We start from the raw sequence: 115343 nt of genomic DNA on the forward strand, positions 1-115343 counted from the left end.
GAGCGCAAGACGACCAAGACGGCCGCCGACTGGATGCAGCCGATGGTCACCAAAGCATTCACCCAGCATACCCATGGCAGCCTCGACCGGACGAACAATCCGCTCGACCTGGCTATCGATGGTGAGGGGTTCTTCCGGCTGCAATCGCCAGATGGCGTTGTTGCCCTGACCCGCTCCGGCTCTTTCCAGGTTGCCAATAATGGATTCCTGAATTACCCCGGCGGCTACCAGCTCATGGGCGAGTCCGGCCCGATTCAGGTCGGTACCGGGACAGTCACCATTGCCCAGTCAGGTGAAGTGGAAGTCGATGGCACCGTGGTTGGACGAGTCGTCCCCTACACGGTGGCTGATCTCAAGAAGCTGGAAAAAGTCGGTGAGACGCTGTTTGTCGCCGCACCGGGTGCTGAACTGACTGCCGTACCGACCCCCTCGATTCAGCAAGGGTATCTCGAGTCTTCGAATGTCGATGTCATCACCGAGATGGTCGACATGATCGTGTCATATCGCATTTACGAAGCCAACGCCAAATCACTGCAAACTCAGGACAGCTCCCTGGACAGTCTCTTCAACCGGGTTGCAGGCTCAAAATAACGACGGAACGCAGGGAACAGGAGTAAACGAATGATCAAGGCAATGCGCACGGCAGCATCGGGCATGTCTGCTCAACAGATGAATGTCGACAACATCGCCAACAACCTGGCCAACGTGAACACCACTGGCTTCAAGAAAGCCAAGCTGGAGTTTCAGGATGTCCTGTATCAAAACGTCCGCCGCGCCGGTGTAGCATCGGCCGTGGGCACCCAGGTTCCTACCGGATTGGCGATCGGCTACGGTACGCGGCCATCCGCGACAGTCCGAGAATTCACCACCGGTGATCTTGCCCAAACCGGCAACCCACTTGATATGGCGATCTCCGGCGACGGATTTTTCCAGGTACAACGCCCGGATGGTACGACCGCATACACGCGCGATGGCGCGTTTAAGATCTCGGCCGATGGCCGTGTGGTCACCTCTGACGGTTTCTTCCTGCTCCCCGAACTTTCCATCCCCGAAGACGCCGTGTCGGTCTCAGTCGGACAGGATGGTGTGGTTGAAGCGATTCAGTTTGGTCAAGATGCGCCGACTCAGATCGGCCAGCTTGAACTGGCACGCTTTATCAATCCGGCCGGTCTGACCGGCATTGGCAAAAACCTCATGGTCCCGACCAGTGCTTCTGGTACGGCGACCACCAACACCCCCGGACAGGGCGGACTCGGCACGATCGACCAGGGATACCTGGAAATGTCAAACGTCTCCGTGGTGGATGAAATGGTCAACATGATCGTGGCGCAACGCGCCTACGAGATCAACTCAAAAGCGATTCAGACCGCCGACGACATGGCGTCTATCGCCAATAACCTGAAGAGATAATCATGAACCTGCGTAAGACGACATTTCTGGTAGAGCTGATGCTCGCGATCGCGCTGTTCTCGACGACGAGCTGGGCTATCGATCCGGATGAAGCTCTGCGGCAGGTTGCAGCCACAACATTTGAACTCGACAGCGCAACCTATCGAGTGGAGATCCTCTCCAGTCAGATCAAGGCCACGGATGTCGCGCTCAGCGAACTGCGCCTGAAACCGCTCTCCCAGAAAGAGCCGCTCGGACTATTCACAGTCATCGCCACGATCACCCGCGATGGTCGCATGCTTGAGTCCGGCCAGGTCAGTCTGCGCATTCACAAATTTGCCGAAGTCCTGGTCGCGCAGGAATCTCTGCGCCGCCATGACGAACCGGTAGAAACCCAATTTTCCCTTCAGCGGATGGACATCACCTCCCTGCTTGAGCAGCCGGTCACAGCGTTTGAGTCCGTAAGTGGGCTCAGAATGCGGCGAAATCTCGCCAAAGGTCAGATTCTTACCACCAGTGCGATCGAGCCGGTGCCAGACATTGAAGTCGGGCGGGAGGTTTCCATCCAGTGTTCCAACGGCCTGTTTTCAATCTCCACACCGGGTACCGCTCAGCAGAGCGGAATGGCCGGCGAACTGATCCGCGTCAAAAACCGCGCATCCGGTAAGATCATCCAGGCTACCATCGTGGATAACTCAACGGTCGCTATCGCGCCGTGATTGCATAGGACGCAAGGAGTCGTTTCATGAAACTGTCACGCATCATTATCCTACTCATCATCCTGCTGCTTCTGCCGTTCGCGCTGAAGACCAACGGTCAGGATTTTGGACGCTCATCTTCGCTGTATTCCGATGTCAAGGCATACAACGTTGGTGACATTTTGACTGTCCTCATCTATGAGCAGAACTCGGCCTCCAATCAGGTCGAAACCAAGACCGAAAAATCAACCAGTACGTCGACCTCCGGTGGACCCGGTGAAGGACCACTCCTTCGCCTGATCCCGAAGTTCGGACTAGATGCGGATAACAAGGCCGATTTCAACGGCAAGGGAGAGAACCTCCGCTCGGGTGTCTTGCGCGGCAAGATCTCCGTTACTGTCGTCGGCAAGAAAGATAATGGCGATCTGATCATCGAAGGTTCGCGCGTGATCGGCATCTCCGGTGACCGTGAGACACTCACCCTGAACGGAATCGTTCGACAGAAAGATATTGGCTCCAACAATACCATCGACTCCTATCAAATAGCCGATGCTGAGATTCATTATACGGGTAAGGGAAATGCCAATACGGCTTCTCGTCCCGGATTTTTCACCCGTATCCTGAGCTGGATATTCTAAAGGAGACGATCATGTTGGAAAATCTACACGCTCGACTCCTCACGCCGTGCGGTTTGATCATCATGCTGATGATCTTTGCCTTCTTCTGTCCGCAGGCTGATGCCGCCAAGGTTCGGATCAAGGACCTCTGCACATTCCAGAACAAGCAGGAAACCGACCTGATAGGCTACGGCCTCGTGATCGGACTGGATGGCTCTGGCGATGGCAACGGCACCCAGTTCACCATGCAATCGCTCGCCAACATGATGGAGCGAATGGGGCTTCAGGTAGAACCGAACAAGCTGAAAGTCAAGAATATCGCCGCAGTGATGGTCACTGCCCGGATCTCCAGCGATCTGTCCGAAGGGACCTACTTTGACGTCACCGTATCTTCCATCGGCGACGCCAATTCTCTTCAGGGCGGGATCCTACTTATTACGCAACTGGCCGGTCCTGATGGCGTGGTCAGAGCGGTCGCGCAGGGTTCAGTCTCAATAGGCGGATTCAACGTCCAGGTCGATGAGGGGAACAAGATCGTCAACAACTATACGCTGGTCGGCCGTGTGCCGAACGGCGGCAAGATCTCCCGTCCACTGCAGACAGTCCCTGGATCCGATAAAGTCGTCTTGCTGACTCTGAGCGAACCTGATATCACCACGGCGCAACGCGTCGCATCGCGGATCAATCTTGAATACGGTGACTATGCCAGCCCGGTTGACGGTGGCACGATTCAGGTGACGATCCATGACACGATCGCCGAACCGACTCGCCGCATGCGCTTTCTCTCGGATCTCGGTCAACTGACTGTCGAACCAGACCAGATCGCCAAAGTCGTGATCAACGAACGGACCGGCACAATCGTCGCCGGCCAGAATGTCATTATTGAACCAGTCGCCATAGCCCATGGCACCATAACGGTGAGTATCGATTCCCGGCCGGTCATTTCCCAACCCGATGGCTTCAGTAAGGGAGAGACGGTTGTGACTAAGGATACTGAGGTAACCGTGAACGCCGAAAAGGCGCGTGTCATTGAACTGGAATCAGTCGTGAAGTTGTCCGATGTCGCCGCCGCCCTGAATAAGATCGGCGCCACGCCGCGCGATATCGTCGCCATTTTCCAGGCCCTCAAACAGGCGGGCGCCCTTCGCTCTGAGCTGGTCATCATGTAATGAGAAGTCTCGCGCCAACATCCGCACCAACCTCCCTTGATACTCTCAAGGGGAATGCAGCCAGTACGCTGGAGCAGGAGAAGGCGCGTCTTAGAAAAGCTACCCAGGAATTCGAGGCCTTCTTCCGCTATCAAATGATGAAGGCGATGCGGAAGACGGTTCCAGAGAATCCCCTGACTAAAGGTCTGCCGATGAGCAGCTCGCAGGGGAAAGAGACATTCATGGATTTGATGGATATGGAGATCTCCCGCGCAGGCGCCGGAGGACATGGCTCCATTTCTGATATCCTCTACCGTTCCACCGTCAAGCTGATCGAAGCGAAGTACGCCGATAGCGGACAGGTCGACCCCGACGCTGTCTCCAAACTCCCGACTGCCACAGTCAAACGGATACCGGTGAGCCTCAAGCCAAAACAGATCGAATTGCCAAAAGAAGTTAAACCGGTCGAGCTCGAAGCCGAACCGGAGATCGCGCCGCTGAAACCGCGGACAACACCGTCGCATGACAAGATCATGGAAAAATATGGCAACCTGATCGAGGCCGCGGCGGCAGAAACCAAGCTCGATTCTACCCTGATCGCATCGGTGATCCATGCCGAATCGCGGGGCAATGCGAAGGCCGTTTCGCATGCCGGAGCCAAAGGGCTGATGCAGCTAATGGATGCGACGGCAGAGGATCTGGGTGTGACCGATTCTCTGGATCCAGAACAGAACATCATGGGGGGCAGTCGCTTCCTCAAGAAGTTGATCGATCGATATCAGGATGTCGAACTAGCCTTGGCGGCATACAATGCCGGTCCAGGGAATGTGGATAAATACGGCGGCCTCCCGCCATTCGCCGAAACACAGAACTATGTGACCAAGGTGATGGCCCTCTTCGAAGAAGCAACCAAGTCACCTAAAGTTCCCTAAGAAACGACCGATAACGAACTTACAGGAGAGTCGTTTGACCATAGGATATGATCAACCAATTGATTGACATCATCAGCAAGGAAGCTGTTCTCTTCGAATCCTTCCTCGAGCTGCTTCAGCGCCAAAAAGAGATGTTGGTTGCCAACGATCTTGAAGGACTGCAGCAAGTCACCGAACGACAGCACGAGAAACTGACCGAGAGCCGCATCCTCAACAAACAGCGTGAAGCATTGGTCGAAGAGATCAAGGCCGCTCGTTCGATCGATGGAGACCTGACGGTCTCGCGTCTGCTTGACCTGGTCGACCAGAATCAGGCCGAACGACTCCGCCAACTTCGCGAACTGATCCTTGAATTAAACAACAAGATCAACGACTCCCGCAACACCAATGCGATGTTGCTGAATCAGTCGAGAGAATTCGTCGCCAAGACCATGGCAATGTTGTCACGCATGAATAACCCGGAACCAACTTACGGTTCCAAGCGGTCGGAAACCGACCCTGCGCGCCCTGTCGCCATGGATAGGAGGGCCTGATGCCAGGTCTGTTCCAGGGATTGGAAATCGGCAAACGCGCGCTGTTAACGCATCAGCTGAACCTGCAGACGATCGGCCATAATATTGCCAACGTCAACACGCCGGGGTACAGCCGCCAGCGCGTCAATATCTCTCAGACCAATCCGGAACAGCAGGCGTATGGCTCCATCGGCACGGGCATCACTGCCGAAGATATTCGCCATGCCCGCGACTTTTTCCTGAGTCAGCAATACCGTCAGGCGAGCAAATCGCTTGGCCAGTGGTCATACAAACAGAAGACAATGACGCAGATCGAATCCGTGTTTAACGAACCACAGTCTGATTCGGTCTCGGACCTTCTTGACGGCTTCTGGAATGCCTGGTCGGACCTTTCCACTCAGGCCTCCAGCACCAACGCGGCTACGGCGCGTACCAACGTGCTCGGAGAAGCTACCAAGCTGGTGAATGGTCTGCATGAGTTGGCCAATCGCCTCCAGAATCTACGGGACTCGGTCGATAGCGACCTGCAAAACTACACGAACGAGATCAACAAGTATACGGCCGAGATCGCCCAGCTCAATCAACAGATCGCCAGCTCGGAACTCGGCGGCACACCGGCCAACGACCTTCGCGACCAGCGCGATCTGATGACCGATCAGCTGGCCTCGATCATCGATGTTCGAGTCACCGAAAAGCCAAACGGAACCACCATTGTCTCCATGGGAGCCATGGTATTGGTAGATTCTTCGGATGACTTCCCGATCGGCTCCAATGTGGTTAATGAAAATGGTCACGCCATTCACGAACTGGTCTGGCGCGGAACCGATGTCAAGTTGACCAACCTGAATGGCGAGTTGTATGGCCTGATTCAATCGCGCGACGAGGTCCTGCCGAGATACATAGACGAATTGAATACATTGACCGGCACGATCATCGAGCAGGTCAATTCGATCCATATGAGTGGATACGGTGCCGCCGACAGCACCGATGTCCCGTTTTTCGACCCCACTTTTACCGAAGCGGCCACGATCCGGATCAATCAGGCGATCATGCAGGATTCGAACAAGATCGCGGCCTCGTCAACGGCGTCGCCCGCTTTCGACAATGCCATCGCATTGGCGATCTCGGAACTACGCAACCTGCAGGTTATGGATAAGAACACCTCCACCATGGGTGACTATTACACCAGCCTGGTCGGAAAACTTGGGATCGAAACGAGCGAAGCGTCGGCTTTCAGTCAGAACTATGAACTGCTGGTCCAACAGGTGGATAATTCCCGCCAATCGGTACAGGGCGTCTCTCTGGATGAGGAGATGGCCAATATGATCAAGTTTCAGCATGCGTACGACGCTGCTGCGCGAGTGATCACCACTATGGACCAGGCACTGGATACCGTGATCCACGGAATGGGTACGGTAGGCCGATAAAATCAGGCTGAGCCCGCGCTCGGCCATCCACGGAGGGTAACGTGCTTATTCTAACAAGGAAGTTAGGAGAGTCGATCACGATCGGTGACGAAATACGCGTCTCCGTACTCGGGATCCGCGGTCGCCAGGTTCGCCTGGGGATCGAGGCCCCCGCCAAAGTGGTCGTCCATCGAGAAGAGATCTATGTCAAGATCCAGGAGGAGAACCGAAAGGCTTCCAAGGGATCGAAGAATGATCTGCTCGGGATGGTCAACCTGATCAAAGGAAAGATCAAGGGTGATGCTCCGACCGACAAACAGACGACGATCGATTACAAAGACAATCCGCATCCGGACCGCCGCAAGGACCGACCGGACGCGGAATAGGGGAGAGCTCGTAAGAGCGAACACCTGTCAAGGAATGACGAGATGCGTGTAACGAACCAAATGATGTCCAGCCGGGTGGTGTTTAACCTGCAGCGTTCTATGCAGCGGTATATCACTTTGCAGACCAATATGTCAACCGGACGGAAGATCAATGCTCCGTCGGATGACCCGGTCGGGACGGTACGCGATCTCAATTACCGGACCGAACTGAACGAGCTGGAGCAGTGGCAGAAAAACATCGGCCAGGCCCAGAACTGGACCAGGAACTACGACACGATCCTGGGCGACGCCAAGGACTTCATGTCCAGCGCTCGCGAGATCGCGGTTGCGATGGCGGATGGCACCTATGACGCTGCCGCACGCCAGGCTTCCGCAAGCGAAGTCGACTCGATCATCGATCAGATCATGCAGATGGCCAACTCCGAACTGGAGGGCCGCCGTGTGTTTGGCGGTAATATCACCCAGCGAGCGCCATTCCAGCGCTCTGCAGCTGGTCTATCATATCGGGGTGACTCCGGAAGGATTGAATTCGAGATCGAATCCGGCCAGCGAAGTCAGGTGAACTTCAATGGACAGGAAACCTTCCTCAAACAGTTGACCACTCTTGGTGAGAATGCCGATCTCAATGTCGGAATCAGTGCGACCACAGCGTTGGCCAATCTGCACAACGGCGATGGCGTCGACCTGACTGCAGGCTTCACCATTACCGACAGCAACACCGGAACAACCCTTGCCGTCGATCTGACCGCATTGCCGGCAAACGCGACTATCAATGACCTCCTGACCAGCATCAACACCCAGTTGACCGCCGCCGGGATGACCAATATCACCGCCCAGATCAACAGCTCAAAGACCGGTATCGCATTCGATACCACGCTCAATGGGCTGGTCAGTGGATCGTCCAATCTCGGTGATCTTCGCCAGGGACTTGGTATTGATCTGAATCCAGGAACCATTCGCGTTACCGATGGTGCCCTGATCGACTTTACCGTCGATCTCTCTGGTTCGGTCACGCTCAATGATGTGATCACCAAGTTCAACACACAGGTGGCCGCAAGCGGAATTAGCAACGTCACCATGTCGATCAATCCGGCTGGCACCGGTTTGCAGATCGTGGATACCAACGGTACTCCTCTTGGTCTGCAAATACTGGATACAGCGGCTATGGAGCAGACCGCCACCGGTCTTGGTATCGATGGTAACGTCGGTGCCCAACTGATCGGCGAGGCGCTCGATCCAAACGTACGATTTGCCATCGCCGAAACAACCGGAAGCACGGCCGCCGATCTCGGCATCCTTGCCGAATTTACCACGGATCTGCACGGCGAAGATATTGATGCTCGTCTGATCGCGACCACACTCTTGTCAGAACTTGATTCCGGTCTCGGATATACGACCGGTTCCTTCAAGCTAACTCAGGGCGATGCGGTCCTGTCGATCAGCCTTTCCGATCCGACCATCATGACTGTCCAGGACCTGCTCGACCGGATCAACAACTCTATTCTGGATGTCACTGCCAGTATCAATCCATCGGGCCGCGGCATTCAGATCGTCAATGACGACCCGACCAGAAGTTTTGCGATCGAGGAGGTCGGCACCAGCCGCGCCGCCAAAAATCTCGGGCTCTACGGTTCTTCAGATATGATGGGCATTCTCAACATGCTCGCTTCGGCTCTGAAGACGGATGACCAGGAGGGGACTGGCCTGTTGATCGGAGCGCTGGACAAGTCGATTGAACACCTTCTGACCAGTCGCGCGACTGCAGGCGCTCGCGGTATTCGACTCGAAACAACCGCTGCGCGCTTGACCAACCAGGAACTAGATTTTACCGAGTTGCTTTCCGATGTCGAGGATATTGACCTGCCGACTGCGGTTACCCAACTCGCGACTTACGAAAACGGATACCAGGCCGCATTGATGGCGGCAAGCAAGATAATTCAGCCAAGTTTGATGGATTTCCTGAAGTAATAGGAGCCTGCCAAGGATAGTACTATGAGTGTTGTAGAAAGCCTCAGATTCGGGACACTGGACGTTCCGGAAGACAAGACGATTTTTATGGAACGGCCGATCCTCGGCTTCGAGCACCTCAAGACTTTCTGTCTGGTGGAGCTTGCCGAACTGTCTCCGTTTCTTTGCATGCAATCGACCGAGGATCCCGCGGTTTCATTCCTGGTTGTTAATCCGCTCGTCTTTTATCCCCGGTACCGGATTGAAGTCAATCCCAAGGAGATCGCGGAACTGCGGATCGCCAAAACCGAGTCGATCGAAACCTATGTGATCGTCACGGTGCCGGAAGATGCCCGCCAGATCTCCGTGAATCTGCAGGGACCAGTACTCATTAATACCGAGAATAACCTGGCCAAGCAGTTGGTCCTGGTCAACTCGCAGTACCAGGTTCGCCACCAATTGTTGGAAATTCTGGAAACTCCACAGCGGAAGGTCGAACGAGGCAGCCCGGTCGCGGTCTAAGACTGTCGACCAGATCGAACCTATACAAAGACATTACTGCCATGTAATGTCTTTCTGTTACCGCCTGATCTGTCAGGCACCTTCCCTTATAGCGAGGGATGCATAGGAGTGCACGATGTCATCACGGAAGAACCCACAACGCCCCGCCAAGTCTGTTGCTTCCCGCAAACAAACTGTTGATACCGTCTCCGGACCATCGGGACTGGTCGAAATGGCGGAGCAAATGCACCGTCACGATGTCATTGCCGCTGTCGAACTAGCCAATCAGTACAACAATACCGGCAAGGAGCGGGAGATCACCGCGCTTCTTGGCCCATATGAGATACATTTTCCGTTTGAAGACAAAAAGATGTCGGGTCAGTATGCCCGCCTGATGGGTTTTGGATTCGCCCATGAAAAGCGTTGGCACGAAGCCGAACACTGGCTGGAACGCGGCCAGAAGCTCTTTCCCGAGTCTCTGGATTATCTGTATGGATTGACCTACGTGCGTATTTCGCTTCGGGAGTTTGAACGTGCTTTGGAATCCGCCGATGCGTACATCGCTGTCGTCGATAGAACCAGCGACAAGGTGCTGGCCACCCGCCTCTTTAATGGCGCTATGAGCCAGCGATCAATGCTCTATAACTATCGCGGGCTTTGCTTTCAGGAATTGGGGAAGGTTGAGGAAGCGATTCGGGCCTTTAAGAGCGCGATCACTGCTGACTCCAAAAGTCACCACGCATATCTGAACATGGCAAACCTGTTTGTCCGGTCAAATGAAACCGAAAAGGCCAACGAGATCATTCAGTCCGGGATCAAAAACTGCTCTCAGGTGCAGGAACTTCGCATGCTCGCGGCCGGATTGTCGAACAAAGCGACAATATCTGCCTGCCTCATAGTCAAAAACGAAGAAGAACTCCTTCCGGCGTGCCTTGACTCGATCCGCTCGTGGGTCGACGAAATCATCGTCGTGGACACCGGCTCCACCGACCGGACGATGGAGATCGCCCGCTCGTATGGTGCCAAGGTCTATGAGCACCCCTGGGAAGGGAGCTTCTCCAAAGCACGAAATTACTCACTCCAGTATGCCACCAAAGACTGGTTGTTCATCATCGATGCTGATGAACGGGTATACCCGGAAGACATCGCCCAGATTCAGACGGCGGTCAATCAGTCGGATGCTGATGTCATTACTACCAACGTCTATAATGTGTATGAAGAGTTCAAGGATGTTGTCGTATTTCTGCCGTCTCACCGGTTCTTCCGACGTTCTCTCAATATTCACTATGAGGGGATAGTCCACAACCAACTGAGCATCTCGGACAGCGCCCGCTATTTGCGTTCGAGCGTTCGGATCAAACATTTAGGGTATGGACTCTCGCGCGAAAAGATGCTGGCGAAAACTATCCGCACGAAAACACTTCTGGAAAAGCAACTCGCGGAAAACCCGGACAATGCCTTTGCGCTGTTTAACTATGCGCAACTCTTGCGGTCAACGCCGGACGGTTTCCACCAGGAATATGCCCCGCTCATTCTGAATGCCGCTGGAAAGGCGATCGAACTCACCCAGCCGGATGATCCGACCAGTCGCCACATCCATTTGATGTGCCTCGATCAACTCGCCTGGACTCACTACTATCTGGGGAATTACGATCAGGCTCTGGAGCTGAGCCAGCGGGCTCTCGACATCAAGCCGGATTATCTCGACCCGATCCTGCTGCGCGGATACCTCTATTTCAAGCGCAACGACCTGACCAAGGCGACGTTTTATTTCGAGAAGTATCTCCAGACGCAGGCCTCATATGACCCCTCCAAAGAGCTTGAGAATATCATCCTCGTCCATCTAAATGCCCGGACCGATGCCTATTTCAATCTCGGCGCTATGGCGGAAATGCGGGGCGAGATCGAAACTGCCAAACGCTACTACCGTCAGGTCCTGGCCATTAACGGAGAATACGCGTCTGCTAACCTGAATCTCGGGCGGATCCTACTTACCGAAGGACACCATTCTGAAGCAGAAAGCTGTCTGCAACGTGTGGTTGAGCATGGACAGGCTTCACCAGACATATGCGTTAAACTGGCACAGCTCTTTGTCGAGCGGGGAGAGGTCAGTCAGGCGGAAGCACTGCTCAGACGCGGCCTAAAAATAACACCCGCGAGCGGCATCATTCTTGAAGCGCTTGCCGATCTTTTTGCCGGCTCCGGAAGATACGACGAAGTCGTGGTCACGCTGGAGAATGCCTGGAGATCTAATGCCGATTCGCAGGAGTTGACCATCAAGCTGACTAACGGATTGGTCCAGACCGGTCAACTTCAGAAGGCAATCGACATCTACCAAAGCTATGCATCCCGCCATGAATTGACCGCTGAGATGTTGAATGATCTTGGAAATTGCTACTATCGTCTCCAGAATTATCCGTTGGCCGAGCAATCTTACCGCAAAGCGCTTGAATTATCTTCAAAGTTGACCAGCGCCAAACGGAATTTGGGGCTCTCGCTGGCAATGCAACAGAAGAAGGAAGATGCGATCCTGCTCTTGAACCAATGTCTGGCGGATGACCCCGGCCAAGCCGAGCTGTACCATGTTATTGGCGATCTGCAGGTCTCTCATCATGCTTTCCGGGAAGCCCTTGCCAACTATGAACAGTATCTTCAGAAATACCCAGCAGACGTCACCGCGCTGTGCCGGTTGTCGGACTGCTATCTCGCTCTGGGACATACAGATTCCGCGGTGATGGGCTATCGGCGGGTCCTTCAGCTCGATCCGGGCTTTGTGCTGGCCGAACGCCGCCTGGCGGAGATCGGGGCAACCGCCGGACAGCCGGAAATGGCCACCCTCAAGGGTAAAGTTTAGTAAGGAATTGCCGATGATGATGCTATGAGAAAGGGCCACAACCCCATTGTAACCATGAGGGATACTCTAAAAGGAGGGACAGCTACAGCAACGTGCATACCGGGCGCATATCGGACCACACGCGCCTTCTCGGAATACATCGGAAGTGACAGACTCAAATGACAACTAAGAGAACCTAAGGTAAGGAAACCTTAATATCGTCAAGGAGGAGTCGACAAATGTCACTTCGCATTAACCACAATCTCGCGGCCCTCAATGGCAACCGCAACCTGAAATTGACCAACGAGTCTCTGACCAAGTCGATGCAGAAGCTGTCTTCCGGCTACCGCATCAACGCTGCGTCGGATGACCCGGCGGGCTTAGTGATCAGCGAGCAGTTCCGTGCTCAGATCGCTGGACTCAATCGTGCGATCCAGAACTCTGAAGGTTCTATCAGCATGATCCAGACGGCTGAAGGCGCTCTGACCGAAATCAACAATCTGTTGATCTCGATGAGAGAATTGGCCATTCACGCCGCCAACGAAGGCTTCAACGACGCAGACCAGCTTGCTGCCGATCAGGCCGAAATCGCGAACGCGATCAAGACCATCGACCGTATCGCTGCCAACACCCAGTTCGGTACGAAGAAGCTGTTGGATGGTACGAAAGACAACATCGCGACCATCACCACCGCCAATACTTCCGGTATGACTGTCAAGCAGTCCAACCTGAGCACTGGCTTGCACTCTGTCAGCGCGACCAAGACCGCTGATTCCACCGCGACCCTGAACACCACGTCGCTCGGCCTCAGCCTGAAGAACACCGATGGCGATCCGTACAATCTTACTGAAAAGATTCACCAGATCGACGTCGTGCAGGCTTCAGATGTTGCCAAGAAGACCTCTGGTTCCGTCAGTCTCGCCGATGCTTTCGGTAACAACCTGAGCATCGCCACCACGGCCGCTTTGGCCCGCATCAACAACAGCGCCACCGTCAACGGTGCGGCCCTTGCCGCCCACGCCGGCAGCTACACCGTCGTCCTGAACTATCAGGAGAACGGTGAATCTCCGACCGGTAACCAGACGCTGACGTTTGATGTCGCCATCGGCGCCACCAAGGCCGACGTTGCCACCGCTCTGCAGACCCAGGTCAACCTGAATTCTGCTCTTGCTGGTAAGGTGACCGTCCGTGCGTCCTCCAACAACATCATCGTTGAGTCCGCCAATGCTGGCGCTCAGTACTCGGTGAAGGTTGAGGATTCGACCACGAACGCGACGACCGCTTATTTCGATTTCACGACCGGTCAGTCTTCCCGCGGCGAATCCAACGATTCGATCAGCTTCACGGTTAACTCCGAGAAGAATTCGAACGTGACCGCCACGGCGACTATCCACGAAGGCAGCTATAGCAGCTTGAGCGCCCTGGTTGCCGCCATCAACGGCGACGCGACCACCGGTCTTACCGCTGCGTTCGGCACCGTGAAGAACGGCGCCCCGTCTGACATCGTGGCCAGCCTGGTCAATAGCAACTACATCCAGTTCGCGACCCAGGACGAAGGCTCTGCCTACTCGATCAAGTTGAACGATGCTTCTCCGGCCGCCGGAAACGTGATCAACGCTCTTAAGTTGACCGCCGACACGCTGGCGAACACCGGTACGGACGCTCTGGTGAACTTTGATGGTTACACCAACGCCCTCACCAAGGTCAAGTATGGTAGCACCAGTGACGTCGCTTTGAAGAACAAGGCTGATGGTTCCGCTGGTCAGGGTACCCTTCAGATGACCGTCAACACCGCTCTGAACGGCGTGAAGCTGGGCAACCTGCTTCTCGACGTGAAGGCTGCGAAGTATGACGTTCGTCTTGATGGTGGCTCCGCGACTTCCGTCTCCGCCGGTGTGAACACGACCGTGTTTAACGCTGACCGTTCCCAGTCGTTGATCGTCAACTATGCGCTGACCTCTCAGGGCGGCACCGAGACGATCAATAACACCGACGAATCGCTGGTCTTCCAGATCGGCGCCAACGTTGGTCAGACCGCGGCTATCGCCATCCGCAATATGGCCGCCGGTTCAATGGGCAAGGGCCTTCCGGGCAACATGTTCTCGTCGCTGTCTACCATCGACGTGACTTCTGTCCAGGGCGCCCAGGACGCGCAGTCGATCATTGATGCCGCTATCAATGAGGTTTCCACGACTCGTGGTACGCTCGGTAGCTTCCAGAAGAACACTCTGGAATCCAACCTGCGTAACCTTCGTATCGCCGCTCAGAACCTGACGGCGTCCGAGTCCCAGATCCGTGATACGGATATGGCCGAAGAGATGTCGGAATTCACCAAGAATCAGATTCTGGTCCAGGCCGGTACCGCCATGCTGGCGCAGGCCAACCAGATGCCGCAGGTGGTTCTGTCACTCTTTCAGTAATAGTCGTCTTACTCCGAGGGAGGATTCGTCCTCCCTCGGGGACTTTTATCGCAGTGAAGAAACGACAGTGACGTCTCACAGCGTACAGGAGTAATATGGCAGGCCTCTCATCCATCGACGGTATCATCTCTGGTCTAAACACCACCGAGATCGTCGAATCCATCATGGCGGTCGAACGCCGTCCGGTCAACCTGTTGGAAGTTCAGCAACAGGAAACGACCAACATCATCACTACTTTTAAGGCCTTCCAGGCAAAACTCCTGGCGATGAACTCCTCGGCCCTCAAAATGGCCCAGAAGGCATCGTTTCAGAAGTATTCCGTCAATGTCTCGGATGAGGATTATCTGACCGCAACCGCCAACGGGCGTGTCTCCCAGGGTTCGTACGATATTCGGGTACTGGCTGTGGCCAGAAACCACCAGATCGCGAGCCAGGGATTTTCTGATCAGTCCATCGCCTCGCTGGGGACCGGCACCATCACCATCAGTGTGGGAGACGGTTCCAGCAAGACGATCACGATCGATTCTACCAACAATTCTCTGACCGGCATCAAGAAGGCGATCAATGACGCCGCCGTCGGCGTGACCGCCACGATCGTCAATGATGGTTCCAAGTCCAATCCATACCGATTGGTGTTGACCGGCAACAATACCGGCGCGACCAATACCATCAATATCTCATCTGATCTGACCGGTTCGCGAAATCTGAATTTCTCGTCAGCGACTATTGATGCAGTGGAGCAGATCACCCGTAATACCGGGTCAACCTCCGCCATCGCCCTCGGATCTTCGGCCGCATACACCGGCAACAAAAACAAGACATACACCTTCACGGTAGCTGGATCCGGCGCGCAGACCGTGGGGAATGATAATATCACGCTGAATTGGTCCGACGGCACCAATTCCGGTACGATCATCGTATCCGAAGCGGATGCCGAAGTTGCTCTGGTCGGAACGGGCGCCGACGGCATGAAATTAACGCTTTCTGGCGGGACGATCTACGGTGGAGACAAATTCCAGATTCAGACCTTTGCGCCGTTGCTCCAGGAAGCCTCAGACGCCCAGATCTCAGTCGGCTCGACAGGCGGAACCGGTTCACCGATCACGGTGACCTCTGCAACCAACACTTTCACCGAAGTAGTCGGCGGACTCTCTATTAATGTCAAAAAAGCCACCCCGATCGACAGCAGCGTGAATATTGAAGCCGATGTTGACATCGACTCGATCAAGTCTGCGATCGGTGACTTCATCGAAGCATACAACGACGTCAACGAATTCATCAACGATCAGGCGACGTATAATACCGAGACCGAAGAGTCCGGCGTACTCTTCACGGAATATTCGCTCCAGACGATCCAGGCGTCCATGCGCGGCGTCCTGTCGCAGCGGCTGGCCGGACTTTCCGGGCAGTACAGCCAGCTCCTCTCAGTCGGCATCCGGACCGGCTCGGATGGTCAGCTTTATATCAAGGACTCCGCGAAACTCGAAGCAGCGCTCCGCGAGAATATTGATAACGTCATTAATGTGTTCACGAGCTCCGGAACCACCTCGACCGACAAATTTGAATTTCTTTCGTCTGGCTCCAAATCGAAAGTCGGAGAGAAGTTCAATATCGATATTACGCAGGCCGCCACGCAGGGACGATTCCAGGCAGGACTGATCACCAATCCTGGGACATCTGCGCTGACTCTTACCTCCGCAAACAACCGGATCAAGCTCTCCGTAGACGGGCTCGAATCAAATGAGATCGTGCTCAGTGAGAAAAACTACCAGTCTTCGGAAGAATTAGTTGCCGAACTTCAGGCGCGCATCGATGCCGACACCAAGATCGGGAGTCGTGGATTGACGGTTTCCTGGGTGGATGCCGGCGCCGGTACTGGATACCTGCAATTTCACAGCTCGACCTATGGCTCAACGTCAAGAGTCAATGTGATTCCGGCCGTCCCGAGCCCAGCGACCATGGTTCTCGGTATGGCTAATGGTTTCTCGCAAAACGGTATCGATGTCGCTGGCACGATCAATGGCGAAGCAGCCACCGGGTCGGGCCAGGTGCTGACAGGTAAAGACGGCAACAAAACCACTGCCGGACTGAAGATCAAAGTGACACTCGGCGAACGTGAGCTTTTGACCGGAGCCGAGGGAACGATCACCCTGGCCAAGGGTGTCGCGGCGAAAATGAATGACCTGATCGATGGCCTGACCGCTTCCGGAACTGGCCTCGTCGATCGCCGCATCAAAGGGTACGAATCACAGCTCAAGACGATCACCACCCGGATCTCCGATCTGGAAGAGCGGTTGACCACCCGCCGGGAATCGTTATTGACCAAGTTTTATGCGATGGAAGAAGTGCTCGCGTCTTTAAACGCCGACAGCACCTATCTCTCAGGACAACTGGAATCTCTTAATTCGAATTGGATGATCGGCAAATAGACTAGCAACAGGATAGGAACCGTGAAAGAACAGATCAACACCTACCGCCAGGTTGACACCGCAGGCAAGTCGCAGATCGACCTGATCCTGCAAGTATACTCTGGAGCCATCCAGGGGCTGAAGACCGGACGCGAGCTGTACGCCGCCGGCAAACTCAATGAAGGCTATGAGCAGGTAGAAAAAGCCCGCAAGTGCATCGTTCACTTGTATACCACTCTTGATTTCGAACAGGGTGGAGAAGTCGCCAGTAATCTGGGGCAGCTCTATACGTTCATGATGGGAGAGCTTGACCTTATTGAAGCCACCAAAGACCTGACCAAACTGGACTCCTGCCTACGCGTTATGGACAATCTCAGGCAGGGTTGGGAACAGTTGAAGCAGGATCGACGCACGACCAAGCCGGTCACTGAGCAAATGGAACCTGTCGAATCATTGCTGGTTTCGGCGTAGGAGAATTGACATGGCGCAGAATGCTATCAGCCAGCTCGAACGTGATCTTCTTAAGATTTTGAACGAAGAGTACTCGTTTTATCAGTCTCTTTATATCCTGCTCGACAAGCAGCGCGACCTCATCAAGTATGATAAGGAAGAGCACCTGCTCGACCTGTTCACCGAGATCGAGCGTTGCCATGTCCGTATTCGCGAATCAGAACAGAAAGTCTCCACGTTGCGAGAGCGCCAGCCGGCTGCTTTTCGCGTGGCGGCCGTGCACCCGGAGGTCAAGAAGCTGGTCAACTGCATCGTGACCCTGGTGAAAAAGAATATTTCGCTGGTTCAGGAAAACGAAGGGTATGCCCGAGAACGGCATGACCGTATCAAGCAGGAGCTGGAAAACCTGAAAAACAGCGGCAAGATTCTGAACTACTTACAGGAGACCGATCCGCTTCCCCAGTTTGTAAATGGCAAACAGTAAGCAGTCAGCATCGGGAAGATCGGTTTTTCCCGTTTCGAACTAAAGCTATCTCCGTTCACCGACGATAGGAACTGTAGAGGTGAGAAAGATGAAGATAGGACCTGAAAAGCCGGAGCAATCCGGAGAATCGAAAAACGCGAAAGAAGATTCGCGGTTGAGTCAAAAGGCGGCGCCAAAACATGCTCAGTCCGGCCCGAAAGCCGATCCCTCGATGCATCGTCTCAGCGAACTGGCCGATAAGACCCGCCGTGAACTGGTAGACAAGTCCGGCCTCCAGTCGTCCATGAAGGACAAACTGCTGGTCACCCGGAACCGAACTGCGGAGATCCGCCAGCGCATCCAGGCCGGTTATTACGGCCGACCAGACGTGGTTCGTTCGATCGTTGATCGCCTGGCGGATTATATGGAGCCTTAAGCAAACGTTGGACCGACATCATGACTACTGCCGTTGTTGATAACAAGGTTCGTCAGGTGGTTTCGAACATTCGTAACCTGCCGACTCCGCCGATCGTATTCCATCAGATCCAGAAGGTCATCAACGACCCCAAAGTCAATGCTGGTCATATTGCCGCAATTCTGGCCGAAGACCCGGCCATGTCGGTCAAAGTTCTCAAACTGACCAATTCCGCCTTTTACGGATTGGCCCGCGAGATCGACTCCGTCAAACAGGCGGTCGTGATCGTCGGGCTTGAAGCCGTCAAGAATCTCGTGCTGTCCGCATCCGTGCTGGATATGTTCAAGGGGAAAGATGTGGACACCGAGTTCCAGGAGAAATTCTGGCGTCACTCGCTGGCAACCGCCTTCTGCAGTCGTATCCTTGCCAAGCATATCCGCAAGAACGGTATTGTCGACCCGGACTCCGCATTCTCAGCCGGATTGCTGCACGACATAGGCAAGATCGTGATAGCCTGTTTCCTGCCGCAAGAGTACAAGAAGATCCGCGATGCCCGTGTGATCGACCGCGATGCCGCTTCCTACGAGATCGAGGAACGCGAGCTTGGTTATACGCATGCGCAGATCGGCGCCCTCTTGGCGGTACAATGGAAATTGCCGCAGAAACTCGGTGAGTCAATCACCTTCCATCATCATCCTTCAAAGGCCGCGATGACGGACCCCATCATTTATGTCGTTCACCTGGCCAATTTCCTCGCGAAACAGACATTCTATGACGAGGAAGATCTTTGTCTGGTTGGTCATGTTGAAGAGGGCGTGATGGAATTTACGGGTGTCACGGAAGCCGATCTGGCCGCATACGGCGAAGAACTGCGTCAGGAATACATGAAGGCCGAGACCTTTATGCAGATGGTCGGGATCGGCGGGCACTAAGCCCGGCTGGTCACTGCCACACGACGAGAGATCAATCCGCTTTCATTCTCTCTGCGCCAATCGATCAGATTTTGCAGTCCGTCGCGCAGATCGATCTTCCACTGAAATCCCAGATCATCCTTCGCCTTCTCCGGTGATCCGATTCGATTGGTAACAAAGGTCTTTCCCTGCGGTTCGTATATGATCCCTAGTGATTTGCTCCCGGTGAGATCAAGCAGTATTTCAGTCACTTCCTTGATGGAGGTCCCAATCCCCCGACCGACATTGTAGCACTGGTCGGTTGCTTCGGCCCGCATGGCCAATACATTTGCCCGCGCAACATCGGTTACTTCGACGAAATCATAGCTCTGCGAACCATCGCCATACACAAGCGGGGGGAGTCCCTGTTCTATGCGATCGAGAACTTTGTGAACCACTGCTGTATATGTTCCTTTGTAGTCCTGGCGCGGTCCGTAGACATTCATGTAGCGAAGTCCGACCCAGGGGAGACCATAACGTCGACCCAGGCTGTGAAACATCTGCTCGCCGGCGATCTTGGTGGCACCGTAGAACGTCTCATTGTTGAAGGGGTGGTTTTCTGTCATCGGGATCTCCAGCGCGTCACCGTAGACCGAGGCACTGGAGGAATAGACGACCCGCTTGACTCCGGCGGCGACCGCCGCTTCGATCACATTGAAAGTGCCACGGATATTAACATCAAAGGCCGACCGGGGATAATCATAGCATTGCAGTAACCAGAGCGCGGCAAGGTGGAAGACGCCATCGACGCCGCGCATCGCTTCGGCCAGGATGTCGGTCTGGGTAATATCCCCTCCGAGAGAAAAGACAGAAACGCGGGGGTCACGTAGAGCCTGGGCGATATTATCGCGCGTTCCCCGGCAGAAGTTGTCATAGATGATGATTTCGGCGGCATCCGATTGAACCAGGGCATCAACGACATGCGAACCGATAAATCCCGCACCGCCGATAACCAGAAATCTCTTGCCTGCAAGTTGCATGAATCTGCCTTTCTTCCGATGGCTTTTTGTCTGTGTGAGCCTCACACGGCTCTTCTGTAGGTATCGGCACACCCGCAGTAATCCTTTAGCCCACACGCGCTTGACCGGATGCTCGCGTGTGTGATCCCCTCAAGATTTTCTACCGGTCTGCCGATAATTCGGATACAGGATGAACCCAACCAGGCAAGGAGTGCCGAACCGCATGTCAAACGCCACACTGGGCGAGACGCTCATCGCAGAAGGAAAACTGGAACAGGCAGCCGACTACTTCCTGCATGCTCTGGAGAAGGAACCAAACGATCCCGAGATCCTGAATGGTCTTGGAGTAGTAGCGTTCAAACAAGGCAAGCCGGAGGCCGCGGTCTCCTGCTTCGGGCAGGCACTGGCAGTCGATCCGTCGTATGAAGATGCCGCCGCCAACCTCTGCGCATTGCTTGGTACCGTTCCCCAGGAACAACTTCAAGCCAATCCTCTGTACGCCTGGCCGTATCTCTTGGTTCGGGCCTCATCCGAAGACTGGTCCGAGCAGGACTCAGCCTTTTTGGCCAATGCCATGGCGACGCTTACCGATCTCCAGCGCGAAATGCTGATCCGGCTCTTTATCCCGACCCGCCTGTCAATTCATGACCGTGATATCTCCCTGGCGCTCGAACGTATGGCGTCACTTTCTGATCCGTTGGTCAGTGAACTGGCGGAGTGGTTGAGTGACTCGCCGCCATCTCGCTTTTATCGCGATCGGATCGAGGACTCCATCTGTCTCAAGTGCGATAATGATTCCCTGGTACGGACAGTCGCTCATCGCGAAGGGAAACACCGTCCTGACTCGCAAACCCTGCCAGTCTTTCAGTTCCTGCCGCGACGGCTCAATGAACCGGCGGCGTCAACTGACCCATTCATGAAACTTGTCCCCAAAGGGGCACCAACCAAGGATGGGTTGCGGATACTTGTGATAGCCGATTTTAATATCGCCGGTCAACTGACCGGTCTGATGCGCGCCCTGAATAAATACACCAACCATATGGCACGGTGCGTCATCCTGCAAGATGACTATCTCGCGTATGACCGCGATGTCCTGATCACCGATCAGGATGGAAAGGTATCCTCAGTAGCGCAGAGTGAAGCTGTTGACCTGATCAAGCGGGCCGACTTCTTTCATGTCGGGCGACAGTTGCTGGAGATCCCGGGGATCGACTGGAATCGCTATGTTTCACCGCGCAATGCAGTCTTCCAATACTACGGTTCCGAACTTCGCAACAACGGACCGGCTCTTGCCAAATTTCATGCCCAGACCGGTTTCACCGCGCTGACCGCCTGCGATTACACCATGTATCGCCTGTTGCCCAATAGTTTCTACCACATGCAGCCGTATATCCTCGATATGGATGAACTGCCCAAAGCCAGGATGGACACGTCCGGCAAACTCCGCGTTTGTCATGCACCCTCGGGGCAGAATTACCGCAATATCAAACGAAGTGACCTGATTCTGGACGTGATGCATCGGCTCGCCCGTGAAAACAAGAAAGTCGAGTCGGTCGAGATCGCCGGGCTTTCCAATGGCGAGTGTCTGTCGCTCAAAGCGTCCTGTCACCTGCATATCGTCTCATTGCTTTTTACATTTGGACTCAACGCGATTGAATCGGCCGCCCAGGGGTTGGTGCCGATAACGCCACTCGACAATTTCACTATGTTGCTTTATCCGGACACTCCGGTCGTCCATGCGACACCATCGACACTGTACGAAGTGTCCAGAAAACTGATTGCCGACCCAAAGCGTCTGAAAGATATCGGAGCGCAGTGCCGCGATTGGGCGCGCCGCGAATTTGATGCGAAAACTCTGGTCCAGAAGTACTGGTATCTCTACGATCTGGTCTACCACGGATTTTCGCTGGACTATCCCGACCAATTCTCTTCTCGCGCAGGGAGGATCTCATGATCTATCGCCTAAAATCGATCGAAAACCAGACTCCGGTCAGCCGTCTCCTGGAGCAATTAGACGCTTCGCAGTACTCGACTATCAGCCGGGGGAAGCCGGCCGTAAACGGTGAGCAGTACTTTGCCACTTTTGCGGAGGCTGAATCGGGAGAGATCGCCTATTTCTATGCGCCAGATGTCTCGAAATGGGAAGAGGTAGCCGCCAGACTCTCCAAGTCGCCGGCATCGCTTCTGATACTTAACAGCGAGCTCAGTCTGTTTGTCCGACCGCAAATGAACCAGTGCCTTCTTTTCTGCGCTCAGCCAAAACAGCTCTTTGCCGATCTGGTCAAACAGTCCGTGGAACAGATCGAGCCAACCGCGCTTTCGACTTTCCCCAATCCCGGTTCCGTTTCGCCTCATGCTGTCATTGAGGCTGGAGCCTCGATAGGCAGAAATGTCACTATCGAAAGCAACTGCGTTATCCATGGCAATGTGACGATCGGTGACCATGTCGTTATCAAGGCTGGAGCGGTGATCGGCGGCCCGGGTTTCGAATTCTACAAAGATGATCAGGGTGCTCTCTGCCATTTCCCGCACTCGGGGAGAGTTGTAATCGAAGACAATGTCTATATCGGCTCGGGAGTGGTGATTGATACTGCGGTATTCAAACAGACTATCATTCGGCGCGGCACCAAGATCGACAATCTTGCGTCCATAGCTCATAATGTCGAGATCGGCGAGAATTGCCTGATCATGGCCCATGCTTCTATTGCCGGGTCTGTCAAGATCGGCCCACGTACTCGGGTCTGCCTGGCAGCCTCGGTTCGAGATGGCGTGACTGTGGGAAGTGACGTAGTGATCGGAATGTCCGCCTGTGTCACCAAAAATATCCCCGACAACGTAACCGCTTTTGGAGTCCCGGCAGTTGCGACCCAGAGATCTACCAAGGCGAGTAATCGCGAACACCAGACTCCTTCGGAAAATACCGCACGGACAGTTCGTCTCATCAAAGAGGTGGTTCACAATCTTCGGCTCGACTTAACGGGGTTTGAAGTGCTGACTGAAGCCGCGACCGGCCATTTCGCGGTGACAGCCGCGATTGCGGCTCTCGCCGGAGCACGAGTTCAAGCGATCGCTACTGACTCACCCTATGGATCCGCTGATGACGCAGCTTTGGCAACCCTTGCGATGGCCAAAGCGGTAGGAGTTGAATCGCGCATCCGGATCGTCTCTCGCGAACAGGCGGATCTTTCCCAGACAGATATCCTGACAAATCTCGGGTTTGTCCGACCGATTGATGCACAGATAGTTTCGCGACTGAAACCTGGCAGCGTGATCCCGGTCATGTATGACGCGCGTGAGCTACGCCCGGGTGAGATCGATCTCGATTGTTGCCGTGAACGGGAAATACATGTAGTGGGCACCAACGAGGAACATCCGATGGCCGACATCCTGAGTTACTGCGAACCACTCGCAGTCCGGCTCATGATGGAGCAGAATCTGGAGATTCGCGGAAGTCACATTGTGGTGGCAGGGGAGAACTTTTTCACCCCCCCGATTCTTCGCGCACTCGAACAACTTGGCGCCGAGGTAACCCTCCTGACCAACTGGAACCAGCTTGACAGAACACTGCTCGAATCGCTCGACCTGCTCCTGTATATAGATTACTGGAACCAGTTGGGCGACACAGGTGGAAAACTCAATGCCGACCAACTCTCGGTGGCATCCGGAGCGACCGTCCTTCAGTTCATAGGCGGTCTGGATTTAACGCCTTTCCGCGACGCTGGCTGGCGTCTGGCTCCGAGTACTCCTGTAGCCCCTCACCGAATGTGGCGAACGCTGGCCTATCTTGGTCCTCGACCGGTGATTGAACTCCACGCCGCAGGGCTGAAAGCCGCCGAATTGGAGTTTCGAGGGGAAGAGTATGCGACCGGCTCGTGGTTCGATGGCCTCCGCCAACCGATCATCGCATTCCGTCCAACCGAGCTGACCGCCAGACCCTAGGCTGTTAACTTTTTGCACAGTCTGCCGATACTGATACCGAAGGGCACGGAACGCCCGAAAGGCATATAGTATGTGCGGCATAGCCGGAATATATCATCTCACACAGCAACCGATCCCGGCGCATTGCCTCAAAGCAATGTGCGATACGATGGAACATCGCGGTCCCGATGATGAAGGGGCTGTCTTTTTCCAGGTACGCAATGAGCCGTTTAAGGCCGAGGGATACTGGGTCGAAAAATCCGCCGAGCGGCGCTCTGCAAGAAACCAGCAGGAGTGGGAACAGATCCTGCATGGCGATCACCAGTTCAACCTTGCCCTGGGTCACCGCCGACTCTCCATCATTGATCTGACCTCCGCCGGCCACCAGCCGATGTCCAACCGGGCAAACGGAATCTGGGTCACCTTCAATGGCGAGATCTACAATTTCCGCGAACTACGGGCCCAGCTCGAGGCGGAAGGCCACCGCTTTTTCTCCCAGTCCGATACCGAAGTGATCATCCACCTGTATGAGCAATATGGTGACCGCGCAGTCTCTATGCTGAATGGCATCTTTGCGTTTGCGCTTTGGGATGGTCGCTCCAATCGCCTCATTCTGGCGCGTGACCGCTACGGCGCCAAGCCGCTCTACTACACCATTCAGCGGAATATGCTCGTATTTGCCTCGGAGGTAAAGGCGCTGTTGCAGGTCGATGGCATCCATGCTCGGCTGAATCCGCAGGCATTGAGTGATTATTTTACATTCCAGAACACGTATGGCGAAACCACGCTCTTTGAGAATATTCATCTACTTCAGCCCGGCACAATTCTCATTTTCAAGAACGACTCGATCAGCAGACACCAATACTGGGATTTCGATTTTGAAGAGGGAGAAGATAAGGGAGAGGCGCAGTACGTTGACGAATTGCGCGCCATTCTCGAACAGACTGTTCGCCGCCAACTGGTCGCCGATGTCCCGATCGGGAGCTACCTCTCCGGCGGGCTTGATTCAGGTACACTGACTGCCCTTGCCTCGCGTGAGATCCCTCGCCTGATGACCTTTACCGGCGGCTTTGATGTCGCCACTGCCACCAGCATTGAAAATTTCTTCGACGAACGGGCGAAAGCGGAACTGGTTTCGCGCGAATTTGGAACCGAACATTACCAGATGGTGATACATGCGGGAGATCTCGAATGGGCGCTCCCACGGGTGATCTGGCATGCAGAGGATCTTCGTGTTGGCATGTCCTATCCGCATTACTACCTGTCACAACTTGCAGGCAAGTTCGTAAAGGTGGTTCTTGCCGGTCCCGGAGGAGATGAACTGTTCGCGGGCTATCCCTGGCGTTACAATCTGTTGACCCAGGTCGACTCGCCTGCGGCCTTTGATGCTGCCGCTTACACTTATTGGTCGCGCCTGGTGCAGGATCGTCAAAAACCGAGTTTCTTCAGTCACGACTTTATGAGGGAACTTGGCGATTACAGTCCGCGCCAATCCTTTGATCGAGTTCTGAGTGGCAAGGCGCATGATTCACTCCTCAAGCGGGCCCTCTATGTTGATGCCAAAACTTTTCTGCACGGAATACTGGTGATCGAAGACAAGCTGAGCATGGCGCATTCACTCGAATCCCGCGTTCCATTTCTTGATAATGCCCTGGTCGATTTCGCTATGAAGCTCCCGTCCAAATACCTGATCAATACCGAATGGAGTGAGGCGGTCAAGTCCGACGCCAATCTCAGCGGGAAATATCTCCTTCGACAGGCAATGAAGGGGATCCTGCCGAATGATATCATCGAGAATCGCAAGCAGGGTTTCAGCGCTCCCGATCAATCATGGTATATGAAGCAGTTGGTTGATTATATCAGGTCGACAATTCTCTCGCCGCAGGCGCTCGACCGCGGCTATTTCCAGAAAGACTATCTTGAGAAAGTCATCGACGACCATGTGAGCGGCAGGGTTAACCATCGGTTGTTGATCTGGTCTCTCTTGAGTTTTGAACATTGGAACCGGCTCTTCCTCGATGGTGAGGCAGTCGATCCAAAGCGGTCGCTGACCATCACTCGCCACCAACCAGTCAAATCGCACCAGGCGTTGGAGCCGGTGCTGCGGTATCGCTAACCCCTACGGAGTGTCGCATGTTGTTAAAAGAGCAGACCCGCAAAGCAGAATCGACAAAACTTCCGATCACCCGGCCAATCTTCGATTCAGCGGAACTTCAGGCGGTAGAACAGGTCCTGGAATCAGGTTGGTTAGTTCAGGGACCGAGAGTCGCTCAATTCGAACAGCTCTTCGCCGACTTCGTCCAGGCCGAACATGCGATTGCCACGACGTCATGCACAACCGCGCTACACCTTGCCTTGCTGGCGGCCGGGATCGGCAGAGGAGACGAAGTGCTCCTGCCGTCGTTCACCTTTGTCGCTACGGCCAACGCGATCGAATATACCGGCGCACGTCCGATCTTTATTGATATCGATCTTGAGACACTGACGATCGACGCAGTGCAACTTCGTGAATATCTCGAGCAAAACTCTCGTCGTGGTGTAAGCTGGCCGCGAGCCATTATTCCAGTTTCGCTATTCGGCCTTTGCGCCAACATGGAAGCGATCAGCCAACTGGCCGAAGAATTCGATCTGACCATTATTGAAGATGCCGCTTGCGGTCTGGGCGCCGAACGAACCGGTCATCATGCCGGAACCGAAGCACTGGCCGGTTGCTTTTCTCTTCATCCACGCAAGGCGATCACCACCGGTGAGGGGGGAATGATCGTCACCAACGATGCTGAATTCGCGGCCACCGCGCGGATGCTCCGCGATCATGGTGCTTCCAAAACAGATCTCGAACGCCATCTCTCCAATGGCGGATCACTCTTGCCAAATTACGACATTCTCGGCTTTAACTATCGCATGACCGACCTTCAGGGTGCGATCGGTGTCGCGCAAATGGGAAAGCTCGACTCAATTCTGGAAGGACGCATGGCGGCGGCGGCGCGGTACACTGAGCTGTTAAGCGAACTTCCGTTCCTCAACCCACAAACCGTGCCATCGGGGTATCGTCACGCCTATCAATCATATGTCTGCTTATTCCAGCCGCGGGGCATGGAAGAACTGAAGCGCGCGATCCGCACGGGGAATTGGAGCCAGATCGACGACTGGAATCGGACACGCAACCGAATCATGGCCCAGCTCGAATCCGACGGTATCTCCGTTCGGCAGGGGACGCACGCGGTGCATCTCCTGGGGTACTACCATCGGAAGTACGCGCTCCGCGATATTGACTACCCGAATGCCTTCGTGGCTGACCGCCTGACGATCACTTTACCACTGTATAGCGGGATGCGTGAAGCCGACCAGTTGCGCGTTTTTGATACGCTTCGGTCGGCAATGAAGGGCTAAGCGATCCGGACGGGGGGCAAAATTCAGCGGGTAACCTGTTATTTGCTAACAAGTTTCTTGGTGGCTCCACCCTAAAAAATCTATTGACAGACCTTTCGAATCGATATATTTTGCGGTCTGTCCTGAATTTGTCAATTCCGGATAAGTTAATAGAAGATGGGCGATTAGCTCAGATGGTTAGAGTACTTGCTTGACATGCAAGGGGTCACTGGTTCAATTCCAGTATCGCCCACCATTTGACGACGCGGGGAAACCGCTGAGAGTCGACACTCCCGGGCGCCCCGCCTTTACTTATTAGAAAGAAGATGTCAGCCGTACAGATCACATTTCCTGATGGCTCCGTTAAGGGGTTCGAGTCCGGTACCACCGGTTTGAAGATCGCTGAGGGGATCTCGCCGCGCCTGGCCAAGGAGGCAATTGCCGTCAAGGTCAATGGAGTGGTGCGCGATCTTAACTACCCGATTCCCAGCGACGCCAAACTGGAGATACTGACTTTTGAACAGCCCGAAGGGAAGCAGGTTTTCTGGCACTCCTCCTCGCATATCATGGCACAGGCGGTGTTGGCGCTGTTCCCCAATGCCAAGCTGGCAATTGGGCCGCCGATCGATGACGGCTGGTATTACGATTTCGAAGTAGAGAAGCCGTTCTCCACTGATGATCTGGCGAAGATCGAAGAGCAGATGGCGAAGATCGTGGCCGAAGATGCCACCTTCCGTTGCGAAGTGAAAAACCGCAAGGAAGCGATCGACTACTACAAGGATCGCGAGGCGATCTACAAAGTTGAATTGCTCGAAGGGATCGCCGATGACACGGTGACTTTCTACTATCAGTCATCTTTCGAAGATCTCTGCCGCGGCCCGCATATACCCCGGACCGGTATCGTCAAGGCGGTCAAGTTGACCGCGACCTCCGGCGCATACTGGCGCGGCGATGAAAAGAATAAGATGCTGCAGCGGATCTACGGCATCTCCTTCCCGAAAAAGCAGATGCTCGACGAGTACCTGCAGCGAGTGGAAGAAGCGAAGAAGCGCGATCACCGACTCCTCGGCAAACAGCTTGAGCTGTACGCGATCACCGATGAGGTCGGGCCGGGGCTGATCCTCTGGCTCCCCAAAGGGGCGCGAATCAGGAACGAAATTGAGAATTTCTGGCGCTCAGAACACCTGAGTAACGGCTACGAGCTGGTCTTTTCGCCGCATATCGCGAATCTGGATCTCTGGAACAAGTCCGGTCATACGGGTTTCTATTCTGAGTCGATGTTCAGTCCGCTTGAGGCTGAAGAGCGGTTGTTCCAGCTTAAGCCGATGAACTGTCCGTTCCATATCCAGATGTATAAGAACCGGATGTGGTCGTACCGCGACCTGCCGCTTCGCTGGGCGGAACTTGGTACCGTCTATCGGTTTGAACGGGCGGGAACGTTGCACGGGCTGATGCGCGTGCGCGGGTTTACCCAGGACGATGCTCACCATTTTGTCTCCCATGAGGGGATGGAAGAGGAGCTGGTCTGGCTGCTCGATTTCTGCCTGCATATCCTGAAATCGTTTGGCTTTAGCGACTTCGAAGTGTATCTTTCGACCCGCCCCGAAAAGGCGGTTGGCGACCCGGCTGACTGGGTTCGCGCGCAGGATGGTCTGCGTAAGACTCTGGACAGCGCCGGCCTGAAGTATCAGGTCGACGAAGGGGGCGGAGCGTTTTACGGCCCCAAGATCGATATTAAGATCAAAGATGCACTGGGTCGTAGCTGGCAGTGTTCGACCATTCAGTTCGATTTCAATCTGCCGGAGCGGTTTGATCTGACCTATGTCGGGCCGGATGGACAGCATAAGCGTCCGTTTATGATCCACCGCGCGTTGCTCGGCTCGATCGAGCGGTTTTTTGGCGTGTTGATCGAACATTATGCCGGGAATTTCCCGGTCTGGCTTGCCCCGACGCAGGTTCGGGTATTGCCCATTACCGATGCTTTCAATGAGTACGGTAAGGGCGTGGTTGAGAAATTGAAGAAGGCGAATATTCGTGCTTCACTGGATGATCGGTCCGAGAAGATCGGGGCGAAGATCCGCGACGCCGAAGTTTACAAAGTACCATACATGTTTGTCATCGGCGGCCGTGAAGCGGAAAAAGGCGAGGTGGCAATTCGAAAGCATGGTTCGGGCGATCAGGGGGCCAAGTCGGTCGATGACGCTATAACCATGTTGGTTCGTGAAGTGGCGACCAAAGGACAGGAGCAATCCGGTAATGTATAACCGAGGAGGATTCTATCGCCAGTAAGGACGTTCGGGTCAATGACCGTATCCGTGTTACCCCTATCCGCCTGATCGGCGCCGCAGGGGAACAGGTTGGGATAATCCCAACCCGCGAGGCACTTGACCGTGCTCGTGAACTCGGTCTTGATCTGGTTGAGGTCGCGCCGACTAGTCGGCCGCCGGTTTGTCGAATCATGGATTTTGGAAAGTACAAGTACGAGCTTTCCAAAAAGGAGAAGGTCGCCAAGAAAAAGCAACACTCCTTCCAGTTGAAGGAGATGCGGTTTCGGCCGAAGATCGACGACCATGATTTTGACTTCAAGACCAAACATGTCCGTGAGTTTCTGGAGTCCGGCAACAAGGTGAAGGTGTTCGTGCAGTTCCGTGGCCGCGAAATGGCCCACCAGGAATTCGGACACGTCATCATCCAGAAGATCATTCAGGAACTGGCCGATATATCGTTGCTTGATGTTCCGCCGAAGATGGAAGGGAACACGCTGAGCATGGTGATGAGTCCGAAACCGGATATGCTCAAGAAGATGCAGGCGCAACGCCTCGCTCAGTCGAAAGACAAGGGCGATCAGAAGCAGGAGAAATCGTCCGGGGCGGCCGACGCGGTGATGGTCGAGGACGATGACGAAGAGTCGGACGAGTAGTTTCCGGCGCGGATTTTGAAGTTAGAGAAAGTGAACATAGAGGAATCAGATGCCGAAAATCAAGACCAACAAGGGTGCGGCCAAGCGCTTCAAAAAGACCGCCTCCGGCAAGATCAAACACAAAAAGGCTTATCGGTCACATATTCAGACCAAGATGAGCGCGAAGCGTGTCCGCCAGCTACGCAAACATGGGATGGTCCACAAGACCGATATGCATCGCGTTGAGCGGATGTTGCCGAACGACTAAGCAGGACTAGTGAAGAAGGAGAATAGAGATGCCTCGCGCAAAAAATAACGTCGCCGCTCATCGGCGGCACAAAAAGGTCCTGCAGCGGGCCAAAGGAAATTTCAGCGGTCGCTCGCGCCTCTACCGTACCGCTATTGAAACGGTGCATCGTGGCATGCGCTACGCCTATCGCGATCGCCGCGCGCGCAAGCGCGAATTCCGCGCCCTCTGGATCACCCGCATCGGTGCGGCGGCCCAGCTCTGCGGAACCAATTATTCGAAATTCATCAATGGCCTGAAGAAGGCCGGAGTGACGCTCGACCGAAAGGCCCTGGCCGATATCGCCGCTCGCGATATGGCGACCTTCGCCAATCTCGTTAATATTGCCGCCGGCAAGTAACTGGATCGGGTCCTCGGTATGTCAATACTTGACGAGGTCTCTCACATCGAACGTGACGCTGTCGAGCGAATCGGAAATGCCGATTCGCTCGATTCGTTACGGGAACTGCAGGTTCAGTTCCTTGGACGGAAGGGGAGTCTAACTGCCGTCCTGAAATCGCTCGGCGCGTTGTCAGTCGATGAGAAAAAGTCGGTCGGCGCGGCGGCCAATCAGGTCCGCCAGCGGATCGAGCAACTCATTGAAGAAGCGACCGCGCGGCTTTCATCCTCCAAACAAGCCTCTGATTTCGATCCCACACTTCCCGGAACCGGGCAGTATCAGGGGACGGTTCACATCATCAATCAGACGATGAACGACATCTGTGGTATTTTCGAGCGCATGGGTTTCCAGATAGCGCGCGGCCCGCATGTCGAGACCGATCATTACAATTTCGAAGCGCTCAATTTCGCCCCGGACCATCCGGCGCGCGATGAACATGACACCTTCTTCGTTGAAGGCGGGAGACTGCTTCGTACTCACACCACGCCGGTACAGGCTCGTGAACTGGAAAAGCGGAAAAACGATCTCCCGATCAAACTGATCATGCCGGGTCGCACATTCCGCCACGAAGATATCTCGACGCGCGCGCATATCTCATTTCACCAGGTCGATGGATTTCTGGTCGATGAAGGCGTCTCGATCGCCGATCTCAAGGGATGTATCAACGCCTTTGCGCATGCCTATTTCGGCGAAGACCTGAAACTTCGGTTCAGGCCATCCTATTTCCCTTTCACGGAACCATCGGCAGAAGTGGATGTCGCCTGTTATCTCTGTAAAGGTAAGGGATGCCAACTCTGCAAGCAGACCGGCTGGCTTGAGATCCTTGGATGCGGGATGATCCATCCCAATGTGCTCGATATGGCCGGGATCGATTCCGAAAAATATACCGGCTACGCGTTCGGCACCGGAGTCGAGCGACCGGCGATGCTGAAACATGGCATCAATGATATCCGGCTCTTTTTCAACAGCAACCTTCGATTCCTCAGACAGTTCAGTTAAGCTATGCAAGTTTCCTATCTCTGGCTCAAGGAATTGACCGGCCTTGACTGGTCGGCCGAGGAGATGGCGGATCGCCTCACGCTGTGCGGGATCGCCAATGAAGAGATCATCTCCACCGCGCGCTATCTCGACAAAGTAGTGGTGGGTGAGGTACTCGAGGTCCACCCCGTTGAAGGGGCGAGCAAGATCCAGCGGACAGTCGTCAATATCGGCAGAGAGAAGTTGCAGGTGATCTGTGGCGCTCCGAATGTGGCGGTTGGCCAGAAAGTCCCGGTTGCGCTGGTTGGCGCAAAAATGAACGGCGGGATGGAGATCAAGCAGGCGAAGATCCGCGGTGTTGAGTCCTTCGGTATGATCTGCGCCGAGGATGAACTCGGCATCTCCAATGACCATGCCGGGATCATGGTCCTCGATCCGAACGCTCCGGTAGGAGTCCCACTCAAAGAATTTCTCGATTTCGATGACCATATCCTCGGCTTTGAACTGACACCAAACCGCGGTGATGCCTGGTCTGCGTTCGGTATTGCCCGCGATCTCGCGGCGCTCGGCGGAGTGAGACTTCGCAAGCCAGAGATCAAGCTGAAGGAAGTAGCTGAGAAGGCATCTTCGGTGGTCACGGTGACCAGCGAAGATCTGGTCGGCTGCCCTCGCTATGCGGCGCGTGTGATCCGCAATGTCAAGATCGGACCCTCGCCCTGGTGGATCAAAAAGAAACTACTGACGGCCGGTATTCGGCCAATTTCCAATGTGGTTGACATCACCAATCTGGTGATGCTTGAATGTGGCAATCCGCTCCATGCGTTTGATCTCGATCAATTCGGCTCGAACGAAGTGGTTGTTCGTCGCGCCAAAGATAAAGAGAAGTTCGTCACGCTGGATGGACAGGAGCGTACGCTCACGCCTCAAGTCTTGATGATCACCAACGGCAAAAACCCGGTCGCGGTGGCAGGTGTGATGGGTGGCCTTCACTCTGAGGTGACGGAGAAAACAACCACACTTTTGCTGGAAGCTGCGCACTTCAACGCGGTGATAACGCGCCGAAGTCGGAAAGAGCTGGGCATGGTGACCGAATCATCGGCACGGTTTGAGCGTGGAGTTGACCCCAATAACATTCCGTATGCGATCGACCGCGCGGCCATGCTCTTCCAGGATGTCTGCGGCGGAGAAGTGCTCTCCGGTGTTGTTGATTTCTACCCCAAGAGAATCGAGCCGTTGAAGATATCACTTCGCCCCGCGCGCTGCTCTGCAGTGATGGGGAAGAAGCTCTCTTCTGCGCGGATGAAAGAGATCCTGACGGGTCTGGAGTTCCAGACGTCGGGTGACGATCCGATCGAGGTGACTGTCCCGACTTTCCGCTCCGATATCGGCCGTGAGATCGATCTGGTCGAAGAGGTCGCTCGCATCGAGGGCTGGGGGAATATCCCTGATACGTCGAAAACAAGGGGCCACTGTATAGTCCATCGAACCCTGAGGATCTCTACGAAAATGAGATCCGTCGCCTGTTAACGGGCGTTGGTTTTGATGAGATTCTCGGCCATGGGCTGGCGGATGGACGTCTCTGCGAACAACTCCTTCCGGGAGTTCCGCAGGTGAAAGTGTCGAACCCGATCTCTGATGATCTCTCCATTATGCGGAATACGCTTTTACCAAGCATGATTGGTATCGCGTCGCACAATTTGTCCCATCGGATAACTGACCTTCGGCTGTTCGAACTCGGACGCGCCTATTTCCCGCCATCGGACAAGTCGGATTGGCGTGAGGAAGAGCGGTTGTCGCTGGCCGTGTCAGGCAATTCACCGGCCAATTGGCGCGATAAAGCCCGAGCGGTCGATTTCTATGATCTGAAAGCCGCAATAGAGCGGATGGCCGCTCATTTCCACTGGTCTTCGCTCACCTACGAGCCGATCAGCACCACTTACTTTGATGCAGAAGTATCATTCGAATTGCAGGCAGATGGCGAACGAATCGGCCAGGTCGGCAAGCTGACCGATGCTCTGGCAAAGCGATTTGATATTCGGCAGGACTTCTATGTTGGCGAGCTGTACCTTGCTCCGATGATGAAGATCAGCCGATCGCTTGGCAAGTTCTCTGCGTTGCCGATCTATCCGGCTGCGCCGCGGGATCTGGCGATCGTGGTCGGGCGCGAGGTGCGAGTGGGGGATATGGTCGATCGAATCAAAGCGGTGGCCGGGTCGATCGCTGAATCAGTGACCGTCTTTGATGTGTACGCCGGGAAGCAGATAGAATCGGGCAAGAAGTCGATCGGTGTGGCTATCGTCTATCGTTCGAGTGAGCGTTCGCTTGCCAGCGAAGAAGTCGATAAGGCACAACAGGCTATCATTGCCGCCTTAAAGGACGAGTTTAGGGCCGACATTCGGGAGAAGTAACATGGCGGACAAACTGGAACAATTGACGATCAAGTTCGAGAAACTGCTTGAACTGGTGGAGAAGCTGAAAGGCGAGAACCAGGAACAGAAGCAGGAGAACAGTCGACTTCGCTCAGAACTGACAAGACTTCAGACCGAAGTGACGCGATTACGGGCGAATCAGAACGATCAGTCCGACCAGATCAAGAGCCGGCTGACGGCGGTCCTGGCCCATGTAGATGAGCTGGAAGGTCTTACGCGGTAAGTTTTTTTATTGACAATCGCTGTCCTGTTTGGTATAACAATGTGCAGGATAGTCGGATAGGACAGAAAATACAATCAACGCGAGTGCGCACCATTACATGTCTGACGTATTAGCTGAAAATAAGGTCACAGTCAAAATATTTGGCGAAGAATATCCTATTACAGGTAGCGGCGATCCAGCACATATTGCACGGGTCGCCGAATTCGTTGATACCATGATGAGAGAAGTCGCTCGAGTGAGTCGTTCCAAAGCCAAGGACAAGGTGGCCATTCTGACCGCCCTTACTCTCGCCTCAGAACTCCTTGAAATGCGTGATCAATTGAAGCACCTGGAGGATGACCAGACCAGCTATGTCGACACCTTAATGAACCGCCTTGATCTGGCCCTCGATCCCGTCGAGAAGCCGAAGCGGTAGTCGGTCGCGCAGTCTCATTTCGTATTTTCCCGCCCTACTCCTTTGCTATTAGACATAGAGTCATCCGTCGTTTCTGACGGGTGGGAGGTTCTTATGAACATTTCAGTAGTTACTATTGTCTCCGCTCTGGTGGTAGGCGTGGTGGCTTTTGTGGCGGCCTGGATACTGGCCCACCGCATCGGCGAGAAGAGCGTCAGCTCGTCTCGTTCACAGGCTGCCCGGATCATCACCGAAGCCGAAAAAGAAGCCCAGATAAAGAAAAAGGAATCCGCTCTCGAGGCGCGCGAAGAGTGGCTCAAGGTCAAAGGGACCTTTGAAAAAGAGATCGAAGAGCGCCGCCGTGAGATCGAAAAGGTCGAGAAGCGGTTGGACGAAAAGGACTCCCTGCTCCAGAAGAAGCATGAGTCCGTGGAGTCCAGGGATCGTGATCTGGCCAACCGAGATAAAACTCTGCAAGGGCGCGAGCGCGGGATAACCCTCCGCGAAACCGAACTTGACCAGATCATTTCCCAGCAGAACGACCGACTCCAGAAGATCGCCCAGATGTCGCCTGAAGAAGCCAAGCGGCAGTTGATGGATAATATGATCGGCGAGGCAAAACTTGAAGCCGCCGCCAAGATCAAGGAAATCCGCGATCAGGCCGAACAGAACGCCGAAAAAGAAGCCAAAGAGATCATTCTCTCTTCCATCTATCGCTGCGCGGCCGACCATACGGTTGAGTCGACTGTTTCTGTCGTCAACCTTCCGACCGATGAAATGAAGGGGCGGATCATCGGGCGCGAAGGACGCAATATCCGCGCATTCGAAACCTGCACCGGGGTTGATGTCATAGTTGATGACACGCCGGAAGCGGTGATCCTGTCCGGCTACGATCCGGTCCGTCGCGAGATCGCCAGAATGTCGCTGGAGAAGCTGGTGACGGATGGCCGGATCCATCCGACCCGGATCGAGGAAGTAGTCGAAAAGACCAAGAAAGAGATGGAAGTGATTGTCCGCGAGGCCGGCGAACAAGCCTGTTTCGAACTGGGCGTACATGGGCTTCATCCGGATATCATCCGTCAATTGGGAAAACTGAATTACCGAACCTCCTATGGACAGAATGTCCTGGCCCATTCGAAAGAAGTAGCCATGATCTGCGGCCTGATGGCGGCAGAACTGGAACTGGATGCGCCACTGGCCAAACGGTGCGGTCTGCTGCACGATGTCGGCAAAGCGATCGACCGTGAGACCGAAGGAACGCATACCCAGATCGGCGCCGATTTTGTGCGGAGATACAAAGAGAGCGAATCGGTCATCAACGCGATCGAATCGCATCATGGCGATGTGCCCATGCTGGGACCGTACCCGGTGTTGGTGCAGGCGGCCGATGCGATCTCCGGTGCACGACCGGGAGCGCGTCGTGAGCCGCTCGAAGCTTATGTAAAACGGTTACAGCAGCTCGAAGCTCTGGCTGATAGTTTCCGCGGCGTACAGAAAGCGTACGCGATTCAGGCGGGACGCGAGATCCGCGTGATCGTGGAACATGGTCAGATCGATGACCTGGCAAGCCAGGTGCTGGCCTCGGATATCGCTGCCAAGATCGAATCGGAGATGCAGTATCCCGGTCAGATCAAGGTGACGGTGATTCGCGAGACGCGTTCGACAGAGTACGCAAAGTAGCACACCGTTTGTGAGATATCGCGAGAGCGGCGGAAAAATCAAGGCAGGTTCAATCGCTGGACGAATCGATTGATACCTGCCTTTTGAATGATAGGTCAGCTCGCCTCACTATTAGAGAGCGAGACGCTTTATTGGCAGTTCGGCAATGTCGGACGCGGTGTCATCGTCAGATACGCGATGAGCAGTGACAGATCCGACAAATCGATACTCCCAGTCGTGTTTGTATTCGCCTCCGGAAGGCAGGGGAGAATCGGCCGCGGCGTGACCGTCAAGTATGCGATGAGCAGCGACAAGTCGGACAAATCGGGCGTCTCTGAAACAGACTCATTCACATTACCAGTGGTGCCAGCACAGCAAGTTGACGCATCGGCAAAAATCTGCCAGAATCCCTGATTCACGCGATAACTGGAAGAGGCCACCAGGCCAGCGGCCGTCTGTCCGATCGTGGCCGCGACAATGTAGCTGTCAGATAACGAAATCCCCCCCCCACCGCTCTGCACGCGCCAGTTGATCTGTTCACCAGCCGTCGGCACCAGCACTTCTGGAACGGTCTCGGCAGCGGACAGCAGAGATGCGCAACCGATCACTGCAATAAGGAGCGGTTGCAATATAGATAATGCTCTCATAACAAATGCCTTTGCAGTTACGAAATTCGGCTATGAATAGCCGCTATTTCCTGGCTTGTTCTAGCACCTTGACGCGCCTGGCCAATTCTTCGTTCTGTTTCTTCAATTCTTTGATGGCTTCCAATAGGAGCGGTGTCAGGCGGCCATAGTCGACTGTGAGAGAGCCGTCCGGCTGGGTTGTCACAACTTCCGGAACGACCTGTTTAACTTCCTGAGCAACGAAACCAAGCTGTGTTCCCTCGCTGAACTGGTATTCCGGGAATTCAGAGCGTTTCCACTCGTACCGTACGCCTTCGAGATCGCCGATCAGATCCAGTGCGTGATCGACCGGTTCAATGTTCTGCTTGAACTTTTCGTCAGAGCAGGCGCCGATCGAGCCGGTGTAGCAGATGTTGCCCACGACATGCAGGGCCTGGGCGGGTGTCGGCGTACCGATCCCGATAGAGGCAGTGCCGTTCGTTATCAAACTGATGGTGCTGGTGAATCCGCCCACAAAGGGTGGACCGGAAACATCAAGGCGGCTTCCAGTGGGTGTGGCTTCGGCTTTGATCAGGGTACCTGAGTTATCCGGGTCTGCCTGAGTTCCGAGGCGCAAGGTGCCAGTTCCACTTTTTGCTGTCAGCGTCGCCAGTTGTATCGTTGAGTCACCAGTGGTTGAGCCGGACATGGCGAGCGAAGACGAGTTGTTTGAGACACTGGGGATTTTTGCCAGGCCACCGGCTGGTGTATATGATGCCCCAAGGTCCACCAAAGCGGAGGGCGGCTCAGGCTGCGGGGCAAATAGTCTGATGCTGAATCCGCCATTGAATGGGCTCGGCTCTATGCCCATAACCTGTCCGGCATCATCAAAGAAATCCATACTGGGACCGTTGATTGGATCGCCATTTAGCTCCATCAGTACACGGGGTGGCTCTGGTTGCGGGGCAAACATCCTGATGGATGCACCATTATTCAATAATGACGCTATTTCAAGTACCTCCTTGGGTGGTTCAGGTTGCGGGGCAAACATGAAGATGCTGGCCTTACTAAGAGACTTGTTAATAAGAACGCCTCGCCATCGTCACGTTTGAGGGTGAGGGAACTTGAACCGGTCTCAACTGAACCCGTCAGTTTCCCGGCAGAGGTCGCTTTGGGAACAGAGCTCAAGAGCGTTCGTGGGGTGAGGGGTGTCGAGGAAGCCACTTGAATTTCAAGATACAGATTGCCGGTGCCGAGCGAGGCAAGGTCAAGCGGGGTGATACTGCCCAGCAGGACGGTAAATAGTCCGCCCGAAGTAACCACCGCGGGGTGCGTCTCTGTCCAGAGGGCGCTTCCGCCGGAAAGCGCACTGAAGACGCGGAAAGTCAGCGAATAGGAAGCATCAGGAACTGCCGTGCCGGAGGCATCGGTCAATCTGCCCTGATAATTCAAGTTGTCTGATGCGATTGTCGAAAGTGAGATCGCGACGACAAGAAGAAGTGCGGCGCAAATAGTCAGCAGTGCAGAAGCTCGCATAGCTACTCCCTTTTAGTTTGATAGAGATTTTATGGGACATTTGTCGTGTATGCGACAACAAAGGATACCAGGCCGCCGCGCTCGGTCAGCTTCCTGTGCATCTCATAATAACAAATAAGACAAATCTGTCAATGTTTAGTTTGGCGAGCTACATTGATGAGAGAGTCTATTCCTCGGAAACCGATCGACTGCGAATGGTGTTACTTTAGGCATGAGCAAAGAGACTTTAACTGTCGATCCTCGTGCGGTTATCGGCCATGTGCATCTTAAGGTAGCCGATCTGGACAGAGCCATCAAATTCTACACTGACACGCTTGGTTTCGAGGTCGTGGCCCGTATGGGGAACGCCGCTGCATTCCTCTCGGCGGGAGGGTATCATCACCATATCGGGCTCAATGTCTGGGAATCGAAGAATGGCTCGCCGCCACCGCGCGGCTCGACCGGGCTTTACCATTTTGCGATTCTGCTGCCCTCACGTCAGGCATTGGCGACTACTCTTCTGCGCGTACTGGAGTCGGGATGGGCGATCGATGGTGCCGCCGACCATGGCGTAAGTGAAGCGATCTATTTCCGCGATCCGGACAACAACGGGATCGAGATATATTGTGACCGTCCGCGCGACCAATGGCCCCGGAATGAGGATGGAAGTTACGCGATGGTCAATGCCGTGCTCGATATCGATGCCTTGCTCGCCGAAGCTAACTGACAGACTCTTCCTGTCTCTCAATCGGCTTTCGGCGAGACTTCTTCTACTGCGCTCCTATTTCGATTTCTTCTGGCAGAGAATGCTTTCATACTCGTTAAATATCAGACCCTGCGGTTTCGACGGAAAGGGCCCGAGACGATAGGTCTGCAACTGTCCGGCGATCGCCTTGCGGGCGAAGATGGCACCCTCGGGGACGATTACCTTAAAGAGCACAGGAAAAGCTGTTTCCGCCGGGACTCCGGAGGTCTCTATCTTTAGGTCGACATAGTGACCGTCGGCCTCGGATGCCACTGTATAGCTATTGGTGAAGACGGGGAGACCCCGGCCATAGAGCCATTGATTGAAAAACCAGTCGAGCTTGATACCGGTGTGTGATTCCGCCAGCGCGCAGAAGTCGTAATTGCTGAATTTTCGATTATTTGATTGCATGAGAATGTCGCGCAGGAATCCAAGAAAGATATCATCATTGGCATGCTCCAGATCGCGCATCAGGATACGCAACATGTGGAGCATCCAGACCCCTTTGCCGATACCACGCATGGCGTCCCCGCGCAATCCGGTTGACAACGCAATATCCTCATCACGATCTATAGCTTCTTCGATCTCTACTTTCCACTGCTTCAGATTGGTATACATCGCGGTCGCGCCGGTATTCTTTTCCACATACATCAAGCCCAGGTATACAGAGATAGCCGGGGCCATCCAGTATTCCCGGTATGAGGCAGGCTGTATCTTCGGACCGATCCACTGACGTGCCACGCGTTCGCTCGCGACTCGCTGAAATCCGCCCATCTCAAGATCGCCCTTGACCGGAGGAATATTCAGCAAGCCGGGGTCCGATGCATCTCCTCCGGGGAAGATGTATACTTCTGTCAGGTCGGATGGATTGCCGAACATATCCATGAAGAAGCGGAAGCAGTTGGTCACTTCATCCTGATACGGTTTCTCTTTGACTATATCGCCGTAATCGTGCGACACGAATTTCAGCAGAATCAAAGAATCAATATCGACCACAGTGGTGTCGTAATTGGTCACCATTGGGCGGAACCCAAGATCGCTCCCATAAAATCTTCCGGCCGTGCACTGGTGCCGCCCATCGCCACACTCTTCGATAGCACCAGCCATCGGGAGCGCGTAGTTGTAGCCAGGCGGGAAGACAAGGCGGAGTGAACGATCCAGCGCTTCGCCACTCTCCATCCAGGGGAGCAGCGAGTAGTAGTCGGAACCGCCGTTGGAGTACCAGATCGCGATATTGAGCGTGTCACCTTTGTGTACATAGTCAGGTGTGAGCAGGAGGAGATGGTAGAAGTCCTTCCGGCGAAACCACTCTGTCCGGACACTATTTACGAAGATTGAGTCCGGGTCAAACCGACGATCCATAAAGAGCCCGGGGAACCGGACCGAATCACGATTGATCTTCAGTATTGTGGAAATTTCAGCCTTGTCTATGCGCCAGCCATCGGCGCCGGACAATTCCAGCGTAGCATCTATCCGGCTCATCTGGAGTGGGAAATCGATCTGCGAGATCTGCCGCAATCCGTATCGGTTCCGCTCTTTGCGTTGGAACGATACCAATGCGTCGGACATGGCAATGTCAGGATTGCGGGCATGTCCGATCGATATCTCTTCGGGACGGTTGGGATCGAAAGAGAAAAATGTGTGGTCAAAGCTGGCCCAGAAGTAGCCGTCGGATCTCCGCTCGTACGCTGAGATGAGGAGCTGGGCCAGGTTGTCCCAGGCATGGTATCTGGTTGGCTTGAAGTAATACTCTCCCTTGATATCCCTGATCTTTTGGTAATCCGCGACTGCCATTTGCCCATTCTTCACTTTGAAGCGTTGCTTGAGTTGCAGATCGAGATCGTCGGCCATCCGGATGAAGCAGACGGTAAAGTCTTCATCGATCATGGTGTCGCGCTTCATGGCGTAGAGATTATGTCGTTCCGCCGGAACCGGGATATCGATGCGGACATGTCCCGTTCCGACAAAAGCGGCGACAGTCGGACGACCATTAACCGGCCGCTGCAAAAGGAATGTGCCGGGGCCGAACCGGAACTCCGCAACATCCTTGACATAGGTGAAGCTGTCGATCTGGAGCAGTTCGCCGGAGCGGTCATTGACCAGCTTGACCAGCGAGGCGTAATCCTCGCGGAATTGCTTGCTGGAGATCGCGGCGTGGGAAGTGGAGATCAGGAGAAGAAGTAACCCAAGTTGACAAACCAGTGAACGATACATCGTATGCCACTCCTGTGCAGCGATGTGAGGGGTCGCTGCGGTTGGTGTGCCTGCCCGGTCCGATCGGTCCGGGGATCATAGGCAAAGTTGTCCTCTTGCCAATAACATATGCCCGTTGTTACAATCTGGCAACAAGAATTGGGTGCGTGGGGGTAGGGGAGACCTGTATGACGATTGTGCGTAAAGGCCGGGAGGTGATCACAGCCTGTGATGCCCAGGTCGTTGCAGGAGAATCGAGTTGGCTCCAGACGAAGGTCCTGAAAAAAGATCCTGTATTACACAGCGGGATGGGGTGGTGATCCTCCTACTAGAGGGGCGCGGTCACGGGGTCACTATCAGATGTCATACGTATTGAAAGCGTTGCGTAATCTGTCCATATTCGTATATTGCGGGCTGGTGATTCAGAAGGAGTAATTCGTTTACTATGTCGACACGATTCATTCGTTATGCTCGCTATGGACTGATGACCCTGATCCTCGGGCTGGTGACCTGGCTCGCGCTGGGAAATGGCTCGCGGTCGTTCGAAGCGTACTGTCCGTTTGGCGGGGCAGAGTCGCTCTGGGGGCTGTTTACCGATGGCTCTTTCAGTTGTGCGCTGGGGCCGCTCAATTTGTCGCTGATGGTGGCGATCATCGCGCTGGCGATCATCTCCAAAAAGAGTTTCTGCGGCTGGGGATGCCCGATCGGCTTTCTGGGGGAGCTTGGCGGCAAGCTGGGTAAGCTGGTCTGGAAACGCCGCCCGAAAGTGAATCCTAAAGTGAACGGCTATGCCAAGCTGCTTCGCTATTTGGTGCTCGCGGTTTCGCTCTTTTTCACCTACAAGCTGGGTGAACTGGTCCTTCGCGGATTTGATCCGTTCTATCTGATCTTTTCGGGAATGGGGCATGGCAGTTTGGGCGCTATTTCCGTGGCGGTGCTGGTTGTCCTGGGTATCGGGGCACTATTGATCCCGATGTTTTTTTGTCGGTATCTCTGTCCGCTTACGGCAGTTTTCGACCCGTTTGGGCGGATCGGGATCATCAAACTGGTGCGAAATGAGTCGACCTGCACCTCGTGCGGCAAATGCAGTACGGCCTGTCCGCATGATATCCCGGTCCACATACTGCCGGTAGTGAGACATCGAGACTGCACCAACTGCCTTGAATGCATGGTGGACTGCCCCGAAAAAAACGTGCTTGAACTTCAGGCGAAAATGTAGGTGACCAATGAAAATCTCTCCCTGGATACTTCCGATGTTACTGGTCCTGACGCTGTTCGGCGGATATGGCCTGCGCACAGCATTCACCCAGCCGACCACCACCAATGTCAGCGGCGAACTGGCCGGCAGTAAGCTGACGGCGATAGTCGATGGCCTCAAATGCAAGGGGACGGCAAATTACTTTGTATCACTGTACGACAGCACGGCGGGGATAGCGGGGATTGAGACTTTTGCTTCTGAGCATAAGGCGGTTTTCACCTACGATCCTGATCAGATCACGCCCGACAGCATCAAGGCGATCATGGAGCAGGTGATTCGGTTCGATGACGGTACCGAAGCGCAGATATATGAGTGCGAGTCGATGGAATAGGCGACTCGCACCGGTAATGCGCCAAATTACTGTTCAATGTCATTCATTCGTCTTGTCGTGACATTGATCACATCCTTCGCCATTCATCCCTGACACGACCGATGGAGACCAGGTCAGTCCATATGCTCGATTCCCGCCATGTGCCTTGTGGCAAGAGAGGCAGAATACGCCATTGGTTGCGGGGTCAATCTGAGTGCAGGTCGAATACTCGGTGCCGCCGTCCTGCACGAAGCGCAGGCGATTAGTTATCTGAAAACCAGCCCCGGTGCCGGCAGTCCAGTGTTCTGGATCAGTACTTTCTTCCTCTTCTCCCTGTCCAATATTATTTCGAGTATCTCGTTCTGAGTCATACGCAGGGTGAAGACTGTGGATGTCGCTTCCGTCAGGATTGGTGTACGATGTGCCGGTAAAGACGTGGTGGCAGTCGATACACATATTGGAAACTTCGCGAAGTGTCGAAGAATTGAGCGTACCATAGGAGACATTTGAGGCTTCGTACTTGGCGGTTCCTGCCGCGCCAGGATTGACAAATAGACCAAACTGAGGCTCGCCACCGGGATATGACGCCCACTGTAGATTTCTGGGACGTTCATTGCCGTGCGGATTGTGACAGTCAAGGCACGTGACTCCGGCAGTGGAGAAAGTACCACCAAAATGACAACGCATACAAAGTTCCCAGTCGCCAGTCACCAGTCCGTAGCTCAACTTATGTCCTCGAGGGTTTTCTTCCCCGGGTGTGCCAAAATGCCCGGCAGATCGCTCCACCAATCCATTTACATCAGGACCGACGACATCGGGTATCCCCACCATATTGTCATGGCAGGCCAGACAGAGCGAAACCGGGTCGGTAGCCTTGAGAAGATTGGGAGTCGGGGTGTAAGATTGTGGAAAACCTCCAAACGGATCGACCAGCGCTGCACCGTCGTGCGGGTGTTGCGCGCTGGCATGCATGACATGACAGTAGGCACATTGCAGAGTCTCGCCGTTGTGGAAGGTCGATGTGGCCATTGGCGACTGGATGTCAGCCGCGGCGCGGGGAAGATTCATTCCGGTTGATGGATGAATGTAGCTTCGACCAGACTGCAGATCTTTGATCTCTCCAGCAAAAGCAGAGATTCCGGCCAGAAGGAATAGCCCCAAGAGGAGACGTAAACTCTTAAACACCAACATATAGGTACTCCACAGCGAACTCAAAACGCGGTCCCGCGTCTCAAGCGATTGCTGATTTGATTCAAATTTCTGTTTGGGGTGATTCCGGAGTAAATCGATGGCGATTGTGGTGTCACCGAATACTGGAATCTGTCGGCGGGGAAATCCGTTTTCCGGCCATCAAAGTATTACTGGACTAAATTAGCAATATTACTGCCATTGTCAAGATAAGAGTGTCCATGTTATGGGCGAGTTTCTGGGGAAGCTGTTCGTGGGAGAAAGGACAGAATTCGTGTTGTATTCCGAGGCACAGATCTACGAGAGTATGGAAACGGAGTAAGTGGGGAGGCGGTGACAAGTTGGCATCATCAGGTTGTTGCGGGGGTGAGGGATCGGTTCTGGCGGGGAGAGAATTCAATGTCGGAGATAATGCGGTCGGGGAGTAGGGCTTCATACTAGAGGGGGCGGAGGGGGAAGTACTCGCAGGTGTGATACGGAAATAATCGGCTGAACCTCACTTGGACCTTTGACGAATGGAGATAGTGCCACGCGAAAAGGGGTAGTCAATCCTATGGTTTACTTTGGCAGGGTGATCAACTTGCGGAATTGCAATGTCGTCGCTGAAGAACATTACCTCAAGACCAGAGTACCTATCTTGAGCACTGTAGCTTAGATCGTAAAGTAACTGCCTTCGATGCCCATACATTTTAAGTATCTCAGGAACAGCATCATAACTGACGAACCAAGGCTGTTTAATGCAGGACTGGACCAGCGCAGCAAGGTCCTCGTGGTTTTCATGAACATAAAAATTCCTGTAAAGTTCGGCGCCCTTTGCGTAGTATGGCGGATCTAAGTACACAAGTGTGTTTTCGGGTAATCTCGGAAGTACTTCTGAGACGAACTTTGCAGCGTCTGCCTGATATAGGCTAATACGATTCTTGTATTTGGCGATACGTTCTATTCGATGAATGAGATCGATTTTGTTAAATCGCGCATCAAGTTTCCAATGACCGGATTGCGACTTTCCTCCGATTACTCCACCGCGAATAATCCCGGATCGATTAGTTCGATTTAAGAAAAAAGTGCTGAACCCGAGTTCTACTGTGCTATGATTCTTTACGTCGTTCTGCACTTGCCTTTGGCGAGTCCATTCACTCATGCTGACGCGTGTGTTTCGAATCTTTCTGCACAAATCGTCGGTAGAATCAATGACTGAATTCCAAAACGCATATATTGCAACATCAATGTCGTTAATGTGTATGTGTTGCACGTACTCCTCAAGTAATAGCGGCCAAGCAACACCTGCTCCACCGGCGAATACTTCCACGTAGTGGCCATCTAGCAGCGAGTTTTGTCTCAATAGCACTTTTACGAACGCTGCGAGAGCACCTTTTCCGCCCGGATAGCGCAATGGGCTCATATAGGGATGATTTGTCGTAGGCTGCATAGGTAATCGATACTTAGTTCCAGAGTTTCACGAAAAACGCTTCAATGTTGTCCCAATTGTTTCTGAGGTCTTTAGGGTTTGGATGATAGTATTGATTGTGAACGTAAGCGTGCCAACTTTGAATTGAGAAGACCTTATTCTTCGAATTGGCCAATTCACGGATTCCCTGAAGCTCCTTTTTTTCGCAAGCTTTTCTCTTCTCCATATCATTGGCTACAGCCAGAAGCTTTTGCGCCAGATTCATTTCAACGAGATTGCCCTTCTTGGAGGTCGTTGTTAGTGGAATTCGCCTCTTCTGTGAATATTCAGATAGACTCATCTCCAATAGGACGCGAAGAAGCACTGCGCACGAATTCTTGTACTTCTCGATTGGCAAGGTCTGAAGTTCGCCAAATATTTCTGCGATTCTCTTTTGTGTCAAAGTGATGTTGAGCGTAGTCGGAATCAGCGTTTTCCGCTCGCCCTTCGATCGAGTAGTTCGCTGCTTCGATTTTCTAGTCTGTTTGTTGGGAGTGCTTGATTCGAGGTCTGTCGGTCCAATTTTCGCGTGATGTTTGGGCAATTCTCGGGCAATTACTTTTTTCGCATACTCGACACGCTGTTCTTTAGAGTCAAGTTGTGTTACCTTTACATGCTTGTTTGCGATGTCGCTGACTACAATCGCTAGGCGAGCCATGACTTCGTTAGGGGATCCGAGAACCACCAGATCGCCATCTTTAACGTCGACACCGATGAGTCTGCGGGCCTCAGGTGTATCCAGGATGCGCTTAATATTGGTAATCGAGAGTTTGTAGAGCTTGTCTCTTGTATCCTGATCTAGAAATTCACTTTCGCTGACCATCTGTAGCAATAGCCACTCTGGTGATTCACCTCTAAAGCGTCCGGCTGCTACACCGTCCCACCTAATAATTCCAACGCCTCCATTTTCGCCCAGATGCCGTATTTCAATCCATGGTCCCGCTTCCTCTCGAGATGCGGCCACAACGCATCGAATTGAAAGCGGGAGGTTTTTATGGTGCTTGGTGTGGAGTTCTTTCAGCTTCCTTGCTATTGACTCTGGAATTGTAAGCGAGTTGACAAGTTGCGGTTCACTCAACAACTTGATTGCAGCTATGCGTCGGTTGCCCTCCAAGACGACATATTTGTCCTTGCCGGGTTCTTTTGTGACAATTGGCAACTCTGACTGATTCAGGCCATTCTTGGCGATGTGAGTTGCGAGACTAACAATTTTGTTGCCCTGCTCCGTAACAATCTTGGTGATAGCTTCTCTCTGGCTGTTCTGTTTCTCAAATCTGGGATTCTGAGCATCCACCAAGAGATCAACTACCGCGATTTCAGCTGTTTTCAAAGGTGACATTCGTGAATTCTCCCCTTCTCATATTAGGACCATTTGCTTGTCAGCAAGTCAAGAACATTCAGTTGCTAGTATGCAAAGCTAATTCTCTGGTCATGCTGAACGCAATTAGTTTTTCACGTGCCAGTCCAAAAAAAGCAGCGGGTCATAAGTGGGTTGTGGTAGCTCACCCTCCGAATTAGCTACGCGGCGCGAACGAAAGACCCATGATATCTCAAGGTCCTTTCGTTCATTTCCCCCCTTGCGCTTTTGTCCCCTTTTCACTACCATCCGTCTACCTTTTTTGAACCTTGTCCGGGTGTGGCAGGCGGACCCGCCGGACTCCACGTACTCCGCCTTAGAAAGCGCTTTTCATGTCTCTGTTCACCATCATGTTCATCGCCGATATCTGTGGCCGTCCAGGCCGTCAGGCGGCAGCCCACATGATCAAACCACTCAAAGAAAAATATGGCGTCAACTATTGTATCGCCAATGTCGAAAACGCCGCCGGAGGATTCGGAGTGACGCCCGAAATGTCGCGCAAAATGTTCTCCTACGGCATCGACCTCCAGACCTCTGGCAATCATATCTGGGATCGGGTCGACATTATCGAATATTTCGAGACGCAATCCCCGAAACTGATCCGTCCGGCGAACTATCCGCCCGGCACCCCCGGAACCGGGTCGTATCTCGACACGGTGGGGGAGATCAAGATCGGCGTCCTCAATCTGATGGGGCGGACCTATATGGCGCCGCTGGATGATCCCTTCCGGACCGCCAAGCGGGAAGTGGGACATCTGTCGAGCGAAACGAATATCATCTTTATCGATTTCCATGCGGAGGCGACCTCGGAAAAGCAGGCGCTCTGCCATTTCCTGGATGGCCGCATCTCCGCTCTTGTCGGGACCCATACGCATGTGCAGACCGCCGATGAGCAGATCACTCCGCGCGGGACTGCCTATCTGACCGATGCCGGGATGACCGGGCCGCATGATTCGATCATTGGGATGGAGAAGGGACCCTCGCTGGGGAGATTCCTGACCGGGATGCCGAAGCGGTTTTCGACTGCCTCGGGGGATGTCCGGATATCGGGGGTGGTGATCAAGGTGGATCCGGAGTCAGGGCGGGCGGAGGATATCGAGCGGTTCTGTTTGCCGTTTGATATTAATAACGCGCAGCAGGATGTGTTTAACGAGGCGGAGTAGGGGGGCAGACGAAGGGGGACGGGAAGTGGGTCCCAGCTTTCGCTGGGATGAGGCGGTGGAGAGGTTAATAGACAGGCACGTGAGAAGGGAATATGACGGCGCAGATCATTGATGGGAAGATAGTCGCCTCGGCGATCAAGGAATCACTCAAGCCGAGAATCGCGGCGCTTAAGGAAAAGGGGATAGTCCCTGGGTTGGCGGCGGTGTTGGTCGGTGATGACCCGGCGTCGGCAACCTATGTTGGCTCCAAAGCGAAAGCGTGCGAAGAACTGGGGATGTACTCCGAAGTGATCCGTCAGCCGAAAGAGCTGATGCCCGAAGCGCTCGAGTCGATCATCCACGGATTGAACGCGAATAAAAAGATCCATGGCATCTTGGTACAGTCGCCACTGCCGAAGCATTTCGATGAAGAGGCGATGACGCTGTTGATTGATCCGGCGAAGGATGTGGATGGGTTCCATCCGCAGAATGTCGGCCTGATGTTAATCGGTCGCCCGGGATTGTTGCCGTGCACGCCGCACGGGATAATTAAATTGCTCGAGCATTACCGGATCGACCCGGATGGGAAAGAGGTCGTGGTGGTGGGGCGGTCGAATATCGTCGGGAAACCGATCGCGGCGATGCTACTGCAAAAGGGGAAGATGGCCAACGCGACCGTAACCGTGGCGCACTCCCGCTCGAAGAATCTGGCTGAGATCACGAAGCGCGCGGATATTTTGATCGCGGCTATCGGCCGTCCAAAGATGATCACCGGGGAGATGGTGAAGGATGGGGTGGTGGTGATCGATGTCGGAATCAACCGGATAGACAATCCGGCGGCCAAAAAGGGGTACTCGCTGGTCGGGGATGTTGATTTTGATCAGTGCATGACGAAAGCATCGTTTATCACGCCGGTTCCGGGTGGGGTCGGGTTGATGACAATCGCAATGTTGATGACCAATACGGTGACGGCGGCCGAGCGAATTGCCGGTTTCTGAGCGACTTAGCGGCTGTTCAAATACTGCACTATTCCTGCAAAGAGCTGCAATCGGGCGAATCAGGGAAAAACTCTCCCAGAGTGGGTTGGTCGACTCTCTCCATGATTGACGGATTGAGTCGGCATGTGTTTGGTTATGCGATTGCGTCACAACGTGATGCGCTGGTCGCGTTAGGCTGCCTTACTGATTACATCACATTCTCGCATTCGAAGGCTGTAGGAGCTTTGAGGGCATGAAGTTTGCTCTATGTAGAGAGTTACGCGGGTGAATGTGGAAAAGTCCTCGGAGTGTTATTAGTCAGTGATGAATTGTAAACAGGGCTCGCTTTTATATATCTGCTTCCTGTTGCTGGTATTCTTCTCACCAGCCCAGTCGGCCGATCAGGATGCCCGCGGGGTAGAGCGTATCGTGTTGGATATCGCTCCCCAGCAGGTGATCGGTCAGCCACTGTTTGGCCCCTCCCGCATATTGATCTACGATGTCGGCGATACTCTCCGTTACGACTACAGCCTTTTCATCAATCCGATCAGGCTGACCGCGACCAATGGCGGTATGCTTCCCTCGTTACTTGTCGACCCGACCTGGTGTGACAGCGGCATAATTGATCTGGCGGCCAATGGTGTCCGTTATGTGGGGCCTTCGGGTGTGGTCGCTATTCAGGCCGCTAATGATTCGGGGGTTACCTCGAACCGTCCAGAGATCTCCTTCAACGGTTACGATATTCTCAAAGTATTTGATTTTAAGGGTGATTCGCTGACCCATCTCTTCTCGGGGTATCCGATCACTGCGCGAGTGGCGGTGCGGAATGGCGGGACACTACGAGCAGAGTCAAATCCTTCGTTGCGCACTTCGTTTACTTCAGGTGGTGGATCGGTCCGGATCTTCTTCAGCCCGGATGACAGCGGGGCTGTCGATACGATACCGGTCAGTATCAACACGAATGGTCTGGCAGCCGGGATCGACACACTGATTGTTGATCTTGAGGCGGCGTATCGTGTCGACGGTATTCTGTACACTACTCGATTCAGAGACAGTATTCCCCTTGAGATCAAACCGCTGGCGTCGGTTGAACTCCAGAATGGCGCACTGACACCAGACTCGGTTTATGCCGGCGCGAATTTCCCGCTTAGCTTTGCGATCAATGCGCCAGGCTTTGATGGACCGATCGACAGTTCGCATTTCAAACTGGAATTGCTCTATGGCCCAGGGGATATCCTGGCGACCACTTTATGCGACCGTTCTATCACGCATTCGAGTTTTTCGGCCAATGTTATCCAGTACAATGGCGTGATCTCACAGATCAGTCTGGTGGCAGGTCTATTGCCGGGTTGGTATCACCTGCGGAGCAACTACAGTCTGGTTTCCGGAGGATCGGTGTTTAGTCTCACCGATCTGGTGTCAGATTCGATCTACATTTTGCCGTTTACTTCACCGCAATATGTGCCGGGGACGTTTAAGCCGGTCACTGCGGCGGCGGGCGGTCTGACAGCCTTCAGTTTTGATCTGAGCGTTACGGATGTCGATCTGCTTCTGATCGATTCGACCGCAGGAACGGCGATCATGACGATCTCGGATTCGGCGAGCAGCTTTACCTCTACCGCACCGATCAATGTACCCGGAGATGTGCTGGAGCCGGGACGCAATACAGTGACATCTGACCCAATTTTCATTCCCGCAAACGAATTGGGGCGTGATCTGCGGGTCAGCGCTGCCCTGCAGTACCGGCAGTCCGGTTCCGGGAGCTTCCTCTCGTTTACGACCAATTTTGACAGTCAGTTGATCCGGGTCCAACCGTTGCCGATCGCGCAAGTAGTGCTGACACATTCGGTGGCGCCGAATGCGCCTTTGGCGGTCAACACCAATCAGCCGTTTATCATTCGCACGCGGGTGGCGAACGTTTCCGACTCGCCGCTGGACAGCGTGGTACTTCGATTGACCTGCGATGGTGTGACGATCTCGGCTCTCTATGACACGATTCCGCACCTGGAACCCCAGGATACGGTGGTGATAGATTTCGACGTGGTTTCGGCGAATGCCGCGGTAGATGTTGTCTTCCGGGTTGACATTGTTTCAACTCATCACGGACAACAGATCCCGGTGGACAATATTGCAACGATCGATATCGAGGCACCGGCTGATCTGCGTTTGAGCGATTCCCTGCAGGGGACTATCGGTGCGCAGCATTACGTTGAGACCGGCGGCACATTCTTCCTGCGTGTTGTGATGTCCAAGACCGGGCAGTCAGCGGTGAGCGAAGGGCTGTACCATCTGTCGACCCAGGGAATCGACCTGGGGTTACCTGATGAGATCTCCGGGCGAGACACTATCGGGGATATCATTGCCGATCAGCAGATCATATTTGAATTGAAGGCGCCCGATTTCGACACCACCTTCACTCTGACTTTTACCCTGACCGATCGGCCGACCGATATAAATACGGCCGCGCCTGCGCGTTTCACGGGAGACAGCACGTTTTCATATACGATAAGAGTAGCCTCGACCATAGCGTCACTGTTTGTGGAACCGGTCCAGACTTTGCCGGAGCCGGTCTTCAAAAATCTCAATTGTGAACTATTCCAATTGAGCCTGACCAACATGGCACAGTCCGACGTAAATCTTCTCTGTTTGGATACTGTGCGTCTTCGAATGACGGACAAGCAAGGTGACCCGATCGCGGCTTCCGAGGTTGTAGACATTTCCACCATTGCCTTCTTCGACAATGGCACCGAGCTGAGTTCGGTGGTCGCTAATGATGACACCCTGACGTTCATTTTCGGTGAGAATTCAATTGCCGTCGGCGAGACCTGGACGATCGCCTTGCGCGCAGATATTCATGCGGACATAGCCTCAGCGTTTGGGGTGGTGCTGGATACTTCGGGGATCAGCGCGACTTACATCGATGGTCCGGCGCTCGGCGAACAGGTGATGGTGACAGCTCCTCCGAATGGCGGCAGTATTCTCAAGAAGACTTTTGAGGTGGCAGGTCCATCGCTTGCGCAATCTTTTATGATCGAAGACAATCCGTGGCATCCCGGAAGCGGGGTGGCTAGGTTTGCGTATACGCTGGTCGAGGAGTCTATTCTCGATTTTCGGATCTTCACGCTCGGTGGCGAGTTGGTGCTCAATCGGCGGATCGAGGCAACCTCACCATTGGCGTCGCCCGGCCCGCATATTATCGAGTGGGATGGCCTGAATGGCGCCGGAGTAATGGTTCATGACGGCGTCTACATTGTGAGCCTGCTGGTGACACGAACTGGTGAAGAAGCCAGGTTGAAAGTGGCGGTGCTGAAATGACGTTACTTCGCACGCTACTCCTGTTGGTGATGCTGATAGCGACCTCGGCTTATTCGGCTGATGATGCCGGTGTCGAGTCACCGTTTGTACTTGGTGCGGGTGCGCGTTCGCTCGGTATGGGGGGCGCGACCATTTCATTACCTTTTGATGCTAACGCGATCTACTACAACCCGGCAGGTTTGCCGCGGCTGGAGTATCAGGAGATCGCCCTGATGCATATGAGTTTGTTTGAGGGGACGATCTACGATGTGGCCACGTGGGCCTCGCCCGTCAATGGCCTGGGTGGATTTGGCGTGGGCTTCATGCGGATCGGCACCGACGATATCATTCGGCGAACCGACTTCATAGAACAGGGGACATTCGACTATTCATCCTGGCAGTTCCTGTTGGCCTACGGCCGGAATTTCGGCAAGAGTCTCTCGGCAGGGATGACGTTCAAAGTCCTGAATAGCTCGATCGATGATCTGTCCGACTACGGGATCGGTCTGGATGCAGGGATGCAATTGGATCTGTTCAAACATATGTCGCTCGGAGTGATGGCCCGAGATATTATCCCGCCGCAACTGACTCTCGATTCGTTGTCTGAAGATGCGCCCGTCAGTCTGATCGGCGGTCTGGCGCTGAACCGTGCACCGCTTTCCGGTTCGTTGGCTCTGTCCGCGGCAGTTGACCTGGAGAAGATCGAGGATCGGGATCTGCTGGTTCATACCGGAGTCGAATTGCTGATCGCGGAGAAATACGCCCTTCGCGGCGGGTATGATCGCGATGATTTCACGTTTGGTGCGGGGATCGGGTATGGTCGGCTGAAGATCGACTATGCATACAAGTTGATGGACTATATCGAGGATAGCCACCGCTTTTCGCTTTCCATCCTGATAGGGCCATCCGTCACCGAGCAGAAGCGTCGCCGCGAGACGGAAGAAGCCGAGCGAGGGGATCTGATGTTGCAGGGAGAACGGGATCGTCAGTTCCAGTTCTTCCGGGCCAAAGCGGATACATTCTACCAGCGTCTGGAGCTGGATTCAGCGCTCAGCTATTATCAGCGCGCACTGGCGTTTGATGAACGGAATAACGAGATCCTTGGGACGATCAGCGCCATTCAACGGGTGCAGAAGATCCAGGAACAGGAGATGCGCCGGATCCAGGAAGCCCAAAAGGAACAGGCGAACTTCTCAAACACGTATTATGAACAGGCACGTCTGTTCTACAACAAGAAGTACTATCCTGCGGCGCTTGACCTGATCAATCTGGTATTGGATATCGAGCCGAACAACGAGCGGGCGCTTGAACTGCGCAACGATATTGTCGGTGCGCGCAAGGCAGAGGTAGCGGAGAGTCGGGCGACAGCCGCACAAGCCGAGAAAGACGGCCATTTAGTTGTGGCGATCGAGGCATACAACCGAATTTTGGAACTGACCCCCGATGATGCGGAAGTGCGCGCAGCCAAACAGCGGCTGGTGGACCGCCTGGATGTTACTCAGCAATTGAAACTGGGCATCGACCTGTTTAACGGTGGCAAGCTGAGTGAGGCTCGCCGCCAGTTCGAGGCCGTGCTGCGGGTCAATCCGCAGGATCCGGTGGCGCTGGAGTATATGGGGAAACTGGGAGCGGTTGCGCCGATGCCGCCGACGCTGGAAGATCTGCAGAAAGACAAAGAGATCTGGCCGCTATACCTCGAAGGGTTGAGGCATATGCGGAATAAAGACTATCAGAAAGCTATCGATGCCTGGGAGCGGGTCCTCAAAGTGTATCCGAACAACGCCAGCACGATAGAGAACATTCGCCAGGCCAAACTGAGGCTGCAGTCTCAATAGTATTCCATCGACGTTACTTGCCTCTTTTTTTGTAGCACGTTTGGCCGTCTGTACCTACGTTATCGCCTATGTTCCGCCGACCAGTCAAAGAGATCGACGCAGAATTTCTCGCTGAAGAGAAGTATCTCGATTCCATTCGTCGAGTCGTCAAGGAGAGTTGTGCGGCGGCCGGGATGGCACGGAAAGATACCGCCGCGGTGCTCCTGGCGATCGAAGAGGGGGCAACCAATATCATCCGGCATGCCTACCTGTACGAACGGGGGGTGCTGCGCCTTCGAGTGGTCATCTATCAGAAGTTAATGGCGTTTTCGCTGATCGATACCGGGCGGTCATTCCAGCCGCAGGGGAGCGGGAAGATCGATCTGGAGCGACTGGTAGAATCGGGCCGCAAAGGGGGACTCGGCTTCTACATGATCCAGAAGATCATGGATTCGGTCGAGTATATCTCCTCGGCCGAATACAACGAACTTCGGATGTTCAAGCGGATCTCGCCGCCGGCCCGCATTGGGTCGTCGCCGCTCCTTAGTCGGATGACGACTTTGCGAGCCAAGTTCTCCTTCTGGACTTTCTTTATTGTATTCCTGATAGTCGGTACGGCGTTCTATTTCATCAATGACCGGTCCACCCGCGAGGTCTACCAGCATCTGGACGGAACTGTCAGTGCGCTTGGGAAGACCATTTCCCAACAGGCGGCAGGGTATATCATCAATAATCGAAGCGACGTTGAGTTCGATGAATTACTGGTTTCATACGTAGAATCGAACGAGATGCTCGAGCAAGTGGTGTTGGTGGACATCGGTGATGTGATCGTCGCTCACTCGGATGATATTCGCAATATCCGCAAACAGTATGAATTTCCCGACCATATAAACCGTGAGGTTTTGGGGAGCCCCCAGCGCTTCACCATGCGGCGCGAATCGATGAACTATCTGATCCTGCCGATCCAGTCGGGAGAGCGGGTCCTGGGCAAGGTCCTGATCACGTATTCATCGGGACCGGTCTATCAGATGCTTGAAGATGCCCGGTGGAAGATCATCTGGCTGACGGGCGCACTCCTGTTGATCGGGATTGTCGGGATCTACCTGCTGTCGAACTACTTTGTCACACCCATTCTCAAGATCACCGAGCGAGTCCGTCGCTTCTCCCAGGGGGATCTCGAAACCGAGCTCCCGCTCGAAGGAGCCGATGAGTTTTTCGAGATTTCGCGGGCATTGAATGATATGACGACGCGGCTCAGCCGCGACCGGAAGAATATCATCGAGCGTGAGCGGATGGCGAAAGAGATCGAGGTAGCCTCGCAGATCCAGAAGACCCTGCTTCCGCGTGAGATCCCGACCATGCCCGGCCTGGAGGTCGGCATTTTCTACCGTGCCGCCTCGGTTGTCGGTGGAGACCTGTACGACATCTTTCCCGTTGGCGAGGATCAGTATTGTCTGGTGGTGGCGGATGTGTCGGGGAAGGGAGTTCCAGCGTCGCTGGTGATGTCCATGCTCCGGACGGTGATCCGGATCTATGCCGAGCGGAATCGGTCGGCGCGCGAGACCCTGCTAATGGTGAACGAGTATCTGGTACGAAATATGCCGGCGGGGATGTTCATTACTGTCCAGTTAGTGATCTACCAGGCGACTCAGCGCCAGTTACAGATTGTATCAGCGGGGCATAATCCGATGCTCTTTTTTGAGGCTTCGCGCGGTCAGGCGGGGAGAATCAATCCATCCGGTATGCCGGTCGGGGTCGATGCGACCCTCAAGCGGACATTCGCCGATTCGCTGGAAGAGCGGGTGATAGAGCTCAGGCCGAACGATGTCTTTTTCCTGTTCACAGACGGGCTGAGTGAGGCAACAGACAGGACGCGCAAGCAGTACGGGATGGACCGGCTGAGCGAATATTTCCAACAGTGGCAACTCGCGCATGCCAGGGATAAAGTGGCCGACTTTGCCCGGTCGATAGTTGACGAGATCGACAATTTCTCGGGCCTGACCAAGCAAAGCGACGATATCACCTTTATCGTCTGTCGTGTGCAGGGGGAGAGTGAATCGACTGCAATCCCAACGGAGACAGTGCATAGCGTGACTGATCCGGCTCCCGACGCGAATTCCGCCGGTTAATATTTCCCTTGCCAGAATCTCGATTTCTGCGTTCCTTCTGAGGTCGGGTTGGTCCCACTAGGATGCCAATTCTAAATATGGAAAATATCAGCATATCATTATCAGAGTCAGGACAGGATCGCTCCGTATCCGAAATACGGGTCGATGGTGTCATTGATACGTTGACGGCCGGTGAGCTGGAAGAAGTGATCGATTCACTTCTCAAGCGCGGCCGGTACAAGATCGTCTTTGATCTGGCAGGGGTGGATTACATTTCGTCGGCTGGCTGGGGGATCTTCATTTCCCATATCAAAGAGGTACGGGGGAGAGGCGGGGATATCAAGCTGGCCAACATGATCCCGAATGTCTACGAGATCTACCAACTGCTTGAATTTGACAATGTCCTGCAGGCGTTCGAGTCGATAGACGACGCCCGCTCACGGTTCGATACTTCTCCCGCTGATGGCGGGCTAAAAAAAAAAGACCGGCAAGTAACCCACCTGACGGTCATTGACGAGTTGGCTTCCGGCCGCGAACAGTACGGCTCGACGGCGACTCTGGTAGATGATCCACGGGTCGCGGTGGTTCCGGAAAGTCCGGAGACCAGGGTTCTTCTGGCGGTTAAAAACGATCCCTTTGCCACAATTTCCGAGCTGAAGCGAGAGGTAAACCGACGTCCGGGGACGGAAATCCTCGGCTGGTGGCGGATTTTCGCGATTCTCCGTTCAAATGGTCTGCTCTCACGGCGCGCGAGATTTCAGTTTGTGCGCCGGCATTACTAGTCACACGCGACGATTTCTGTTGACAACTTTCCCCGAAACATCATTATATTACGGTATCACAACACGTTAATGTCTGGAACGGCACTAACTATGACACTGGAAACAGCCCTGCTGATCATTCTGGGCCTGCTTTGCGCGCTCTTATCGGTTCTGCTTGTTCTCCGCATTCGATCAGAAAAGAGAGCAGGCGCAAATCTCCAGGGGATGTCTCTCCAGGAATTCTCTGAATTTCTCCTCTCCAACAGTCTCGACGGGAAGATCCTGACCATTGCGGGTAAGGTCTCCGAAGTGCTCAAATCCGCGTGCAAATGTGAGCGGATCATCTTCCTGCGCAAGCAGCGCGGCATGCTGGAGATGAACTATTACTATGGCATGACGGCATTCAGCCGGACGGAATTCCGGACTAAGTATACTCCTGAGCTGGCGACGGTCCTGCGCAAGTCATTCCTTCCCCAGGAACTCAATGCGCTCCGCGGCGTATTACCGAAAGATCTGTTCGAACGGTTGGCTGGTTTTGGGATCGACCTGTTCTTCCCGATTTTCTGGCGCGACAATCTGTACGGCGTCTATTTTCTCAAGAGCAGTCCACACACAGATAATGTCTCTTTCGGCGTGATGGTAGCAGGTCTGGCGCATTCGCTATCGGCGGCATACCATGTTCGCTGGCAGGAGGCAAAACTGGAGAAACTGCAGCAGCGACAGGCGCAACCCGAGCCTCCCAAGGTTCAGCCGCCGCGATTAGTAACCCAAACTTCGCACATACTCAAACTGGTACGCCACCGGAATACCGAAACATTGGTTCCCCGGATAGTCGATGCAGTGCAGCGAGACCTGGGAATGCAGCGCTCCGCCTATTTCACCGAATCAAAGGATGATGCTACGCATGCGGTGGCGATCCGGAATGGATTGAGTGACCGCCCCGAAGCACCGCCGCGGGCGGTCTTTCGCAACACGCTTCAACTGATCAATCCTGGCGGGATGAAATCTCTTGAGGCGTTGGCGACTGAACAGCCGGACGCCAAGCCGTGGTTTGATTCACTGCGAGAGCATGGATTCGCCCATCTGGCGAATTTCCCCCTTCATTCACACCGGCCGGGATTATTGGCGCTTGACCGGGAACGTCCCGCCCCCGATCTGGCGCGTCGACTGCACTCGCTTCTCGGGCAGGCTCAGGAGATGTTCGACAATGCACATTCGTTCGAACTCCTTGAAGAGCTCTCGTTCACGGACAACCTGACCGGCTTGTCGAACCAGAGGTATTTCCGCAAACGTCTGGCCGAGGAAGTGCATCGTGCCCGCCGTTATCAGCGGAATCTGGCGTTAATCATGTTCGACCTGGATGACTTGAAAGGGATCAACGATACGCACGGCCATTTGGCGGGTGACGAGGTGATCGGGAGATTTGGGCCGATCCTGCGGAATTCCATTCGAACGATCGACATAATCGCGCGGTACGGGGGGGATGAGTTCTGCGTGATCATGCCTGAGGCTGACAGTCCTACCTGTATTCAGTTCATGCAACGACTCAAGACCAAGCTGGATGAAACAGTCTTTTCCCTCGATGACCCGCCGGCAGAGATTCGCTGCACGATCTCCGTGGGTGGGGCGATCTTTCCACTCCATGCCGATTCCGACCAAAAGCTGATTTTCGCCGCTGATATGGCGCTTCTGACGGCCAAAGCGCGAGGGAGAAATCAGTATCTTTTGTACAGTCCCGAGACGATGATTGGAACCACCTAAGACCAGTCGGGTTTTAAAGCTTTACAACAGCTTTTTTGACGGTCTATATTCCACGGTTAATGAAATCTCACCATTTGCCGATTTAGAGAACTAGTTGCAGGGAATTGAGTTAGATATGAAACTACGTCCGATCTATGCACTGGCGATGACCTTCGGCTTCCTTTTGCTGGGATGCCTGACCTTGTCTGCCCAGACGACGGAATACAGGATCGGTCCTGAGGACGTTTTGGATATCCGATTCTGGCAGGACGAGAGCCTCAATACGACGGTGAAAGTCGGCCAGGATGGCCGGATCACGCTGGATATTATCGGCCAGATCGAAGTGACCGGCAAAACGACGGAAGAGTTGCAGAATGAGATCATCCGTCAGATGTCCCGTCTCAACAAGAATATCTCCCAAGCGGTGGTTCGGGTTACGCAATTTAATTACAATTTCCTTTATCTGACCGGCCAAGTTTTGTCTCCCGGGAAGCGGACGTATGAAACGATCCCTGGGCTTTGGGACGTGATCAACGAGGCCGGTGGTGTTACTCCGTTGGGCGATCTGACTCGTGTTACCATCATTCGCGGTGGCGAGGAAGCCGGCAAAGTGGAAGTGATCAATGTCTCGAAGGCAGTGTCCGAAGGGAATGTCGACCATTTGCCGCGGCTGCGACGTCAGGATACCATCGAAATTCCTGCGCTTCCCGGCGGAATACCGCAGGCGGCGATAGGTGAATTCAGTACCGAAGCTAAAAACACGGTCTATGTGCTGGGGGCGGTGACTCGTCCTGGGCCGGTGCAATTCGAGGAGAATGCCGACTTGTTGCAGATACTGGCCGCCGCAGGAGGACCGTCGCCGACAGCCGACCTGAAGAAAGTTAAGGTCATTTCACGCGACGGCGCGTATTCACAGACTTATCAGATCAATGTCGAGAAATATTCCAAGACCGGAGAGCCGATCCGGTATGTCGTGCGTAAAGAAGATACATTCATCGTCCCACAGCGGACGACCAGTTTCCTGAACTTTGGGACGATCGCGACCATTGTCGGAACCGCCAGTACTGCCTGGCTGCTGATCGACCGTATTTCGAGCGGTGACTGATCGCCGACAGACCCATTGACAGGAGAGAGGTAAGGAGACCGGGATGGAAACATACAGAATGAGCAGCAAGCTTCGCGAGCAAGAGCGCGAGTATCTCATTCAGACGGCCAACGATGTTACTCGTGGCGCGATCGCCACGACCATCTTTGTCGACGGCACTCCGGCAGAAACTATCCAGTGTCCGCATCCGCAGGAGATCCTCCCGGATGAGATCCTCAACCTGGTCAAGTCGACGCATTACGAAAAAAAGCAGGAGATCGAACTCCTGTTGCAGTCGTACCGTCGGGTCCTGCAGGATGGCCACCCGCTGACCATGCACCAGCTCGCGGTGATGCTGTACCACAAGGGATTTCTTTACGAGGCCCAGGAACTGCTTCACCAGGCGACCCGTATCAACCCGGAACTTCATCAGTCGTTCAATCAGCTCAGTATAGTTGAATTGCTGATGGGGCGTCCGCACCAGGCGGTGGAATCGTCCGAGCGGGCGGTGGCAATGCGTCCGAATTTCGCAGACTACCACAATAATCTGGGCGAGGCGTTGCTTTCGGCGGGAGAGTCGCTGCGTGCGATCAGCCAGTTTGAACAGGCGGTGGCGATTAATCTTTATTACGCAGATGCGTATTTTAATCTGGGGCTCGCCTGGCTGCATCAGGCGATGAGTTCCGCGCAACCGCAGATCATGATCGGACGCGTGGCGGATGCCATTCGCAAGGCCTGTCTCATCTATCCTGAGTTCTCCGGGCAGATGCTGGAATCCGGGCTGGCGAGCATGAAGGAACATCACCTGGCCCGCAGCTTTGAAATTTTCAGTTCGATACGCGATTCACGCCGGGAGGCGCGTCGTCATGAATTGGCCGCGGCCTACGTGCAGACCAGTCTGCTCCCGGAGCAGTTGACCGAACGGTCGCTGCAGGAGCGGATCTCTGTCTTGACCGGCCAGGTCTCGCGCTACCCGATCTATCCCGACCTTCAGGCGGAGCTGGGCCAGGCATTTCTGGAAATGGCGAAACTTGCCTGCGGTCGATCGGTACAACATTTCAGGAAAGCGGTGGAGTTGAATCCATCCCTGACTCACAATCTCACCGCGTACGAGCGGGCAGAAGAGATCCTGGAAAATCTGGACAAACTTCTGGGCAACGTTTCACAGAAAGGCTGATGTCTGCATGGCGTCGCAACATTCGATCATCGATTTCTTCAGTCTCGAGAGCGGTCCGGCGACCGAGTTCCGTCGCCTTCTGCATAACCTGCAGTTCCATAACAAGGATCGCGAGATGAAGGCGATCATGGTCACATCCTCGATGTTATCCGAGGGGAAGTCGACGGTGGCTGCATTACTAGCCCTGACCGCCGCTAAAAAGGGGATGAAGACGCTGTTGATCGATGCCGATGTCCGTCGCCCTACCATTCATAAGCTGTTCAAGATCCCTCGCCAGAAGGGGCTGTTGGATGTTCTGGTCGATAGTTTACCGGTGAAGGAATCGGTCAAGAAAACCTCGCTGGAAAAACTCGACCTGATCACGGCAGGCCGGACGCATGAATCGCCAGCGGATGTCTTTGATGCTGTGGCGATCGGACGAGTGATCCAGGAAATGAAGTTTTATTATGATATCATCGTCATTGACTGTGCGCCGGTGATCCCGGTCTCGGACCCGATGCTTCTGTCGCAGGAAGTCGATGGTATTCTGTTCGTCGTGAAGGCGGGCGCCACACAGCGCGATATCGTGCAGCGAGCCTCGTCGATCCTCAGCTCATCCACCAACAAGCTGTTGGGAGTGATCTTGAACAATGCCGACGGGACCTTGCCGTACTTCTACAATCACGACTACTATGGTTACGACTATTCGCAGCGTCCATCGGATGCCAAAGACGGAAAGTCGGGTTCCGACAAGGGTTCGAAATCCGGTAAGACCAACGGCAACGGTGACCAGAAACCCAAAAACAGTCTTTCCCGCTAATCCAGCCGAATATCGATATGAGTAAGCAGGTGAACTTGCTGACAGTTGACCTCGAGGAATGGTATGTCGTCGAGGTACTGCAGAGTCGGTTCAAAACCGAGGACTGGCCGCATTTGCGGTCGACCGTGGTGGAGAACTGCCGACGTTTGCTCCATTTGTTCGATCGAAAGGGGGTGACCGCGACCTGGTTTGTGCTGGGTTGGGTTGCGGAGAAGCATCCGCACCTGATCGCCGAAATCGCGGACCATGGCCATGAGATCGGCTGTCACAGCTACCAGCACCGTCGCGTTGACAAATTGGATGCCGCGACATTTCGTGAGGATACTCAGCGTGCTATGGATGCGATATTGAAGGCGTGCGGTATTAAGACCATGGGGTATCGAGCACCAAGCTGGTCGATGAACTCGAGCTGCAAATGGGCATTCAAGACCCTGGCTGAACTGGGGTTTGCGTACGATAGTTCGATCTTTCCCATCAAACACGACTTGTATGGCATGCCGGACGGTCCACGCCAGTTATTCAAGATGCATTTTGAGGATGGCAGTTCGCTCTGGGAGATGCCTTCAAGCACTTTCCGGATGTTTGGCCTCAACTTGCCAATGGCGGGTGGGGGGTACCTGAGGCATTCTCCTTATTGGTACACTCGGGCGATGGTTAACCGGCTGAATGGCCAACACCAGCCTGCCATGGTCTACATTCATCCCTGGGAGCTTGATCCGAACCCACCGGAGATCGAAGGATTGACGGCGATGCAGCGGTTCCGGACGTACGGATCGACCGCCCTTTTCCTGACCAAGCTGGAGCGGCTGTTGAATGACTTTGAATTTACCACTATTTCTGACTACATTCGCTCTCACGGAAAAAAGCCGATCGGGTTCGAACGGCGCGACGGCTGATTGTTCCCATAGCCATATCGTCCAAACAGTTCGCTCGGGTGTATAAAATCTACTTGACGACCCAACCGTTATTCGTAGGTTTGACCTACTACGCGAATTCGATACGCACGTGAAGGAGTTGTTATGAAACGAATACTGATCATGCTTGCAGCCATCCTGATCACGGTGGGTGTGGCGGACGCACGGAGAAAGAAGGAAGTTTCCGGCACCATTACCGATGGCGTGTATCAGGATAATCGCTTCGGCTTCAAGTTGACGGTCCATTCGAACTGGCAAGCCAGAATGAAGAAGGACGAGGATAATTTCCGGTTGGTCCTGACACAGAAGAATTACGGCATACCGCCGGACTATCGTTCTGCACAGGATTACACCTATATTCCGCGTCTGGTCATCTATGCGGATACTTCGAGCATGAGCCCGAACGACATGCTGGATTCGCTGCGCAGCAGCACTTTCAAGTCAAAACAGAAGAAAGAGATCCTGAGCGAGTTCGAATTCCTGAACCAGCCGGACATCATTCCCAAAGACAAAAAAATGCCGCAGATCGGCGGCAAGAGCGGTCTGGTTTGGAAGGGTGAGTCGAAATATGTCAAGGAGATCCAGGAATCACAGGCCTCCAATGCCGGTATGCGCGTATATGGCGCCTATTCCGGGAATGTGATCATCGTCAAGTCTGATGCCGGTATTATGCTGGTGATGCACCTGATGTGTGAGCACAACTTCCATGATGACGTTTACGCGGAAGTGGCGACGATGCTCAATTCGCTTGCTTTTACCCCCATCAGTAAAGACGATTCCGAGTAAGTTCACGGGCCCCGGTCTTCCGGGGCCTTTTTCTGTTGACCGCATTCCCGCCTGCCACTATGTTACGTAACCGGTTAGGATTACCGGGCTGGAGGACGTATGTGGATTATTCGAGCCATCCTGATCGCTGTCATGCTCATCCTGGTGATAGCGTTCGCGTACAACAACTTCGGGCCTGAACAGAAGGTCGATGTCTATCTGCGGCCGGTGATGCCCAATTACCTGGATGTCCCGCTGGTGACGGTGGTCTTTTGGTCGCTCGTGGCCGGGATGGTGATGTCGCTGCTGATCTTCATTTCAATCTATATAAAGCAGTCAGTGGACATGCATGCCGCCAAGCGGCGGATCAAGGCATTGGAAGGCGAGGTCGGCATTCTGCGGAATCGCCCGATCGAAGAATCGGCGGAACTGCTCAAGGGAGCCGACAGCCGGATCAGGGAAAGCAAGTCGCCGTTTAGCGAAGGATAAGCTCATGCTTGATGCGCTCTTATTATTGCTCGTGTTCGTTTTTGGTGCGCTCGCCTTCTACTTGATGTATGAGCGCTTCTATAAAAAAACTCAGCATATCGAACCGTCGATGTATGTCGAGGCACTCCGTAATCTGCTGGATGGAAAGCAGGAATCGGCTTTCACCAAACTTCGGCAGGTGGTGGCGGAAGATGCCGGCAATATCGACGCGTATCTTCGACTCGGCCAATTATTGCGAGAGCACAATCGGCCGGACCGCGCGTTGCAGGTACACAAAGATCTGACTCTTCGCTATGGTCTGACCAAATCCGACAAGATTTCGATCCTTCGAGAACTGGCCTCGGACTATCTCGCTCTCAATGACCATACGACGGCCGATGCCGCGCTCAAAGAACTGGCGACACTGGAGCCGGAGAACCATTGGGCCTTTGTCACACGCCTCAAACTCCAGGAAAAGGCCGGGCAGTGGGAAGAGGCTTACGATACGGCGGTGCAGTTGCTGAAGCTGGAAGGGAATAAGTCGAAAACGCCTTTGGCGCGGTTCAAATTCCAGCAGGGTGAGCAGTTGTACAAAACGCGTGAATACCACAAAGCGAGAATTGCGTATAAAGAAGCGATCAGTATTGATCCATCATTCGTGCCCGCCTATATCGCGGTGGGTGATTCATATCGCGAGGAAGAGCGATTCGAGGATGCGGTCAATTTTTGGACCAAGCTGATCGAGGCGGTCCCGGAGCAGGCGCACCTGGTGATCGACCGGCTGAAAAATGTGCTCTTCACACTGGGACGGTTCGGAGAGATAGTTGAGATCTGCCGCCAGATTTTGGAGCATTCGCCGAAAAATCTTGAAGCTCGCCGTGCGATGGCGGAGTTTTATGTGAAGAAAGGGGATCTTGAGGCGGCCGAGGAGATGCTTGAAGCGATCCTCGATGAACAGCCTGAGGATCCGTTTGCGATAGTGGAATTGGTCCGGATCTATCTTGAATTGGGCGACAACAAGCGACTGCATGAACTTCGGCGAGCGCTTGAGTTTAAGCGTGATCGGAAGCGATCGCCGGCGAAGCCGGGGAATCCCGCGGTCATTCGCAGTTAACCCGTGAACCTGCCATAGCGGCACCTATCATGAAAATCATTGTACTGGCCGTTGCGCTGGCGCTGGTTCTTCCAGCCGCCGGGCGCGCAGATGACATTGACGAGATCTACCAGGCTATCCAGAAGGGGAGATGGCGGGCGGCAGCAGACCGTCTGGCCGAAATGAAGGACGTCAATTCAAACGGCAATCTCCTCTTTTTGCACGGGCTACTGGAACGGTCAGGGGACCGGGCCGCAAAGTTCTTTGAGACCGCCTTGACCCGGTCGGTTTCCGTCAAGTTTCAAGAAGAGATTTACATTCGGCTGGCCCAGTATTACTTGCAGATGGATAATCTGGGCAGAGTCTCGGAGATCACCAATGAGTACCGGACCCGGTTTGAAAAGGGGAAGCACCGCGTCGCGATGGCTCGCATACGCATCCTGGCCGAAGAAATGAACGGAGACCGTACGGCGGCTCTGGGTCTTAATGAACGGTATATGAAAGCGAATAGCCGGGGAGAGTCGGCCGACTGGGGAAAGATGGATCTTGCCCGAATACTCCTGGGTTCGCGCGGTGACGAAACCGGCGTGGAGAAGCTACGCGATCTCTCCGCAAGCAGTTCTGAGATCGCAGTGCCGCAGGCGATGGCTATCCTAGGGGAATATCATATGGAGAAAGGGGAGATCGAAGAGGCTATGCGCTGTTACGAGTTGCTGCGGGAAGAGTACCCATCGGCTATCGGTCTCGACCTCCTTGCGCGGCAACTGGGACAATCGGCTCGCCCTAAGATGACGATCACAACACAGTCCGCTAAGCCAAAGCCGCTCCCGAAAGCGGAAAAATATGCGATTCAGGCAGGGGCGTTTTCATCGCAGAAATTCGCCAACGAACAAGTCGACCGCTTGCGAAGAGAACGGCTGCCGACCAAGGTGGAGAAAAAAGAATCTGACGGCCGGACGCTTTGGGTGGTATATATCGGCGAGTATAAAGACCTTCGCGCCGCTGAAGAAGCGCGCCAGAAACTGCAGAAACGGTACGGTGAGACGTACGAAGTTGTCCCGCGCTGATGCAGACCAATGATTCTTCTCTTACGCCGCTGATGCGGCAATATCAGGCGATCAAAGCACAACACCCAGACAAGATCCTCTTCTTCCGGATGGGGGATTTTTATGAGATGTTTGGCGAGGATGCCGTCAAGGCCGCGCCGATGCTCGGGATCGCGCTGACCTCGCGCTCGCACGGCAACTCCGAACGGGTACCCTTGGCGGGAGTGCCGTATCATGCGATGGACCGCTATCTTTCACGCCTGGCTGCTCGTGGCGAAAAGGTAGTCATTGTCGAGCAGGTGGAAGATCCGAAGACCGCCAAAGGGCTGGTCAAGCGGGAGATCGTTGAGATCGTCACGCCGGGTACCTCGACCATCGACTCACCCGAAGAGCCTGCTCGAATCGCCTGTCTTGCGGCGTTGTACCAGAAAGATTCGAATCGGATCGGGATCGCCACGCTGTATATCGCGACCGGGGAGTTTCAGGTAGATGAAGGAGATGCGCAGTTGATGGTTGAGCGACTTCGCGTCGCGGAGCCGTCGGAACTGCTTTTCCCCGCAACCACCGAAAAGAATGCGGTGGCCGATCTGCTCGGATATAGTCGGACAGCGGCGCAACTGACCCCCTACGAAGAGTACAATTTTGATCTGCCGACCGCACGTCGCGAACTTAACGGCCATTTCGGGACGGTCACTCTCGAGTCTTTCGGCGTCGACCATGCCCCGCTAGCGATCACCGCGGCGGGGGCGATCCTTCGGTACCTGAAAGAGAATCACCGTGAGCAGCTCTCGCACATCACCCAGCTGATCCGCTACGATGACTCAGCCTTTATGCCGCTCGATTACAGCACAGTCCGGAATCTGGAACTGGTAAAGAATACCGCCAATTCCACTGAAGAGAATTCGCTCTTGGCGGTGATGGATCTCTGTCACACGGATGCCGGACGCCGGAGGCTTCGCTCAAATCTGCTTCGACCGTTTCGCTCCAAAGCAAAGATAGAACGTCGCCAATCTGGCGTGACCGAATTGGTCAAAAATCGCGACCTTTGCTACCTGATCCGTCAGCAAACGAAGCAACTCCCCGATCTGGAGCGACTGGCCGGCAGACTTGGTATCGGCAAACTGAATCCGCGACAGATGGGATCAGTGGGGCAGGCGCTTTCGACGGCTCAACACCTGAAGTCAGTCCTTGGGCCGGCGTTTTCCGCGCACCTGAAAGAACTCGCGGCCGAGATCCCGGATACAACTGGTTTGAGTCTGCGAATCTCTTCTGCCTTGGTTGATGAGCCGCCATTGTCTGCGCAAAAGGGGGGGATATTCAGGCAAGGATACGCGGAGGCGCTAGATCATCTGAATGACTCCATTAAAGAGGCGCGGCTGTATATCGGGTCACTGCAGAAAGTAGAACGAGATCGGACCGGGATCGCGACGCTCAAGGTTGGCTTTAATCAGGTCTTCGGCTATTACATAGAGATAACGCGCGCCAATGCCGCGTCTGTACCATCCGAGTATATCCGCAAGCAGACTCTGGTGAATGCCGAGCGCTATATAACACCGGAGCTGAAAGAAAAAGAAGAGCTGATCCTGGCCGCCGAAGAGAAGATCAACCGACTGGAACTGGAATTGTACCAGCAGTTGATCGATCACCTGAACGGATCGATCAATCTGATCCTCAGGACGGCGGAGATATTAGCGGAGATCGATCTGGTCTCATCGCTGGCTGAACTGGCGGTCACACGTGGCTACTGCTGCCCGGAGATTCACGAGGATGACCTCCTGCAGATCACCAATGGGAGACACCCGGTGATCGAAGCGGTCCTTCCGCCGGGAGCATTTGTCTCCAATGACCTGGAATGCTCGATCGAAACTAACCGAATACTGATCCTGACCGGCCCGAATATGTCGGGAAAATCAACGTACCTTCGGCAGATCGGCCTGATAGTCATCATGGCGCAGATCGGTTCCTGGGTCCCGGCAGACAAAGTGCATCTCGGACTGGTCGACCGTGTATTCACACGAGTGGGCGCGCTGGATAATCTGGCGCGGGGACAATCGACCTTCCTGGTCGAGATGATCGAGACCGCGAATATCGTGCACAATGCCACGGAGCGATCACTAGTTCTTCTGGACGAAGTCGGCCGCGGAACCTCGACCTTCGACGGTCTCTCCGTTGCCTGGTCGGTCGTGGAGTATCTGAATGATCAGCGGAAATCACGGACAGTCTTTGCGACGCATTATCACGAATTGACCGGCATGGCGGAGATCTATCCGACGGTGCACAATTTCCAGGTGGCAGTCAAGAAATGGGAAGACCGCGTTGTATTCCTGCATAAGATCATCCCCGGCGGATGCGACGACTCGTACGGTATCGAGGTCGCAAAACTGGCGGGTCTGCCGCGCCAGACGATCCAACGCGCAAAGTCTGTTCTGCGTTTGCTGGAATCAGGAAAGTTCACGCAATCCGAATTGGGACGGTCTCTCTACAAAGAGAAGATGCAGCCGACACTTTTTGATCCCCAGCCATCCGCTTTGGAGACGAAACTCCGGGATCTGGATATCAACACACTGTCACCCGTGCAGGCGTTTGATCTCTTGCGTAAGCTAAAGGAGGAGCTGTCATGAGTGCTCCTCTGACCCGGCCGAATATCCGTCCGCTTCCGGAACGTCTGATCAACAAGATCGCCGCGGGTGAGGTCGTCGAGCGACCAGCGGCTGTGGTGAAAGAGCTGGTCGAAAACGCGCTGGATGCCGGCTCCACGCGAATTGATATCATTATCGAGCAGTCCGGCTCCAAGATGATAAAGATCGTCGACAATGGCTGGGGGATTCCGGAAGAGCAGATCGAGATCGCGTTTTCCCGGCATGCGACCTCCAAATTATCCGGGCTTTCTGATCTTGAGAAGATATTGTCATACGGTTTTCGAGGCGAAGCCCTCCCCTCGATAGCGTCGGTTTCGCGCACGCGCATGGTCTCACGGGTGGCAGAATCCCAGGTGGCAACAGAGATCATTTATGAGGGGGGAGTACTTCAGTCAAAGCGTCCTGTCGCGGGAGCGGTGGGTACGACTATCGAAGTCGGCGACCTGTTTTTCAATACCCCGGCACGCCGGAAATTTATGAAAGCGGAGTCGACCGAAGCACGCTACCTGTCGCGCACGGCCACTGCGCTGGCACTGGCACGCTACGATGTTGCTTTCTCCTACACGCTCAATGGACGGCAGATATTCTCTGTCCCGGCCGGGACATTACGCGACCGAGTCGCGGCTCTGTTGGGATATGGCAAGCAATTGCTGGAGATCACTGCTGAAACCGGTGCGGTCAAATTGCAGGGGTTTATCGGTAAGCCGGATCAGGCGAGTAACAATCGGTGGGGACATTATATCTTCATCAATGGCCGGTATATCCACTCGACGACATTTTCGCACGCATTGTCTGCTGGATTCGGCGAAATGTTGCCAAAAGGGGTTTACCCGGTCGGAGCCGTGCTGTTGCAAGTTGAGCCAACCGAGGTGGATGTGAATGTGCACCCGGCGAAGACCGAGGTGCGTCTGTCGCGAGAGCGGGAGATCTACGATGCGATCTACCATGCGGTGAAAACGGCGACTCGTCAGGATGGCGTGATCCCGGTTTTTCTGGCTCCGGCACGAGGGGAGAATCGTCCGAACGACGGACTTTTCCCTCAGGGCGAACCGACACGGCAAGGGTATATCCCCGGGATCGGCGGGAGTCAGATCACCAGTCATGAAATGCTCGGTGATCTGTATCGTCCACCCCAATTCAGAACGCCCGAGGCTGGCGGAATTATCCGGGTTGACAGCGCCACCGGTGAGATACTCGAGTCTCCCTCGACTATCCAGTCGCCGGAAAGTCCGGTCGAGCAGATAGAGACTGGGCCATCGAGCGGTATTCGCCTGGTCGGACGCTTTTCTGATCTCTATCTACTGCTTCAGGCAGGAGAGGATCTGTACATTGTCGATCAGCATACGGCGCATGAGCGCGTGCTGTATGAAGAGACGATGCGTCGACTTGAGCGGCAGTCGATAGTCGGGCAGCAATTGCTGTTGCCGGTGCAGATCGAACTGACTCCGGAGCGTTTTTCGCTTTTCGTCGAAGCAGAAGATCTGATCAATAAGTCGGGATTTGCGGTAGCTCCGTTTGGCGGACGCATGATCTCCATTGAAGCTGTCCCCATGATCCTCTCACGCAAGTCGCCGGAGAAGGTATTCACCAAAGTACTCGATGATATCGGTTCGTTAACCAAGGGTGGATACGATCTGAAGAAAGCGATGGCCCAGTCGATTGCCTGTCGCGCGGCGGTGATGTCCGGTGACCGGCTGACCGATGAAGAGGCGATCGGACTATTGCAGCAACTTCTCCAGTGCGAGAACAAGTACTCCTGCCCGCACGGGCGTCCGACTTTCATCAAAATCAATCGGGGTGACCTTGACCGCCAGTTCGGGCGCTGCTGATCCGCGACCGATCCCGATCATCTGCGGTCCAACCGGATCGGGGAAATCATCGGTGGCGATGGCTCTGGCGCAGACCGGACCCTACGAGATCATTTCAGCTGATTCCCGCCAGCTCGTGCGACATCTGGATATCGGTACGGCCAAACCATCGCCAGCGGACCGTGCGGCTGTACCCCATCACCTGATCGACCTGATCGAACTGGGGGAGAGATACAGTGCTTTTCGATTTATCGGGGATGCTTCCCGGGTGATCGGCGAGATCCGCCGCAGAGGGAACCTGCCGCTGATCGTGGGAGGAACTGGTCTTTACCTTCGTGCGCTTACCGACGGTGTGGTGGAGATTGAACCGGGGGATATGCAGGTCCGTCTCCAATTGGAAGCCGAGATGGATTCGCTGGGAGTGGAAGTGATGCACGAGCGGCTAAAGCAGGTTGATCCACTGGAGGCGAGCAAGATCCATCCAAATAACCGGGTGCGACTGCTTCGAGCGCTTGAGATATTCACCCTGACCGGCAAATCGAAATCTGAGTGGCATGCGACCGGGAGCCATCGGAAGGCGGATTGTACGTTTCAGTATCACTGTCTCAATCCGGAACGAGAGTTACTCTACCAGCGTATCAACCTACGAGTGGAGGAGATGCTGAGATCGGGCTGGTTTGCCGAGGTTGAGCGATTGGCGAAAGCGGGGATGACGGACCAGATTCGACGGGCGGCGATCATCGGGTATGGTCAGCTATTGGACGTTTTGGAAGGAAAGAGTGGACTTGAAGAGTCGACCAGTACAATCAAGCAGGAGACGCGCCGGTATGCTAAGCGGCAGGTTACCTGGTTTAGCCGACAAGCTGGCTGCCTCTATTATGCCACGGTACAAGAGCTTAGTGAGGCTTTGGTGGGGGGGTAAGTTTTTTGTTGCCTGTCTTGCCTTACCGTTTTTTCTTCCGTATCAGTTATATGACAATGGGTTAGCATATGTCCTCCTTAAGTACGGAAGGCTGGCAGCCGATAATAGAGGTAGGCACCTGAAACCCAACGAAGCTACAGGATAGATGTTGATGTTTGACAAGAAGCCAAGTGTTCAATTGTGTCTGATATGGCTATTGCCAGCCTGCATGCTGATGATGGGTCTGTTGGGCGGCTGTTCGAGTGGACGAGCCGGGGCAGATCAATCCCGATTCCGCAGCGAAACGCGCACGCAATCGCCAAATACTCCAGACCAAGCTAAGAAGACCGCAGCGGTCGGCGACCAGGAACCAATCAATGCCGAGGATACGTTGCTGGCGGAAGAATCCGGCACGGAGATCAACGGTTTCACCACACCGGTCCCTGGCCCATACCAGCCGTCCGATGCTGAAACATCGAACGATTATGGTCCTGAATCCGATGAATTCTGGGCGGCTATTCAGCGGGCCGAAGAATACCACACTATGGGTGTTCTGGCCAACCGAGAGGGAAGCTGGGAAGAGGCCCAATACTATTTCGAACGCGGCCTGAATACGCTGGCCAATCTGGATTTTGTTACCGATTCGCAATTGACGCCTGAGGCGGTCAAGTATTCGACGCTGGTTGATAACATCATCAGCGATTACCGCGTCTCACTCCGCTCGCTGGGACGTCTCGACGATGAGGCGGCGCCCTCGGCGATTATCGAACGATTTGGCGATATCGAAGAAGGTATCCGCCAGGACTCGATGAAGGTTTATACGGACGAACTGGGTCCGGTCACCTATGATCTTCCGCTGGAGATGAATGCGCGGGTGAAGAAGTCGATCGTCTATTTCCAGACGGTCGCCAAAGATGCCTTTACGCGCTATCTGACGCGCTCCAAGAAATACGAAAAGCTTTTCAAGACGACACTCTCCAAGCATGGACTGCCGCATGACCTGGTATATCTCTGCCTGGTGGAGTCGGGATACAATCCGCACGCCTATTCCTGGGCGAGGGCGATGGGGCTCTGGCAGTTCATCGCGTCGACTGGAAAGATCTATGGGCTGGAACGGAACTGGTGGATCGACGAACGGAAAGATCCGGTAAAGGCTACCGATGCGGCTGCTCGTTTCCTTAAGGAACTGCATCAGAAATTCGGGAAGTGGGATCTGGCCATGGCCGCCTATAACGGTGGACCGGGGCGAGTCGATCGAACCATTAAAGCGCAGAAGACGAATGACTTCTGGAAACTCCGCCTGCGTCAGCAGACCATGGATTATGTCCCCTTGATCTACGCGGCAACGTATATCGCGAAAGAGCCTGAGAAATACGGTTTTGTGAACATTGAGTTTGAGCCGGAGATCACCTGGGATGAAGTAGAGATAGATCGTCCGCTTGAGCTCAAGACGGTGGCCGATGCGTTGGGGTGTTCGACCGAAGAACTGAAAACGCTTAATCCCGAGTTGCTGCGGAGCGTTACTCCGCCCAACACCAAAGACTATGTATTGAAAGTGCCGACCGGCATGCGCTCGAAATTCCTGGCGGCCTATGAGTCGATGGAATCAGCCAAGACGGCGACCTGGGCACGTCACAAAGTCAAAAAGAAAGAGACGCTGGCCAAGATCGCCAATCGCTACGGGGTATCGCAGTATGCGATCCTCGAGGCTAATAATATGTCGAAGGGGACGAAGCTGAAGACGGGGACCGAACTGATCATCCCGGTACCGGTTGGTCAGGGAACATCATCCGAATCCAGCTCGCGCGCCAGACGTGAATACAAAGCATCCAATGGTGTCTATTCGGTTCGCTCCGGGGGTACCGAAAACGGAGAAGAGTAAGTCGTCATCCGCGACTTCCTCGAACAAGAAAAGCAATAATCCGAAAGTCTACGTAGTACGTTCGGGTGACACGATCTCGGAGATCGCCAAAAAGTTTGGGACTTCGACCAGCAAGATCCGTAAGATGAACAAAATGGGGAAGAGCTCCCGCATCTTTGTTGGACAGCAACTGGTGATCAGTGAGGGTGCGGCGGTTTCGGAGTATGTCGTGTACCAGGTGCGCCGAGGCGACACGCTGGGCGAGATCGCGGCGAAATACAAAACGACGGTTTCGAAAATACTGGCAGACAACAATGCGCTCGACCCGCTCTCCTTGCAGGTCGGCGAACAGATCAGAATTTATATGGAATAGCGGGCAACCAAAACTATGGCACGACGTCGCGATGTGATCATTGGAGTGATCATCGCCGTGGGGGGACTCATGGCGATCGGCATGTTTGCACTGATGCTGTTCGGCATGGCTGCAACCAGTTCGGGTGGATTTGATTTCGGCACGATCGGCGGTAATGGGATCGGCGTGATCGAAGTGTATGGGGCGATCGATGATGGGTTGGCTCGGCAGGTGATCCGACAGCTCGAAAGATTCACCGACAATAGTTCAGTTCAGGCGATCGTGGTGCATGTTAACTCACCCGGTGGCGGAGTTGCGCCATCGCAGGAGATCTATGATGCGATGCTGCGCGCCCGCGACGAGAAGCCGGTTGTGGTCTCCATGGCGTCGGTAGCAGCTTCAGGTGGTTACTATATCGCGTGCGCGGGTGACCGGATCGTGGCCAACCCAGGAACGCTGACCGGCTCAATCGGCGTCATCTTCCAGTTCCATACCTTCCAGGACCTGATGGGGAAGGTCGGGGTCGGAACCGAGACCGTGAAGTCCGGGGAGCTCAAGGATGTCGGCTCGTATGCCCGTCCGATGACCGATAAAGAGCGGGAAATGCTCAATTCGGTGGTCCAGAGCACCTACGAGCAGTTCGTCGAGGTGGTCTCCTCGAGCCGGGAGATGGAGAAGACTGAGATCTACCCATTGGCGGATGGCTCTGTCTATACTGGATTGCAGGCCTACAACTTAGGGCTTATTGATACGTTGGGTGGACTGCATGAAGCAGTCAATTTGGCGGCCGATTTGGCGGAGATTTCGGGAGAGCCGACGGTGATCCGTCCGACCTATCGAGAAAAAGTTTCCATCTTTGACCTGTTGGGGGAGACCCTGAGTAAGGTCAATAATGCGGTAGATCAGAAGCTGGCGGGACCGAGCCTGCTCTATCTCTATCAGTGAGTTAGGCAGACAATTTCTGGTCGGAACGCAAAAAAAGATAGACAAATCGCGAATTTTCCCTTTTTTTCCCGACAACGTTTATTATCTTCCAGCGCCCCAAACGTTTATGGATTTCACGGGCCGGGCAAGGGCTGGAAGCCATATGGAGAGGTTCTGGAGATGAATAACAGACACACCACACATAACCGTCGAGGGAGGACGCTGTGACAAAAGCGGACCTAGTCGAGAAAGTGGCAGAAAAGACCGGCCTAACACGCACGGACGTGGCCGTAGTGGTTGACTCGTTTCTTGATACGGTGAAAAAATCGGTTGAGAACGGTCACAACATTGAGATCAGAGGGTTTGGCACCTTCAAGATCAAACTGCGCAAAGCACGCAAGGCGCGGAACCCCCGCACTGGCGATGTCGTGCCGGTTCCGGATCGGAAAGTTCCGGTCTTCAAACCGTCGAACGAATTCAAAAACATGATCACTAAACTGTCCTTGTAACCTTTTGCAACGCTGTATGGAGGATGAATGCCCTGCGGAAGAAAGCGGAAACGGCATAAAATCAATACGCACAAGCGCAAAAAACGTAGACGCGCTGATCGCCACAAAAAGAAACTTCGCTAATTGATATGCCGGAAGAACTTCCCTAGCGTACAGGGAAGTGGTTTCCCGTTGGAGCTTTCTTCAGCGGATGCAGCCGGTGACTCACCCACGCTCGCATCCGTGCAAGGGTAATAGCCACAACAGCTTCTCGGTAAGATTCGAAGTCTTGATGCCCACTCACTCGAGTGGGCATTTTTATTGCCTTCACTCTAGTGATGAAACAGAATTTAATCCCTCGCATTCTGCTCCTGAGCGTGCTGGCCATAGCCCCGGGAGCACACGCCGATTTTGTTGACTTGCTGGTCAATGACGACAATCTCGCCACCACGCATGAGCGACCGCGCGTCGCGGTGGCACCCTCAGGCAGTTTCGCTATCGTCTGGGCCGATCAACGAAGTGGCCAGAGCGATATCTACTTCCAGCGCATTTCCCTTGCCGGGACGCGCATCAACTCGAACCAACTCATGAATCTCGATACGCTGAGCGGATGGCAGGCATATCCTGCATTAGGTGCGGCTGCCTCGGGACAGTATACCGCAGTCTGGCAGGATTTCAGAAACAGCAGCTATCCGTATGATCCGGATGTGTATCACCAGCGGACCGATTCATCGGGCAGTCCGATCGGCGAGAATATCTCACTGACAGTCGAATTGCCTGATTCTCTGAAAGAGGCTCCCGATCTGGCGATCGCATCCGATGGCACCGGGATGGTGGTCTGGGCGGATTACCGGAATCGAAACTGGGATATCTTCGGTCAGTTTCTGGCGGCGGATGGTTCGCGCATCGGAAACAACTTCAAGATCAACGATGATGTCACTTCTGCGCAGCAACATGGTGCGCGAGTGTCTGTGGCTCCCGGCGGATGGTATGCTGTCGTCTGGTACGACAACCGTCAGGGGAGTGATGATATTTTCGTCCAGATGTATTCAGCCAATGGGGTCAAGCGCGGGAGTAATCTCCGCGCTAATTCCGATATCAGTTCTGCGCGACAGGCATTTCCGGATATTGCGGCCGATGGCCGCGGGAGATTTCATGTCGTCTGGACCGACTGGCGCAACGGGAGTTATCCGACCAATCCTGATGTTTACTATCGCAAATTTGATACGCTGTTTCAGGCGTTGACGATCGACACGCGTTTGAACACCGATGGGTCAACACGCCCGCAGCGCGACCCGGCCGTCGCGGCTGACCGCATGGGGAATGTGGGGATGGTCTGGGCCGATTCGACGGCTTCCTCGTGGGATGTGATGGGGCAAATACTGGATGCCGATGGTGCCGTTCGCGTCGCCTCCACGCGCATGCATACTCCTTCAGACAGTGCGCAATTACAGCCGGATATTGCCCTCGATGGACGGTACCGGTATGTCACCTGGTCCGATAAACGGTTGGGGCGGTTTGATATTTACACGGCCGTCGCAAAGTACAACGATCCACATGTGGCGGCCACGCCGGCATCGCTGTCGTTTAGTATGAATCCCGGTGGTCCGCTCCCGTCGGCGCAAACGGTGGTGGTTGAACATGCCGGGCTAAACAGTCTGCATTTTTCGGCGGTCTCATCGCAAAGCTGGCTGCAAGTGTCTCCGGCATCGGGGACAACACCGGATACTCTCTCATTCTCGGTCACTTCACTCCTTCCCGAGGGAATTCACTCTGCCGAAGTACGGATTGTTGACACCGACAATGGTGACTCATCGCTGGTAGTAACGGTGACTGTGAATTCGGCCGTGTCGGTCAGCGCGGACTCGGTCATCTGTGGGGCGGTCAGTTGTCTTCCTGTTGACTCGACCGATCTGCCGATTGAGATCTATCTGGAGAGCGCAGCAAGAGGAATGGTCATACCGCTAACGTGGGACAGCAGTTACTTCGCAATCGGGTCTGTAACGCTCACTCCGACGCTTGCATCGCGTGCAACGGCGCAGTTGGCCTCAAATGAAGCAGGGAGTACCTGCGTGGTAGTTACGGCAAACCCAGGCGACAGTTTACCGTCAGGGAAATACGAAGCGATGAACCTGCGGATACTGACCACCGCATCGGAAGGCTTTAGCCCACTGGATAGTATCACGCTCGATAGCTTCAGTCTACACATAGCGGCCATGGATGGAAGCTGGTCGCGCCCTCTGTTTATTCCAGGGGAGGTCACGGTCAGCAGTACGACTGATGTTGGCGATCCGGAGCCACCGCATAGTTTGCCGCAGTTCGGTCTGGAACAGAACTATCCGAATCCGTTCAATGGATCGACGGTGATCAGGTATTCGCTGGTGGAACGGTCCTCAGTTCGCCTTGAAATATTCAATGTTCTAGGGCAATCGATTCGAGTGCTTTCGGTCGGAGAATTGTCCGCTGGTGAACACTCACTGGTCTGGGATGGACGGACGCTCAATGGGCGCGATGCGCCATCCGGTATCTACTTTTACCGGTTACTGGCGGGAGAATCCAGCCAGGTCCGGAAAATGATCCTGTTGAAGTAGCCAAATTCCTTCTTAGACCCTGCAATCAGGCAAAAAAGTGCCGTTCCGGGTGAACCCCGGACGGCCTGTTCCTCGTACTACTAGCCAGTAGAAGAATGTCGCAAAACAAGATGGAGGCGTTATGATCCGAGCCCGACTACTGCTGACCGCCCTGCTGGTGGGACTCGCGGCAACCGCACTGGCCGCCGACAACGGGGGACGTATCTACGGAAAGATCACCACAGTCGACGGAGACACGTACGAAGGGTTGATCCGGTGGGATAAGAATGAAGCAAGTTGGGTCGATCTCCTGAACGGGACGAAAGAACTTGATGAGGATAACGCCGACAAGTCCTCGCAGAACTCTCGCCGCAAATCCAAAAAGGTGCAAGTGTTCGGCATGAATGTGGCTCAGTGGGATTTTGATGAAAACGGCTGGCCCGGTTCGGCGGAGTCCGGCATTCGTTTCGGCCATATCAAGTCGATCGAAGCGCGCGGAGATGATGAGGCGAGACTGACCCTCAAGTCCGGCGAAACCGTGATCTTGTCCGGCGGTTCGACCGATATCGGCTCCAACATGCGCGAACTGATAATCGAGGATAACAGCGAAGGGGAGACCGAGTTGTCGTGGGAGGATATCGATCAGGTTGAGTTTATGCCGACCAAGACGGGATTGGAGTCCTCGCTCGGTGAACGGCTGTACGGCACGCTGACGACACGCCGCGGTGATACGTATACCGGGTTTGTGGCGTGGGATGTCGACGAAGTCTTTTCGTCCGATCTGCTCGAAGGGGAATCCAAGGATCGGAATCGCAAGGTCAAATTCGAGAAGATCGCATCGATCGAGCGCTATTCCTCGAGTGGTTCGACTGTTCATCTCAGGGGAGGAGAAGAGCTGATTCTCAAAGGCTCAAACGATGTCGATGAAAGCAACAATGGCATAATCATTGCCGATCCCGCTTTTGGCCAGGTGACCGTAACCTGGGATCAGTTCGAATTGCTTGAATTCAAGCCAGCTCCGGGACAGCCAAGTTATGACAAGTTTGACGGCGGGCATCGCCTCAAAGGGACGGTGACGACCGAAGACGGCGACACTTATACCGGGACGATCCGCTGGGATAATGATGAAGAATATTCTTGGGAGATCCTGGATGGCGAGTACCGCGATCTCCAATTCGATATCGAGTTGGGATTAGTGAAGTCAATCGAGCGGACAACTTCGCGGAGCTGCGAAGTAACTATCTCCGATGGTCGGACATTCCGCCTGCGCGGATCCAATGATGTCGATTCGGGAAACAAGGGGATATTCATCGACACCGGCAAAGGGAAAGAGATCCGGGTCGACTGGGAAGACTTCACCAAGGTGGAGTTGACGAAATAAAAAACGTACGCCGCTTCAGAAGTATATGACAGCAGAACTGCCGCCATCCATGGCGGCTTTCTGTTTTTTAGGAGAGTCTTCTTCGGCCAAGCAAATTGGGCATAGGTATGAGCCTAACGTCTGAGGACCCTCCGTAGTCTGGTGTGTGATGACATAAAGTAGCGAAAAATCCCCCGGATTGTCAAGCAGATTTCGGGCGCCGAAGTCCGTTCCGACAGGCAGAAAAAAGCCCTCGCATGCGAGGGCTTTTCCTTGGTCATAATAGGGGCGAACTAGTTGCCGGCTTTGGCCGCTTTGGCAGCCTGCAGCTCTTTGACATGCTGAGTGGCAATGGCAACATCATCCTGGGCCTTTGGCTGGTTCTTCGCCAGGCGAATATATTCCTGCCAGTTGGTCAGATGAACGTCGATGCTGTCCGGGTTGAGCGTTTCGGTTGCAAACGCGTAGTTGTAAGCGGCCTTGTAATTTTTCGGATCATCCTGGAGCGCGCTCTTGAACTGCTCGGCCGCAAGTGCGTATTTCTCCGCCTGCAGATGCAGGTTGCCGATGGCGAAGTGGGCTTGAGCATTGTCCGCCTTCAAGGCAAGCGACTGTTCATAGGCATTCATCGCGGACTTGGTATTTTTCTCCCGCTCGTAAGCCTTACCAAGTGCATACCAGGTTTCATCAGTGGCCGCATTCCATGTGTGGATTTTTTCGATGGTCGCGATCACAGCAGGCTGGTCGCCCGCTTTCCCCTGCACTTTGGCTATCTCCAGCATCATCGCGGCGCTATCCGCAAGCGTAGCGGAGTTTTTGACCGCGCCTTCGAAAGCCTGGATCGATTCCGGGTAACGCTTGAGGACAGATTGTACTTTGGCGAGGTTGACGAAAGCTTCGGTATTGTCCGGCTTCTTTTCCGTCGCCAGTTTGAAATTCTGAACCGCATCATCATACTTCTCGGTGGCGAAATAAACGACGCCGAGATTGAGGTAGGCATCATAGTAGGAGGCGTCGGCCTCGATAGCCTTCTTATACGCGGCGACAGCGGCATCGTAGTTCTTAGCCTGTTTGGCCGTCTGCCCTTCATTATAGGCTGCTTTGGCGGCATCCGTCTGCGCAAAGAGTGAGGTGGTGGTGGCAGCAAAGACGCAGAGGCAGAGGATCAGAACTCGCGCGATGCCGCCGATGTGGCGATTTGTTACCATGCATTCTCCTTCCAGTGTAGCAACAGTTATCAGTTGTACAGTTTGAGTCGGGCCATGTTCCCGCGACCGGATCGCGCTGTCTCAGAGCGATTTGCGGTGCGATTCCAGGGCGGCTTTGACGTCGGGGTACTTAAGCGCCAGGATCCGGGCAGCCAAAATGGCTGCATTCTTAGCGCCGGGAGTTCCGATAGCCACACCCGCAACCGGGATACCCGGAGGCATCTGAGTCACGGACAATAGTGAATCAAGGCCATTCAGCGCTGCCGGTAATGGGACGCCGATGACCGGCAGTAACGAATGTGCGGCCGCCACTCCGGGGAGTGCGGCAGAGAGCCCAGCCATGGCGACGATCACTTCAAAGCCGCGCGAAGCGGCATTCACCGTGAGGTCCCCGGTTCTCTCCGGATGACGATGGGCAGAGGAGACCTCGATCGATCCTTCGATCGCCAGCTTGGTCAGTTCGGCCCTGCAGGTCTCAGCATACTCGAGGTCCGACTTGGACCCAACTATGATCAGTACTTTCGGCATAGCTATTTGGTCGTCTCCGCTTTTTGAGGAAAGGCCTTGGCGCCGATATCGCGACGGAACATGGCGCCATCAAATCTGATCTTTTTGACCGTACCGTAGGCGCGGTCGATCGCGCTCTTTAAGTCGGCATCGATCCCCGTCACACCAAGCACCCGTCCACCGGTGGTGAAATAGCGGTTATTTTCCCGCTTGGTGCCGGCATGAAAGACCGGGGAATTGTTATCTTTGAGCGACTCAAGGCCATTAATCGGAATTCCCTTTCGGTAGTTCCCTGGGTAGCCCTTGGAGGCCATGATCACACAGGCGGCAGCGCCTTTACGCCAGTCGAGCTTGGGCATATTTCCGACCTTACCATCGACAACCGCCATCATGATGTCCACCAGATCGGTTTTGAGCAAAGGCAAAACGACCTGGGTTTCCGGGTCACCGAAGCGGCAATTGAATTCGAGCACTTTCGGGCCAGCTTCAGTTAGCATTAGTCCAGCGTAGAGCACTCCGGAATAAGTGATCCCTTCATTGCGCAGTCCATTGATGGTCGGAAGTAAAACATGCTCCTGCACCTGTTCAAGGATCTCGGGAGTAATGAAATCGACCGGACAATACGCGCCCATGCCGCCGGTGTTGGGACCGCGGTCATTGTCGAGTGCGCGCTTATGATCCTGACTTGGCAATAGTGGAACAATGACCTTGCCATCGGTAACTGCCATGATTGAAACTTCGGTGCCCGACAGGAAGGATTCGATGACGATCCGTTCGCCGGCTTTGCCGAAGATCTTTTTGATCATCATCTCTTCAAGGGCGATGGTTGCCTGAGCGACATCTTTGACAACAGCGACCCCTTTGCCCGCCGCCAGACCATCGGCCTTGATCACCAAAGGGAATTCAGCGGAATTGCAGAATCCGACTGCTTCGGCAAATGAGGTGAAGACCCTGAACGGGGCAGTGGGGATATGATATTGCCGCATGAACTCTTTGGAGAAGACTTTGGAGCTCTCCAGTTGAGCCGCCTTTTTGTCGGGACCAAAGATGCGGAGTTTGCGCCGCTGGAAATCATCGACCACGCCGACCGAGAGCGGTTGTTCGGGGCCCACGACCGTCAGGTCGATTTTGTTGCGCTGGGCGAACTCGATCAAGCTTCGGGTAGCATCGGCTTTGATATTCACGCACTTGGCGATCTGGGAGATGCCGCCGTTTCCGGGGGCACAGAAGATCTTGTCGACCTTCCTGGATTGCTTCAATTTCCAGATGAGGGCGTGTTCACGACCGCCGGAGCCTATTACCAGTATATTCATATGCTTAGTCCATATCCTTGCGAAACCGCTAATCTACAGCCGGTTCGGCAGATAGGGCAACCGGTTTTTTCATCGCCCAAACTGGCGATGAACGGGAGAAAGCTGTTGCCGATTTTGCCGAATCCATTATCTTGTAAGCAGATACTTACCATCGGCCATCCCCTTTTCCTCACATGGCCGGCTGGAATAATACCGTGCTGGCATTGTAGACTATCCACCAGAAGGAGTTGGCATGTATCGCCCGTTCGTACTGTCCCTGTTTTTCTGTTTACTCGTCGCGGGTACGACTGTCGCTGAGCAAGCAACCATTTCCAAGATCGTCGTCGATCGTATCACCAAATCACAATATCTCGATCTGGCCAGTTTGGGGTTGGATGTGGTCGAGGCAGAGGGGGACCGATTCGAGATCCTGGCCAAACCAGGGGACCGACAGAAACTCCAGCAACTCGGCATTCCATACCAGGTAGAACATGAGGACCTTTCGCTATTCTACGCGGAGCGAGCGGCCGTGCCGAACGGAGGGTTCCGGACATTTGCGCAAATAGTAGCGCTCCTTGACTCTCTCTCCGCCGCACGCCCCGATATCATGACCGCGAAGTTTTCGATCGGCCAATCGGTGGAGGGAGAAGAGATCTGGGTAGTCAAAGTTTCGGATAATCCAAATGTCGATGAAAACGAGCCGGAAGTTTTCTACAATAGTTATATCCACGCACGCGAGCCTGCCGGAGCCGCCGCTCTCTTGAATGTGCTTCGCCATCTGATCGCCAATTATGGGATCGATCCGGAAGTAACGGATATCGTCGATACCCGGGAGCTCTACTTCATGCCGGTGGTTAACCCGGACGGCGTGAAATACAACGAGTCGACCAATCCGGATGGTGGCGGGTTGTGGCGGAAGAACCGCCGGAACACCGGTAGCGCTTTTGGAGTAGATCTGAACCGGAATTTTGCATTCAAGTGGGGATATGACGATATCGGTTCGTCACCCAGCGCGAGCAGTGAAGTCTACCGCGGACCCTCGGCGTTCTCTGAAATAGAGACGCAGCTACTCAGGGATTTCGTGATCTCGCGTAATTTCTCGGTCTGCAACAATATCCACACCTATTCGAACCTCGTTATCTGGCCATATGGCTATGACCGGATCTACTCCCATCAGGAAGATTTCTTTCAGGAATTAGGGGATTCGCTGACCCAGTACAATGGTTATGCGCCCGATGTAAGCTGGACGCTTTATCCGACCAACGGCGCCGCCGATGACTGGATGTGGGGAGATACGATCTCCAAGCCGAGGTTTGTCTCGTTCACGACTGAGATCGGCGGGAATACCGATGGCTTCTGGCCGGCGCCGGCCCGCATCCCGGCGCTTGAGGCAGAGAACCTGTATCCGAACCTCTTCCTGGCCAAGATCGCGGATAATCCATTGCAATTGGCGCCTCCGGCCCGGGCTGTCGTATCCGTGCCTGATTCAGTCGGCACAACTTATACGGTGACATGGCAAACGGCTGACAGCATCAATCAGCCGGTCAGTTACGCACTGTACGAACTGAGCAGCAAGCAGACGATCACTGATATCGCCGAATCCAACGATGGTTACTGGTCAACCGAAAAGATGACTTTGTCATCCGCGCGGAAGCGCAGTGGCAATTTCTCCTGGCATTCTCAGAACACTAATAAAGCGCATCACTGGCTGCTTTCGCAGACGCCGTACAAAGTGCAGACCGGCGACTCGCTGGTATTCTGGCTCTGGTATGATCTGGAGACTGACTGGGATTACTTTTATGCCCAGATATCAATCGATGGCGGCTTTGACTTCATTAATTTGCCGAATAGTCGGACCACTAATAGTGACCCGAACAATCTCAACCTGGGGAATGGTATCACCGGTTCATCCGGCGGCTGGGTCAGAGTCGCATACGACATTTCGGCGTATGCCGGGAAAGAAGTCTTTATCCGACTGACACAGTTCACCGATTCATTCTCGTTGAATGAAGGGGTCTACATTGATGATATTGAGAATGTGGATATCTTCGGGAGTGAGGTGCTGGTTTCAGCGGCGATAGTCGACACCGAGTACACGTTTACCGGACATGCCTCTGGCGACTTCTGGTATCGTGTGACGGGGACCGATGCTGAAAATCAGGTTAGCCGGAAGTCTACTCTGGCCGGGACGACCGTCTACCAGGGGATCATTATAGGCGATCTGAATGGGGATATGCTGATCGATATCAGCGACCTGAGCTACCTGATCTCGTACCTCCTCGGGCTGGTATCAGCGCCAGTCCCTCTGGAACGGGCGAATGTCAATTGTGCGGGACCGGTTGATATCAGCGACCTGTCGCGGATGATCTCTTTTATGGTGGGACAATCACCCGCGCCAAGTTGTCCATAACAGGCTGAGACAGACGCAAAGGCGCCGAGCGTTCATCGTTCGGCGCTTTTTCTTTGCCTATTTCGAACTGAACAAAGCCAGTTGACAAGCCGTCTGGTGGTAACGTATCTTTGGTGCTTGTTTCTCCCGGGATGGGAGAGACATCATACTAAACGTGAATTGTATTGATTAGACCTAGTTTTCGAGGATGATGCAATGAAACGATCTCTGCTGGTTCTTGCCCTGACCTCTCTGCTTGTATTGCCGGCTGCGTTGTTTGCCCAGGACGAGGCTGAGGAAGAACGAGATAATCTGGAATTGAATTTCTATGGCGGCCTGTCCATGCCAACCGGCGGTATTAAGGACTACAGCGATACCCTGGGAGCCAAGTCCGGTCTTGGCGGTGGACTTGATTTCGGCGTCTTTATCAGTTCACAGATGACTCTGGGCGTTGGTTTCGCCTACAGTCAGTTTGATATCGACAACGATAATGAACTGGTCACGCACAAGCACAAGATCTATCGTCCCAATCTCTATCTCCGCTATTATTTGCCGAGTTCGAGCGATCTGGTACCGTACGCGCATGTACGGGTAGGTCTTGATTTTGCCAATCTCTCCACCGAAGTGGTTGACAACGGCACGCGGAAATTGAAAGAACTTGAGTTTGATCCGGCCCTTTCGGCGGGATTTGGCGCCGGTCTGTTTTACTATACCTCCGACTACAGCGGATTCTTTGTCCAGGCGGATTATCACCAGGCATTTTCCAAAAGCACCAAAGGTGATTTCCAGGGAGTCGACTACGAGATGGGTGACAGCTACGGCACACTCGATCTCCGGATCGGGCTTCATTTGCTGTTTGGCTCCGGCGAATAGTCTCGCTACAAAACTGAGTATGAAAACCCGCCTCTCCGGCGGGTTTTTTTTGACTTTGAGTATCCGGGTCGCCTGTGGTACTATTACTGGATGAAACCGATCAAGATCCTGGTTGTGGATGATGAAGTACAGCAGCGTGAACTGCTCTCCGGCTATTTGAGCCGACGAAAATTCGAGGTTACCACGGCATCTGGCGGGGAGGAGGCACTGGAAAAGTACGCTTCCGTTTTCTCACCGCTGGCCATAATCGATATGAAAATGCCCGGCATGAGCGGGATCGAACTGCTGGGGAAACTTCGCGAGCTCAATCCATTCATCCAGGTCCTGGTGCTGACCGCTTTTGGTTCAGTTGAAACGGCAGTTGCTGCCATGCGGGCCGGGGCATATGACTACCTGACCAAGCCGGTCGAAGATCTCGAAGAGCTTTTGATCAAACTGGAAAAGGCGGCGGCGCAGAATCAGTTGATCGTCGATCACGCCGTGATGTCGGAACGAATCGCCGAGGCATTCCCCAATTCTGAGTTGATCGGCGAATCAACTGCCATCCGCAAAGTGAAAGAGCTGGTCGCTCAGGTGGCCAAGAGTGATGCCACCGTCCTGGTAACCGGAGCATCCGGCACCGGTAAGGAACTGGTCGCGCGGGAATTGCATGCGCTCTCCGGAAGAGCGGAAAAGCGACTGGTGGCGATCAATTGTGCAGCCTTCCCGGAGACACTGCTCGAGGCTGAACTATTCGGCTACGAAAAAGGTGCCTTCACCGGTGCGGATAAGGCCAAACAGGGGAGAATGGAGTTGGCCGATGGCGGCACGCTGTTCCTCGATGAAATCGGCGAGATGCCGCTAACGATGCAGGTGAAGTTGCTTCGGATACTAGAGGACCGTAAGATCCAGCGACTCGGGGCAATGAAAGAGATCTCCCTCGATTTCAGGCTGATCGCCGCGACCAACCGTGATCTCGAACTGATGATCAAGGAGGGCAAATTCCGCGAGGATCTGTTCTACCGGTTAAATGTCATTCGCGTTACTATCCCGCCGCTGCGCGAACGAGGGGGGGATATTCTGATCCTGGCGCGGACCTTTTTGCAAAGATCCTCACGCAGGCTGGGAAGAGATTTGACCGGCTTTTCACCGGAGGCGGTTTCGTTACTTTCCAATTACGGATGGCCGGGAAATGTGCGTGAGCTGGAGAATATCATCGAACGGGCGGTGGTGGTTGCCTCGGGGAGATCGATCACGGCAGCCGATCTGACCGGCCTGACGCCAACCTCGGGGGAGCAGCAGTCCGCGGCACCGCGGACATTGGAAGAGGTCGAAAAAGAGCATATCAAGCGGATGCTTGAGCAGACGGACTGGAATGTGGTGCAGGCGGCGGAGATCTTAGGGGTTCATCGGAATACGCTGCATAACAAGATCAAAGAATTCAAGCTGGAACGGTCTTGACGCACATATCTTAGGCGCGACCTATCTCTAATGCACAATAATTGTGCTATCCCCGGCTGACGAGCTGCATTCAGAATTCTCCAATATATTGTCGTGTAATAGATTAGCCTGTTCGGCATGGGCTTTGATATATATTGGGTCAAAGGAAAGGAAAAAACGGAGTTATCCATGCGCAAACTGACCCTGATTCTGCTTCTGATAACCGCAGTCCCGCTCTTCGTCGGCGGATGTGATGATGACGACAACAACCCAACTATCGTGATCTATGAGCCGGCGGCTCCGCAAGGGGTCTATTCGGTCACTGGTGATGGTCAGGTGACGATCCGGTGGTATGGACCGTACGAAAGCAATATCGTCGAATACGTGGTCTATCGCTCGCTGAATGCGACAACCGGCTATGTAGAGATTGGCTCGGTAGTGGCAGACGACAACCCGAATCTCGACCTGCTGATCTATACCTTTGTTGATGATAATGTCGCCAACGGGGTGACTTACTATTACGCGGTCTCGTCGGTCAACAGCTCCGGATACGAATCGGAACTGTCGGCTGAAAATGTTTACGACACACCGCGACCGGATGGACAGGGGCAGGTGCTGTTCCCGATCGAGGTTGATACTTCGCTTGCCGGATTCAGCTTTGCGGCGCAAGCGCGCGTCTCAATGAACAACCCGCTGGCAGATATCGTAGTTGATCGACCGGGAAGTATCTCCTACCTGAATGCCGCCAACGACCAGACGGATATCCAGGATATGGGGTACACCGACGAGTTTGATGATATCACCTATGCGCCGCAGGATGGCTGGTCGCAGCTTGGATATGTCGAAGCGATCGTCGGACACACCTATGTGGTCTGGACCGCCGATGACAACTATGCCAAGGTACGGGTGACCGCTATCGCCGGGAATGGCGCAGTGACTTTTGACTGGGGATACCAGACGGATACGGGTAATCCGGAATTGATCGCACCGAAGAACGCGAAGCGTCCGGTGCATAACGCAAACTACCTCAAGAAGCAGTCAATCTCGACTCGCAGCTCTGAATAAAGGATGGTGTATATGTGGCGCAAGGGTGCAACTTTACTGACTGTCGTGCTGGCGATGCTGATGACCGGGAGTACACTCCTGGCTCAGCAGCAGGTCCAGCGTGACCGTTCCGATGACCGGGACGACGGCAACTACGAGTCGGAATACGAAGATCGCGGACGTTCCGATGACGACTACGGTTCCAACGGCTATGTGCGTGTCGATCGGTATCTCGATGCCGACATCTGGGTCAACCGGAGCGACAACGAATACTTCATCGGCGATAACATCAAGATGCACTATCGCCTGAACCAGGATGCGTATGTGGCGATCGTGTCGATCGACTCACGCGGGCGAGTGAATCTGCTCTACCCGACCTCGCCGACCGACAATCCGTGGCGTCGCGGCGGCATCTCCTATACGCTGCCGGCGGCCGAAGACGAGTTTGACCTGGTTGTCGATGGTCCGGAAGGATCAGAGACCATTCAGATCATCGCCAGCCGTGAGCGGTTTCCGATCCCGAGCTGGTTTAACGGATCCGGCATTACCTGCGGGGATGATGAGGACCGTGACGAATTCATGGATTACCTGATCAGCCGTTACTTCGACCGATATCCGGATCAGCGTTTTGCGGTCGACCGCGAAGTGATCTATGTGAATGAGTGGGAGCAGGATTATTTCCGGCCGGTCTATTATCCGACCTATCCGAGCTGGTCGGTCTGCGGAAATGTCTACTTTGACTATCCGTGGGGTGCCAGTGTGTATATCGATGGTATCTATTGGGGATGCGCTCCGTTGTACATCCCGCGCGTGTTGGTGGGGTGGCGGACGATCACGGTTTATGACCGGTATGGCTACTGCTGGGAAGATTACGTGCATGTGAGCCACTACAATACGATCGTGCTAAACCAGACGATCATTCGGCCGCGCGCCGGAGTGCACTCCAAGTTTAAAGACGTGCGTGTGGTTGGCTATCGCGATCCAGTCGCGGCCGGCTACAAAAACTACAACGAAGTAGTCAAGAAGCGCACCACCGTGGTCAGCCGTACGACTGCTGATCCGAAAAATGGTGTGACGCGCTCCAAGCCGACTGAAAATGACGCTTCGAATTTCGCCGCCCTGCCGAAAAAGCATGTTCGCGGAACCGGCGGAGTGATCAAGACGGATCGCGGATATGAATCCTCGGCGATCGGCAGTTCGACGGAACGTCGCAGGTCCGAACGGACCGCCAGCAATTCGCGCTTTGATGGAGACAAGAGCGCCAACAGCCGTGGCAGCTATCGTTCGGGAAGCAGCGGTTCGAGTTCCGGCTCCAGCACGGATCGCGGAAGTTATGGTACCACTTCGAAGAAAGGTTCTTCCGGTTCGAGCAGCAGTGGAAACACGGTCGAACGGAAGAAGTCGTCCGAATCCCCGTCCGGCGGGTCATCCAACTACTACCGCAAGAAAAGCGGTTCGGTAGACAACAAGAAGGAAGGGGAAAAGAAGTCCCAGGCCCAGCCGCAGCAGGTGGAACAGAAGAAGACTGAAAGCAAAGGGGACGACAACAATAGCAGCAGTGGCAATCGCGGTGGTGGCGAGGTGAAGCAGAAGTCGTCCGGGTCAAATAGCTCCGGCTCCAGCCCCCGTCAGTCAACTCCGCGTTCAAGCAATGGCAACAGCGGCAAAGACAATGGGAAGGGGAAGCGGTAGGTTTTAATGTTGCATCGACGGGCAGACTTACCGTCTTTGACAAAGGAATCAAGACCTATGAAGAAGCTTATCCCATACCTGCTCAGCATGACCCTCCTGTTCACGGGAGTGTCGGCTGTTATGGCAGTAGAAAAGAAGGCGAAAGAGACTCCGCCCGCCAAACAGGCGCAGCCAGCCAAAACGGATAGCGCGGCCAAGGCGAGTAAGCCGGCTGAGAAAAAGGCGGATCCCAAAGCCGCTCCGAACAAGGTCGACACCAAAGCCAAGACCGACAAAAAGTATGACAACTTCGTCGATCGAAACAACAATGGGGTCGATGACCGCAAGGAGAACCTGAAGAAGAAGGATGCCAAGTAAGGCATTCGCGTTTTCCTGACGAATACAAGCTGTGGCGATGTCCGCCACAGCTTTTTCTTTTGCCGACAGTTCACTCCATATCGGAATTGACTTACCCGCTCAGGACAGATATGTTACCGGGAAGCGGCGATCCGGGCGGAGCCAGACAAGGATCCGTGTTTGTGGCGATCGCTGTGGCAGGGAGAGAGATGCACTTACAACATGGTTGGACAACCCGCTGGATCCATCACCTGTGTCCACTCCTCATCATTTTCCTCTCATCACCGATCATCGCCGGACCCTCGTGGATCAAGGATGCGCTCGCAGATGAATCCTCGATGACGATCGACCCCGAAGCGACCCATCTGGTTCTTCGTCACACGGAGGCGACGAAAATCAAACGCGATGGTACGGCTGAGACGCATGTGCAGGTGGCCTATCGAGTGCTGCGCACCGCCGGGATAGAAGAAATGGTGTTTGTCGAATTAGTCGGCCCATGGCATAAGATCCGCAATCAGAAAGGGTGGCACATCGCACCCGGCGGGGCCGAAGAGACCTTGTTGCCGGAAAAGTTCGCCACCTTCGCGCCGCCGGGAGATATTGGCATCCATACAGATCTTCGCATGATGGTCGGGAGTTTCGACAAGGTGAAGATCGGGTCGGTAGTGGCCTTTGAATTCGACCGATTGGAAGAACATGACTGGGCAGGGACATTCCAGCGATTCATTTTCCAGCATCAACAGCCGGTCTTGTTCACGCAGTGGACTCTCCAGCTACCGTCAGACTGGCATATGCAGGCGACGGGGAAGTTCACGGACAGCCTGCAGTTTGACTCGACCGCCGGCAATATAATCTGGACCGGCAGCCGTTTGCCGTATCGTCCGGAAGAACCGCTTATGCCGCCCTGGTATTATATGGATCGAGTCGTGCAGGTGAATTGCTATACCACTGCGCCGGGAACCAAGACCTCCAGCTTTCCGGACTGGAAAACGGCCTCGCACTGGCTGGATAGTTTACACTACTGGCAGGGGCAGCCGACGGCCGAACTGACTGAGTTCGTAAAATCGATATTGCCCGAAGATACTGCGCTGATCCCGCGGCTGAAAGCGATCGCATCATTTGTCCAGAATGAGATCCGCTATGTAGCGATCGAGATCGGCAAAGGGGCGATCGTCCCGCGGCATGCTCATGAGACATACAAAAACAGGTATGGCGACTGCAAAGATAAAGTGGCCCTGATGCGAGCGATGCTGGCCAGTATCGGTGTCCCGTCAACGACCGTCCTGACAGGCGTGAAAACCTGGGTTTCAGAACAAATCAGTTCGCCGTTTCAGTTTGATCACTGTATTCTGGCGATCCCTGATTCGGTGTTTGGAGATTCGACGGTTTTCCCTCTGGCAAGAGCGGGAGAGTGGCTGATCTTTGATCCGACCTATCCGGCTGCACCATTCGGTTTTTTGCCGATCGGCGAGTATGGGAACTCGATCCTGATCGCTTCCGAAAAGGACACCTCGCTGACCTGGCTTCGCGACCTGGAGCCGGAGCAGAATTCGCGTAAGATCGTGGCGACCGCGACTCTGGCCGAGGATGGCTCGCTGACGGCACAGGTGCGGTCGACTGCCTATGGCGATCTGGCGGCGGCGATGAAATACAAGAACGGCGCCACCAGCCAACGCGAACAGATCGACGAGATACTGAAGTCGGTCACCGAATCAGTCCCAGGTGCGACCATTACCGATTATGTGGCTTCCAGTGACAATGATTCGACCTGGGTTACATTCACGCTGCTGGGGAAGAATTATTTGCAGCGTTCCGGAGAGCTCTCAATTCTCAAGCTTGATTTTCTCTGGTCAGGGGAAGTGGCGGCATTTCGAAAGAATGAGCGGATGTACCCGATCTGGTTCGGTGCGCCACGCAAGACCGATTCCCGGATCACCTGGGTTTTGCCGACCGGATGGGAAGCAGAAACGCTTGATTCTATTGGCGCCCAGTGCCGCATCGCTACGGTGGCCGCATGGGTCAAACAAGATCCTTCCGGCCTGATCTACGAGAGTGTCAGCGAAAAGAACGGAGAAATAATGGAAGCCTCGGAATATGCCGAGGCGCGTGCGTTTCGACGTCTCTTTGAACGGATATCTACTCTGAAGACTATCGTTCGACCAAGGAAGGGGTAATGATGAAACGGTGTCGCGAACTCGGTAGCCTGCTTTTCATGGGGATGATCCTCATGGTCGCGTCGGCGCAGGCAGAACAACTCAAGTTCAAGATCACGCATCCATGGGAACCGGTTTCGGACAGTGACTGGGCAGTCGTGGTCGACAGTGCGAAAGAGATACGCGATGCCGCGGTCATTTTTGAAAAGGTAGTGGTCAACGACCAGAAGCTGACTGATGATCGGGTCGACGTGACGATCTACCGACGGATCCGCATCCTGTCTGCCGAAGGACGGGACTGGGCGGATGCCGAAGTGCCGCTCTACGACAATGATCAAAAAGTGCTGTTGATCCAGGCGCGCTCGATCCAGCAAAATGGAGATTCGGCCGTGCTGGATGTTGCGCAGATCCGCGAGAAGATCGCCTATCAGCTTGGACGCCACAAAGTCAAATCATACACCTTTTCCATACCCGGCGTGACAGATGATTGTATAGTCGAATACGTTATGAAACTTCGACTCGAATCTCGCTACGATCTTTGGTCGATCCAGCAGGATATCCCGGTACTCAAAGGAGAATTGCAGTGGCTGATCAATGCCGAGGGATGGGGGCTGGGGTACTTTTTTTCTTTCTTTGGCAGTCAATCTCCGTACTACGTGGTCCGGGGGTTGGACAAGCCGATCGATGTCAAGCAATTGCCTAATATCAAGGAAGTGAAGGAACTGCACTTCACGGTAACAGATGTCCCTCCTTTCCGGTCGGAAGAGCATACTCTCCCGCGCAAGGCGCTCGAAGGTCGGCTCTATCTGTTTTACAGCTCCAGTACATCATCGCTGGCTTTCTGGGAAAGGGTCGCCACGACCATGACTTCTGTTACCGACTACTTTGCGGATGGCAGCAAGCAGGTGAATAAAGTGATCAAGCAGTTTGATTCGCTGGAGACTCGGGATGCCAAGATGCGCGCCGCATATGAGTGGCTTCAGGACAGTATCACCAATCTTACCTACGATCCGCCTGAGGTGAAGAAATCGCGGAAGGAACGTCAGGTCGAAACAGGCAATCATGTGGTTAGCCGGCGGCAGGGGAGTGAAGAACAGATAAACCTGGTCTATTGCGATATGCTCCGCTCGATGAACATCGATGCGCACATGGCGTATGTCGTGCGGCGAGACAAAAATCTGTTCGTGCAGGAAGCTTTGTATTGGCAGTTCGATCAGTCACTGGTGGTCGTGCAGGACAGTTCCGGCAAGTCCGTCTATTACTCCCCCGGAAGCATGTTTTTGCCCTATGGGTTTGCCCCCTGGTATACAGAAGGAGTCTCCGCTCTGATCCTTTCGAAAGGCGGGCGGACCAATGATCTGGTCTGGTTCTCGACCTACGCCGCAAATAAGATCGGGAGCAGTATGCAGCTCCAGTTCGACCAGGATTTTCTGTTAAGCGGGACATTCGCCGAAACCCGGACAGGACAGCCTGCCCGCGGAGTCAGATTGGACTGTCTGGATGCTGACTCCGTCGCCGCGGCCACAATTGTGTTGGAAGATCTCAAAGAGCGTTATGCGCGATTTGAAATAGATTCCGTGCGTGCGCAAAACCTGTCGGATCATCGTAAAACCCTGACGACAAGAGCGCATGTGCAGACGGTCGATGGTGTCGGCGACCTGGTGGGGGATCGTCTGTTGCTTCGGCCCTTGGAGCTAATGGAGGCTGCGGAGAACCCGTTCACCGCCACCACTCGAGTCAACCCGGTCGCATTTGATTATGCATTTGAGCTGAATGAGTCGATCCAGTTTGTCCTGCCGGAAGGGTGGAAGGTGGAATCGCTCCCAACTGACACCTCGTTTGCGAATCATCTTGGCAATTGCGGTCTTCAGTTCACCGAATTTGAGGGGAGTTTTGGGGTCCAGCGGGTGATCCGGTTGGCGACACCGTTCATCCCGGTCGATGACTACGCTTCGCTTCAGGAGCTGTATGCGGCGCGGGCCTCAATGACCACAGCTACGGTAGCTTTGGTTCGGGTCCACTGACGGATTGATTTTCACTTGAAGGTATTGGGGTGCTGCGAAAAGGCGGCGCCCCTTTCTGTTGTGAACCAATTCCCTTGACTGCCGTTATAAGAATCTGTAAATTGTTAGCGCTCTGGCAGATAGGCTGCCAAAATGGCAGTTCGACTGGATGGTCTTGAGGAGAGTATGTCATCGGGTTTTGAAAATCTCACTGATCGCGAAAAGCAGATCCTCTTTAATCTGATCAACTACTATATCCAGTCGGCTGATCCGGTGGGGTCGCGCGTTATCGCGAATAAGTTCAAGATGGGGCTCTCCTCGGCGACCATTCGGAACACGCTTCAGGATCTGGAAGAATTAGGTCTTGTGGAGCAGCCGCATACCTCGGCAGGGCGTATCCCGACCGATATTGGCTATCGCGTTTATGTTGACTACCTGATCAAGCCGGACCGTCTCAGCACGGCCGAAGAGCAGATGATCCGTGCCGCGATCCTGAAGGAAGGGCGCGGGATAAATGAAATCCTCGGACAGACCGCCCGCATTCTCGGTGAGATCACGCAGCAATTGGGAGTGACTGTCGCGCCGCGCTTTGAGGAAGGGGTACTTCGTTCACTGCGCCTCATCCCTGTCGCCGACGGTAAAGTGATGGTGGTGGTGATTCTCGGATCCGGGATCGCCCGATCGGTGATCCTTGAGATCGAAGCGAATTTCGCAGAGCGGGCGTTGACCGAAGTGGAAGCATTGTTAAACGAACGGCTTTCCGGGCTGACCCTGGCGACCATTCGCGACACGATCTCCAAGCGGATCGCGGATGTCTCCGGACATGGCCGTTTGATCAATCTGGTGATCGATTCCAAAGAGAGAATATGGACGGAAGACCGCCGTCCGGAAGATATTCATATCGCCGGCGCCGGTAGTCTTATAGAGAAGCCGGAATTTTTTGATCGCGATAAAATGTCGAAACTGATGCGCTTACTGGAGGATGGTAAGATCCTCTCCGAATTCCTGACCCAGGCGCATGAGGAGGGGCTGTTCATTACGATAGGGCGGGAGAATACGATCCGGGAGATCATCAACTGCTCGGTGGTATCATCCACCTACAAAGTCGGGAATATCACTGGAGCGATCGGCGTGATCGGGCCGACCCGTATGCCCTACAGCAAGCTGGTGTCGGTGGTCGAATATACCGCCCGGTCGATCACCGAGGTTCTCTCCGGATTCGATGAGAAGAAAGGTGCATGATATATGAGCGATGAAAAAGATACCGACCTGACAGAGAATTTCTCCGGTCAGGGAGAGCCAACCCCCAAACAACGCGTGCTGGGCGATCCAGCCGAGATGGTTGAAAAGGGGGAGGATTTCTCCAGTGAATCGGATCTGGTCGAAGAAGCCGGGCAGTTATTAGATACGCCGGATGAGTTGAAGGCGAAAGTCGCAGAGCTTGAAGACAAACTGCTTCGCATGGCCGCCGAACACGACAATTATCGCAAGCGAATGGCGCGCCAGCAGGATGAACTGATACGGGCGGCCAACGACCGAGTCTTTTCTGAACTGCTTGAGGTGATGGACAATTTCGAACGGGCGTTACAGCATGCGAAAGAGGATGCCAGTCCGAATGCGGTTCTCACCGGCACCGAAATGATCTACGGGCAATTGATTAGCCTGTTAACCAAACATGGGATCACCCCCATCGAGGCGATCGGAAAGCCCTTCGACCCGCAACTTCACGAGGCAATGATGCAGACCAGTTCGGACGAGTATCCGGAAGGGACGGTTGCCCTCGAAATGGGGAAGGGGTATCAGCAGGGGAGTCGGGTGATCCGGCACAGCAAAGTGGGAGTCAGCAAAGGGAAGGGATGAGCTGTTTTATGGCTCAGAGATTTAGACAAGTAATCAGTCAAGGAGCATACAATGGCTAAGATAATCGGTATCGACCTTGGTACCACCAATTCATGCGTTGCGGTTCTCGAAGGAAAGGATCCGGTCGTGATCCCGAATCTCGAGGGAGCCCGGACAACGCCGTCGGTTGTTGCGTTCGCCAAAGATGGCGAGCGCCTGGTTGGCGCGGCTGCCAAGCGTCAGGCAGTGACCAATTCAGAAAACACTGTTTTCTCGATCAAGCGATTTATGGGCCGTCGACATGACGAGGTCAGCACCGAAGAGAAGCTGGTGCCGTACAAGATCGCCGAGGATTCATCAGGAAACGTGCTGGTTGAGGTTCAGGGGAAAAAGTTGACGCCGCCCGAAGTGTCGGCGATGATCCTGCAGTATCTGAAAAAGTGTGCTGAAAACTATCTCGGCGAAGAAGTAAAGCAGGCGGTCATTACTGTTCCGGCCTACTTCAACGACTCACAGCGCCAGGCGACCAAAGATGCCGGCCGAATCGCCGGCCTTGAAGTCCTCCGCATCATCAATGAGCCGACCGCAGCCTCGCTCGCCTACGGTCTGGACAAAAAGAAGAATGAAAAGATCGCCGTCTACGATCTTGGCGGCGGAACGTTTGATATCTCAATTCTTGAGATCGGCGATGGAGTCTTTGAGGTTCGCTCGACCAACGGTGACACGCATCTTGGCGGCGACGATTTCGACCAGGTAATCATTGACTGGATGGCCGAGGAGTTCCTCAAGAGCAGCGGGATCGACCTGCGCAAAGACAGAATGGCCCTGCAGCGCCTGAAAGAAGCGGCGGAGAAGGCGAAGATAGAGCTCTCCTCCACTATGCAGACCAACATTAACCTGCCGTTCATTACGGCAGATCAATCCGGTCCGAAGCATCTTGATCTGATGTTGACCCGCGCCAAGATGGAGCAGTTGGCTGATGTCCTGGTGCAGCGAACGATCGGGCCCTGCAAGTCCGCGATCGCCGATGCCAAGCTTTCGATCAACGAGATCGATGAAGTGGTGCTGGTCGGTGGCATGACGCGCATGCCGAAGATCATCGACACGGTCCGTCAGTTGTTCGGCAAAGAGCCGCACAAAGGCGTGAACCCGGATGAGGTTGTGGCGATCGGCGCGGCGATCCAGGGAGGCGTGCTTTCCGGTGACATGAAAGATATCGTGTTATTGGATGTCACTCCGCTCTCGCTCGGTATCGAAACGCTGGGCGGCGTGATGACCCCATTGATCGAGCGGAATACGACAATTCCGACGAAAAAATCGCAGATCTTTTCGACTGCCTCGGATAATCAGCCGGCCGTTTCGATCGTTGTCCTGCAGGGTGAACGGAAAATGGCGGTCGACAACCGGTTGCTCGGTAAGTTTGATCTGGTAGGATTGCCGCTGGCGCCAAGGGGACTCCCGCAGATCGAAGTCACATTTAATATCGACGCGAACGGCATTGTGCATGTCAGCGCCAAAGATATGGCGACCGCGAAAGAACAATCGATCAGGATCGAAGCATCCTCAGGGCTATCTGAAGCGGAGATCAAGCGAATGGTCAACGATGCCCAGACCTTCTCCGAAGAGGATAAAAAGAAAAGCGACCTGATCCAGGCACGCAATGAGGCGGACGCCCTGATCTATAGCACCGAAAAAACGCTTCGCGAACATGGCGACAAAGTGAGCGGCGACGAAAAGAAGAATATCGAGGACGCAGTCGCCGCGCTTCGCACCGCCATGGGCGGCGATGATCTGGCGGCGATCAGTTCAGCGAAAGAGCGATTGATGCAGGCCTCGCACAAGCTGGCGGAAGAGATGTACAAAGCCGCTCAGCAGCAACAGGCAGCAGGGGCGGGCCCTGCGCCGGATCAACAGCCGACCGGCGAATCCGGCGGCAAGAAAGATGGCGCGGTCGATGCCGATTTCGAGGTGGTCGATGAGGACAAAAACAAGAGCTGATGAGCAGTAAACGCGACTACTACGAGATCCTGGGCGTCGACAAAGCGGCCGACGAAGCGACGATCAAGTCCGCCTATCGGAAAAAGGCGATGCAGTATCACCCTGATCGAAATCAGGGGAATGCAGAGGCCGAAGAACGATTCAAGGAGGCGACCGAGGCATACGAAGTGCTGAAGGATGCCGACAAGCGACACATGTATGACCAGTACGGTCATGCCGGGATGCAGTCCGGCGGATTCCAGCATGGCGGCGGCGGGTTCCAGGGATTCGATCTTTCGGATGCGCTCCGTGCCTTTATGCGTGATTTTGGCGGCGGCGGGTCGATCTTCGATGATTTCTTCGATCAGGGGCGACGTGGTCAGCGCTCCAATCAGGGAGAGGATCTCCGGGTCCGTTTTGCGATCTCGCTTGAAGAGGTCGCCAGCGGTATCGAAAAAACGATTAAAGTGAATCGACTGCTTCGGTGCGATACCTGCGCGGGGAGCGGGGTGGCGGCAGGCTCATCAAAGAAACAATGTCCGCAATGTAAGGGGATGGGTCAGGTACGGACTATTTCCCGGACATTTCTCGGTACGATCCAGCAGGTGAGTACCTGCAATGTCTGTCGCGGAACCGGCGAGATCATCGCCGATCCGTGCAAGAGTTGCAGCGGCGAGGGACGCGTCAGAGGGACCTCGAATGTAAAGGTGAAAGCTCCTGCCGGAGTAGCGTCGGGGAATTACATGACGCTGGAGGGGATGGGGAATGCCGGCCCGCACGGAGGACATCCGGGCGACCTGATCATCGTATTCGAAGAGCTCGAACATGAGCGGTTCTCCCGTCAGGGGGACAATGTCCTGCTCGAGTTGCCGATCTCTTTTACCACCGCCGCACTGGGTGGTGAGGTGACAGTCCCGACGATCAATGGATCGGAGACCATGTCTATTCCTGCCGGGACTCAATCCGGCAAGATTCTCAAGTTGAAAGGTAAGGGGATTCCGCATCTGCACCACAGCGGCCGAGGGGATCAGTTAGTCCAGGTCACCGTCTGGGTGCCGACCAAGCTTTCTTCGGAGGACAAAAAAGTCCTGCAGAAGCTGGCGACGTCGGAATCATTCAGCGCGCCCAAGGGTGACAAGTCATTCTTTGAAAAACTTCGATCAACCCTTGGAGTCTGAACATGCAGGCTGAAATGCCGGATAGTTATATTGAGGCACGACTCACTGTCGCCCGGACGATGGCCGATGCCGTCTGCAATTTTATCATCGATAATATCACCAGCGGGCTGGTCCTGGAAGAAGAGGACGAGTCGCCGGACACGATCATCACCTTCTATGTCGCGCCGGACAAAGAGTCGGCATTTCGGCAGGGACTCCCGACCTACCTGTCAGATGTTTACGGCCCGCTTGGCCAACCTGTCCCAAAGATAGCCGAAAAGCAGATCAAGAATGTCGAGTGGGTAGAAGAATACAAAGCCTCCATCCAACCGGTTCGGATCGCCGATGATATCGTGGTTCGTCCGAAATGGCATGATCGACAGCCAAACACCAAATATGACATCGTGATCGAACCAAAGATGGCTTTTGGCACAGGCACGCACGAGACGACGCGAAGCTGTCTGGCTGTGATCCGCAAGAATTTCCAACCGGGAATGCGATTTCTCGATATGGGGACCGGGTCAGGGATCCTCTCTATTCTCGCCGCGCAAATGGGGGCGACATACATCAAAGCGATCGATTACGATGTCACCGCTGTGCAGAATTGCCAGGAAAATTTCCAGATCAACGAGATCAAGACTCCGCATGATATTCTCTTCGGTTCGGTTGAGAAAGCGGCGGATGATCCGGTATATGATTTCGTGTGTGCCAATATCATCAAGAGCACTATCCTCCCAATGCTCCGTCGTCTGATCGGACTGACAGCACCTACCGGGACGCTGGTCCTTTCGGGGTTGCTGACGCAAGATGAAGAAGAGGTCACTCAGGCATTGCAGGGTCTGGGACATCCGAAGTTTGAGATCGTTGTCGACAACAAGTGGCTCACGTACGTGATCCCCAGGCAGTAGGCAATGGAACCGCCGATCTTTTTTGCCACCCCTGAACATCTGGCCGAAGAAACGGTCGTCTTATCGGCGGCCGAGTCGCATCATGCGATCGATGTCCTGCGGATGAAATCGGGCGACCTTGCTATCGCCGTCGATGGTCTGGGGAATGGCGCACGGGGAGAGATACGATTCAACAGCAAGAAACAGATCGAACTGGTGGTCCACTCTCGCCTGCGGCAATTCGGCGAACCGATGGTCAAACTAACTTTGGCGGCTGGGATGTCTGTCGGCTACAAGTTTGATGAACTGGTCGACAAGGGGACACAACTTGGGGTCAGTCGCTTTGTGCCTCTGATGACCGAAAAGTCCAAAGTGAAAGTTGAAGAATCCCGGCGGGCGCATAACAAAGCCGAACGACTGGAAAAAGTTGCGTTAGCCGCGATGAAGCAATGTCACCGATCATATCGACCGGAGATCGCTTTACCACTCAGTTTGAAGCAGTTTCTATCAGAGTCTGACGAGGGGATCAAGCTGATCTTCCATCCGAGCAGTGACAGTAAGTGGATTCAGGATATCCCGTTCGAAAGCAATCCCACTCGGGTGACCCTGCTGGTTGGGCCGGAATCCGGGTTCTCCGTGACCGAGTTTGCGGCCGCCAAAGAAAAGGGGTACCAGCCGGTCAGTCTGGGGAAACGGATCCTGCGGACCGAAAATGCCGGCCCGATCGCGGTTGCGCTGATCATGGCCCGACTTGGTGAATTCAATTAATCTCCAATCCTGCCGATAACCACCAGTGATGGATGGACTTCTCTACACCTATGTGACATTGATCGGCCTGGCGATCGGTTCGTTCGCCAACGTGTTGATCTATCGTCTGCCACGAGAAAAGAACGTGGTCTTAAGCCGTTCGGCCTGCCCGAATTGCGGGACCATGCTTCGATGGTACCACAATATCCCATTGATAAGCTATCTGGTACTCCGGGGAAAATGCGGATTCTGCAAGAAGCCGATCTCTTCCCGCTATCCTCTGGTCGAGGCGGTCAATGCGCTGATGTATCTCTATTTCCTCTGGCGTTTCGGGATGTCGTTGGAATTCCTGGTTTTCTGCTATCTCGGCACCGTGCTGTTGGTAGTCTTTTTCATCGATCTTGATTTTCAGATCATTCCGGACCTGTTGACCTATTCGGGGATGGTTCTCGGACTATTAGTAGCGCTGTTTCCCGGTGGTATCTCAATACTGAATTCGGCGATCGGACTTCTGGTCGGCGGCGGTTCGCTTTACCTGATCGCGATGCTCGGAGATGCGCTCTTCAAGAAAGAATCGATGGGGGGCGGTGATATCAAACTGGCGGCTATGCTCGGAGCATTTCTCGGCTGGCAAAAAGTATTGCTCATTTTCCTCTCGTCGGCGGTGATCGGTCTGGTGATCTCGCTGGCGATCATGGCATTTTCCGCCAAACTTCGCCAGGAGCGGGTTATCCCGTTCGGGCCGTTCATCGCCCTGGCGGCTGTGGTGACGATCCTCTATGGCGACCAGATCATTGCGTACTATCTGCACAATATTCTTGGCCTGAACTAGGCCATCCTTTTCCTCCCCACTAATAGACCGATACATAGGCTATGCCGTTCGGTAAAGCTAAATATCGATTTGAGTCCGAGGTACATCTCGGCCTGTTGAGCATTGTTCTGGTGCTGCTGCTGTTGAGCGTTGCCTCGAACCTGGTGCTGTTTAACGCCCGGGTACGACTTCAGGACGAAACCACTGACCGGCTCCGGACCGCGATCGTTGCTGTGACTCGTACGATCAACGACAATCATCTGGTGCAGATCCCTGATTCGTTGCGGCGCCATTTAGTGCGGCAGTATGAACTGAGCGGCCTGACCATTGTCCCCAATCATCCGACCGACAGCAGCCCGGCCGCCCACGTGAAATGGTTGCGGTCGATCCTGACCCAGTTACCTCCGTCTCAGGCACCGGATATCATAGACCGGCTGCTTCGAGCGGAGCCGAACAGATTGATGCGCGGGGATGACCAGCAGTTTTTTGTAGTGGCGCCACTTCCCAACGCCAATCAGAAGCGACTGGCGGTGGTTTCGGTCAACAGCTCTGACCTCGCTTATTTGCAGGATGGCAACCGAGTCGTCCTCTGGGTCGGGGCAGGGGTAACACTGTTGGCGGCTCTTGGGTATGTTATCCTCTCGCGTTTTATTTTCCGTCCATTCCGCAAGATCAGGGAACAGGCCAGACTGGCGGGTCGCGATGTTAGCGGGAACGACCATGAGGCAGACGCGGTAGTGGAGGAATATAGACGGGTGATTCGCGACCTCCGCGATAAAGAGGCTGAATTGACCCGCGTCAATGCCACCATACAATCCCGAGCCGATTCGCTAGAGCAGTTTAATGAATACTTGATGTCGTCGATCGATTCCGGGATCATCTCGCTCGATCTGGAAGGGAATGTCAAGGCGGTCAATCTTGCGGCGCGGAGAATTCTCGGCCTCGGTGACTGCTCTGATGACGAGGCTTATGCGCAGATACTGGGGCGAGCTACACCGCTGTCCCAATTGATCTGGTCGGCATTGCAGGGGAAACGGTATGCCGGATACAGCGAAGTAGCACATCGGCTCTCCGAGGGCCGCGAACTGGTTCTGGGGATCGCGTTGTCGACTGTCAGGGATTCCGATCACCATGTGTTGGGTGTGTCAGTGTTGCTGAACGACCTGACCGAAGTAACGAATCTTCGCCAGCAGGTGGAACAGAAAAATCGGTTGGCCGCTCTCGGCGAAATGGCGGCAGGGCTGGCTCATCAGATCAGAAATTCGCTGGGGGCGATCGGTGGATTCGGCAATCTCCTCAAGCGAAGACTGCTCAAACTCGACCAGACGACCGAGATGGCCGAGTCGCTCCTCAAGGAAGCGCGTGAAGCCGAAGACCTCGTCTCCAAATTCCTCGCGTTTGCTCGGCCCTTGAATCCGCAGACGCAAATAGTCGCCTTGCGCCGGATGCTGGATGACCTCAAGGAGAACTATCGGGTACGCGAAGACAGTCGCCAGATCGAGTGTGTGATCAGCGGCGAGGAAATTGAGATCGAAGCCGACCCGCTATTGCTAAAACAGGTGATCGGCAATCTGATCGACAACGCCATCCAATCGTATGGCGGCGAGGCGGGGCGGGTTGAAGTATCACTCTCCCGCGAAAAGGAGAGTGCTACAATCCGAATTACTGACTTTGGATCAGGTATCGCCGAAGACAAACTTGACAAGATCTTTACGCCATTCTATTCCTCTCGTCCGAGTGGGACCGGGCTGGGCCTTCCGTTGGCCAGCCGGATTGTCAGTCTGCATGGCGGCAGCCTGCAGGTTGACTCAGCCGTAGGCCGAGGGACGACCATTTTTGTCCATTTACCGTTATCCGTGCAACATCTCGAATCCGTCTCCTGACCCCTCCAGAAAATGCTTGGGAAATCGGCCATATCTGTTATATTGGCCGCACTTTTGCAGGAGGATGCATGTACAGTGTTTCGGATTTCAGACGGGGATTGCCTATCGTCGTAGACGATCAGCCGTACTATGTGGTTGAGTATCAACACTTCAAGATGGGTCGCGGAAAGGCGAATATCCGCACCAAACTCAAACATATCAAGACCGGATCGGTGATCGAAAAGGTCTTCTCATCCAATGATGTTTTCAAGCCTCCAGATCTCGAAAACCGACGCATGCAATACCTCTATGAGGCGACCGGCGAAGCGACCTTCATGGATGTTCAGAATTACGAACAGATCACCGTACCGGTAGAAAAACTTGGCGATGCCAAGTGGTATCTGATCGAAAACTCCGAGTACCAGGTGCTATTTCTGGATAACGCACCGATCTCCGTGGAATTGCCCGCGGCCGTCACCTTGCAGGTGACGGAGACCGAGCCTTCGGCCAGAGGGGACACAGTGAGCAACGTCACCAAACCGGCCAAGTTGAGCACCGGGCTGATGGTGAAAGTACCCCCGTTCGTCAAAGAGGGGGACATGGTTCGCGTCGACACCCGTAGTGGCGAATATCTCGAAAGAGCGTAAGGAGAGGATTTGCCGGTTATTATTGGAGTCGACGAATCGGGCAAAGGTGACTTTTTTGGGCCGCTGGTAATAGCGGCCCTTTTGGCATCCGATGACGACGTTGGTCAACTGACAGCCCTTGGCGTGCGTGACTCAAAGCAGATCGCCGATAAAAAACTGCTGCAGATCGACACACAACTTCGCGCGCAGTTCCCCCATGCAATCCGTGTGATCCTGCCCGAAGAATACAATCGGCTCTACCGCAAGATCAAGAATCTGAATATCCTCTTGGCGCAGGGGCATGCTGAAGTGATCCAGAAGGTGCTGGGAAAAGCGCCGGCCGACCTGGCGATCTCCGATCAGTTCGGCAAGCCTGAGCTGATCCTCAAAGCGCTGGCCGACTGTAACTGCACGGTGAGACTGGAGCAGACAGTTCGCGCGGAATCAATCCCCCAGGTGGGCGCGGCATCAATCCTGGCTCGCGCCGAATTCGTCCGCCAGATGGAACAACTCTCTGAACAGGCCGGGATGATTCTCCCCAAGGGGGCCGGGTCGCCGGTCGATTCTGCAGGAAGTCGGTTGGTTCAAAGTCAGGGAGAGGCCGTGCTTGAACGGTACGCCAAACATCATTTCAAAAACTACATTCGGGTCACGGCCCACGCCAACTCTACCAAATGAGAAGGCCGGAGGAAACTCCGGCCCGTCCAATTCATCAATAACTTCAACTCTGTCTACTTGACAAAACTGACCAGCTCACCAAGCTGTCTTCCATTCGGATAAGACTGCGTGGCGCCGATCACGTAACGAACCAGCCCGTACCCAGGCGCAAACCAGTACTTATTGGTTGAACCATCGGACAACTGATTTACGACACGTGCAGCACCGGCGAACGAAGACCCATTCGCCAGGATGATAGTCTCGACCGCTTCAACCTTCAGCTCGTTGCTACCGGTGGTTGGAAAAACCTTTGTCACTGCGCCGCCGTTGCCGCCATCCTCACCACCGAGAATTTCTCCGAAGTCTTCGTCACCGGTGACGATAGAGGCGGTGTCAGAATCGTATCCCGGATAGCGTGTCCACTTGGCGCCGGGCTGCAGCGGACCTTGGAGGATCCGTTCGCCGACTCCGTTGATCCCTTCATAGAGGTAGAGACTTGCTCCGGTGACTACGATGAAACTGGTATCGTAGCCGGTACCATTTTGATAAAACCACTGGGTGGCGGTGGCATTTGAGAAGGGAACTGCACCGCCCACTTTGAACGTGGTCGCAGAGGTCCGGCCATCAGAATCCCGCACTTCATACGTGGCGGTATACCCCTGATCGATCGGGAAGTAATACGTGATCAGGCTGGCATCCGTGGTCGTTTCGGTATAGGGCGCGATGATATCATCGTCAGAACAACTGATCAAAAAGAGGGAGATACCCAGACAGACGGTGGTCAAGAGTAGGATAGAAATTCGCTTCTTCATATGACTGCTCCTCCTGGTCGGATGAAGAGTTTGAAACAGGCTTGCGAGCGAGGAATAGGCAAGTTTGGTGCCGCGGCCGGAACGTCCGGCTAAGTCGTTATCCCCGTTACTTGCGCCTTTACTGCCCGTCAGGGGGGACCAAAAAGAACAGTCCAAAAAGTATGGGGAGATCCCCTCAGTCGCTGGCTGCCGGACATCCGCCCGCGTCCCTAAGCAGATAGCGCAAATTGCCGATAATTTGACAGATGGTAACGGCTTACGAAGGGACTGCGGATGTTCGGTGAATTGCTGGTAGACTGGATTGTACCGTTCGGATTGATCGCCGCTTTGGTGGTCATGGTTCAATTGCGCGACCGATTGATCGCGATCGATGAACGGGCGTATCACTTTGTTACCTCCGGTCTCGGTTTTCTCGCTCTCGCCGTGGTACTTCGCCTCCATCATCAGGGAGGATTGCTGACGCAAATGCCGTTTGTCTCAGATCCGATCTTCTACCGGCTCATCTTCTGGTCGGCGATCACTGCCGGCATCGGCTTGGTTGTCAGTGGTGTCGCAAGCTACCTGGCGGTAATATCCACCAGGAATGCTTCGCAACGAAATCACCTGGCCGGCCTTGAGCTGATACGAACAGTCGAGCGTCTGCTGACGATCGAACCTCGCGCGACCGCTCTTCTTGCAACGACAACAGAGCATTTGGCGAAGACCTTTGGTGCTTCGATGAAATCCATCTATCGCAGAGAGCATCGAACTGGTGATCTCTGCCGAATCGATCTTCCGGATCAACCTGTGATAAACAGCCTGCCGGAGCGCATCAGCTCTGCAGATTTGGCGACAGGGCTGACAAGATTATCTGAACAGACCCAACTCACCGCTTTCCCCGTGCGTACGGGGAATGCTGTCGAGGCGGTGTTGCTGTTGGGGCCATCTCTTGCACTCACCTCGGAAGACCGCATGAACATCTCTGTGGTGTGTGACATTCTGGGACACCGACTGGCGCTTGATATCGAGAGCGCTCGTCTCAAGGCAGAAACAGATCGCTCAGAGATGCTTCAGGAATTACGTGAGCGTGCCCGGAAACTGGATAGTCAGAGCCGCGTCATTTCGCTCCTGCTGGGCAGAGTGCGTGACCTGATGCAACTCGACCAGGCATCGCTGTCAATGATTCGGACCGATCTTGGACGGATGACCAGGTACACATCTGGCGCTGCTGGCTCAATATTGACCGAAAAAGGGCTGCCGATCCCGCAGGGGATTTCGCGCCAACTGGTGGCCGGACTCCTCGAGCCAGTCACGAAGATCAACGAAATGTCACAGTTTGGGTTGTCCGACCAGATGAGATCGGGCGTGGCGATCTGGTGCCGTCAATCCGATCGTACGGTCGTTCTCTTCTTGCTGGCATCAACGCAGACCGGCGATCTTGTAGCGGATAGTGACAGCAGCCTGGCCTATCTGGCTAACATAACAGATGATCTATTGACCGACCTGAAAGCGCGCCGCGCACGCAAACGGCAAGCGACCCAACTCGGAAGAGTACAGCAAATATTGTATCGAACTATGTCGCGCCCAGATCTCGAATCGACTGGAAAAGCGATCGCGTCATTCCTCCGGAATGAGTTACAGGTTGATCTGGTTCGGGTGACGACGGCGGACCAGAGTCCGTCATTTCTCCGCACTATCGGATTCTCCTGCGGTGAGGGAGTAGATTGCGCGGACGAGGTAACGATCTTGCGCAGTCACCTTCGGGTTCACGAAGAGGTCCTGAGTTCAGGCAAGGCAGTCTGGTTTGATGCAGCGCGGTCCGATCTGTCGATGTCGCAGGCGGAAGCTCAATCAATGTTGACTGCGCCATTGGGTGCGGTTGCGATCATGCCGATCAGAACCGGCGCGGGGTATGGTGGTACGATCAGTATCGCGTCGGGCCGAGGTGGGCGACGGGGCAGATTTAGTCGAAGTGAGCGGCAGTTGATCGCTCTGCTCGCGCAGGTTGCAGGAATGGCACTCGTGAATCATGATCGAACGGAAACAAACGCCGCCTGGAGCGTGACGCGGCCAAGTGACCGTCAGTTGCGCAGCCGAATGAAATCATCGCTCTCCGGCATTCTTGGCTCGCTTGAATTGATGCGGATGCCGGAGACGAACGAACGCCAGCTTGCGCATTACCTCAAAATCATCGATTCTTCCGCCCGTCGGATCAACGATTACTTGACCACTGGCTCAAGCGCGACTTCTGTTTTGGAAGGTGAGGGGAAAGATGTCCACCCGAACTGAGCAGCGTTCCGCATCGACGGCACACTGGCTGAGCGAGATAGTGTCACGCCACGGGCGTGTCTTTTATTCCGGGACTGGTTTCCCGCAGCTTTTTGAGCGGATAGAGCAGTCGGGGGAACACCATTTCGACAACACCTGGATCTATATTCCCGCACATTATCTTCAGATGGTAGCTGACCAATCCGACCAGCGTGGCGAACGGACCGGCATTGTCTGGGCCGAACCGATCTTGTGTGACGATCGTTCGGTGTTTCCTCTGCTTTATCGCGGCGAAGTGGTGGCCATGTTGTCGTCAGACACATCGGTCCTTCCTGAATTCGATTCCTCCGAACTGAACGCAATCCAGGGATGGTGCGCTGAATATGTGAATGATTCACCGGACCAGGTTCGGGAACGTTGCGGAATGTTTGTGCGCGAGCTGTTTCGGGGAGGAGACTCTCCACAGCAATTCATGAAGCGAGCGATGACCCTGTTGACCAACGGGTGGTCCCGAAGCTGTGCCGGATTGTATGTCGAGAGCCAGGGGACTTTCTGGCTGAATCTGGCGATCGGCGATGTCAGTCGATGGTTCCGACTGGTCAGGCATTTCCATCCCGAGGCGGCGATGCGGATGCTGGAGTCGGTCTACCGCCATGAGTATTTCATTCCGGCTGATACGATCGGTGATTATCCGACTTTCCTCGATGTTCTTCCGGATTTCTATTTTGTGCATGAGGGGATGCTGTCACCGCGCGCCAAACAGTTCATCTTGATGAGCGGCCCTGGAGCGATAACTCGATCGCAGGCGATGCAGTTGCAGGAATACGCACGGCTGGTGAGCGGGCTTCAGGAGTTCCAGTTTGCCTCGGGTAGTGAGTTGATCCCGAATTTCAGCCGACTGGCCGCGCAGGGCGTGGGGGAGAGTACTTTCGAACAAATGTTGACCGAAACCTGGAATTGGCTCTCTCAGCAGATCAGCTTGTCGCGCGTCGCAATTCTCTGCCGACTCGATGATTCACCGACCCCGTGCGGCCTGATCATTCAGCGTCAACAGGATGGTGAAACCCAACTGGCCCGGATGGAGCTACAGATCCCGCCGTACATTATCGAACGACTGAAAAACGGTAACGGGTACGCGATCGAAGATGTGCGCGGCGGGGAACTAGTTGACACTATAGCCAAGGAACGCTACCTGCATCATATCCTTTCAGAATACTACCTTCCGATCCAGACTCCTGCTGGCGTGATTGGCGCGGCAGTCTTCAGCGCACCAAGTGCGGGAGACTACCTCACTATGGAACTTCAGTTGCTGGAAGCGGTGACTGCATACTTCTCGCTCTGGATGCAGATGGACCGTCGCCGTGATTGTCACGGCAAAGAAGCTGAAAGCGTCACGGCCGCCCATGACTGACCTGCAAATTGAGCCATCGGGCTCGGGCAAAACCAAGTTGCATCTGGACATTCTGGCTGTCGATGATGACCCCCGTGTCCTGCTGGCCTTGACTGACATTCTCCATCTTGAAGACCACGAAGTAACGACTGCATTGGACGCCTGCCAGGCACTCGCTCTGTTAAGGCGGAAGCGATTCGATCTGGTGATCAGTGATCTGGGCATGCCCGGTATGTCCGGACTTGAACTGGGTGCGGAAGCCGGCCGCTTGTATCCCGGCCTGAAGTTTGTGATTGTTACCGGGTATGGCGCCAAGATCACCGAGGCAGAACGGGTGGCTGCCGGAGTTATTGGTGTCATGGATAAGCCATTCAAAATCAATGAATTACTGCAATTACTTCAACTGTCGGTCTAATTAGTCCTGGAACAAACTCCCTTCATAAAGCGTTTGCCTTTACTGAACGAGACGATATATTAGTCTCAGAACATTCTTCAGGGCGAGGTGTAATTCCTCGATCGGCGGTAGAGCCCGCGACCTGGGAGAAATCCCGGCTGAACCTGTGAGATTCAGGTGCCGACGGTTATAGTCCGGATGGAAGAAGATGGAAAGGCGGATACCGCTGGGCCGTTGGCCGAAGTGGCGCTATCCGTCTAGCTGATCGCCCTGAAGCTATATTGCTTGGGGTTTTTTTATGGCCGAAACGGCTGACAAGAAGTTCATGCAGCGAGCGCTCGAGCTAGCCGCTATGGGGCGTGGGATGACCTATCCCAACCCGATGGTCGGCGCGCTGGTGGTCAAGCATGGGCGGGTCATTGCCGAAGGTTACCACCGAAAAGTTGGTGCCGCGCACGCCGAGATCGAGGCGCTCAAGGGGGCCGGAAAGAAGGCCAAAGGGGGAACCCTCTATGTCACGTTGGAACCATGTTGCCACACCGGGCGGACCGGGCCCTGCACGGATGCGATCATCAAAGCCGGGATCGCCAAGGTAGTCGTTGCCTCGCTCGATCCGGATACTCGGGTCAATGGTCAGGGGATCAGGCAACTTCGTCGCCTCGGCATCGAAGTTCGAACCTCTGTCTGCAAGCAGGAATCGATTCTCCTCAACGAAGCATACTTTCACCACCAGAAAACCGGACTTCCATTTGTCATACTTAAGCTGGCTGAATCACTGGACGGGCGAATCGCCACCGGAAAGGGCGACTCCAAATGGATTTCAGGCAAGTCCGCCAGAGCATATGTTCACCGACTCCGCAGTGAGGTTGGTGCTGTGTTGGTGGGCGGAGAGACGGCGCGCAAAGATGACCCGGCCCTGACTGTTCGACTGGTCAAGGGGCAGAATCCCTATCGCATCCTGTTGACCCGTTCGCTGAATCAACCGAAGAGCATTCAGTTGATCGCCAACAACGCGGATCGGAAAACGATCGTCGCATCGAGCGAAGAATCAATCACTCGCTTTCTGGCCGGTGCGGATCATCCAGAGTTGATCTATTGGTCTGTCGCACCATCAGGGCCGGCATCGCTTGACCTTCTAGATCTGCTTCAGAAAGCGGGAGCGTTCGGGATCCGATCGATCCTGGTCGAAGGGGGAAGTCGCGTGGCGACCTCTTTTTTCGCGCAGGGACTGGTCGACAAGTTGGTGTTGGTGATCGCTCCGAAATTGATAGGCCGCGGTATCGAGTCGATCGGTGATTTGGGAATCAGGTCGGTCGACCAGGCGAAACAGTTCTCGCGAAGCAGATTCGTTTCGGTCGGCGAGGATATGATTTTCGAAGGATACCCGAAAAAGGGATAAGCCATGTTTACCGGCATTATAGAGAATATTGGCACGCTTGAGCGCATTGAGAGTCGCGGCAACTACCGCGTCCTCACGATTGCCGCGAACTTCTGTGCCGAGTTGACCGATGGTGAGTCGGTCTGCTGCGATGGTGCCTGCCTGACGGTCGTGAAATTCGACAAGAACGCTTTTATCGTGGAGGCCTCACAGGAGACCGCAGCGCGAACAATTCTTGGCCAATATCGGGTCGGCTCGAAGATCAATCTCGAACGGTCATTGCGCGTGAATGCGCGATTGGGAGGTCATCTGGTGAGTGGCCATATTGATACGCGAGGCACTGTCGCCTATGCCAAACCAGTGGGCGAGTCACTCGAGTTGGCGGTCGGATACGAGCGCCAATATGACCCACTGGTGATCGAGAAAGGGTCGATCGCTATCAATGGAGTCTCCTTGACGGTAAATGCGGTGAAGACCGGGGAGTGTGCGGTGAACATTATCCCCTATACCGTCAAAGCGACCGGACTGGGGAGTCTGAGGTCGGGCAGCATGGTGAATCTGGAATTCGACATGATCGGAAAATACGTTGCTCGAATGAGCGATCTGAATAAACGGTCGGGCGTGACGCTCGACAAACTGCATGAAAGCGGATGGTAATATGAACGCCGAGTTCACCTTCAATACGATCGAGGAAGCGATTGAGGATATCCGGGCCGGGAAATTCATCATCGTGATCGATGATGAAGATCGCGAAAACGAGGGAGACCTCGTGATGGCCGCAGAAATGGTCACACCGGAAGCGGTCAATTTCATGGCCAAGCATGGACGCGGACTGATTTGCGTGTTGATGCCGAATGATCGGCTGGAACGATTAAAGCTGCATCCGATGGTCGAAGTCAATACGGCCAAGTTGGGGACCCGCTTCACTGTTTCGGTGGATGCGATCCATGGTACGACCACGGGTATCTCTGCGAGCGATCGCGCGATCACGATCAAAGCGCTGTCTGATGAAAACACCAAACCGGAAGACCTCGGCCGCCCTGGCCATGTATTCCCGATTCAGGCTGTTTCCGGCGGTGTGCTTTCTCGTGCGGGACATACCGAAGCATCGGTTGATCTGGCGAGACTGGCGAATCTTCGGCCGGTAGGCGTGCTCTGCGAGATCATGAACGATGATGGTACCATGGCTCGTGTGCCCCAACTCTTTCCATTGGCGAAACAGTTCGGCCTGAAGATCATAACGATCCGTGACCTGATCGCTTATCGCCACAAGACAGAAAAACTGGTCACCCATATGACGACCGTCACATTCCCGACCGAGTTTGGGACTTTCCAACTGCATCTGTATAAATCAGAGCTCGACGACCACCATCATCTGGCGCTGGTCAAAGGGGACATTACCGGGAAAAAGAATGTCCTGGTGCGGGTCCATTCAAGTTGCCTGACCGGCGATGTTTTCCACTCCCATCGGTGCGATTGCGGGATGCAACTGCACAAGGCTATGCAGATGGTTGACGCTGAGGGAGCGGGTGTGGTTCTGTATATGCGACAGGAGGGGAGAGGGATCGGTCTGGCTAACAAGATACTTGCATACAAGCTGCAGGATCTCGGGCGGGATACAGTCGAGGCGAACGAAGAACTCGGATTTAAAGCCGATCTTCGGGACTACGGCATCGGCGCACAGATACTGTCCGACCTTGGGCTGACCTCCATTCGGTTGTTAACGAATAACCCAAAGAAGGTGATCGGCCTGCAGGGGTATGGATTGGAGATCGTCGAGCGAGTGCCGTTGCAGATCGAGCCAACAGCGCACAGCGCACGCTACCTTGAAACCAAACGTGACAAACTTGGTCATTTGTTGAATTTCTGAGAACTGGAGAGGATATATGAACGTGAAGGAATTCGAAGGAAAGCTTGATGCCACCGGGCTTCGGTTCGGGATCGTCGTCAGCCGTTTCAACAGCTTTTTCACCGATCAACTGCTGAATGGTGCGTTGGATTGTATTGTCCGCCACAACGGCACGCAGGAGAAAGTCGCAGTGGCGTATGTACCGGGCTCATTTGAGCTGCCGTTTGCGGCGGCGCGCATGGCGAAGTCCGGCAAGTATGATGCCGTAATCTGCCTTGGCGCAGTGATTCGCGGCGACACACCGCACTTTGACTTTATTGCCGCCGAGTCCTCGAAAGGGATAGCCCGACTCGGCCTTGAAATGGATCTCCCGGTTGTGTACGGCGTGATCACCACTGATACTATCGAACAGGCGATCGAGCGCGCAGGGACCAAAGCAGGGAATAAGGGATGGGATGCCGCGCAGACCGCCATTGAGATGGTGAATCTCTATAAAGCGATGGACAAATGAGCACAGACGAACGAGAACTGAGTGATTCTCCCCGACGACGCGCCCGCGAACTGGTCCTGCATGGCTTGTATGCCTGCGAAGTGACCGAGAACGACCCGCGCGATGTGCTGTCACAGATCGTTAAGGATGAATCGTTGTCGGGCAAAAATCAGGACTATGCCAAGGCACTATTCACGAAGGTGCGGGATACACGGGACTGGTCAGATCAGCAACTTGTCCTTCTGGCGACCAACTGGAAGCTGGACCGGTTTGCCGAGCTCGACAAGATCATCCTTCGGATGGCTATGACCGAACTTCGCGATATGCCGGATATCCCGGTCCGAGTAGTGATCAACGAGGCGATCGAACTGGCCAAGAAATATTCGACCAGCGAATCGGCCAGTTTCATCAACGGTATCCTCGATAGCTACGTCAAAAAGACCGAAGCTCAGCCGGAATCCTGAGCGACTCCTACCACTTATAAGGCGCCTTCGAGATTTTTCTTCGAGGGCGCTTTCTCTTTGGCGACCCCCACCCCATTGCCGGGTATAACCACAAATCAGAACGGACTTTACAAGAGGCCAGAGAACCATATATTACCGGCTCTGCTGAGGGATAGATAATTGAATGAAAGAATGGCTTAGAGGTATCGACAGGACCAACGCCCTGATTGCGTTGGGAGTTTGGATTGTCGGCATAGCGGTCTATCTCAAGACCATGGCGCCGACCATCACCTTCTGGGATTGTGGCGAGTTCATCGCCGTGTCCTATATTCTGGGGATTCCGCATCCGCCAGGCACGCCGCTGTATGTCCTCGTTGGCAAGGTCTTCACATTCAATCCATTCATAGCAGAGCCTTCCGCCCGGATCAATTTCCTTTCGGTGCTCAGTTCATCTTTCACAACGCTTTTCACCTATCTCTGTGCAGTCCGACTTCTGCGCTACTGGCAGACAGACAAACAGGATCTCTACGCCCGGATCACCTTGTATGGCGGTGCCGCAGCCGGCGCGCTCTTTTTTGCCTGGAGCAAAACCCACTGGAATAATTCGACCGAGGCCGAGGTTTACGGTCTTTCGATGCTGATGTTTATGGGTGCCGTCTGGCTGGCACTAAAATATTACGAAACCTCGGATCAAGCCGCCGCCGATCGAATCATGCTGGCGATCGTCTATATCGCTTTCCTCGGGATCGGTGTCCATATGACCACCTTTCTGGTTCTGCCGATCCTGGCGCTCTTCTTCATACTGAAGAAAGGGACTCCGGTTCGCTACTGGTTTATGGCCGCCACGCTGTTGATACTTGAACTGTATCTGATCTTCGCGCTTTCTTCGCGCCCCAACGAGGTTCCGATCTATCTCCCGCTCTTCATTGTTTTTGTGATCTATTTGATGTACCTGCTGTCGACACCATCGATCCCGCGTCTACTGATGTATATCGCCGGAGCATGGCTCGTAGCCTCGGTACCGATCCTTGGATCGATCTCAACGATAATCCGCTCGGCCGGTGGAAGCAGCGCCATACCGGCATCGGGACTGCTCAATATCATCGGGATGATCGGCTTCATAGCGCTGATCGTTCTGGGTGTGATCGCGCTGCTGACCTACCTTCGCC

General features: G+C 54.4%; 98 protein-coding genes, 1 tRNA gene and 1 riboswitch (2 of these 100 running past the window's edge). Of the genes, 87 read left to right on the plus strand and 12 right to left on the minus strand.

Going from position 1 to position 115343, the window contains the following annotated elements; genetic code table 11:
- The 18 genes from flgF to IPH75_03100 all read left to right on the plus strand — a co-directional run.
- On the plus strand, positions 1–591 hold the 3' portion of the coding sequence (flgF, locus tag IPH75_03015; protein MBK7141037.1) for a flagellar basal-body rod protein FlgF. Its footprint begins 129 nt before the window's first position; 591 of the gene's 720 nt are visible here — the last part of the coding sequence; its start codon lies beyond the left edge, outside the window; the stop codon is at positions 589–591.
- A gap of 30 nt (positions 592–621) precedes the next feature.
- A complete protein-coding gene (gene flgG, locus IPH75_03020) occupies positions 622–1410 on the plus strand; it encodes a flagellar basal-body rod protein FlgG (GenBank protein ID MBK7141038.1) in 789 nt (262 codons plus the stop codon).
- A 2-nt stretch (positions 1411–1412) separates the two neighbouring features.
- Positions 1413–2108 (plus strand): flagellar basal body P-ring formation protein FlgA, encoded by a 696-nt coding sequence (gene flgA / locus IPH75_03025; GenBank protein MBK7141039.1) that lies wholly within the window; start codon positions 1413–1415, stop codon positions 2106–2108.
- 26 nt (positions 2109–2134) lie between these two features.
- Complete coding sequence (locus IPH75_03030) at positions 2135–2725, plus strand: flagellar basal body L-ring protein FlgH (protein MBK7141040.1); 591 nt, start codon at positions 2135–2137, stop codon at positions 2723–2725.
- Between the two features lie 11 nt (positions 2726–2736).
- The gene (locus IPH75_03035) at positions 2737–3873 is read left to right on the plus strand and encodes a flagellar basal body P-ring protein FlgI (protein MBK7141041.1); all 1137 of its coding nucleotides are present in this window, start codon (positions 2737–2739) and stop codon (positions 3871–3873) included.
- Between the two features lie 512 nt (positions 3874–4385).
- The gene (locus IPH75_03040) at positions 4386–4784 is read left to right on the plus strand and encodes a lytic transglycosylase domain-containing protein (GenBank protein MBK7141042.1); all 399 of its coding nucleotides are present in this window, start codon (positions 4386–4388) and stop codon (positions 4782–4784) included.
- A 47-nt stretch (positions 4785–4831) separates the two neighbouring features.
- Positions 4832–5317: a flagellar protein FlgN gene (locus IPH75_03045; GenBank protein MBK7141043.1), complete on the plus strand. Its 486-nt coding sequence runs from the start codon at positions 4832–4834 to the stop codon at positions 5315–5317.
- Complete coding sequence (gene flgK, locus IPH75_03050; protein ID MBK7141044.1) at positions 5317–6723, plus strand: flagellar hook-associated protein FlgK; 1407 nt, start codon at positions 5317–5319, stop codon at positions 6721–6723. The genes IPH75_03045 and flgK overlap by 1 nt, the downstream gene beginning before the upstream one ends.
- A gap of 41 nt (positions 6724–6764) precedes the next feature.
- Positions 6765–7088 (plus strand): carbon storage regulator CsrA, encoded by a 324-nt coding sequence (gene csrA, locus IPH75_03055; GenBank protein ID MBK7141045.1) that lies wholly within the window; start codon positions 6765–6767, stop codon positions 7086–7088.
- A gap of 42 nt (positions 7089–7130) precedes the next feature.
- Positions 7131–9056: a flagellar hook-associated protein FlgL gene (gene flgL, locus IPH75_03060; protein ID MBK7141046.1), complete on the plus strand. Its 1926-nt coding sequence runs from the start codon at positions 7131–7133 to the stop codon at positions 9054–9056.
- 24 nt (positions 9057–9080) lie between these two features.
- On the plus strand, positions 9081–9557 hold the full coding sequence (locus IPH75_03065; GenBank protein ID MBK7141047.1) for a flagellar assembly protein FliW: 477 nt from the start codon (positions 9081–9083) through the stop codon (positions 9555–9557).
- A gap of 115 nt (positions 9558–9672) precedes the next feature.
- Positions 9673–12390, plus strand: coding sequence for a tetratricopeptide repeat protein (locus IPH75_03070; GenBank protein ID MBK7141048.1), 2718 nt, complete (start codon positions 9673–9675; stop codon positions 12388–12390).
- A 218-nt stretch (positions 12391–12608) separates the two neighbouring features.
- Positions 12609–14789 (plus strand): hypothetical protein, encoded by a 2181-nt coding sequence (locus IPH75_03075; GenBank protein ID MBK7141049.1) that lies wholly within the window; start codon positions 12609–12611, stop codon positions 14787–14789.
- 95 nt (positions 14790–14884) lie between these two features.
- Positions 14885–17218 (plus strand): flagellar filament capping protein FliD, encoded by a 2334-nt coding sequence (gene fliD / locus IPH75_03080; GenBank protein MBK7141050.1) that lies wholly within the window; start codon positions 14885–14887, stop codon positions 17216–17218.
- A 21-nt stretch (positions 17219–17239) separates the two neighbouring features.
- Entirely contained in the window at positions 17240–17668 is a 429-nt protein-coding gene (locus IPH75_03085; protein ID MBK7141051.1) for a flagellar protein FliS, read from the plus strand.
- Positions 17669–17678: 10 nt separating this feature from the next.
- Complete coding sequence (locus IPH75_03090) at positions 17679–18131, plus strand: hypothetical protein (protein MBK7141052.1); 453 nt, start codon at positions 17679–17681, stop codon at positions 18129–18131.
- Positions 18132–18219: 88 nt separating this feature from the next.
- Positions 18220–18546: a hypothetical protein gene (locus IPH75_03095; GenBank protein MBK7141053.1), complete on the plus strand. Its 327-nt coding sequence runs from the start codon at positions 18220–18222 to the stop codon at positions 18544–18546.
- 20 nt (positions 18547–18566) lie between these two features.
- Positions 18567–19457, plus strand: coding sequence for an HDOD domain-containing protein (locus IPH75_03100; GenBank protein MBK7141054.1), 891 nt, complete (start codon positions 18567–18569; stop codon positions 19455–19457).
- Here IPH75_03100 and IPH75_03105 read toward each other — a convergent pair.
- Entirely contained in the window at positions 19454–20455 is a 1002-nt protein-coding gene (locus IPH75_03105) for an NAD-dependent epimerase/dehydratase family protein (protein MBK7141055.1), read from the minus strand. The two genes, IPH75_03100 and IPH75_03105, sit on opposite strands and share 4 nt — an antisense overlap.
- 202 nt (positions 20456–20657) lie before the next feature.
- On the opposite strand from IPH75_03105, the gene IPH75_03110 reads away from it, so the two are divergent.
- From IPH75_03110 to rny, 15 genes are all read left to right on the plus strand, one after another.
- Positions 20658–22388, plus strand: coding sequence for a tetratricopeptide repeat protein (locus IPH75_03110; protein MBK7141056.1), 1731 nt, complete (start codon positions 20658–20660; stop codon positions 22386–22388).
- A complete protein-coding gene (locus tag IPH75_03115) occupies positions 22385–24373 on the plus strand; it encodes a hypothetical protein (protein ID MBK7141057.1) in 1989 nt (662 codons plus the stop codon). The genes IPH75_03110 and IPH75_03115 overlap by 4 nt, the downstream gene beginning before the upstream one ends.
- 70 nt (positions 24374–24443) lie before the next feature.
- The gene (gene asnB, locus IPH75_03120; GenBank protein ID MBK7141058.1) at positions 24444–26468 is read left to right on the plus strand and encodes an asparagine synthase (glutamine-hydrolyzing); all 2025 of its coding nucleotides are present in this window, start codon (positions 24444–24446) and stop codon (positions 26466–26468) included.
- Positions 26469–26485: 17 nt separating this feature from the next.
- Complete coding sequence (locus tag IPH75_03125) at positions 26486–27742, plus strand: DegT/DnrJ/EryC1/StrS aminotransferase family protein (GenBank protein MBK7141059.1); 1257 nt, start codon at positions 26486–26488, stop codon at positions 27740–27742.
- A 158-nt stretch (positions 27743–27900) separates the two neighbouring features.
- Positions 27901–27977: transfer RNA gene (locus tag IPH75_03130), tRNA-Val, on the plus strand.
- A gap of 70 nt (positions 27978–28047) precedes the next feature.
- Positions 28048–29985: a threonine--tRNA ligase gene (thrS, locus tag IPH75_03135; protein MBK7141060.1), complete on the plus strand. Its 1938-nt coding sequence runs from the start codon at positions 28048–28050 to the stop codon at positions 29983–29985.
- A gap of 14 nt (positions 29986–29999) precedes the next feature.
- A complete protein-coding gene (locus tag IPH75_03140; protein ID MBK7141061.1) occupies positions 30000–30641 on the plus strand; it encodes a translation initiation factor IF-3 in 642 nt (213 codons plus the stop codon).
- Positions 30642–30690: 49 nt separating this feature from the next.
- Entirely contained in the window at positions 30691–30888 is a 198-nt protein-coding gene (rpmI, locus tag IPH75_03145) for a 50S ribosomal protein L35 (protein ID MBK7141062.1), read from the plus strand.
- Between the two features lie 28 nt (positions 30889–30916).
- On the plus strand, positions 30917–31267 hold the full coding sequence (rplT, locus tag IPH75_03150; protein MBK7141063.1) for a 50S ribosomal protein L20: 351 nt from the start codon (positions 30917–30919) through the stop codon (positions 31265–31267).
- 24 nt (positions 31268–31291) lie between these two features.
- Complete coding sequence (pheS, locus tag IPH75_03155; protein ID MBK7141064.1) at positions 31292–32305, plus strand: phenylalanine--tRNA ligase subunit alpha; 1014 nt, start codon at positions 31292–31294, stop codon at positions 32303–32305.
- A 3-nt stretch (positions 32306–32308) separates the two neighbouring features.
- Entirely contained in the window at positions 32309–33811 is a 1503-nt protein-coding gene (gene pheT / locus IPH75_03160; GenBank protein ID MBK7141065.1) for a phenylalanine--tRNA ligase subunit beta, read from the plus strand.
- Between the two features lie 83 nt (positions 33812–33894).
- The gene (locus IPH75_03165) at positions 33895–34692 is read left to right on the plus strand and encodes a hypothetical protein (GenBank protein MBK7141066.1); all 798 of its coding nucleotides are present in this window, start codon (positions 33895–33897) and stop codon (positions 34690–34692) included.
- Position 34693: 1 nt separating this feature from the next.
- A complete protein-coding gene (gene zapB / locus IPH75_03170; GenBank protein ID MBK7141067.1) occupies positions 34694–34936 on the plus strand; it encodes a cell division protein ZapB in 243 nt (80 codons plus the stop codon).
- 97 nt (positions 34937–35033) lie between these two features.
- Positions 35034–35351, plus strand: a complete 318-nt coding sequence (locus tag IPH75_03175) for a cell division protein ZapA (protein MBK7141068.1) — start codon at positions 35034–35036, stop codon at positions 35349–35351.
- A 93-nt stretch (positions 35352–35444) separates the two neighbouring features.
- Positions 35445–37010 carry a ribonuclease Y gene (gene rny / locus IPH75_03180; GenBank protein MBK7141069.1) on the plus strand — a complete coding sequence of 522 codons (1566 nt, stop codon included), beginning with the start codon at positions 35445–35447 and terminating at the stop codon, positions 37008–37010.
- Between the two features lie 128 nt (positions 37011–37138).
- Here rny and IPH75_03185 read toward each other — a convergent pair whose 3' ends face one another.
- The 3 genes from IPH75_03185 to IPH75_03195 form a co-directional block, all read right to left on the minus strand.
- Complete coding sequence (locus IPH75_03185) at positions 37139–37636, minus strand: hypothetical protein (GenBank protein MBK7141070.1); 498 nt, start codon at positions 37634–37636, stop codon at positions 37139–37141.
- A gap of 43 nt (positions 37637–37679) precedes the next feature.
- A complete protein-coding gene (locus tag IPH75_03190; GenBank protein ID MBK7141071.1) occupies positions 37680–38495 on the minus strand; it encodes a tail fiber domain-containing protein in 816 nt (271 codons plus the stop codon).
- 104 nt (positions 38496–38599) lie between these two features.
- Positions 38600–39130, minus strand: coding sequence for a hypothetical protein (locus tag IPH75_03195; GenBank protein MBK7141072.1), 531 nt, complete (start codon positions 39128–39130; stop codon positions 38600–38602).
- 211 nt (positions 39131–39341) lie between these two features.
- Here IPH75_03195 and IPH75_03200 point away from each other — a divergent pair, with 211 nt between their 5' ends.
- Positions 39342–39836: a VOC family protein gene (locus IPH75_03200; protein ID MBK7141073.1), complete on the plus strand. Its 495-nt coding sequence runs from the start codon at positions 39342–39344 to the stop codon at positions 39834–39836.
- 54 nt (positions 39837–39890) lie between these two features.
- Here IPH75_03200 and IPH75_03205 read toward each other — a convergent pair whose 3' ends face one another.
- On the minus strand, positions 39891–42068 hold the full coding sequence (locus tag IPH75_03205; protein ID MBK7141074.1) for a hypothetical protein: 2178 nt from the start codon (positions 42066–42068) through the stop codon (positions 39891–39893).
- A gap of 424 nt (positions 42069–42492) precedes the next feature.
- Here IPH75_03205 and IPH75_03210 point away from each other — a divergent pair, with 424 nt between their 5' ends.
- Together IPH75_03210 and IPH75_03215 are read left to right on the plus strand one after the other, a co-directional pair.
- A complete protein-coding gene (locus IPH75_03210; GenBank protein MBK7141075.1) occupies positions 42493–43266 on the plus strand; it encodes a 4Fe-4S binding protein in 774 nt (257 codons plus the stop codon).
- A gap of 7 nt (positions 43267–43273) precedes the next feature.
- On the plus strand, positions 43274–43636 hold the full coding sequence (locus IPH75_03215; protein MBK7141076.1) for a hypothetical protein: 363 nt from the start codon (positions 43274–43276) through the stop codon (positions 43634–43636).
- Positions 43637–43675: 39 nt separating this feature from the next.
- Here IPH75_03215 and IPH75_03220 read toward each other — a convergent pair whose 3' ends face one another.
- The 3 genes from IPH75_03220 to IPH75_03230 all read right to left on the minus strand — a co-directional run bounded on the left by IPH75_03220 (position 43676) and on the right by IPH75_03230 (position 47589).
- The gene (locus IPH75_03220) at positions 43676–44806 is read right to left on the minus strand and encodes a hypothetical protein (protein ID MBK7141077.1); all 1131 of its coding nucleotides are present in this window, start codon (positions 44804–44806) and stop codon (positions 43676–43678) included.
- Between the two features lie 493 nt (positions 44807–45299).
- Positions 45300–46232, minus strand: coding sequence for a DNA adenine methylase (locus IPH75_03225; GenBank protein MBK7141078.1), 933 nt, complete (start codon positions 46230–46232; stop codon positions 45300–45302).
- A 13-nt stretch (positions 46233–46245) separates the two neighbouring features.
- On the minus strand, positions 46246–47589 hold the full coding sequence (locus IPH75_03230) for a hypothetical protein (protein MBK7141079.1): 1344 nt from the start codon (positions 47587–47589) through the stop codon (positions 46246–46248).
- Positions 47590–47939: 350 nt separating this feature from the next.
- Between IPH75_03230 and IPH75_03235 the strand changes: the two genes are divergently transcribed.
- The 24 genes from IPH75_03235 (at position 47940) to IPH75_03350 (ending at position 79713) form a co-directional block, all read left to right on the plus strand.
- Positions 47940–48770, plus strand: a complete 831-nt coding sequence (locus IPH75_03235) for a TIGR00282 family metallophosphoesterase (protein MBK7141080.1) — start codon at positions 47940–47942, stop codon at positions 48768–48770.
- 92 nt (positions 48771–48862) lie between these two features.
- Positions 48863–49747, plus strand: coding sequence for a bifunctional methylenetetrahydrofolate dehydrogenase/methenyltetrahydrofolate cyclohydrolase FolD (folD, locus tag IPH75_03240; GenBank protein MBK7141081.1), 885 nt, complete (start codon positions 48863–48865; stop codon positions 49745–49747).
- Positions 49748–50050: 303 nt separating this feature from the next.
- Positions 50051–53041 (plus strand): hypothetical protein, encoded by a 2991-nt coding sequence (locus tag IPH75_03245; protein MBK7141082.1) that lies wholly within the window; start codon positions 50051–50053, stop codon positions 53039–53041.
- On the plus strand, positions 53038–54855 hold the full coding sequence (locus tag IPH75_03250) for a PorV/PorQ family protein (GenBank protein ID MBK7141083.1): 1818 nt from the start codon (positions 53038–53040) through the stop codon (positions 54853–54855). The genes IPH75_03245 and IPH75_03250 overlap by 4 nt, the downstream gene beginning before the upstream one ends.
- Positions 54856–54923: 68 nt before the next feature.
- Positions 54924–56963 carry a SpoIIE family protein phosphatase gene (locus tag IPH75_03255; protein MBK7141084.1) on the plus strand — a complete coding sequence of 680 codons (2040 nt, stop codon included), beginning with the start codon at positions 54924–54926 and terminating at the stop codon, positions 56961–56963.
- 77 nt (positions 56964–57040) lie between these two features.
- The gene (locus IPH75_03260; GenBank protein ID MBK7141085.1) at positions 57041–57724 is read left to right on the plus strand and encodes an STAS domain-containing protein; all 684 of its coding nucleotides are present in this window, start codon (positions 57041–57043) and stop codon (positions 57722–57724) included.
- Positions 57725–57814: 90 nt separating this feature from the next.
- Positions 57815–59464 (plus strand): GGDEF domain-containing protein, encoded by a 1650-nt coding sequence (locus IPH75_03265; GenBank protein MBK7141086.1) that lies wholly within the window; start codon positions 57815–57817, stop codon positions 59462–59464.
- A gap of 115 nt (positions 59465–59579) precedes the next feature.
- The gene (locus IPH75_03270) at positions 59580–60548 is read left to right on the plus strand and encodes a polysaccharide biosynthesis/export family protein (GenBank protein MBK7141087.1); all 969 of its coding nucleotides are present in this window, start codon (positions 59580–59582) and stop codon (positions 60546–60548) included.
- 43 nt (positions 60549–60591) lie between these two features.
- Positions 60592–61704 (plus strand): hypothetical protein, encoded by a 1113-nt coding sequence (locus IPH75_03275; GenBank protein ID MBK7141088.1) that lies wholly within the window; start codon positions 60592–60594, stop codon positions 61702–61704.
- Between the two features lie 7 nt (positions 61705–61711).
- Positions 61712–62503, plus strand: coding sequence for a CpsD/CapB family tyrosine-protein kinase (locus IPH75_03280; GenBank protein ID MBK7141089.1), 792 nt, complete (start codon positions 61712–61714; stop codon positions 62501–62503).
- A gap of 17 nt (positions 62504–62520) precedes the next feature.
- Positions 62521–63399: a DUF3473 domain-containing protein gene (locus IPH75_03285; protein ID MBK7141090.1), complete on the plus strand. Its 879-nt coding sequence runs from the start codon at positions 62521–62523 to the stop codon at positions 63397–63399.
- A 123-nt stretch (positions 63400–63522) separates the two neighbouring features.
- Positions 63523–64203: a hypothetical protein gene (locus IPH75_03290; GenBank protein MBK7141091.1), complete on the plus strand. Its 681-nt coding sequence runs from the start codon at positions 63523–63525 to the stop codon at positions 64201–64203.
- Positions 64204–64302: 99 nt separating this feature from the next.
- Positions 64303–64671, plus strand: a complete 369-nt coding sequence (locus tag IPH75_03295) for a LapA family protein (GenBank protein ID MBK7141092.1) — start codon at positions 64303–64305, stop codon at positions 64669–64671.
- A gap of 4 nt (positions 64672–64675) precedes the next feature.
- Positions 64676–65764 carry a tetratricopeptide repeat protein gene (locus IPH75_03300; protein ID MBK7141093.1) on the plus strand — a complete coding sequence of 363 codons (1089 nt, stop codon included), beginning with the start codon at positions 64676–64678 and terminating at the stop codon, positions 65762–65764.
- 29 nt (positions 65765–65793) lie between these two features.
- Positions 65794–66810: an SPOR domain-containing protein gene (locus IPH75_03305; GenBank protein MBK7141094.1), complete on the plus strand. Its 1017-nt coding sequence runs from the start codon at positions 65794–65796 to the stop codon at positions 66808–66810.
- Positions 66810–69410, plus strand: coding sequence for a DNA mismatch repair protein MutS (mutS, locus tag IPH75_03310; protein ID MBK7141095.1), 2601 nt, complete (start codon positions 66810–66812; stop codon positions 69408–69410). The genes IPH75_03305 and mutS overlap by 1 nt, the downstream gene beginning before the upstream one ends.
- Positions 69407–71257: a DNA mismatch repair endonuclease MutL gene (gene mutL / locus IPH75_03315; protein ID MBK7141096.1), complete on the plus strand. Its 1851-nt coding sequence runs from the start codon at positions 69407–69409 to the stop codon at positions 71255–71257. Before mutS ends, mutL begins: the two co-directional genes overlap by 4 nt.
- A complete protein-coding gene (miaA, locus tag IPH75_03320; protein MBK7141097.1) occupies positions 71232–72158 on the plus strand; it encodes a tRNA (adenosine(37)-N6)-dimethylallyltransferase MiaA in 927 nt (308 codons plus the stop codon). Before mutL ends, miaA begins: the two co-directional genes overlap by 26 nt.
- A gap of 208 nt (positions 72159–72366) precedes the next feature.
- Positions 72367–74019 (plus strand): transglycosylase SLT domain-containing protein, encoded by a 1653-nt coding sequence (locus IPH75_03325; protein MBK7141098.1) that lies wholly within the window; start codon positions 72367–72369, stop codon positions 74017–74019.
- Positions 73970–74371: a LysM peptidoglycan-binding domain-containing protein gene (locus IPH75_03330; protein ID MBK7141099.1), complete on the plus strand. Its 402-nt coding sequence runs from the start codon at positions 73970–73972 to the stop codon at positions 74369–74371. The genes IPH75_03325 and IPH75_03330 overlap by 50 nt, the downstream gene beginning before the upstream one ends.
- 15 nt (positions 74372–74386) lie before the next feature.
- A complete protein-coding gene (gene sppA / locus IPH75_03335) occupies positions 74387–75295 on the plus strand; it encodes a signal peptide peptidase SppA (GenBank protein MBK7141100.1) in 909 nt (302 codons plus the stop codon).
- A gap of 203 nt (positions 75296–75498) precedes the next feature.
- Complete coding sequence (locus tag IPH75_03340; protein ID MBK7141101.1) at positions 75499–75783, plus strand: integration host factor subunit beta; 285 nt, start codon at positions 75499–75501, stop codon at positions 75781–75783.
- Between the two features lie 317 nt (positions 75784–76100).
- Complete coding sequence (locus tag IPH75_03345; protein ID MBK7141102.1) at positions 76101–78353, plus strand: T9SS type A sorting domain-containing protein; 2253 nt, start codon at positions 76101–76103, stop codon at positions 78351–78353.
- Positions 78354–78474: 121 nt separating this feature from the next.
- Positions 78475–79713 carry a hypothetical protein gene (locus tag IPH75_03350; protein MBK7141103.1) on the plus strand — a complete coding sequence of 413 codons (1239 nt, stop codon included), beginning with the start codon at positions 78475–78477 and terminating at the stop codon, positions 79711–79713.
- A gap of 272 nt (positions 79714–79985) precedes the next feature.
- Here the strand turns inward: IPH75_03350 and IPH75_03355 are convergent, their stop codons facing one another.
- The 3 genes from IPH75_03355 to purD form a co-directional block, all read right to left on the minus strand.
- Positions 79986–80900: a tetratricopeptide repeat protein gene (locus IPH75_03355; protein MBK7141104.1), complete on the minus strand. Its 915-nt coding sequence runs from the start codon at positions 80898–80900 to the stop codon at positions 79986–79988.
- Between the two features lie 81 nt (positions 80901–80981).
- Positions 80982–81428, minus strand: coding sequence for a 5-(carboxyamino)imidazole ribonucleotide mutase (gene purE / locus IPH75_03360; protein MBK7141105.1), 447 nt, complete (start codon positions 81426–81428; stop codon positions 80982–80984).
- A 2-nt stretch (positions 81429–81430) separates the two neighbouring features.
- On the minus strand, positions 81431–82720 hold the full coding sequence (gene purD, locus IPH75_03365; GenBank protein MBK7141106.1) for a phosphoribosylamine--glycine ligase: 1290 nt from the start codon (positions 82718–82720) through the stop codon (positions 81431–81433).
- Positions 82721–82952: 232 nt separating this feature from the next.
- Here purD and IPH75_03370 point away from each other — a divergent pair, with 232 nt between their 5' ends.
- The 18 genes from IPH75_03370 to rnhC all read left to right on the plus strand — a co-directional run bounded on the left by IPH75_03370 (position 82953) and on the right by rnhC (position 105192).
- Complete coding sequence (locus IPH75_03370; GenBank protein ID MBK7141107.1) at positions 82953–85109, plus strand: immune inhibitor A; 2157 nt, start codon at positions 82953–82955, stop codon at positions 85107–85109.
- Between the two features lie 195 nt (positions 85110–85304).
- Complete coding sequence (locus IPH75_03375) at positions 85305–85961, plus strand: outer membrane beta-barrel protein (GenBank protein ID MBK7141108.1); 657 nt, start codon at positions 85305–85307, stop codon at positions 85959–85961.
- A gap of 90 nt (positions 85962–86051) precedes the next feature.
- On the plus strand, positions 86052–87401 hold the full coding sequence (locus IPH75_03380; GenBank protein MBK7141109.1) for a sigma-54-dependent Fis family transcriptional regulator: 1350 nt from the start codon (positions 86052–86054) through the stop codon (positions 87399–87401).
- A gap of 168 nt (positions 87402–87569) precedes the next feature.
- The gene (locus tag IPH75_03385; protein MBK7141110.1) at positions 87570–88445 is read left to right on the plus strand and encodes an HmuY family protein; all 876 of its coding nucleotides are present in this window, start codon (positions 87570–87572) and stop codon (positions 88443–88445) included.
- Positions 88446–88457: 12 nt separating this feature from the next.
- The gene (locus IPH75_03390) at positions 88458–90116 is read left to right on the plus strand and encodes a DUF4384 domain-containing protein (GenBank protein MBK7141111.1); all 1659 of its coding nucleotides are present in this window, start codon (positions 88458–88460) and stop codon (positions 90114–90116) included.
- Between the two features lie 57 nt (positions 90117–90173).
- Entirely contained in the window at positions 90174–90473 is a 300-nt protein-coding gene (locus IPH75_03395; GenBank protein ID MBK7141112.1) for a hypothetical protein, read from the plus strand.
- A gap of 188 nt (positions 90474–90661) precedes the next feature.
- The gene (locus IPH75_03400; protein ID MBK7141113.1) at positions 90662–92626 is read left to right on the plus strand and encodes a DUF3857 and transglutaminase domain-containing protein; all 1965 of its coding nucleotides are present in this window, start codon (positions 90662–90664) and stop codon (positions 92624–92626) included.
- Complete coding sequence (locus IPH75_03405; GenBank protein MBK7141114.1) at positions 92626–94629, plus strand: DUF3857 domain-containing protein; 2004 nt, start codon at positions 92626–92628, stop codon at positions 94627–94629. Before IPH75_03400 ends, IPH75_03405 begins: the two co-directional genes overlap by 1 nt.
- A 132-nt stretch (positions 94630–94761) precedes the next feature.
- A complete protein-coding gene (gene hrcA / locus IPH75_03410) occupies positions 94762–95850 on the plus strand; it encodes a heat-inducible transcription repressor HrcA (protein ID MBK7141115.1) in 1089 nt (362 codons plus the stop codon).
- Between the two features lie 3 nt (positions 95851–95853).
- A complete protein-coding gene (gene grpE / locus IPH75_03415) occupies positions 95854–96468 on the plus strand; it encodes a nucleotide exchange factor GrpE (GenBank protein MBK7141116.1) in 615 nt (204 codons plus the stop codon).
- A 51-nt stretch (positions 96469–96519) separates the two neighbouring features.
- Entirely contained in the window at positions 96520–98445 is a 1926-nt protein-coding gene (gene dnaK / locus IPH75_03420; protein ID MBK7141117.1) for a molecular chaperone DnaK, read from the plus strand.
- Positions 98445–99602 (plus strand): molecular chaperone DnaJ, encoded by a 1158-nt coding sequence (gene dnaJ / locus IPH75_03425; GenBank protein ID MBK7141118.1) that lies wholly within the window; start codon positions 98445–98447, stop codon positions 99600–99602. Before dnaK ends, dnaJ begins: the two co-directional genes overlap by 1 nt.
- A 2-nt stretch (positions 99603–99604) precedes the next feature.
- Positions 99605–100489 carry a 50S ribosomal protein L11 methyltransferase gene (gene prmA / locus IPH75_03430; protein ID MBK7141119.1) on the plus strand — a complete coding sequence of 295 codons (885 nt, stop codon included), beginning with the start codon at positions 99605–99607 and terminating at the stop codon, positions 100487–100489.
- Between the two features lie 3 nt (positions 100490–100492).
- Entirely contained in the window at positions 100493–101236 is a 744-nt protein-coding gene (locus IPH75_03435; GenBank protein ID MBK7141120.1) for a 16S rRNA (uracil(1498)-N(3))-methyltransferase, read from the plus strand.
- A 28-nt stretch (positions 101237–101264) separates the two neighbouring features.
- Complete coding sequence (locus IPH75_03440) at positions 101265–102047, plus strand: prepilin peptidase (GenBank protein MBK7141121.1); 783 nt, start codon at positions 101265–101267, stop codon at positions 102045–102047.
- Positions 102048–102088: 41 nt separating this feature from the next.
- Complete coding sequence (locus IPH75_03445) at positions 102089–103909, plus strand: hypothetical protein (GenBank protein ID MBK7141122.1); 1821 nt, start codon at positions 102089–102091, stop codon at positions 103907–103909.
- Between the two features lie 68 nt (positions 103910–103977).
- A complete protein-coding gene (efp, locus tag IPH75_03450) occupies positions 103978–104535 on the plus strand; it encodes an elongation factor P (protein MBK7141123.1) in 558 nt (185 codons plus the stop codon).
- 9 nt (positions 104536–104544) lie between these two features.
- Entirely contained in the window at positions 104545–105192 is a 648-nt protein-coding gene (rnhC, locus tag IPH75_03455) for a ribonuclease HIII (protein ID MBK7141124.1), read from the plus strand.
- A 53-nt stretch (positions 105193–105245) separates the two neighbouring features.
- Here the strand turns inward: rnhC and IPH75_03460 are convergent, their stop codons facing one another.
- On the minus strand, positions 105246–105983 hold the full coding sequence (locus tag IPH75_03460) for a hypothetical protein (GenBank protein ID MBK7141125.1): 738 nt from the start codon (positions 105981–105983) through the stop codon (positions 105246–105248).
- A gap of 273 nt (positions 105984–106256) precedes the next feature.
- On the opposite strand from IPH75_03460, the gene IPH75_03465 reads away from it, so the two are divergent.
- The 9 genes from IPH75_03465 to IPH75_03505 form a co-directional block, all read left to right on the plus strand.
- Positions 106257–108251, plus strand: coding sequence for a hypothetical protein (locus IPH75_03465; GenBank protein MBK7141126.1), 1995 nt, complete (start codon positions 106257–106259; stop codon positions 108249–108251).
- Positions 108235–109641, plus strand: a complete 1407-nt coding sequence (locus IPH75_03470) for a hypothetical protein (GenBank protein MBK7141127.1) — start codon at positions 108235–108237, stop codon at positions 109639–109641. Before IPH75_03465 ends, IPH75_03470 begins: the two co-directional genes overlap by 17 nt.
- Positions 109634–110035: a response regulator gene (locus IPH75_03475; GenBank protein ID MBK7141128.1), complete on the plus strand. Its 402-nt coding sequence runs from the start codon at positions 109634–109636 to the stop codon at positions 110033–110035. The genes IPH75_03470 and IPH75_03475 overlap by 8 nt, the downstream gene beginning before the upstream one ends.
- Positions 110036–110104: 69 nt before the next feature.
- A riboswitch (FMN riboswitch) is annotated at positions 110105–110228 on the plus strand.
- A gap of 84 nt (positions 110229–110312) precedes the next feature.
- Positions 110313–111413 (plus strand): bifunctional diaminohydroxyphosphoribosylaminopyrimidine deaminase/5-amino-6-(5-phosphoribosylamino)uracil reductase RibD, encoded by a 1101-nt coding sequence (gene ribD / locus IPH75_03480; protein ID MBK7141129.1) that lies wholly within the window; start codon positions 110313–110315, stop codon positions 111411–111413.
- 3 nt (positions 111414–111416) lie between these two features.
- Positions 111417–112049 carry a riboflavin synthase gene (locus tag IPH75_03485; protein MBK7141130.1) on the plus strand — a complete coding sequence of 211 codons (633 nt, stop codon included), beginning with the start codon at positions 111417–111419 and terminating at the stop codon, positions 112047–112049.
- A gap of 1 nt (position 112050) precedes the next feature.
- Positions 112051–113262, plus strand: coding sequence for a bifunctional 3,4-dihydroxy-2-butanone-4-phosphate synthase/GTP cyclohydrolase II (locus IPH75_03490; GenBank protein MBK7141131.1), 1212 nt, complete (start codon positions 112051–112053; stop codon positions 113260–113262).
- 16 nt (positions 113263–113278) lie between these two features.
- The gene (locus IPH75_03495; protein MBK7141132.1) at positions 113279–113752 is read left to right on the plus strand and encodes a 6,7-dimethyl-8-ribityllumazine synthase; all 474 of its coding nucleotides are present in this window, start codon (positions 113279–113281) and stop codon (positions 113750–113752) included.
- Positions 113749–114195: a transcription antitermination factor NusB gene (gene nusB / locus IPH75_03500; GenBank protein ID MBK7141133.1), complete on the plus strand. Its 447-nt coding sequence runs from the start codon at positions 113749–113751 to the stop codon at positions 114193–114195. The genes IPH75_03495 and nusB overlap by 4 nt, the downstream gene beginning before the upstream one ends.
- A 163-nt stretch (positions 114196–114358) precedes the next feature.
- On the plus strand, positions 114359–115343 hold the start of the coding sequence (locus IPH75_03505; GenBank protein ID MBK7141134.1) for a DUF2723 domain-containing protein. Its footprint extends 2021 nt past the window's final position; only the first 985 of its 3006 coding nucleotides appear in the window; its start codon is at positions 114359–114361; its stop codon lies off the right edge, out of view.

The organism is bacterium, from assembly GCA_016708025.1.
Taxonomy (GTDB): Bacteria; Zixibacteria; MSB-5A5; order GN15; family FEB-12; genus FEB-12.

Coding starts and splice junctions, on each gene's coding strand:
- dnaJ (MBK7141118.1), top strand. CDS start 98,445: ATGAGCAGTAAACGCGACTACTACGAGATCCTGGGCGTCGACAAAGCG.
- IPH75_03370 (MBK7141107.1), top strand. CDS start 82,953: ATGTATCGCCCGTTCGTACTGTCCCTGTTTTTCTGTTTACTCGTCGCG.
- IPH75_03115 (MBK7141057.1), top strand. CDS start 22,385: ATGATCTATCGCCTAAAATCGATCGAAAACCAGACTCCGGTCAGCCGT.
- IPH75_03210 (MBK7141075.1), top strand. CDS start 42,493: ATGTCGACACGATTCATTCGTTATGCTCGCTATGGACTGATGACCCTG.
- flgL (MBK7141046.1), top strand. CDS start 7,131: ATGCGTGTAACGAACCAAATGATGTCCAGCCGGGTGGTGTTTAACCTG.
- nusB (MBK7141133.1), top strand. CDS start 113,749: ATGAGCACAGACGAACGAGAACTGAGTGATTCTCCCCGACGACGCGCC.
- sppA (MBK7141100.1), top strand. CDS start 74,387: ATGGCACGACGTCGCGATGTGATCATTGGAGTGATCATCGCCGTGGGG.
- IPH75_03200 (MBK7141073.1), top strand. CDS start 39,342: ATGAGCAAAGAGACTTTAACTGTCGATCCTCGTGCGGTTATCGGCCAT.
- purE (MBK7141105.1), bottom strand. CDS start 81,428: ATGCCGAAAGTACTGATCATAGTTGGGTCCAAGTCGGACCTCGAGTAT.
- IPH75_03460 (MBK7141125.1), bottom strand. CDS start 105,983: ATGAAGAAGCGAATTTCTATCCTACTCTTGACCACCGTCTGTCTGGGT.
- IPH75_03390 (MBK7141111.1), top strand. CDS start 88,458: ATGTGGCGCAAGGGTGCAACTTTACTGACTGTCGTGCTGGCGATGCTG.
- IPH75_03105 (MBK7141055.1), bottom strand. CDS start 20,455: ATGCAACTTGCAGGCAAGAGATTTCTGGTTATCGGCGGTGCGGGATTT.
- IPH75_03305 (MBK7141094.1), top strand. CDS start 65,794: ATGAAAATCATTGTACTGGCCGTTGCGCTGGCGCTGGTTCTTCCAGCC.
- mutS (MBK7141095.1), top strand. CDS start 66,810: ATGCAGACCAATGATTCTTCTCTTACGCCGCTGATGCGGCAATATCAG.
- IPH75_03070 (MBK7141048.1), top strand. CDS start 9,673: ATGTCATCACGGAAGAACCCACAACGCCCCGCCAAGTCTGTTGCTTCC.
- IPH75_03110 (MBK7141056.1), top strand. CDS start 20,658: ATGTCAAACGCCACACTGGGCGAGACGCTCATCGCAGAAGGAAAACTG.
- IPH75_03195 (MBK7141072.1), bottom strand. CDS start 39,130: ATGCGAGCTTCTGCACTGCTGACTATTTGCGCCGCACTTCTTCTTGTC.
- IPH75_03230 (MBK7141079.1), bottom strand. CDS start 47,589: ATGTCACCTTTGAAAACAGCTGAAATCGCGGTAGTTGATCTCTTGGTG.
- IPH75_03065 (MBK7141047.1), top strand. CDS start 9,081: ATGAGTGTTGTAGAAAGCCTCAGATTCGGGACACTGGACGTTCCGGAA.
- rny (MBK7141069.1), top strand. CDS start 35,445: ATGAACATTTCAGTAGTTACTATTGTCTCCGCTCTGGTGGTAGGCGTG.
- IPH75_03330 (MBK7141099.1), top strand. CDS start 73,970: ATGGTGTCTATTCGGTTCGCTCCGGGGGTACCGAAAACGGAGAAGAGT.
- IPH75_03255 (MBK7141084.1), top strand. CDS start 54,924: ATGTTCCGCCGACCAGTCAAAGAGATCGACGCAGAATTTCTCGCTGAA.
- IPH75_03475 (MBK7141128.1), top strand. CDS start 109,634: ATGACTGACCTGCAAATTGAGCCATCGGGCTCGGGCAAAACCAAGTTG.
- IPH75_03075 (MBK7141049.1), top strand. CDS start 12,609: ATGTCACTTCGCATTAACCACAATCTCGCGGCCCTCAATGGCAACCGC.
- IPH75_03030 (MBK7141040.1), top strand. CDS start 2,135: ATGAAACTGTCACGCATCATTATCCTACTCATCATCCTGCTGCTTCTG.
- fliD (MBK7141050.1), top strand. CDS start 14,885: ATGGCAGGCCTCTCATCCATCGACGGTATCATCTCTGGTCTAAACACC.
- IPH75_03380 (MBK7141109.1), top strand. CDS start 86,052: ATGAAACCGATCAAGATCCTGGTTGTGGATGATGAAGTACAGCAGCGT.
- IPH75_03220 (MBK7141077.1), bottom strand. CDS start 44,806: ATGTTGGTGTTTAAGAGTTTACGTCTCCTCTTGGGGCTATTCCTTCTG.
- IPH75_03275 (MBK7141088.1), top strand. CDS start 60,592: ATGGAAACATACAGAATGAGCAGCAAGCTTCGCGAGCAAGAGCGCGAG.
- hrcA (MBK7141115.1), top strand. CDS start 94,762: ATGGCAGTTCGACTGGATGGTCTTGAGGAGAGTATGTCATCGGGTTTT.
- IPH75_03400 (MBK7141113.1), top strand. CDS start 90,662: ATGCACTTACAACATGGTTGGACAACCCGCTGGATCCATCACCTGTGT.
- IPH75_03090 (MBK7141052.1), top strand. CDS start 17,679: ATGGCGCAGAATGCTATCAGCCAGCTCGAACGTGATCTTCTTAAGATT.
- rplT (MBK7141063.1), top strand. CDS start 30,917: ATGCCTCGCGCAAAAAATAACGTCGCCGCTCATCGGCGGCACAAAAAG.
- IPH75_03490 (MBK7141131.1), top strand. CDS start 112,051: ATGAACGCCGAGTTCACCTTCAATACGATCGAGGAAGCGATTGAGGAT.
- IPH75_03375 (MBK7141108.1), top strand. CDS start 85,305: ATGAAACGATCTCTGCTGGTTCTTGCCCTGACCTCTCTGCTTGTATTG.
- IPH75_03045 (MBK7141043.1), top strand. CDS start 4,832: ATGATCAACCAATTGATTGACATCATCAGCAAGGAAGCTGTTCTCTTC.
- thrS (MBK7141060.1), top strand. CDS start 28,048: ATGTCAGCCGTACAGATCACATTTCCTGATGGCTCCGTTAAGGGGTTC.
- IPH75_03265 (MBK7141086.1), top strand. CDS start 57,815: ATGACACTGGAAACAGCCCTGCTGATCATTCTGGGCCTGCTTTGCGCG.
- IPH75_03280 (MBK7141089.1), top strand. CDS start 61,712: ATGGCGTCGCAACATTCGATCATCGATTTCTTCAGTCTCGAGAGCGGT.
- IPH75_03470 (MBK7141127.1), top strand. CDS start 108,235: ATGTCCACCCGAACTGAGCAGCGTTCCGCATCGACGGCACACTGGCTG.
- IPH75_03295 (MBK7141092.1), top strand. CDS start 64,303: ATGTGGATTATTCGAGCCATCCTGATCGCTGTCATGCTCATCCTGGTG.
- purD (MBK7141106.1), bottom strand. CDS start 82,720: ATGAATATACTGGTAATAGGCTCCGGCGGTCGTGAACACGCCCTCATC.
- IPH75_03345 (MBK7141102.1), top strand. CDS start 76,101: ATGAAACAGAATTTAATCCCTCGCATTCTGCTCCTGAGCGTGCTGGCC.
- IPH75_03205 (MBK7141074.1), bottom strand. CDS start 42,068: ATGTATCGTTCACTGGTTTGTCAACTTGGGTTACTTCTTCTCCTGATC.
- IPH75_03300 (MBK7141093.1), top strand. CDS start 64,676: ATGCTTGATGCGCTCTTATTATTGCTCGTGTTCGTTTTTGGTGCGCTC.
- IPH75_03395 (MBK7141112.1), top strand. CDS start 90,174: ATGAAGAAGCTTATCCCATACCTGCTCAGCATGACCCTCCTGTTCACG.
- efp (MBK7141123.1), top strand. CDS start 103,978: ATGTACAGTGTTTCGGATTTCAGACGGGGATTGCCTATCGTCGTAGAC.
- IPH75_03350 (MBK7141103.1), top strand. CDS start 78,475: ATGATCCGAGCCCGACTACTGCTGACCGCCCTGCTGGTGGGACTCGCG.
- IPH75_03235 (MBK7141080.1), top strand. CDS start 47,940: ATGTCTCTGTTCACCATCATGTTCATCGCCGATATCTGTGGCCGTCCA.
- IPH75_03385 (MBK7141110.1), top strand. CDS start 87,570: ATGCGCAAACTGACCCTGATTCTGCTTCTGATAACCGCAGTCCCGCTC.
- IPH75_03485 (MBK7141130.1), top strand. CDS start 111,417: ATGTTTACCGGCATTATAGAGAATATTGGCACGCTTGAGCGCATTGAG.
- IPH75_03245 (MBK7141082.1), top strand. CDS start 50,051: ATGAATTGTAAACAGGGCTCGCTTTTATATATCTGCTTCCTGTTGCTG.
- flgA (MBK7141039.1), top strand. CDS start 1,413: ATGAACCTGCGTAAGACGACATTTCTGGTAGAGCTGATGCTCGCGATC.
- IPH75_03100 (MBK7141054.1), top strand. CDS start 18,567: ATGACTACTGCCGTTGTTGATAACAAGGTTCGTCAGGTGGTTTCGAAC.
- folD (MBK7141081.1), top strand. CDS start 48,863: ATGACGGCGCAGATCATTGATGGGAAGATAGTCGCCTCGGCGATCAAG.
- IPH75_03095 (MBK7141053.1), top strand. CDS start 18,220: ATGAAGATAGGACCTGAAAAGCCGGAGCAATCCGGAGAATCGAAAAAC.
- IPH75_03185 (MBK7141070.1), bottom strand. CDS start 37,636: ATGAGAGCATTATCTATATTGCAACCGCTCCTTATTGCAGTGATCGGT.
- IPH75_03325 (MBK7141098.1), top strand. CDS start 72,367: ATGCTGATGATGGGTCTGTTGGGCGGCTGTTCGAGTGGACGAGCCGGG.
- IPH75_03495 (MBK7141132.1), top strand. CDS start 113,279: ATGAACGTGAAGGAATTCGAAGGAAAGCTTGATGCCACCGGGCTTCGG.
- mutL (MBK7141096.1), top strand. CDS start 69,407: ATGAGTGCTCCTCTGACCCGGCCGAATATCCGTCCGCTTCCGGAACGT.
- IPH75_03175 (MBK7141068.1), top strand. CDS start 35,034: ATGTCTGACGTATTAGCTGAAAATAAGGTCACAGTCAAAATATTTGGC.
- IPH75_03440 (MBK7141121.1), top strand. CDS start 101,265: ATGGATGGACTTCTCTACACCTATGTGACATTGATCGGCCTGGCGATC.
- flgG (MBK7141038.1), top strand. CDS start 622: ATGATCAAGGCAATGCGCACGGCAGCATCGGGCATGTCTGCTCAACAG.
- rpmI (MBK7141062.1), top strand. CDS start 30,691: ATGCCGAAAATCAAGACCAACAAGGGTGCGGCCAAGCGCTTCAAAAAG.
- IPH75_03225 (MBK7141078.1), bottom strand. CDS start 46,232: ATGCAGCCTACGACAAATCATCCCTATATGAGCCCATTGCGCTATCCG.
- IPH75_03465 (MBK7141126.1), top strand. CDS start 106,257: ATGTTCGGTGAATTGCTGGTAGACTGGATTGTACCGTTCGGATTGATC.
- IPH75_03040 (MBK7141042.1), top strand. CDS start 4,386: ATGGAAAAATATGGCAACCTGATCGAGGCCGCGGCGGCAGAAACCAAG.
- IPH75_03270 (MBK7141087.1), top strand. CDS start 59,580: ATGAAACTACGTCCGATCTATGCACTGGCGATGACCTTCGGCTTCCTT.
- zapB (MBK7141067.1), top strand. CDS start 34,694: ATGGCGGACAAACTGGAACAATTGACGATCAAGTTCGAGAAACTGCTT.
- IPH75_03405 (MBK7141114.1), top strand. CDS start 92,626: ATGATGAAACGGTGTCGCGAACTCGGTAGCCTGCTTTTCATGGGGATG.
- ribD (MBK7141129.1), top strand. CDS start 110,313: ATGGCCGAAACGGCTGACAAGAAGTTCATGCAGCGAGCGCTCGAGCTA.
- IPH75_03355 (MBK7141104.1), bottom strand. CDS start 80,900: ATGGTAACAAATCGCCACATCGGCGGCATCGCGCGAGTTCTGATCCTC.
- IPH75_03125 (MBK7141059.1), top strand. CDS start 26,486: ATGTTGTTAAAAGAGCAGACCCGCAAAGCAGAATCGACAAAACTTCCG.
- pheT (MBK7141065.1), top strand. CDS start 32,309: ATGCAAGTTTCCTATCTCTGGCTCAAGGAATTGACCGGCCTTGACTGG.
- asnB (MBK7141058.1), top strand. CDS start 24,444: ATGTGCGGCATAGCCGGAATATATCATCTCACACAGCAACCGATCCCG.
- IPH75_03190 (MBK7141071.1), bottom strand. CDS start 38,495: ATGGATTTCTTTGATGATGCCGGACAGGTTATGGGCATAGAGCCGAGC.
- IPH75_03445 (MBK7141122.1), top strand. CDS start 102,089: ATGCCGTTCGGTAAAGCTAAATATCGATTTGAGTCCGAGGTACATCTC.
- IPH75_03285 (MBK7141090.1), top strand. CDS start 62,521: ATGAGTAAGCAGGTGAACTTGCTGACAGTTGACCTCGAGGAATGGTAT.
- IPH75_03260 (MBK7141085.1), top strand. CDS start 57,041: ATGGAAAATATCAGCATATCATTATCAGAGTCAGGACAGGATCGCTCC.
- IPH75_03250 (MBK7141083.1), top strand. CDS start 53,038: ATGACGTTACTTCGCACGCTACTCCTGTTGGTGATGCTGATAGCGACC.
- IPH75_03290 (MBK7141091.1), top strand. CDS start 63,523: ATGAAACGAATACTGATCATGCTTGCAGCCATCCTGATCACGGTGGGT.
- prmA (MBK7141119.1), top strand. CDS start 99,605: ATGCAGGCTGAAATGCCGGATAGTTATATTGAGGCACGACTCACTGTC.
- IPH75_03215 (MBK7141076.1), top strand. CDS start 43,274: ATGAAAATCTCTCCCTGGATACTTCCGATGTTACTGGTCCTGACGCTG.
- IPH75_03035 (MBK7141041.1), top strand. CDS start 2,737: ATGTTGGAAAATCTACACGCTCGACTCCTCACGCCGTGCGGTTTGATC.
- dnaK (MBK7141117.1), top strand. CDS start 96,520: ATGGCTAAGATAATCGGTATCGACCTTGGTACCACCAATTCATGCGTT.
- IPH75_03435 (MBK7141120.1), top strand. CDS start 100,493: ATGGAACCGCCGATCTTTTTTGCCACCCCTGAACATCTGGCCGAAGAA.
- grpE (MBK7141116.1), top strand. CDS start 95,854: ATGAGCGATGAAAAAGATACCGACCTGACAGAGAATTTCTCCGGTCAG.
- flgK (MBK7141044.1), top strand. CDS start 5,317: ATGCCAGGTCTGTTCCAGGGATTGGAAATCGGCAAACGCGCGCTGTTA.